A 115,343-nucleotide genomic window follows, 5' to 3' on the forward strand; every position below is an offset into this window, starting at 1 on the left:
TCCGCTAAGGCAAAGACAGCCCGATCGGGAAAAAGCAAATCCCGCGCCGCATAGTTTCCCTGCGAGCATCGTCACCCGGACCGTAACGACGACTCCGTCATCAGCGGAGGGGGCAGCCTGCTCCCCCCGTTGGTTCGTCGAAATGAATCGACGCAGATTTTCTGCCAAGAATCACACCGAGCCCCTCGCGTTACCAAGCCTGCGAGCGATCAGGTATTAGACGGAAAGTAGTATCGCAGCGTCAACCGAACAGCGACGTACAGCGCGACGCAGATCACGAGCACGACGAGGGCTATGTTCATTTGTCTGCCTCCGTGCTCGGAGGGCGACATACCCGCTCAATTAGCTTGCCGACGGCGACGATGATTGCGACGACGGCAAGGCCGACGGCAAAAAGGATATCTGAATCATCAAAGAACGATTGGAACGAAGCGGGAAAAGCCGTGTTGCGCTCGTGTTGCGTGAAACCATTTGTAGCTGACGGTAAGACCTTGGAATTACTGACACTCGCATGTAACGCCGCGCAACACGCGCGAGAGAACGAAATGAGGATCATGCCAAGTTGTTGATTGATCATGAGAAGCGTTGGCGATCCCGGCAGGATTCGAACCTGCAACCCGCGGAGTAGAAATCCGCTACTCTATCCAGTTGAGCTACGGGACCGTCCGGGCGATAGCCGGCTGGCCATCGCCTTATGTTCTCTTTGGCCTCTCTAGCACTGCCAATATGAAAAATCCGCTTTCCCGCCAAGACGGTCGAACCGATTTCCTCAAGTTGGCGACTAAGGCAGACGGTGGGCTATCTCCTGTGGCTCGCCCTGACACAGGCCTGCCCGCCGGCTACCCGCCGCCGGGGGTGGCCGGGACCGTTTGGACTGTCTTGCGCCATGCATGCGACCCTTTCGCAAGCCGACATAACTGCCATCAGTCCGTCACCTTTTCGCGCCTTTTTTGATCGTTACGCGGCATTTGTCCGCGGCAAGGAGCCCATCATGATCGGTTTGGTTCGCGCCACAGTGATTTGCGCCACGCTGGCGCTTGGCCTGACGGCGGCTGGGGCCGCGGACAAGGCGTTCAAGCGCGAAGACCTCGCTGATTCGGCCGTGAAGCTGGAGGCCCAGATCAAGAGCGAGGCGGGGCCGGTCGCCAAATCCTCCGCCACGCTGCGCAACGACGCCGATGCCGCCTTCAAGCGCTCCGACTTCCGGGTCGGATTGCAGATCCTCGGCCAGATCGCCGCCACCACGCCGGAAGATAGTGCAAATTGGCTAAAACTCGCCAAGACCATCTTCCAGATCCGCGCCGCCAGTTCCAGCGAGCAGACCTTCCTGTACGAGCGCGCCTCGACCGCGGCCTATATCGCCTACCAGCGCGCCGGCAACCAGGCCGAGGAGGCCGATGCGCTGGCGGTGCTGGGACGGGCGATGTCCGAGCGCAAGCTGTGGCGTCCGGCGCTGGATAGCTTGCGGCTCTCGCTCGACATGCGCGAGGTCGCCGAGGTCCGCGGCCAGTACGAGAAGATGCGCGACCAGCACGGCTTCCGCCTGCTGGATTACACCGTCGATTCCGACGGGGCCTCGCCGCGTGCCTGTTTCCAGTTCTCCGAGGATCTCGCCAAGCGGGTCGATTTCGCGCCGTTCGTGGCGCTGGCCGGCACCGACAAGCCGGCGCTGACCAGCGAGGGCAAGCAGCTCTGTGTCGATGGGCTGAAGCATGGTGAGCGCTACAACATCAATCTGCGCGCCGGCCTGCCGTCCACGGTGAAGGAAAGCCTGCCCAAATCGGCCGAGTTCAACATCTATGTGCGCGACCGCAAGCCGTTCGTGCGCTTCACCGGCCGCGCCTATGTGCTGCCGCGCACCGGCCAGCGCGGCATTCCGCTGGTCAGCGTCAATACGCCATCGGTGAACGTCAACGTGTTCCGGATCGGCGACCGCAACCTGATCAACACGGTGGTCGACAGCGATTTCCAGAAGACGCTCTCCAGCTACCAGCTCTCCGCTCTCGGCGATGAGCGCGGCGTAAAAGTCTGGTCCGGCGATCTCGCCACCGCGACCACGCTGAACCAGGACGTCGTGACGGCATTCCCGGTCGATCAGGCGCTCGGCGACCTGCAGCCAGGCGTCTATGTGATGACGGCGGCGGCCAAGGGGCCCGGCAGTGCCGGCGATGATGACGGCTCGCTGGCGACGCAATGGTTCATCGTCTCCGACATGGGTCTGACAGCGTTTTCCGGCAATGACGGCATCCACGTCTTCGTCAATTCGCTGGCTTCGACCGAAGCGGTCGCCAAGGCCGAGGTGCGGCTCGTCGCCCGCAACAACGAGATTTTAGCGACCCGCAAGCCCGACGATGCCGGCCATGTCCTGTTCGAGGCTGGATTGGCGCGCGGCGAGGGTGGTCTGTCGCCGGCCTTGCTCACGGTCATGAGCGACAAGTCGGACTACGCCTTTCTCAGCCTGAAGACCAACGCCTTCGATCTCACCGACCGCGGCGTCTCGGGGCGGGTGGTGCCTGCTGGCGCCGACGCCTTCGTCTATGCCGAGCGCGGCGTCTACCGCTCGAACGAAACGGTCTATCTGACGGCGCTGCTCCGCGACGGGCAGGGCAACGCCATGGCCGGCGGGCCGCTGACGCTGGTGATCGAGCGGCCGGACGGCGTCGAATTCCGCCGCGCCCAGCTCCCCGATCAGGGTGCTGGCGGGCGTTCCATGGCCGTAGCGCTCAATTCCGCCGTTCCGACCGGGACCTGGCGGGTACGCGCCTTTACCGACCCCAAGGGCTCGTCCGTCGGCGAGACCACCTTCATGGTCGAGGATTACATCCCGGAGCGGATCGAGTTCGACATCTCGGCCAAGGAGAAGATGATCAAGGCTGAAGCTCCGGTTGAATTGAAGGTGGCCGGCAAATTCCTCTACGGCGCGCCGGCCTCAGGGCTCCAGCTCGAAGGCGACATGCTGGTCGCCCCCGCTGCTGCCGGGCGGCCGGGCTATCCCGGCTATCAGTTCGGCGTGGCCGATGAAGAGACCGCGAGCAACGAGCGGACCCCGATCGAGAACCTGCCCGAAGCCGATGCCAATGGCCTCGCGACCTTCCCGGTGTCGCTGGCCAAGGCACCAACGTCCACCCGCCCGCAGGAGGCGCAGATCTTCATCCGGATGGTGGAGACCGGCGGCCGGGCCGTCGAGCGCAAGCTGGTGCTGCCCGTGGCGCCAACGGCGGCGCTGATCGGCATCAAGCCGCTGTTCGGCGACAAGAGCGTCGCCGAGGGTGACAAGGCCGAGTTCGACGTCGTGTTCGTCGGCCCCGACGGCAAGCAGCTGCCGCGCGACGGCCTGCGCTATGAACTGCTCAAGATGGAGTCGCGCTACCAGTGGTATCGCCAGAACTCGTCCTGGGAATATGAGCCGGTCAAATCGACCAAGCGCGTTGCCGATGGCGACCTGACGCTTGCGGCCGACAAGGCGGCGCGGGTGTCGGTCTCGCCGGAGCCCGGCCGCTATCGCCTCGACGTCAAGTCGACGGAAGCGGATGGCCCGGTCACCTCGGTGCAGTTCGATGTCGGCTGGTACTCCGACGGCAGCGCCGACACGCCCGACCTGTTGGAGACCTCGATCGACAAGCCGGAATACGCCTCCGGCGACACCATGGTGGTATCGGTCAACGCCCGCACAGCCGGCAAGCTGACGGTGAACGTGCTCGGCGACCGGCTGCTGACGACGCAGACGGTCGATGTCAGGGAAGGTACCCAGCAGGTCAAGCTGACCGTCGGCAAGGATTGGGGCACCGGCGCCTATGTGCTGGCGACATTGCGCCGTCCGCTCGATGCTGCGGCGCTGCGGATGCCCGGACGGGCGATTGGCCTGAAATGGTTCGGCATCGACAAAAAGACGCGCACGCTGCAGGTAGCGCTGGCGCCGCCGCCGCTGGTGCGGCCCGGCACCGCGCTGAAGATCCCGGTCAAGCTCGGCGGGCTCAATGCGGGTGAGGACGCAAAGATCGTGGTCGCCGCGGTCGATGTCGGCATTCTCAATTTGACCAATTACAAGCCGCCGGCGCCTGACGATTACTATCTCGGCCAGCGCCGCCTGACGGCCGAGATCCGCGATCTCTACGGGCAACTGATCGACGGCATGCAGGGCACGCGCGGCCAGATCAGGACCGGCGGCGACGGCGCGGGCGCCGAGTTGCAGGGCTCACCGCCCACGCAGAAGCCGCTGGCGCTCTACTCCGGCATTGTCACGGTCGGCGCCGACGGCACCGCCGAGATCAGTTTCGATATTCCGGAATTTGCCGGCACCGCGCGGGTGATGGCGGTGGCGTGGAATGCGACCAAGCTCGGCCGCGCCACGATCGATGTCACCGTGCGCGATCCCGTGGTGCTGACGGCGACGCTGCCGCGCTTCCTGCTTAACGGCGACAAGGGCACGATGAGTTTTGACCTCGACAATGTCGAGGGTGCGGCCGGCGACTACGGTATCAGCGTCAAGACCTCGGGCCCGGTGAAGGTGACGGGTAATCCGACCACCACCGTCAAGCTGGCGGCGAAGCAGCGGACCTCGATGTCGCTGGCGCTCGACGCCGGCGGCGCCGGTACCGCCAATCTCGATGTCGACATCAAGGGCCCGAACGGGCTGACGCTGGCGCGGCACTATGCGCTCGACGTCAAGGCGGCGACGCAGGTGCTGGCGCGGCGCTCGATCCGGACATTGGCGAAAGGCGAGAGCCTGACGCTGACGCCGGACATGTTCTCTGACCTCGTGCCGGGCACCGGTGGTGTCTCGCTGTCGGTAAGCTTGTCGACGGCCCTCGATGCGGCGACCATCTTGAAGGCGCTGGATCGCTATCCGCACGGTTGCTCCGAGCAGATCACCAGCCGCGCGATGCCGTTGCTCTATGTCAATGACCTCGCGGCCGGCGCGCATCTGGCGATGGATACCGCGGTCGACCAGCGCATCAAGGACGCCATCGAACGGCTGCTGGCGCGACAGGGCTCGAACGGTTCGTTCGGCCTGTGGTCGGCCGGTGGCGACGATTCCTGGCTCGACGCCTATGTGACGGACTTCCTGACCCGGGCCCGCGAAAAGGGCTTTGCAGTGCCGGACGTGCTGTTCAAGAACGCGCTCGATCGCATCAGGAACTCCGTGGTCAACGCCAACGAGCCGGAAAAGGACGGCGGCCGCGATCTGGCCTACGGCCTCTACGTGCTCGCCCGCAATGGCGCTGCCCCCATCGGTGACCTCCGCTATCTTGCCGATACCAAGCTGTCGAACCTCGCGACTCCAATCGCGAAATCGCAGCTCGCGGCGGCGCTGGCTTTGGTCGGCGACAAGACGCGGGCGGAGCGGGTCTATGGCGCGGCGCTCGATGCGCTGGCGCCAAAACCGGTGATCGAGTTCGGTCGCATCGATTACGGTTCGGCGCTGCGCGATGCCGCGGCGCTGGTCTCGCTCGCCAGCGAAGGCAACGCGCCGCGGGCGACGCTGACGCAGGCCGTCCAGCGGGTCGAAGCGGCGCGGGGGCTGACGCCCTACACCTCGACGCAGGAGAACGCGTGGATGGTACTGGCCGCGCGTGCGCTGTCGAAGGAAACGCTGACGCTCGATATCGATGGATCGCCGGTGAAGGCCGCGGTCTACCGCAGCTACAAGGCCGAGGCGCTGGCCGGCAAGCCTGTGAAGATCACCAATACCGGCGATGCGCCGGTGCAGGCGGTGGTTTCGATCTCGGGCTCGCCGGTCACTCCCGAGCCGGCTGCATCGAACGGCTTCAAGATCGAGCGCAGTTATTTCACGCTCGACGGCAAGCCCGCAGATGTCACCAAGGCCAAGCAGAACGATCGCTTCGCCGTGGTGCTGAAGATCACCGAGGCCAAGCCGGAATACGGGCACATCATGGTGGCCGACTATCTGCCGGCGGGTCTCGAGATCGACAATCCGCGGCTGGTGTCGTCGGGTGACTCCGGCACGCTGGACTGGATCGAGGATGGCGAGGAGCCGGAGCATACCGAGTTCCGCGACGACCGCTTCACGGCGGCGATCGATCGCGCCAGCGACGACCAGTCGGTGTTCACGGTGGCCTACATCGTGCGCGCGGTATCGCCCGGCAAATACGTGCTGCCGCAGGCCTATGTCGAGGACATGTACAACCCCTCGCGCTACGGCCGCACCGGCACCGGCTCAGTCGAGGTGCGTCCGGCGAAATGAGCGAACAGCTGCGCCAACAACGGGAAGACGTGGATGCCCGGGACAAGCCCGGGCATGACACCGGTGAAGGTGGACGCCGCCGCTTTTTCCGGATTGCGGTGGCGCTTGCCTTCCTGCTCATCGTAAGCACCACCGCCTTCACGGGCTGGGTCGTCTCGCTCGGACCGCTGCCGCTGGAGCAGTCGCGAAAAGCCTCGACCACGATCGTCGATCGCAACGGCAAGCTGCTGCGCGCTTTTGCGATGGCCGACGGCCGCTGGCGGCTGCCGGTGGATGCCAAGACATCAGTCGATCCCGGCTATCTGAAATTGCTGGTGGCCTATGAAGACCGCCGGTTCTGGTCGCACGGCGGCGTCGATCCGCTGGCGCTGGGGCGCGCGGCGCTGCAGTTCGGCACCAGCGGCCACATCGTCTCCGGCGGCTCGACCATCACGATGCAATTGGCGCGGCTGATGGAGCCGCGGCGCGAGCGCTCGCTCTCAGCAAAGCTGCACCAGATGGTGCGCGCGGTTCAGCTCGAGCGGCAACTGAGCAAGGACGAAATCCTCGATCTCTATCTCGCGCTGGCGCCGTTCGGTGGCAATCTCGAAGGCATCCGCGCCGCTTCCATCGCCTATTTCGGCAAGGAGCCAAAGCGGCTTTCGCTCGCTGAGGCCGCACTTCTGGTCGCGCTGCCGCAATCGCCGGAACGCCGCCGGCTCGACCGTTATCCGGAAGCGGCGCATGCCGCGCGTGACCGCGTGCTGGCGCGGATGGTCGAGGACGGCATGGTGCCGAAAGAGGACGCGGCGCAGGCTAAGGCGGTCGTCGTGCCGCGGCTGCGCAAGCCGATGCCGATCCTCGCGCCGCATTCCTCCGATGCCGCGATGGCGACGGTGAAGGATACGCCGCTGGTCAAGCTCACGCTGGATGCGAGCCTGCAGAAGACGCTGGAGGCCTTGGCGCGCGACCGCGCGGTGGCGCAGGGGCCGAATATCTCGGTCGCCATCATCGCGGTCGACAATGAAAGCGGCGATGTGCTGGCGCGCGTCGGCTCGTCGGATTATTTCGACGAGCGCCGCGCCGGGCAGGTCGACATGACCCGCGCGGTGCGATCGCCGGGATCGACGCTGAAACCGTTCATCTATGGGCTCGCCTTCGAGGACGGCTTTGTGCATCCCGAAAGCCTGATCGACGACCGTCCGATTCGCTTCGGCTCCTACGCGCCGGAAAATTTCGACATGACGTTCCAGGGCACGGTGCCGGTGCGCAAGGCGCTGCAGCTCTCGCTGAACGTGCCGGCGATAGCGCTGCTCGATCGCGTCGGCTCCAGCCGGCTGTCGTCGCGGCTGAAGCAGGCCGGCGGCAACCTCGTACTGCCGAAGGACGAAGCGCCGGGCCTTGCCATGGGCCTCGGCGGCGTCGGCGTCACCCTGCAGGATCTGGCGCAGCTCTATGCCGGGCTGGCGCGGCTTGGCGCGGCGCGGCCGCTGCGCGAGATCATGCTCACCAACGACGACCGCGAGCCGCTGCGGCTGATGGACCAGGCCGCGGCCTGGCAGGTCGGCAACGTGCTGCTCGGCACGCCGCCGCCGGAAAACGGCGTGCACAGCAAGATCGCGTTCAAGACCGGCACCAGCTACGGCTATCGCGACGCATGGTCGGTCGGCTTCGACGGCCGCATCACCATCGGCGTGTGGGTCGGGCGTCCCGACGGCGCGCCTGTGCCGGGCCTGGTCGGCCGCACCGCTGCCGCGCCGATCCTGTTCGATGCCTTTGCGCGCACCGGAAAGATTCCCGCGGCGCTGCCGAAGGCGCCTAAAGGTGTCCTGATTGCTGGCAATGCCAAGCTGCCGCTGCCGCTCAAGCGCTTCCGTCCCGTCGGCGAACTGATCCGGACCAGCAACGATGCCGCGCTGCGCATCCAGTTCCCCCTGAACGGCTCGCGGATCGACGTCGATCGTTCCGGCGACGGGCAGGCCGCCGCGATGCCGGTCAAGGTCGCCGGCGGCGTGCTGCCGCTGACCGTCATGCTGAACGGCGCCTCGGTCGGCGAGATCGACAGCCGGCGCCAGCGGCTGGTGGATCCGCCTGGACCGGGCTTTGCCCGGTTGACCGTGATCGATGCGACCGGTGCGGCCGATACCGTGGTGATCCGGGTACAGTGAGGAAAAACGCTCTGTTGACCACGACTTAGGGGGTCTGCGGTGTTGTTTGCAGTGCGGTTTCATCGTATGCGAACAGCATGGTGGAAACCTTCCAGCCCCCTCGCTTTGGATCAGGCCAACAGCCTGTAAAACCTACGCATTCCAACCGTAGGATCGCGGCTGCGTTCGACTTCGCCACGGCCAGCCATCTTCGCGCCATCGTGTTCCTGGTGCTTTGCGGCTTCGTGCTTTTCCTGCCCGGTTTCTTCACCATTCCAGCGATCGACCGCGACGAGGCGCGCTTTGCGCAGGCGACCAAGCAGATGGTCGAAAGCGGCGATTTTGTCGATATTCGCTTCCAGGATGACGTCCGCTACAAAAAGCCGGTCGGCATTTATTGGCTGCAGGCTGCCGTGGTGGAAACCGCTTCATCCCTCGGGCTGCCGCGCGCGCAGTTGCGCATCTGGCTCTACCGGATTCCCTCGCTGATCGGCGCCATCGGCGCGGTGCTCCTGACCTATTGGGCGGCGCTCGCCTTCGTCACGCGGCGCGGGGCGGCGCTGGCGGCACTGATGATGTGCAGTTCCGTCCTGCTTGGTGCCGAAGCAAGGCTGGCCAAGACCGACGCGATGCTTCTATTGACCGTTGTCGCCGCGATGGGGGCAATGGCGCGGATCTATCTGTCATGGCAGCGCGGCGAGGACCCGGCGCGTCCGCCCTGGACCGCGCCCGCGGTGTTCTGGACGGCGCTGGCTGGCGGCATCCTGCTCAAGGGGCCGCTGATCCTGATGTTCGTCGGGCTGACCATCGCAGCGCTCGCGATCCTGGACCGCTCGGCGGCATGGCTGTGGCGGCTGCGGCCGGTCTGGGGCCTGATGTGGACGCTGGTGCTGGTGCTGCCCTGGTTCGTTGCGATCTTCTGGCGGGCGGGCGAGGCCTTCTTCTCGAATTCGCTTGGCGGCGACATGCTGAGCAAGCTCGGCGCGCAGGAATCGCACGGCGCGCCGCCCGGCCTCTATCTGCTGCTGTTCTGGGTTACGTTCTGGCCGGGCGCGGCGCTGGCGGGAATGGCGGCGCCTGCGGTATGGCGGGCGCGGCGCGAACCCGGCGCGCAATATCTGCTGGCGTGGCTGGTGCCGTCATGGATCGTGTTCGAGCTGGTGCTGACCAAGCTGCCGCATTACGTGCTGCCGCTCTATCCGGCGATTGCGATCCTCACCGCCGGCGCGCTGGAGCGCCGCGTGCTGTCGCGGTCCTGGCTGAGGCGCGGTGCCGCCTGGTGGTTCGTCGTTCCGGCGGGGGCAGCCGTGATCGCCGTCATCGGCGCCATCAAGCTGACGCACTACCCGGCGTTTCCGGCCTGGCCGTTCCTGGCGGCGGCGATGATATTCGGCCTGATCGCGTGGTGGATGTTCGAGGACAGCCGCGCCGAACGTTCATTGTTGAATGCCGTGGTGGCGGCGATGTTTCTGGCGGTCGCTATCTACGGCATCGTGATGCCGTCGTTGACCGCGATGTTTCCGAGCCCCGAGATTGCGCGCGCGCTTCGCAACGTGGTCTGCGTCGGGCCGAAGGCCGCGGCGGCGGGCTTTCATGAGCCGAGCCTCGTCTTCATGACCGGCACCGGCACGCTGCTCACCGACGGATCGGGTGCGGCCGATTTCCTGGGGCAGGGCAGTTGCCGCTTCGCGCTGGTGGAATCGCGTACCGAACGCGCCTTCGTCCAGCGCGCCGAAGCGACCGGGCTGCGCTACAATGTGGCGAAGCGGATCGAGGGCTATAACATTTCGCAGGGCAAGGCGATCTCGATCGCCATCTTCCGCTCGGAAGGTACGGAATAAATGCCCGCGAGCCCTGCTGTCGCCGATTCAAAAAGCTATCTTTCGCGCTTCGCTATCCTGGCGTGGCTGTCACTAGCGCAGTTGGTGCGCACGCCGTCGCATTCGCGACGCGCCGAAGCCGCTCGCCGCGCGGCACGGCACGTGCTGTGGCTGTCAGCCGGTCTGGGTGCCGCGATCATCGTGCTGATGTACGCGATCGACGCGTGGGAAATCAGCCAGATGCCGAAGCGCGGCACCCCCTCGCTGTGGTGGGTCCGCATTCTTACCGACTTCGGCAAGGACGAATATGTGCTGGGGGTGCTTGGAATACTGCTGATCGCGGTCGCGATCGCAGCTCCTGCCTTGCATGGTATTCGGCGCTCGCTGCTGCTTGGCCTCGGAACGCGGCTGCAGTTCATATTCTGCGCGGTAGCCGTCTCCAATCTGGTCACCGAAGTGCTGAAATATTGCGTCGGCCGCGGCCGGCCGTTTGTCGGCGGCGAAGCCAACGCGTTCCACTTTTCGCATTTCGCGGGCAACCCGGCCTATTACAGTTTCCCTTCCGGCCATGCCACGACCGCCTTTGCGCTCGCTTTCGCCGTGTCGGTGGTCTGGCCCCAGGCGCGCCATGCGATGGCCGTCTACGCCCTGATCATTGCGGCGAGCCGTCTGGTGCTGCTGGCCCATCATCCGAGCGACGTCGTGGCCGGCGCCCTGGTCGGCATCATCGGCGCGATGTTCGTGCGATACTGGTTTGCGGCCCGCCGGCTCGGATTTGCGATCCAGCGCGACGGCAGCATCGTGTCCCTTGTCGGGCCCTCGTCGGGGCGCCTCAAAAGGGTTGCCCGGGGCGCTTTGGCCCCATAAAAGCGGACGCCGCCTGACGGCCCGATACGCCCGGTTCCGGGGTCTTCCAAACCAACCAGACGAGTGCCGATTTGACATCTGCCGACAGAGATGCGGTTGCCGTTTCAATCGTTGTGCCGGTGCGTAACGAGGCGGACAACGTCGCGCCGCTGATTGCGGAAATCGTCGGCGCGCTCGGCAGCCGCTGGACCTACGAGATCATTTACGTCAACGACGGTTCGACGGATGCAACCGCCGACCGACTGGCGGCGATGATGAAGCAGCACCCGCAGCTCCGGCAACTGAAGCACGCCGCTTCGTCAGGGCAATCGGCGGCGGTGCGCAGCGGGGTACGGGCGGCGCGCGGCGCCATCGTGGCGACGCTGGATGGCGACGGGCAGAACAATCCGGCGTTCCTGCCGGACCTGATTGTGGCGGTCGAAAAGGGCGGCGGCCGCGTCGGTCTTGCGGCCGGTCAGCGGGTCGGGCGCAAGGACACCGGTTTCAAGAAACTGCAGTCGCGGATCGCCAATGGCGTGCGCAACTCGATCCTGCGCGACGGCACCCGCGACACCGGCTGCGGATTGAAGGCATTCCCGCGCGAGGTGTTCCTCTCGATGCCCTATTTCGACGGGCTGCACCGGTTCCTGCCGGCGCTGGTGCGCCGCGAAGGCTTCGACATTGCTTACGTCGACGTGATCGACCGCCCGCGCCATTCAGGCGTATCCAATTACGGTTTCTTTGACCGGTTATGGATCGGGATCATGGATCTCGCCGGCGTGTGGTGGCTGATCCGCCGCAAGAAGACGACGCCCGTTGCGACCGAGGTTCTCTGATGCTGATTCAATACGGCGCTGCGCTCGGCGACTATCTCTATGACGTCTTCGTCGCCAAGTTCGATTTCTGGCTGGCCTTCGGGTTGGTCGCGCAATTGCTGTTCACGGCGCGCTTCCTGGTGCAGTGGATATCGAGCGAGCGCGCCGGACGAAGCGTGATACCGATCGCGTTCTGGTTCTTCTCGATGGGAGGCGGGCTGATGACGCTGGTCTACGGCATCGCCAAGCGTGAGCCGGTGATCATTATCGGCCAGGCGGCGGCTACCATCATCTACATCAGAAACATCATGCTGATCGTCAAGCATCGCGGCAAGGCGTCGAAGACGCTGGACCGCTGACGGTCAGCGGCTCGGCCAATTCGCTTTCGCCGCTGCGATGGGCGGCGAGCCTGGCACTAAAGCATGATGACGTTTCTTCGAATCGTCATCCCGCTTTATCTTTTGTTTTGAGCATGATCTCTTCGGAAAACCGCTGCACACTTTTCCGGACCATGCTCTAGCGGGGATCAATCCTTTAATTTGCCGAAAATTGCGGTCCAGGTTCGGTAAACGGAGTTCGAATATATCAATTACATTGCGTGCCGCCGCGCTAGGCCAATTCCAACAATTCTTCGGTAAAGCTGATCCACCTTCGAGTGAATCACATCGAGCAAGGGCCAGGGGTGGACATGTTGGCAGCGAATCGCCGCGCAAGCGTACGTCGTGCGTGCAGAAATTTTGCAAAAATACAGTTCGCGACCGGCGGATTGCCGCGCGACTGCATGATTACGGACATGTCAGATGGCGGCGTGAAGATCATCGCCGAATACCCCGAAATCCCGTCCGAATTCACGGTGATTTTCTCGGAAGGCCGGCCGCGTGCATGCCGGCTGGCCTGGCGGATCGGCTGCGAGCTCGGCGCGCAATTCCTCGACTAGACTGCCCGGCAGCGCCGGTTCGGGGCGGCGGGCCACGAGGGGCCCGCAATGGTCATTGATTACCGCCGAGGCGCGCGGATTTAACCCGAATTTAGGGTTAAGCTGGGAACACTGCTGAACAGTTCCCGCCGTGAGTCCCGCTACATGGTCCAGAAGTCATCCCATCCGCCCCGCGTTGCGCGGCATCTTGCCTGCGCATCCATCCTGGTTCTGGCGCTGGGGCTCGGCGGCTGCCAGACCTCGGGACTGTCGGACATTACCGGCTCGATCGACGAAAAGACCGACACCGGCCCCGCCACCGATCCGCGCCGCGACGTTGAACTCTATCAGGAGCGTTACCGCGCCAATCCCAGGGATGCCGACGCTGCGCTGAAATACGGCAAGGCGCTCCGCGTGACGGGACAGCGGTCGCAGGCGGTTGCGGTGCTCGAACAGGCCTCCATCGCCCATCCCGGCAACAAGCCGCTGCTCGCCGCTTACGGCCGCGCGCTGGCGGATAACGGCAATTTCCAGCAAGCCTTCGACGTGCTCGGCAGCGCCCACAGCCCTAACGATCCCGATTGGCGGCTGCTCTCTGCGCAGGGAGCAACGCTGGACCAACTCGGGCGATTTGACGAGGCGCGCCAATATTATGCGAATGCGCTGAAAATCGTGCCCGACCAGCCGTCGGTGCTGTCCAATCTCGGGCTCTCCTATGTGCTCTCGAAAGATCTGGCCAAGGCCGAGGAGACGCTGCGTCGCGCCTACAGCCTTGCGAAAAACGATCCGCGCGTGCGCGCCAATCTGACGCTGGCGGTCGGCCTGCAGGGCAATTTTGCCGAGGCGGAAAAGATCGTGAAAGCCGATCTGCCACCGGCCGAGGCCGCCGCCAACGTCACGCAATTGAAGCGATTGCTGGCACGGAAGGACAGGGAGAACGCGCGGGCCGAGGCCGACAAGATGCCGATCGCTGCGGCCCGACGCGTCGACTAAGGCTGGACGCGTTTTACGCGAACCGGAAATCGACCACGCTCGAGGCCGCCATGAGCGTCAATGGCAAGGCCGCTGACGCCGTTGCTTTGTGCTCAAGCCCTGCGGGCCGTCGCGCCCTGCAGCTTCTTGATGAGCGGCGCCAGGAATGACGTCCGCTTGGTCACGGCATGACCGGTCATGCGCTGCGCAATCTGCAGGAACATCTGGGTGGTGCGATGCTTGGCTGATATCTGCGCGATCATCTGGCCATTATTGGCGGCGGTGCCGAACATCTTCGAATCGAACGGAATGGCGGCGATCGGCTGGCTCTCGATCGCCTTGGCAAATTCGCGCGTGGTGATCTCCGGACGCTTGGGCATGCCGACCTGGTTGAGGCAATAGAGCGGCGGCCGGTCGTTGGGTCGCGCCGCCTTCAGCACGTTCAGCATGTTCTTGGCGTTGCGCATGTTGGCGAGATCGGGCTCGGCGACGATCAGGATGTCGTCCGCGCCGACCAGCGTGCGCTTGGTCCACGCCGACCATTGATGCGGTACGTCGAGCACGATGCAGGGGGTCGTCATGCGCATCGTATCGAAGATCGCGTCGAACGCATCGGCACCGAAATCGTAGACCTGGTCCAGCGTTGCCGGCGCTGCCAGCAGATTGAGGCGATCGGTGCATTTCGCCAAGAGACGCTCCATGAACGCGGAGTCCGGCCGTTCCTGCTGGAAGACGGCGTTGGCGATGCCCTGAACCGGATCCTGGTTGTAATCGAGGCCGGCGGTGCCGAAGGCGAGGTCGAGATCGATCACGACAGAATCGAGCGCCAGATCGCGCGCGATCGCCCAGGCGACGTTGTGCGCAACAGTGGATGCGCCGACGCCGCCCTTGGCGCCGACGACCGCAACGATACGGCCGACTGCCACGGCCTCGGAGGCCGCGTAAAGGCCGCATATCGCGCGCACGACGTCGATCGGCTCGATCGGTCCGGTCACGTAGTCGCTGACACCGCGCCGCACCAGCTCGCGATAGGGCGTCATGTCTTTGGCGCTGCCTATCACGACGACGCGCGTGCCTGCGTCGCAGACGGCGGCGAGTTCATCGAGCCCTTCGAGAATGTCGGTGCCGGGATCACTCTCCAGCAGGATCACGTTCGGCGTCGGCGCCGTGTGGTAGGCCTCGATGGCGGCCGCAATGCCGCCCATGTGAACCGAAAGGTGGGCCTTGCCGAGACGGCGGTCTTCGCTCGCCGCGCGCACCGCGGTTGCGATGGCGACGCTGGCGCAAAAGGCCTGCACCGATACGCGTGGCGCCGGCGAGATGTATTCCTCGGGCTGCGCCGGCGTTTCGTCCAGTTGATCGTCGGATTTTTGAAAGACGCGGCTGATCATTTGCCTGTATCGCTGAGTTTGGCTTTTTCGGCTTCGGGATAGGTGGTCGTGGTCGGAAGGCCCTTGCGGTATTTGTCAAAGGCGATGTTGCGCCGCGACGTATAGGCGGGGCTCTCGGGACGCGGCTGTTCGAGATCGGCGGGATTGTCGATCATCGCCGCGAGGTTGCGCTGGGAGGCGCAGCCGAAATTGTGGTAGGAGCGGTTTTCGTTGTAGGCGACGTTGTCGATGTTCGGGCCGAGGTCTTGCGGCCACAGGCCGCACGGGCCGGCTACCGCCCTGATCTTCGGATAGCTTAGCCGGATCGTGGGCAAGGTGCGGGGATCTTCGGGACGGTAGTGATGTCGCGTGATGGCGCGCGAGGGCACGCCGCCAGCCATCAGCACCGACTGGATTTCCCCGAACGACGCCGCAGCCGCGCGGGCATTCGGCGTATCGATCGGGACGTCGACGATGATTGCGCCGGTGCCTTCGCGGACCCAGCTCTGCGCCAAACCCATGACGTCGGCGCGTTGCGGACCGGAGAGACCGCCGCGGGCATGGCCGACAAACACGACGATCGAGTGGTTGGCTTCGGTCACGGCGATCGGATGACGCTGTCGGTAGTCATCCGGCACGCTGGCGGTCACGGTTTCCGTGGCCAGCGGTGTGCAGGCGCCGAGCGCGGCCGAAAGGCCGAGCAGGGCGCCAAACACGCCCAAGGCCCTGACCTGACGGAGTTGAGTTTTCGTGGTCATCGTTCTGTCCTCGTCCCCATTCGGTGAACAGTTCTACGTCTCAATCGATGATGTAGCCGAAATTGCCCTGGACACCGGCGAAGGGATCGACACGTGCGGCGACGCCGTAGATGCGGTTGATGCGCCCGAGCAACGCGGACTGGGAGTCGGACGCCGACGCGAAGCCGTCATCGGGTCGCGACAGTTCTTTCTGTGCGACAGCCCGGACGACATAGGGCGTCACGATGACCATCATCTCGGTCTGGTGGTTGATGAAGTCCTGGCTCCTGAAAAGCTGTCCAAAAATCGGTATCTGGTCCACGCCGGGCAAACCGTTGATGGCCTGCTTGGTTTGTTCCTGGATCAGTCCCGCCATCGCGATTGAGCCTCCGGACGGAATTTCCAGCGTGGTTTCCGCGCGACGCGTCTTGATCGAGGGAATGGTTGTTCCGTTCTGGCCGCCCGTCAAAGCGTTTTCGGTCGAGATTTCCGACACTTCCGTCATCACCCGCAGGCTGATCCGTCCCTCGGACAGTACGACCGGCGTGAAGTTGAGCGAGATGCCGAATTTCTTGAAGCTGACGGTCTGGACGCAATTTTGAATGCCGCCGGGCGTTGTTGTCTGGCAGGTCACGCCGGTCGGAATGGGAAATTCGCCGCCTGAGATAAACGTTGCGGATTCGCCGGAGATCGCCGTCAGATTGGGTTCGGCGAGCGTCTTCACGACACCGGCGCTTTCCATCGCGCGCAGGGTAGCCGTGACAGTCGGCAAACCAGCTTTGTTCAAAGCCGCTCCGACCAAGCCGTTTTCGGGGACGAGCGGTGCGCTGTTGGCGGTGAACGGATTGTTATTTTTGAATACGACCGCCGCGGTGCCGTAGTTCATGCTGGCACTGAGATCGATACCCAATTGCTTGATGATGTCTCGTCGCACTTCCGCGACGGTGACCTTGAGCATCACCTGATCGCGGCCGCGAACGACGATCGAGTTGACGACCTTCTCGGATCCGCCGACCAGTCGCGCGGCGATCTCGCCGGCCTGCTGGGCTTCGACCGGGCTCGATACCGAGCCGGTCAGCAGCACGCTGTCGCCGACGCCCTCGATCTGAATCCCCGGCAGCGACTGCTTCAGCGCGGCGCGCACGCCGTTGAGATCGCGCTTGACCGCGATGTCGTAGGAAGCGATCTGCTGGCCGTCGCCGTCGAAAAACACCACGTTGGTCTGGCCGACGGCGCCGCCGATGATATAGGCGCGTTGCGGGGAGCGAATGACGGCGTTGGCGATCTTCGGATCGGCGACCAGCACATCCTTGACGTCGCGCGGCAGGTCGACGACCACCGACTTGCCGATGCCGAGTGCCAGGAAGCGCATCTTGACCGGGCCGATAGCGGAGGTCGCTACCGGATCCTTCTCGGTTTCGGCTGCGACCACGGGCAGCAGCGGCGCGAGCGTCAGCGCGGCGACGGCCGACAATAACAGTGCGCGCGCCGCCACGGTTCGCATCGCTGACTGATTTACCCCAAACTTCATCTCAGCCGTCCTTTCGGTCACTTCTGTGCCGTCGTTTGACTAGAGACTCCGTAGCGAACCACGGAGACACTCTCTTTCCGTTTTTGAGTCTGTTCATCGGAACGGCCTTCGGCCGCATTGGCATCGGTGATGCTGCGCAGCGCGAGCGACAGCGTGCCGCTCTGGCGCGCACGCGCCATCGTCTCGGCCTGCTCGGGCTTCAGTTCGAGCGTGACGGTGCGGCCGACGAGGGAGTTCATGCCCTCTTTTTCCTTCGGCGCCTGATCGATCGCGAGCACGCGGATGTTGGAGAGAATGATTTCCGACTGGATGACGTCCGTTCCCCTGCCGTCCGGATTCTTCTCGCGCTTGGAAAGGATCACGTCGACGCGGTCGTTGGGCAGGATGAAGCCGCCGGCGCCGGTTTCCGGCGAGATCTCGGTCGAGAGCGCCCGCATGCCGGTCGGCAGGATGGCCGCCATGAAGCCGGAGCCGTTGGCCTTGACCAGTTTCTGTTCGCGGATCGGTTCGCCCGCGAAGAACGGGTTGCGCGCGATCGAGCCGGCGAGTTCATTGATGGCTTCGGCCTTGCTCGCGCGGTCGATCAGGTTGCTGTTGGCGGTCGCAGCCGGCCAGGCCTGCCATTGCATGTCCTCAGGCTTGACGGCCTGGCCGAGCCCGATGTCGGACTTCGCGACCAGAATTTCCACTGTCGGCAAATTGGCGACCGGTTCGGCTGACGGTTGCGATGATTTGTCTTCGGTGCCACGGGCGAGATAGGCGGCGACACCGCCTGCACTCAATGCGATGGCCAGAACGACGAGACGTGCGATGTTCATACGCTTACGATCTACTCTTACGCCGGGACGCCCCAACGGCACGGCAGTGACGGTCCCCGAAGGCCATGACTAGGCATCAAAGGTATAAGGGAACTTGAGGGGTGAACGATTTGACCGATCGCAGGAGCGGGATTCACGGTCATGGTGAACGACTGGTTATCGTTCGGGAAAAGGCCGCCTCCGCAAAAACCCGGAAAGCCGCTCAGTGCGGGCGCGCGCTACCGGGCCAACTCGTCAATATGGATGGACGTTGCCGATCGGGCGTCAGGCCTGACGCAGCTATGATGCGCGAGCTTGTTCGAGCGGCGCGGTCTCCGCGAAGCCGGCCTGCAAGACCTCTTCGCGCTTGTGGCGCAGATGCGCGCGCAGGATATGCGACAGCCCCACGCCATCGCGACGTTGCAGGGCGTTGAGGATCGCTTCGTGCTCCTGCACCGCCAGTGCCCAGCGCCGCGGCGTCATCGGCGTGACGTAGCGCGCACGGCGAATGCGGGCCGTGACGGATTCATACAGGCCTGACAGCACCGGGTTGCCGGCAGCAGTGATGATCGCCTCGTGGATGAAGCGGTTGCAGCGGTAGTACTGCAGCAGGTCGCGATCACCGTAGTGCCGCACCATCGCGGCATGGGCATCGGCGACGCCGGCGATCTCGGCATCCGTGATGCGCTCGCAGGCGAGTTCGCCGGCCAGGGCTTCGAGTCCCTGGCACACCTCGAACAGGTCGCGCATGTCCTTGTCGGTCAGTCTCGCCGCGCGCGAGCCGCGGTTCGGCAGCAATTGGACCAGGCCTTCCGCGGCAAGCACCTTCAGGGCTTCACGCAGCGGCGTGCGCGAGATCTGCAGCTTTTCACAGAGGTCGCGCTCGGGAATCCGCGCGCCCGGCGGGATATCGCCATCGAGCAGCATGGCGCGGACGCGGCCTACGACTTCCTCGTGGAGCATTATCGAAGGTCCAATCTGAATTCAAAATTGGCTGAACAACCGGATTATAGTCCGGTTACAGCTTGATAAAGTCTAATTTTGCATTCAGAATGGTAAAAATCAATTAAGAAAGGCCGTCGGGATGGATCAGGACGTAACGGTACGGGAGGGTGACCTCCTGTTTGCCCTCGATGACGGCATCGGCCGGGTAACCTTCAACCGGCCGCAGGCGCGCAACGCCTTTACCTTCGAGATGTACGAACGGCTGGCCGAGATCTGCGAACGCGCCAACCGCGACCATGCGATCAAGGTGCTGCTGCTGCGGGGCGCCGGCGACAAGGCGTTTGCGGCCGGTACCGACATCAACCAATTCCGCGCCTTCAAGACGCCGCAGGACGCACTCGACTATGAGAACCGCATCGACCGCGTGCTCGGCATTCTCGAAACATGCCGGGTGCCGACCATTGCCGCCATCAACGGCGCCTGCACCGGCGGCGGCGCGGGCATTGCTGCCTGCTGCGATCTGCGCATCGGCACAAGAAGCACGCGGATGGGATTTCCGATTGCGCGCACGCTCGGCAATTGCCTGTCGATGTCGAATGTCAGCCGCATTACCGCGTTGATCGGTCCGGCGCGCGTCAAGGATCTGATCTTCACGGCGCGGCTGGTCGAAGCCGAGGAGGCGGCCTCGTTGGGCCTGCTCAACGAAATCGTCGATGATCTGGCCGCGCTCGACAAACGCGCCGACGAGATCGCACGGCTCGTTGCCGGCCACGCGCCGCTGACGCTGAACGCGACCAAGCAGGCGGTCGCGCGCTTGCAGAAACGGCTGACGCGCGACGAGGGGGAGGACCTTATCCTGATGTGCTACACCAGCCAGGATTTCCGTGAAGGGCTCGGCGCGTTTCTCACCAAGCGCGCGCCGCAATGGCGCGGCCACTAGGAGCCCGCATGTCCCTTCAAAACGACACCACGCCGCGCTCGGGGCCGCTCGCCGGCCTCAAGGTCATCGATCTCACCCATGTGATGGCGGGCCCGACATGCACGCTGATGCTCGCCGACATGGGCGCCGACGTCATCAAGATCGAGAAATGGCCGAATGGCGACGACACCCGGCATTCGGTGCCGCCGAAGATCGGCGACGAGGCGGCCTCCTTCCTGATGATGAACCGCAACAAGCGCGGCATCGTGCTCGACCTGAAGACCGCAGGCGGCAAGGAGGTGCTGCGGCGGCTGATCGCCGGTGCCGACGTGCTGGTCGAGAATTTCGCCCCGGGCGCGATGGAGCGGCTCGGCTTTGGCTATGCGGAGCTGCACCGGGATTTTCCGGCGCTGATCTATTGCTCGCTGTCAGGTTTTGGCCGCACCGGCCCGTACAAGCATCGCCGTGGCTTCGATCTGGTTGCGCAAGCGATGAGCGGCATCATGAGTTTCACGGGCGAGCGGCCGGACGGTCCGCCGGTGAAATGCGGTCCGCCGCTGTCCGATATCACCGCCGGACTGCTGGCCAGTATGGGCATTCTGGCCGCCTATGCGCACCGCCTCAAGTCCGGTGAAGGGCAGTGGGTGGAGACATCTCTTTATGAGGCGGCGCTGGTTCAGACCTACTGGCAGTCGACCATTGCGCTCGCAAGTAATGTGGCGCCGCGCGCCATGGGCTCGGCTCATCCGCTCAACGCGCCGTATCAGGCGTTCGAGGCATCCGATGGCTGGCTCGTGGTCGGCGGCGCCAACAAGAAGCATTGGCTGTTGATGCTGGAAGCGCTCGGCGCGCTGGAACTGGCGTCCGACCCGCGCTTCGTCAACGGCTCCGACCGCATGGCGAATTTGAAGGAGCTCGAAGCCGAATTGAGCGCGCGCTTCCAAAAGCAGACGCGGGCGCATTGGCTGGCGGCGCTTGACGAGAAGGGCGTGCCGTGCGGCCCCGTGCACGACATGCTGGAAGCGCTGAACGATCCGCAGACGCTCGCGCGCGACATGGTGGTCGAGGTCGAACATTCGACGCTCGGAGCGGTGAAGACGATCGGACTGCCGGTCAAATTCTCGGCGACGCCCGGCAAGGTGCGTTCGGGCGCGCCTGTTTATGGCGAGCATACGCGCGAGGTGCTGCGCGAACACGGTTTTGATCAGGCGGAGATCGACGCGTTCGAGCGGGAGGGCGCGATCGTCGCCGCATCAGTCGATCGCAAGGAGCAGGTCGCCTGACAAGAAAACGAGAATACGAACGACAACAAAAAAGCCTACCGGGAGGAAGCCATGAAGATCACGTCAAAACTGCTGCTGTCCACGGCAGCGTTCATGCTCGCGGGCGCGCTTCCGGCCAATGCTGCCTGGCAGCCGCAGAAGCCGATCGAGTTCGTCGCCACGGCCGGGCCGGGCGGCGGTACCGACAATCTCGCCCGCGCCGTCCAGAGCATCATCACCAAATACAAACTGACCGACCAGCCCGTCGTCGTCGTCAACAAGGGCGGCGGCAGCGGGGCGGAAGGCTATGTCTACGGCAAGGCGTCCGCCGGCGATCCTTATAAGGTAATCTTTGGCACGTCGAACGCATGGCAGCAGCCGCTCGTCTCCAAGGTCGCCTTCAACTACACCGATCTCACGCCGATCGCGGCGATGGCGCAGGACGAGTTCCTGTTGTGGGTGAAACATGACGCGCCCTACAAGACCGCGGGCGACTTCCTTAAAGCCGCGGCCGCGACCGAGTTCAAGATGGGCGGCGCGCAGTCCAAGGATACCGATGAGGTGCTGACGCGGATGATCGAGAAGGCGGCGCGCGTCAAATTCACCTACATCCCCTTCAAGAGCGGCGCGGAGGCGGCCGTGCAACTGGCCGGCGGCCATATCGATGCGCACGTCAACAATCCTTCCGAGAGCCTTGGGCAATGGCGCGGCAGTACCCAGCGCCCGCTCTGCGCCTTCAGCCCGATGCGGCTGCCGCAGGGGCCGAAGGTTACGGCATCAGAAGGCTGGAGCGACGTGCCGACCTGCGTCGAGCAGGGGCTCGCGATCTCGCAATATGAGCAACCGCGGACGGTGTGGCTGCCCGGCAAGGTCAGCCCGGAGCAAGCGGCGTATTACGTCGATCTCATGAAGAAGGTGCAGGCGACGCCTGAATGGAAGGAATACATCGAGAAGACCTCGCAGGTTGACACCTTCCTGACCGGCACAGCATTCGACAATTTCATCAAGCAGGACCTCGAACACGTGAAGCAGGTCGCGGGCGAGCAGGGCTGGCTGGTGAAGTAGGGCAGGCCGCGATGATCTCCCGACGTGCGCTCGAGATAGCCGCCGCGCTGCTGACCGGAATCTTCGGTGTGGTGGTCGTCGTGTCCAGTCTCGACAACGGCATCGGCTGGTCGAGCGCCGGCGTCGACGCCGGCACGTTTCCGTTCCTGACCGGAATCATCATCGTGCTCGGCAGCCTCTACAATCTGGGGCAGGGCGCGCTCGGACGCGGCACCCTCGCCATCGTCAGGGTGGCCGTCACGCCGTTCGAGTTGCGCCGCCTCGCGGGATTGTTCGTTCCAGCCGCGATTTTCATTGCCGTCATTCCAATGGTCGGGATGTATCTCGCTTCGGCGGGCTATGTCTTTGCGGTCCTGGCGTTGCCGAAGCGGCAATCGGTTTTGCGCGCCCTTGTCATCGCCGCGGTTACGCCGCTTGCGCTCTACGTCGTGTTCGAGCGCATGTTCCAGGTGTCGCTGCCGCACGGCGCGCTCGCCGCTGCGTTCGGTTTCTGAAGGGACGGGCGATGGAAAACCTTCAATCGCTGCTGCACGGTTTCACCATCGCGGTCACCGTTCCGCACCTGACGCTGATGGTTGTCGGCGTCCTGCTCGGCATTCTCGTCGGGGTGCTGCCGGGGCTCGGCGCGCCAAACGGGGTATCGCTGCTGCTGCCGCTGACTTTCGGCATGCAGCCGGTGTCAGCGATCATCCTGCTCTCGAGCATGTATTGGGGCGCGCTGTTCGGCGGCTCGGTGACGTCGATCCTGTTCAACATTCCGGGCGAACCCTCATCGGTCGCCACCACCTTCGACGGCTATCCGATGGCGCGCGACGGGAGGCCAACGACGGCGCTGGCCACCGCCTTCGGCTCGGCCGCGTTCGGCGCGCTGGTCGGCGTGATCCTAATTACGTTTCTGGCGTCCTGGGTGGCGCAGGTGGCGCTCGCCTTCGGACCACCGGAATATTTCGCGGTCTATTTCCTCGCCTTCGCCAGTTTCGTCGGCATGGGCGGCGCGGCGCCGATCAAGACGGTGGTGGCGCTCGCGATCGGTTTTGCCATTGCCGCGATCGGCATCGATACGGTCTCGGGCAGCGTCCGGCTCACCATGGGTATCGACGAACTGGTCAAGGGCGTCAGCTTCGTCGTTGCCGTCATGGGGCTGTTCGGTATCGGCGAGTTGCTGATTGCGGTCGAGGAGGAGTTTCAGGCCCGCGCGGTGTCGTCGCGGGTGGACTGGAAGGAAGTCTTCCGGGCGCTTAGCCGTCTGCCGCATCATGGCATTGCGCTGCTGCGCAGCGCCGCCATCGGTTGCTGGATGGGCATTACGCCGGGGGGCCCGACCGCTGCTTCCTTCATGAGCTATGGCATCGCCAAGCGCTTTTCGCGCAACGGCGCGCGTTTCGGCACCGGCGAGGCCGAGGGCATCGTCGCGCCGGAGACCGCCGACCATGCCGCCGGCACCAGCGCGCTGTTGCCGATGCTCTCGCTCGGCATTCCCGGCTCGGCCACGGCCGCGGTGATGATGGGCGGGCTGATGATCTGGGGATTGAACCCCGGACCGATGCTGTTCGTCGACCAGAAGGATTTCGTCTGGGGGCTGATCGCCTCGATGTATGTCGGCAACATCGTCGCGGTTGCGCTGGTGCTGCTCACCGTTCCCGTGTTCGCCGCTCTGATGCGGATTCCGTTCGCCGTCATCGCACCCCTGATCGTCATCATCTGCGTGGTCGGCGCCTATTCGGTCTCGAACTCCTATCTCGACGTCGTCCTGATGCTCGGCTTCGGCGTCGTCGGCTATCTCTTCAAGAAGTTGCATTATCCGTTGGCTCCGTTGGTGCTGGCGATCGTGATCGGCGACAAGGCCGAGGACGCGTTCCGGCAGGCCATGCTGATGTCCAAGGGATCGCTCGGAATATTCTTTGCAAACCGGCTGGTAACGACGCTCGTCCTGGCCGGGACGGTGCTGTTGCTGCTTCCGCTCGCCCTGCAGATCGTGCGTCTGTTGCGAAAGCCGGACGAAGGCGCTCAGGAGAAGATGAGGATCATATGAATGTGCAAAGTCCCGGCAAGCCGCTGATTGCGCTGGCGATGGGAGACCCCGCCGGCATCAGCCCGGAGCTGACCGCAAAACTCGCCTGCCTCGACGAAATCCGCTTGCGTGCACGCCTGATCCTGATCGGAGACCGCCGCGTTTTCGACGAGGGCGCGCGTGTCGCCGGCGTCAAGCCGGACCTGCCGAATGTGCCGCCGTCCGCGGATCCCAAAGCAATCAGTGACGCCGCCTTCCTGGATATCGGCCATCTCGATCCCGTGTCCATCGAACGTGGGGTCGCCAGCCGGGCCGGCGGCGCGTTTGCGCTGGAGAATTATCGTCGTGCGCTGACGCTGGCGCGCGACGGGCAGGCCGATGCGGTTTGCTTCACGCCGTTCAACAAGAAGGCGATGCGGCTCGCGCGCGCCGAGTATGACGACGAGATTGCATTCTCCGCCGAGGTCGCCGGCCTGAAGACGCCAGCCAGCGAATTCAACGTGCTCGACAGGCTCTGGAATGCCCGCGTCACCTCGCACATCGCCCTCAAGGATGTAGCCTCGCGGCTAACCGTCGAGCGTATTCATCGCGCGCTGAAACTGACCGATGCCTGCATGCGACGGGCCGGCTTTGCCGAGCCCCGTATCGCGGTAGCGGGGCTCAACCCGCATGCCGGCGACGGCGGCAATTTCGGCCGCGAGGAGATCGACGTGATCGAGCCCGCCGTCACGGCCGGCCGGGCCGAAGGGATTGCGGCGGAAGGGCCGTTTCCGGCGGATACGGTTTTCCTGCGCGCCAAGAACGGCGCCTTCGATGCGGTGCTGACGATGTATCACGACCAGGGCCAGATTGCGATGAAGCTGATGGGCTTCGATCGCGGGGTGACGATCCTGGGCGGCTTCCCGTTTCCGATCTGCACGCCGGCGCACGGCACGGCCTATGACATCGCCGGCCAAGGCGTCGCCTCGGTCGGCGCCAGCCGGGGGGCGTTGTTGCTCGCTGCTGAGATGGCCGGCGCGGCCAGCGCGTAAAATCGGGCGGCGTGAGGGCCCCTAAGTGGCGGCCTTCAGCGCTGCAAATCCGCGATCGAGATCGGCCTTGAGGTCGTCGACATTCTCCAGGCCGATGTGCAGCCGCAGCGTCGGCCCGCCGGGCGACCATTTGGTCGCGGTGCGATAGGGATCGCAGTCGAACGGGATAATGAGGCTTTCGAAGCCGCCCCACGAAAAGCCCATGCCGAACAGCTTGACCGTATTGAGCAGGGCGTCGACCGCCTGCTGCGGCACCGGTTTCAACACAATGCTGAACAGGCCGGAGGCGCCGGTGAAGTCGCGCTTCCAGATTGCATGGCCCGGATGGCTTTCGAGCGCGGGATGCAGGACCTGCAGGACTTCGGGACGGCCAGCGAGCCAACGCGCCATTTCCAGGCCGGAGCGATAATGCTGCGCGAGCCGCACCGAGAGCGTGCGGGTGCCGCGCAGCGCCAGGAAGACGTCGTCGGGACCGGCGCAGACGCCGAGCAGGCGGATCCCCTCGGCGATCAGCGGCCAGGCTTTCGCGTTTGCCGAAATCGTGCCGAACATGATGTCGGAATGACCGCCGATATATTTAGTGGCAGCCTGCATGCTGATGTCGACGCCCTGGTCGAGCGAGCGGTGAAACAGCGCGGTCGCCCAGGTGTTGTCGTCGATGACGAGAGCGTCCCGAGCATGCGCGACGGCGGCGATGGCGGGGATGTCGCTCATCTCGAACGACTGCGAGCCGGGCGCCTCGACCAGCACCGCCTTGGTGTTCGGCTTAAACAGTTTTTCGATTCCAGCGCCGATCAGCGGGTCGAAATAGGTGACCTCGACGCCGTAGCGGACCAGCATGCCGTTACAGAAATTGCGCGAGGGCCGGTAGACGTTGTCGGTCACCAGCAGATGGTCGCCGGCCTTCAGCACCGAGAGCAGGGTGGTGGTGATGGCGGCAAGGCCCGATGGCACCAGGCCGACGCCGGCGCATTGCGGGCCCTCCAGCGACATCAGCACGTCCTGCAGTGCCCGCGTGGTCGGGCTGCCGTGGCGCCCGTAGGAAAATTCGGCGCGGTGGGCGTGCAGGTCCTCGGCGGTCGGATAGAGCACGGTCGAGCCGTGGAAAACCGGCGGGTTGACGAAGCCCCTTTGCCCCTTGGTGTCACGGCCGGCAGTGACCAGCCTGGTTTCGGCTTTTTGCGGATTGGACGGGCCGTCGTTCGAAAAGCTCATGCGTTTGCATTATCCAAGACGTTATGCCGCAGCCGCAACTTGATCGCGAAAATAGCACCGGGCGGCGGGTCAGGGGCCGGCGACTTAATAACAAGACACAGAAGACGGCAGTCAACCCCTTGACCCGGCACGCTAGTCGTTCTGAGATGCATCTCAACTAATCATCGCCGCAAGTTGAGGGGCCTGCTGCGATATCGGATCCGCCGCCTGACCGGAATGGCACGCTAAATGCACGGTCAGGACAACGCTTTTCAGCGCGGGATCAGCGGGTTGGCCCCACAACGTGAGGCGTTGTCTAAAACACGACATCCGCACGACCCCCTTGAAAGGCCTTGCCCATGAAACGCGTATCTCTGGTTGTTACCCTTGCCCTAGCCGCCGGTCTCTCGGCTCAGGCCGCCTCGGCGCAAACCCTGAAGACGGTCAAGGACCGCGGCATGCTGTCCTGCGGGGTCAGCCAGGGGCTGCCGGGCTTCTCGACGCCGGACGACAAGGGTAACTGGACCGGCCTCGACGTCGATATCTGCCGGGCGATCGCGGCTGCCGTTTTCAACGACGCCACCAAGATCAAGTTCGTCCCGCTGTCGGCCAAGGACCGCTTCACCGCGTTGCAGTCCGGCGAGATCGACGTGCTGTCCCGCAACACCACCTGGACGCTGTCGCGCGACACCTCGCTGGGCGCCAACTTCACCGGCGTGACCTATTATGATGGCCAGGGCTTCCTGGTGAAGAAGTCGCTGAAGGTGAACTCGGCGCTCGAGCTCAACAGCGCCTCCGTCTGCGTTCAGACCGGCACCACGACCGAGCAGAACCTTGCCGACTACTTCAAGGGCAACAACATGAAGTATGAGGTGATCGCGTTCGCGACCGCCGACGAAACCATCAAGGCCTATGAGTCCGGCCGCTGCGACGTCTTCACCTCCGACGTCTCCCAGCTCTACGCCGAGCGCCTGAAGGTCGCCAATCCCGCCGATCACGTCGTGCTGCCCGAAGTGATCTCGAAGGAACCGCTCGGACCGATGGTTCGCCATGGCGACGACCAGTGGTTCGACGTCGTGAAATGGACGCTGTATGCGATGGTCGGTGCTGAAGAGCTCGGCATGACCCAAAAGAACATCGACGAGATGGCCAAGTCCGACAAACCCGAGGTCAAGCGCGCGGTCGGCACCGACGGCAATCTGGGCGAACAACTCGGCCTGACCAAGGACTGGATGGTGCGGATTGTGAAGGCAACCGGCAATTACGGCGAGTCCTTCGAGCGCAACGTCGGTGCAGGCTCCAAGCTCGGCATTGCCCGCGGCCTCAACAACCTATGGAGCAAGGGCGGTATCCAGTACGCCCCGCCGATCCGCTAGTCGCCAGCGAGAGGGGCTGCGGCGATGGCCATCGAACCCCGAAAACCACCATCGCAGCTCCTTCCCAGGCTGCAGCGAGCGCTCGGCGGCCGGGCGGGCTGGAGCGGCTTCGTGCTCCAACTGCTCTTCGTCGCCGCGCTCGCCTGGATTTCCTATGAGATCGTCGCCAATGCCCGCGCCAATCTGCAGGCGCAGCGGATCACCGCGGGCTTTGGTTTCCTTGCCAACAATGCCGGCTTTGACGTCAGCCAGAGCCTGATCCCGTATTCGGGATCCGATCCCTACACGCGCGTCTTTGTGGTTGGCTTGCTGAACACGCTGCTGGTCTCGGTGATCGGCATCTTCTTTGCAACCGTGATCGGATTCCTCGTCGCACTCGGCCGGTTGTCGCCGAACTGGCTGCTGTCGCGGATCGCGGGCGGCTATGTCGAACTGATCCGCAACCTGCCGCTGCTGTTCCAGATTCTGTTCTGGTATCTCGCGGTGCTTGCCGCCTTGCCCAATCCACGGCAGAGCATTTCGATCTTCGACAGCATCTTCCTCAGTAATCGCGGCCTGGTCATTCCGAAGCCTGTCGGGCAGGCGGGGTTCGAGCCCTTCGTCGTCGCCCTATTGGTTGCGATCGTGGCCACGATCGCACTGTGGCGATACGCGCGCCGTCAGCTCTTCCAAAGCGGCACAGTGATCAAGGTCTGGCCCTATGCGCTCGGCATGATCATCGGCCTGCCGCTCATCAGCATGCTGATCTTCGGTCTCCCGGTCACGTGGGAGGTGCCGGTGCTCAAGGGCTTCAATTTCGCCGGCGGCTCGCGCCTCATTCCGGAATTCGTTGCGTTGACGCTGGCGCTATCGACCTACACGGCGGCCTTCATCGCCGAGATCGTGCGCGCGGGCATCCTCTCCGTGCACAAGGGCCAGATGGAAGCCGGCTCCTCGCTCGGACTGCAGCGCGGCTCGGTGCTGCGGTTGATCGTGATCCCGCAAGCCTTGCGCGTGATCCTGCCGCCGCTGACCAACCAGTATCTCAATTTGACCAAGAACTCCTCGCTGGCGGTCGCGATCGGCTATCCCGACCTGGTCTCCGTGTTCGCCGGAACCACGCTGAGCCAGACCGGGCAGGCGATTGAAATCATCGGCATCACCATGGGCGTCTATCTCCTGATCTCGCTGGTCACCAGCGCGATCATGAGTTTCTATGGATGGCGCATCAGCCGGAGCATGGGCGGATGAGCGACACGACCGCATCCAATTTTGTCCGCCAGGAGCTCGTGCCGGAGCGGCCGGCCCCGGTGAAGACCACCGGCTTCATCGGCTTCCTGCGTACCCGCCTGTTCAATTCGCCCACCAACATCCTCATCACGATCGTGAGCTTGTTGCTGCTGTGGGTCACTGTCGTTCCCGCGGTAAAGTTCGCGCTGATTGATGCGGTCTGGATCGGCAAGGACCGCACCGCCTGCCTGCCAAAAAATCCCGGCGACGTGGTCGGCGCCTGCTGGCCGTTCATTCAGGCCAAGTTCTCGCAGTTCATCTACGGCTTCTATCCGGAGCCGGAGCGCTGGCGCGTCAATCTGACTTTCGCTCTTGCCGCGATCCTCTTGATACCGTTGCTGATTCCGCGGCTGCCGGGCAAGGGCCCGAATGCCATCCTGTTCTTCGTGGCTTTGCCTGTCGTCGCCTTCTTCCTGCTGCGTGGCGGCGGACTGGGGGGCTTCGGCGTGAGCTGGACGGCGGACCTGCTGTCGGGCCTGACGAGCGGCATCACGAACGCCGGCGTTGCCGGAATTAATGCGAGTCACCCGATCTTCGGACCATTTCTTTCTCTGCTGGGATGGATTGGTTTCCTGCTAGGCGTCATCCTTTCATACCTGATCTGGCCGCTGACTTGGTTGCGTGATCAGATTCAGGCAACTGGCCGCCCGGTCTGGGCCGACCTCGCCGCGACGGCGGTGATCGTGTCGGCGCTGCTGTTCTGGCTGACCGGGGCAATACGCGCCGTCGCCACCACCCTTGCGATTTTCGTTGGCATTGCCGTTGTCATCGCTGTGATGGGGCTCGACAGCGGCGGGCTTCCGGAGGTGGACACAAGGCTCTGGGGTGGCCTGCTGGTGACGCTGGTGGTGTCGGTCGTCGGCATCGTCGCCTCGATGCCGGTCGGCATCGCGCTGGCGCTCGGGCGGCGTTCGACCATTCCGCTAATCCGGATTTTCTCCATTGCCTTTATCGAGTTCTGGCGCGGCGTTCCGCTGATCACTGTGCTGTTCTTCGCGACCTATATGCTGCCGCTGTTCGTTCCGACCGGCTTCACCATCGACGGACTGATGCGCGCCTTGATCGGCATTGCGCTTTTCGCCGGCGCCTACCAGGCCGAAGTCATCCGTGGCGGCCTCGCGGCTATACCGCGCGGACAGGCGGAGGCGGCGAGCGCACTTGGCCTGTCCTGGGCCAAGACCATGGCGCTGATCGTGATGCCGCAGGCGCTCCGCCATGTCATCCCCGGCCTCGTCAACAGTTTCATCGCGCTGTTCAAGGATACCTCGCTGGTCTCGATCGTTGCGCTGTTCGATCTGCTCGGCCAGCTCCGGGCTTCCTTCAGCGACCCGGTCTGGTCGACGCCGACGACGCTGTTCACCGGCTTTGCCTTTACCGGGATCATCTATTTCGTCTTCTGTTTCGGGATGTCGCGTTACTCGCTGTTCGTCGAGAACCGGCTGAATGCCCATCGTCGCAACTGAGTAGATCACCATGACCGCAAATTCGATCGTCGGCATCAACACACTCAACAAGTGGTACGGGGACTTTCACGTGCTGCGCGACATCAATCTCGATGTTGCCAAGGGCGAGCGCATCGTGATCTGCGGCCCCTCGGGCTCGGGCAAGTCGACGCTGATCCGCTGCATCAATGCGCTGGAGGAGTTCCAGGAAGGCAACATCGTCGTCGACGGTATCGAACTGGGGCCAAACCTGCGGCGCGTCGATGAGGTCCGCCGCGAGGTCGGCATGGTGTTCCAGAGTTTTAACCTGTTTCCGCACCTGACTGTGCTCGAGAACTGCACGCTGGCCCCGATCTGGGTGCGCAACATCCCGAAAAAAGATGCCGAAGCGACCGCGATGAAATTCCTGGAGCGGGTCAAGATTCCGCATCAAGCCAACAAATATCCGGGCCAGATGTCGGGCGGTCAGCAGCAGCGCGTGGCGATTGCCCGCGCCCTGACCATGAATCCGAAGGTCATGCTGTTCGACGAGCCGACCTCGGCGCTCGATCCCGAAATGGTCAAGGAAGTGCTCGACACCATGGTCGACCTCGCCAAGGAGGGCATGACCATGCTGGTCGTCACGCACGAAATGGGATTTGCCCGCGAGGTCGCCAACCGCGTCGTGTTCATGGATGCGGGGCAGGTGATCGAGTCAAACACGCCGCAGGAATTCTTCGCCAACCCGCAGCACGCGCGGACGAAGCTGTTCCTGAGCCAGATCCTGCGGCATTGATCGGTCGCGTAGGGTGGGCAAAGCGACTTGTCCGCCGTAGCTCAACGAGCGAAGGCGGAAGCGTGCCCACCAACAGATCGCGGTTGGGAGATGGTGAGCACGGCAGGGGCGCCTTTGTCCACCCTATGACTCCGAGGTTGAGTTCATGAGATTGTTAAGCTCGCGTCCAACGCTGATCGCGAATCTTTGCGCGGTAATCGTAGCCTGCGTCGTGATCGCGGAGGGGGCCCCTACATCGTTCACGAATGCAGAGGGTACTATCGACCGCAAGACATATGGACCTTCTTTACCCCTGTCGTAGTGATGTTCATTGTTAGAAATCGAACATTTTCTTACGTATTTCTGACTCTCTACGTCGCACTATCAGTCCAGATGTTATTTCAAGCTCGAAGCATTCATGTTGTCACTGATGCTTGTGGCGGAAGACTGGACGGCCCTCTGCCATATATGCCGCTACTGTTTTTTGCTTCGGTAGCCTGCCTGGCAATCTACGCAGTGCATACTCTGGTCAGCTTCGCTATTTCGAAATCTAGAGCATGATGGCATTAGCTCGCGCAGGCGGCGTCATCCTGAGGTGCGAGCGCAGCGAGCCTCGAAGGATGGGCCCACGGGCGGTACTCATCCTTCGAGGCGCGCAAGAGCGCGCACCTCAGGATGACGTCGGTGGGTGTGGTCCACTCACGCCTTCTCGAACGGCACGTCGATCTCAGTGCGCTTCTCCAGCCAGGCCGGCACCGGCAGGTTCTTCGAGCGCATGAATTCCGGATTGAACAGTTTTGACTGATAACGGTTGCCAGAGTCGGCGAGGATGGTGACGATGGTCTTGCCGGGGCCGAGCTGCTTGGCGAGCCGGATTGCGCCGGCGATGTTGATGCCGGTCGAGCCGCCGAGGCAGAGGCCCTCGTGCTCGAGCAGGTCGTAGATCACCGTCACGGCTTCCTCGTCCGAAATGAGGAAAGCGTCGTCGACAACCGCGGTCTCGATGACGGGCGTGACGCGGCCGAGCCCGATGCCTTCGGTGATTGAGTCGCCCGGTGTCGATTTGGCCTTGCCGTGCTTGAACAGCTCGTACATCGCAAAGCCATGCGGGTCGGCGCAGGCGTTGACGATGCCTGGGTGCTTTTCCTTCAGATATCGGCTGACGCCGGCCAGCGTGCCGCCGGTGCCGACCGAGCAGATAAAGCCGTCGATCCTGCCGCCGGTCTGTTTCCAGATCTCCGGTCCGGTGGACTCGTAGTGCGCCTTGGCGTTGTCGAGATTGTTCCACTGGTCGGCGAACAACACGCCGTTCGGCTCGGTCTTGCGAAGCTGCGCGGCCAGCCGCCGGCCGACATGCTGATAGTTGTTCGGATTGGCGTAAGGCAGCGCCGGCACCTCGACGAGCTCGGCGCCGCACAGCCGCAGCATGTCTTTCTTTTCCTGGCTCTGCGTTTCCGGGATCAGGATCAAGGTCCGGTAACCGCGCGCGCTGGCGACCACGGCGAGACCGATGCCGGTGTTGCCGGCGGTCGATTCCACCACCAGGCCGCCGGGCTTGAGCTCGCCGCGCTTCTCGGCCTCCAGGATCATCCACTTGCCCGCGCGGTCCTTGACCGACTGGCCGGGATTCATGAATTCGGCCTTGCCGAGAATAGTGCAGCCGGTGGCTTCGGAAGCGTGCTTCAGCTTGATGAGGGGCGTGTTGCCGATCGCTTCGATAACGTCTTTGTGGAAGGCCATGTCGTTGAAATCGCCGGTTTGTTTGCTTAATCGTTGAGCGACCCTACTGGAGGGCCGCCAGCCGCACAAGCCAGCGTTGCGGCGGGTCAGGTCAGCCCGATTTCGCAAATACCACCTGGCGCACGTCGATATTTCCCGACAGGAAACCGGCCTCGCAATATGCGAGGTAATATTCCCAGAGCCGCCGGAAGCGATCGTCGAAACCCGATGGCGTCAGGTTCGGCCACGCCGCGCGGAAATTGTTTCGCCAGATCGCAAGCGTCTTGGCATAATCTTGCCCAAAGATGCGCTCGCGGATGACGGGAACGCCGAAACGCTCGCCCAGGTTTTTCAGGATCTGCGGCGAGGGCAGCATGCCACCCGGGAAGACGTAACGCTGGATGAAGTCGACTTCGCGGCGATAGGTCTGGAACAGGCTGTCCTGGATGGTGATGGCCTGGATGCCGGCGAGTCCTCCGGGCAGCAGGCGGTCGCGCAACTGTGAAAAATAGTTCGGCCAGAATTGTTCGCCGACCGCCTCGATCATCTCGATCGAGGCGATCCGGTCGTAGCGGTCGCGTTCGTCGCGATAATCCCTGAGCTTGATCTCAACCTTGTCGCTGAGCCCGGCATTGTGAATCCGCGCTTGTGCGAAATCGCGCTGCTCCTTGCTGATGGTGAGGCCTACGACCTTGGCGCCGAACGTCCTGGCGGCGTATTCGGCAAAGCCGCCCCAGCCGCAGCCGATCTCCAACAGCTTCTGGCCCGGCCGCAGATCGATGGCCTCGGCGAGCCGCCGGTACTTGTTGTGTTGCGCGGCCGTCAGGTCGGGCGTGTCGTCCTCGAACAAGGCCGACGAATAGGTCATGCTCGGATCGAGCCACGCCGAGTAGAAGGCGTTGCCGATGTCGTAATGCGCATAGATGTTGCGTCGGGCCTGTCGCCGCGTATTGCGGTTGAGCCAATGCCTAATGAACTGCAGCGTGCGCGCCAGCGGGTTGGCGACCAGCATCGTCTGCATCCAGTCCTGGTTGACGCAGAACAGATAGAGGAATTGCGTGAGGTCGGGCGTGTCCCATTCGCCGCGCAGATAGGCTTCCGCAATGCCGATGTCGCCGCCGCGCAAGAGCCGCGAGGCAAAGCCGTAATCGTAGATCTTCATCGCCGCGGCCGGACCCGGCCCGTTGCCGCCCAGCCGCACCATGCGGCCGTCGGCCAGCGTCACGTCGAGCGTGCCATGTTGCAGCTTTGAACCGAAGCCCAGCGCCAGCCGGACCATGCGGGGCAATTCCGGAAACGTTGCATCTACGGTTTCCGATGTGACCGAAATCAACTCGGACATGTGCGATCCATCGAACGTCGGTTTGCCCCGACTTCGCATGGCCGATCGGTCCTGCTCAGTCTTTGGCATGGGCGGACAACGCTGGCGAAGTATAAGCGTTGCCGTTCCCGCTCGCCAAGCCGGTTTTGAAGGCGGCATCCTGCCGCGGGACCAGCCTTGAGCCAGAGCCGCAGCGCCTCCCAGTGTATCGCCGCCATGACCTTGAATGTAACGAGCGGCAGAGCGAACAACGCACGCAGCAACTCTTTGGTGTTGAGCATGCGGCGACGACCATTGAAGGTTGCAGCGAGCAGGGTCCTTTGCGGCAGGTTTCCAGAATTCGCAATTGCACACGCAGCGAGCGAAAATGTGCGCATCGCCATATCGAGGACGAGATGTAGAACAGTTTGTCCTGCCGCTGCCGCACGCCGGCATATCTGACATCGCCTGACATCACCGGATGGATGTAGGGATCGATGTCGCCGAAGGTGTTGCGCGCACCTCGTAGATCAGAAGCACCGGATCGCCGCTCGCGCGATTAGCAGAAATAGACCGAGCCCGGCCATTCTGTCTGCGGCGTAATCCTCGATGCTCCGCTGGTTGAAGGTGAAGATATCGCGGAGCATCCAGAAGTAGGAGGCGACCCGCTGCGTTGCCGCTGATTCCCTTACCCACCACCGCGACCCGCATTTTTTGCCCTCCGTTACACGAGGCGAGATACAGGGGGGCTGTTCCAGGGTTTCAAATCGGCCACAGGCGGGGGAAAAACCCCATGAAATCTTCGTAAGATTTCGATGTCCTGTGGAGCCCCAACATCGTCCGAAACCCTATAAAATAAGGGAGATGAGCGCTTTGCCGGCTGTTTTTTCGCGTCCGCGCAGAGCATTGGCGAAGGGCTCGCGGGACTGTCCGCATCCCGGCCGCAAGGCTAATATCCGCTCAGTTCTAACGGAAGCATCACCCCCGTGAAGTTGCAGGCCACCAGGAGAAGCGCTCGCCGTGCGTCGGGCCGGGATTTGCCCGGTGGAGAACGGGTGTGACCCAGCGAACTGCAACTGCGGCGATGGAAGGCTGGTCTGCTCTCGTCCCCGGCGGCAAACGGCTGGCGCGATCGCTTGCGGTGCTCGGCCTGGTAGCCAGTTCCGCCGGCTGCATCCTGACCAAGGACCTTCCCGATCCCGCGCTTGACATCCCCGATGGCTACAAGGCGGCCCGGCTTTCGAAGGCCAAGGATGCGCCGCCGACGCTCGACTGGTGGCGTGGCTTCCGTTCGCGGGAGCTGACGAACCTGATGGAGGAGGCGCAGACCGTCAATCTGGACATCGCAGCCGCCACCGCGCGGTTCCAGCAGGCAGACGCGCAGGCGCGGATCGCGGGCGCGGCACTGTTGCCTACGCTCAGCGGCACCGGTCAGGAAGCCTATTCCCGCACCTCCGGCTCCAGCGCCAGCGGCCTGAGCATTGGCGGCCGCGAGGTGGTCAACTTCTCGGCCTCGCTCAGCGCCAGTTATGAACTCGATTTCTGGGGCAAGAACCGGGACGCCGCGCAAGCCGCGGAAGAGACCGCAATCGCCAATCGCTTCGATCGCGACGTCGTCGCGTTGACCACGCTGACGACGGTGGCCAACGCCTATTTCCAGGTGCTAACCGCTCAGGACCGGCTTCGGACCGCGCAGCAGAACATCGCCAGCGCCGAGCGCATCCTCAACGCCATCCGCGACCGCTTCAAAGCCGGGACCGGCACCGACCTCGACGTCGCGCAGCAGGAGAGTGTGGTCGCCAACCAGCGCGCGCAGGTGCCACCGCTGAAACAGACGCTCGATCAGAACATCAACGCGCTGGCAACGCTGGTGTCGCGGCCGCCGGAATCCGTTCGCGTCAAGGGCGGGTCACTCAACCAGATCGGTTCGCCGCGGGTCACGCCCGGCCTGCCGTCGGAGCTGCTGACGCAGCGCCCTGACATCCGCCGACAGGAAGCGCAGCTTGCCTCGGCGACCGCCAATGTCGGCAATGCCCGCGCGCAGTTCTTTCCAAGCATCCAATTGACCGGGCAGGGCGGCTATCAAAGCTCGGCGCTATCATCGCTGTTTCAGCCGCAAGCCGCCTTCTTCAGCATGGTCGGCAGCCTGACCCAGCCGATCTTCGACGGCGGCAGGATCCTCGGCAATTTCGAGTTCACCAAGGCGCGGCAGGACGAGTTGCTGCAGATCTATCGCAAGACCGTGGTGCAGGCCTTTGCCGATGTCGATAATGCCCTGTACTCGATCCGCCAGACCACGGAGAGGCTGCGGCTGCAGCGCGAAGTGGTGGCGGCATCGCGGCGGGCCTTCCAGCTTGCCGAGCAGCAGTTGCGGGCTGGAACCGCCGATATCGTAACTGTGCTAAATACGCAGACGACGTTATTCCAGGCGGAGGATTTGCTGTGGCAGGCCCAACTGGCCCGGCTGCAGGCGATCGTCAGCCTCTATCAGGCGCTGGGGGGCGGCTGGGAGCCTAGGATGGAAAGGCCGGTCGATGCTCTTTAAGCCGGAAGTGGACGACAAGGCGAAGACGGCCGGCAAGCGCGTGGCGCGGGGCATTGGCCGTCGGATGGTATCGCTGACCATCACGCTGCTGATCCTCGGCGGCCTCGGCTATCTCGGGTGGAACGCCTTTCAGCAGAAGCAGACGGGGCGCAACGGCCCCGGCGCACGCCCCGACCTCCCGGTCCCGGTGCTGGCGGCGACGCCGCGGACGCAGGATGTCCCGGTCTATCTCGACGCGGTGGGCTCGGTCCGCGCGCTGAACACGGTGACGGTGCGTGCCCAGGTCGACGGCAAGCTGATCAAGGTGAATTTCGTCGAAGGCCAGGACGTCAGGCAGGGCGACGTGCTGGCCGAGATCGACCCCGTGATCTATCAGGCGCAGTACGATCAGGCGGTCGCCAAGAAGGCGCAGGATGAAGCGCTGCTTGCCAACCAGAAGCTCGATCTGGCGCGCTATCAGCAGCTTGCCGCGTCGAATGCCGGCTCCAAGCAGCAAGCCGATACGCAGCGCGCGGTGGTCGCCCAGCAGGAAGCGCTGGTGCAGGCCGACCAGGCTGCAATCGACAATGCCAAGGCGATGCTCGGCTATACCAAGGTCATCGCGCCGCTGACGGGGCGCGCCGGCCTGCGCCAGGTCGACCAGGGCAACATCATCCGTGCTTCTGATGTCACCGGCCTCGTCATCATCACCCAATTGCAGCCGATCGCGGTGCAGTTCAGCCTGCCGCAGCAGCAGATCGTGCGGGTCAATGCCGCTGCGGCCAAGGGCGTGCTGGCGGTGGACGTGTTCGGCAATGACGGCGTGACGGTCGTCGATACAGGTACGCTCAAGGGTATCGACAACCAGGTCGATCCGACCACGGGCACGCTGAAGCTGAAGGCCGAGTTTCCGAACGCCAAATTCCAGCTCTGGCCCGGGCAGTTCGTCAATGTTCGGCTGAAGGTCGAAACGCTGGAGAAGGCGATCGTGGTACCGACCTCGGCGGTGCAGCGCGGTCCCGCCGGCACGTTCAGCTATGTGATCGGACCGGGCGACATTGCGACCGCCAAGGCGATCGTGGTGACGCAGCAGAACGAGAACGACGCGGTGATCGCGAGCGGGCTTTCGACCTCCGACCGCGTCGTGACCACCGGCTTTGCCAACCTGTCCGACGGCGCCAAAGTCCTGATCGGCACCGACGACCGGGCGCCGACCGCCGATCTGGCGCCGCGCAAGCGCAGCCGCAGCCCTGATGCCAAGGCGGGTCCGGGCAAGGAAGGTGGTCAAGCCAAGGACGGCGAGCACCGCGGCAAACGCGAGCGCGGCGAGGGCGACCAGAAGGGACAAACCGGACCAGCGCGAGGCGAGCAATCGGGCGGCGCGGCGAAGTCGCAGCCTTGATCGTCTTCGCAAAGCCATGAGTACGCAACCATGAGCGTCTCCGAACCGTTCATCCGCCGGCCGATCGCAACCTCGCTGTTGGGGATTGCGCTGATGATCGGCGGCGCGCTCGGCTATTGGGCGCTGCCGGTATCGGCGCTGCCGCAGGTCGATTTCCCGACCGTGCAGGTGACGACGCAACTGCCGGGCGCGAGTCCCGATGTGGTCGCGTCCCTGATCACGGCGCCGCTGGAGCGCCAGCTCGGGCAGATCCCGTCGTTGTCGTCGATGCAGTCGACCTCTTCGTACGGCGTCAGCCAGATCTCGCTGCAATTCGACCTCAACCGCGACATCGACGGCGCCACCCAGGACGTGCAGGCGGCGATCAACGCCGCCGCTGGAATCCTGCCGAAAAACCTGCCGTATCCGCCGACCTACGCCAAGGTGAACCCGGCCGACGCGCCGGTCCTGACGCTCGCGCTGACGTCGGAGACGATTTCGCTGCGTGCGATGAGCGATATCGCCGACACCATTCTCGGCCAGCGGCTCAGCCAGATTTCCGGTGTCGGGCGCGTCGCCATCCTCGGCGGACTGAAGCCTGCGGTGCGGGTGCAGGCCGATCTGGCGCGGCTCGCCGCCTACGGCATCTCGATGGAGGATCTGCGCAACGCCATCGCGGGCGCCAACGTGTCGGGGCCGAAGGGATCGCTCGACGGCGCGCAGCAGGCCTACACCATCGCTGCCAACGACCAGATCGCGGCGGCCGAAGCCTACAAGCCGATCATCATTGCCTATCGCAACGGCTCTCCGGTCACCATCGGCGACGTCGCCATCATCATCGACGGGCTGGAAAACGACCGGACCGGCGGCTGGTATCAGGGCACGCCGGCCGTGATCATCGACATCCAGCGGCAGCCCGGCGCCAACGTGATCGAGGTGGTCCGGCAGATCCGCGAGGAAATCCCCAAGGTACAGCGCGCGATCCCGGCCGGCGTCAATCTGAACATCGTCTCCGACCGGACCGTCACCATTCGCGCGTCCGTCCGCGACGTGCAGTTCACGCTGATCCTGAGCGTGGTGCTGGTGACTTTGGTGGTGCTGTTGTTCCTGCGGTCGCTGCGCGCCACCCTGATCGCGGGCGTGGCGCTGCCGCTGTCGCTGATCACGAGCTTCGGCATCATGTATTTCTGCGGTTTCAGCCTCGACAATCTGTCGCTGATGGCGCTGACGATCGGCACCGGCTTCGTGGTCGACGATGCCATCGTGATGATCGAGAACATCGTCCGCCACATGGAAAACGGCGAGTCCGTGATGGAGGCGTCGCTGAAGGGCGCCAGCGAAATCGGCTTCACCGTGATCTCGCTGACGGTGTCGCTGATCGCGGTCTTCATCCCGCTTCTGTTCATGTCCGGGCTGGTCGGGCGCATGTTCCGCGAGTTTGCGCTGACGCTGACGATCGCGGTCGTGACCTCGGCGATCGTGTCGCTGACGCTGACGCCGATGATGTGTTCGCGGCTCCTGAAGCATGTCGGGGAGGAGATGACGGTGCCAGGCCTTGCCGCCGTCAGCCGCTTCATCGACCGCATGGTCGCCTTCTACCATCGCACGCTGCTGTGGGTGCTGCAGCGCCAGCGCGCGACGCTGATGGTGACCTTTGCCACCATTATCGCGACGCTTCTGATGTATGTGGTCGCGCCGAAGGGCTTCCTGCCGCTGCAGGACACCGCGTCGATTACCGCGGTGACCGAGGCCGGCCCCGATGTTTCCTTTGCCGAGATGCAGAGCCGTCAGGCGGCGGCTGCCGCCGCGATCCAGGCAGATCCGGAGGTGGTCGGCGTGGTTTCCGTCATCGGCGCAGGGTCCGTCAACCCGACCACCAATGTCGGGCGGCTGGTGATGACGCTGAGGCCGCGCGGCGAGCGGGAGGATGACATTTCGGCCGTGGTCGACCGGCTGAAGCAGCGAACCGCCTCGATCCCCGGCATGACGATCTACTTCCAGCCGGTGCAGGACGTGCAGATCTCGACCCAGTCGAGCCGCTCGCAGTACCAGTACACGCTGACCGGCACCGATGCGGCGGAAGTGTCGCTGTGGTCGCAGAAGCTCATTGCCGAAATGCGCAGGGACCCTCTGTTCCGCGACGTCTCCTCGGAAGCGCAGGAAGGCGGCCTGCGCGCCGCGCTCAACATCGATCGTCAACGCGCCGGCCAGCTCGGCGTCAGCATCCAGGCGGTCAACGACACCCTCAACGACGCCTTCGCGCAGCGGCAGATTTCGACGATTTACGGCCAGGCCAACCAGTACCGCGTAGTGCTGGAGGCGATGCCGATGTACCAGCGCGATCCCTCGATCCTCTCAAAACTCTATCTGCCGGGGGCCGCGAGTGCCACCGTCGGCGCGCCCAACGCCCAGGTGCCGCTGTCGGCGGTAGCGACGCTGACTCGCACCACGGCGCCGCTGGCGATTTCGCATCTGGCGCAGTTTCCGGCCGTCTCGCTCAGCTTCAACCTTGCACCCGGCGAGGCGCTTGGCGATGCCGTCGAGGCGGTCAAGAAGATCGAGACCAGGATCGGCATGCCCGGCAGCATCGTCGGCGTCTATGCAGGCGATGCGGCCGAATTCTCCAAGTCGCTGGCCGGCCAGCCCTGGCTCATCCTGGCGGCGATCGTCACCATCTACATCGTGCTGGGCGTGCTCTACGAGAGCTACATCCACCCGATCACCATTCTCTCGACGCTGCCCTCCGCGGGCGTCGGCGCCATTCTGGCGCTGATGCTGTTCGGACAGGACCTGTCGGTGATCGGCCTGATCGGCATCATTCTGTTGATGGGCATCGTCAAGAAGAACGCGATCATGATGATCGACTTCGCGCTGGAGGCGGAGCGGCATCAGGGCATGTCGCCTTCCGAGGCGATCGTGCAGGCCTGCCTGTTGCGCTTCCGCCCGATCATGATGACGACGCTGGCCGCGTTGTTCGGCGCGTTGCCGCTGGCCATCGAAAGCGGCACCGGCGCCGAATTGCGCTTTCCGCTCGGCATCTCCATCATCGGCGGTCTGCTGCTGAGCCAGTTGCTGACGCTCTATACGACGCCGGTGATCTATCTGGCGCTCGACCGGATCAATCGCAAAATCGAGAAGGCAGTGCCGGACCCAGGGCCGCCCGGACCCACGGTCGCCGGCGCCACCGAGGGGATGCAATAGATGGCATCGATCTCGGAGCCCTTCATCCGGCGGCCGGTGGGCACCACGCTGCTGGCGATTGGGCTCTTCCTGGTCGGCATCGTCGCCTACGTCTTCCTGCCGGTGTCATCAGTTCCGAACGTCGATTTCCCGATGATCCGGGTGTCCGCCACGCGTCCCGGGGCCGATCCTTCCGTCATGGCCTCGACCGTTGCAGCGCCGCTGGAACGTCGGCTCGGCCAGATCGCGGGCCTCGACCAGATCACGTCGACCAGTTCGCTCGGCACCACCAGCATCCAGCTGCAATTCTCGATCGGCCGCGACATCGACCGCGCCGCGCGTGATGTGCAGGCCGCGATCAATGCCTCGCTGGCGGATCTGCCGAGCGACCTGCCGTCGCTGCCGCGATTCCGCAAATCCAATCCCGCAGCCGCCCCGGTGTTCGTGCTGGCGCTGACCTCGAAGACGCTGACGACGAGCGCGATGTATGACGTCGCCGACACCGTGATCGCGCAACGCATCTCGCAGGTGCCGGGTGTCGGCGAGGTCACGGTCTCTGGCGCCGATCAGCCGGCGGTGCGGATCGCGCTAAATCCTGTGGCGCTGTCGAATGCTGATATCGCCACCGACGACGTTCGTCAGGCGATCATCAACGCCAATCCGCTCGGACCGGTCGGGATCTTCAACGGCGGCCGCCAGAGTGAGACGATCTCGACCAACCGGCAGATGCGCACCGCGATCGAATTCCGCGACATCATCATCAAGAGCGCGGGCGGCAATTTCGTTCGCCTTGCCGACGTCGCTGACGTCGAGGATTCCGTCCGCAACAGCCGCTCGATCGCCTGGTTCAACAAGCAGCCGGCCGTGTTGATCCAGATCACCAAGCAGGGCGATGCCAATGTGATCGACACCGTCGATCGGGTGAGGGCGCTCATTCCCGAACTGAAGCAGTGGCTGCCTGGCGGGGTGGAGATTTCCACGCTGGTCGACCGCACCGGCACCATCCGCGCCAGCGTACTCGACATGCAGTTCACGCTGCTGGCGACGGCTTTTCTGGTGATGGTGGTCGTATTCGCCTTCCTGCGTCGACTGACGCCGACCATCGCAGCCGGCGTCTCGGTGCCCTTGGCGCTGGCCGGCACCTGCGCCGGGATGTGGCTCGCCGGCTTCTCGATCGACAATCTGTCGCTGATGGCGCTGGCAATCTCCGTCGGCTTCGTGGTCGACGATGCCATCGTCATGATCGAGAACATGTACCGCAACCTCGAACAGGGCATGGCGCCGTATCCGGCAGCGCTGGAAGGCGCGAAACAGATCGGCTTTACCGTGCTGTCGATCAGCCTGTCCCTGATTGCGGCGTTTACGCCGCTGATCTTCATGGACGGCATCGTCGGCCGGCTGCTGCGTGAGTTCTCGCTGACGCTAACCTTTGCCATCGTGGTCTCGACCGTGGTCTCGCTCACGGTCACGCCGATGATCTGCGCGCATTACATCAAGGAAGCGACTTCCGACCGCGCGACCTGGTTCGACCGCCTGGTCGAGGGCACGCTGTCGCGCATCGTCGCCTTCTATGCCCGGACCCTGCGCGCGGTATTGAACTTCCCGTTTCTGACCTTGCTCGTGTTCTTTGCCACTATCGCGCTGACGGTGGTGCTCTACATCAAGACCCCGAAGGGCTATTTTCCGACCGACGACAGCGGGCTCGTCATCGGCTCCACGCGCGCTTCTGCGGATACCTCGTTCCAGGCGATGCTGGGCCTGCAGCAGCAACTGGCTGACATCGTGATGGCCGATCCGGCGGTCGCTGGCGTCGGCTCCTCGCTTGGCGGCAGCGCCGGGCCGGGCGGCGGCGGCTCCAACCGAGGCACCATGTTCATCAGCCTGAAGCCGCCGGAGGAGCGGGAAGGCGTGTCGACGGCGCAGGTGATCGATCGCCTGCGACGCAATCTTTACCGGGTGGCCGGCATCCGCTTGTTCATGTTCGCGGCGCAGGACATCCGCACCGGCGGCCGGCAGAGCGATTCCGACTATCAATATACGCTGTCGAGCACCAACCTCGACCTCTTGCAGAAATGGGCTCCCATCGTCGCCAAGCGCATGGAAACGGTGGAGGGCATCACCGACATTTCCAGTGACCGCGATCCCGGCGGATTGCAATTGTCGCTGGTGATCGACCGCAAGGCCGCCTCGAGCCTGGGCGTTCGCGTCCAGGACATCGACAATGCCCTCAACAATGCATTCGCGCAGCGGCAGATTTCGATCATCTATACCCAGCGCAACCAGTACATGGTGGTGTTGGAGATCGATCCGAAATTCCAGGCGGATCCGTCAAATCTGGAGCGCATTTTCGTGGCCGGCGCCAACGACGCCCAGGTGCCGCTATCGGCCGTGGTGCGCTACCAGCGCGGCCTGTCGGCGCTCGCTGTGTATCACTCGCAATCGTTCCCCTCGACCACGGTCTCGTTCAATCTGCTGCCTGGCGTGCCGCTGGAGGTCGCGACCACAAACATCCAGCGTGCGGTCGATGAACTGCATATGCCGGAAGGCATTCGCGGCAGTTTTGACGGCAACGCCGGCGACTTCAACAAGACCAGCGGACGCCAGCCGCTATTGATCCTCGGCGCGCTGGTGGCGATGTATATCGTGCTCGGCGTGCTCTATGAGAGCCTGGCCCATCCGATCACGATCATCTCGACCTTGCCGTCTGCCGGTTTAGGGGCGCTGCTGGCACTGCAGGTGACCAACACGCCGCTCACCGTGATCGCCTTCGTCGGCATCATCCTCCTGATCGGCATCGTCAAGAAGAACGGGATCATGATGGTCGATTTCGCGCTCGATGCCGAGCGCAACCGCGGCCTGTCCTCGGCGGACGCGATCTTCGAGGCCTGCCGCGCCCGCTTCCGCCCGATTTTGATGACGACGATGGCGGCGCTGTTTGCCGGCATTCCGCTGGTCATCGCCACCGGCCCCGGCACCGAGCTGCGCCGGCCGCTCGGCATCACCATCATCGGCGGCTTGTTCGTCTCCCAGATACTGACGCTGTATACGACGCCGGTGATCTACCTGCTGATCGACCGGCTGCGGCAGCGATCCCGGCCGGCCGCGGTGGCAGCCCCCGCCGAATAGTTGAACACCCGGCCACGGACGGCGTATAGCGGGCGGATGTCAGACCCATCCAATTCCCAGACCGCCGCCGCCGTGGAGGCCGTTCCGGACTGTTCGCGTTGCGGCAAGCCGCTGCCGCTCTGCATCTGCGACAGCGTGACCCCGATTCAAAGCAGGATCTCGCTGCTGATCCTGCAACATCCGCAGGAGCAGGACAGGACGCTCGGCACTGCGCGACTGACGGCGCAGCATTTCGAGGATGCGGTGGTCAAAATCGGCCTGTCCTGGCCGAGCCTATCCAAGGCGTTGGGACGGACGGTTCACGATCCTTCGCGCTGGGCCGTGCTTTATCTCGGCTCGGCCAAGGTCGCTGACCTCGATACCGATGCCGAGATCGTCGCGATCAACCGCAAGGGCGAAATCGAGCCGCACCAGCGCGCCATCCTCGGAGATATCGAGGGCGTCGTGCTGCTAGACGGAACCTGGAGCCAGGCCAAGGCGCTGTGGTGGCGCAATGCGTGGATGCTGAAGTGCCAGCGCGTCATTCTTGGGCCGAAGCGCCCGTCGCGTTACGGCAAGCTGCGCAAGGAGCCGCGCCGCGACGGTCTTTCCACCATCGAAGCCGCAGGTCTGCTGCTGGCCAAGCTCGAGAAGCGGCCCGAGATCGCCGAGGCGCTCAACGCCAGCTTCGATCGGATGCTTGCGCGGTATCGCGAGGTGCAGGCGGAGATGCCGGAGGTCGCGCCGAAGCCGAAGAAGCGGGATTGGCGACGGCGGAAACGGGGCTAACGACGGCGTTCGAAGGGATTGTTGGCGCAGGCTCGTGTCTCTTCGCGCATCGCGCGCTATGGCGTCGTGATACTCGCAGTGCTGGGTCTACGATGAGCCTGGTTCCAATGTCGGATTTAAGACATAGCTACCCCTTGTTTGCCCAGAAACGGCTGTGGACAATGGTGACACCGCTCTTGACGATGCTAAGTTCGTCACCCTCCGCGTAACAATTTGGAGCGATAGTCGATGACTTTAAGCACAGAAATTCTCACGCGTTCTCCATTACTCGACGCTGATGAACTTGAAGGGGAAATCGGCAACATCATCCATAGAACCCGCCGAGGCCCGGTGAACGGGGGAGCGTCTGAGGGCTACGATCATCCGTTGCCGAAGGGCCCGATGCCCGACTACGTCGAGCACAGGGAAGGGGTTAATCAGGTCGGCAAACTATCGGCCGAAGCCGTGGTCCGCGAATACGACGCGGCAGTGAAAGAGATCGAAGCGCTCGGCGCTGAACTGTCCGAGGCCGCCAAGAAATGCGAGGCGATGGTGGCGGGCGTTCACGCCATGGTGACCGAGATCAGGGAGTTGGCGGCGAACTATCGCGAGGAAGGCAAGCGCTACTTCCTGCAGATCGAGGATTGCTCCTTGATGACGTCCGAAGTCCGTACCGTCTGTGAAGCGCTCAAAAAGAAAATCGCGGCGGGCAGTAGTCTCGCGGCCTGATGTTCCGGCTTTGGCCGGTCCTGCTGGTGGCCGCGCCATTCGTCGTCGCGGCCATTAGCTGGATATTCTAACGGCGTACCGGCTGCCCCCGCCGATCAAAACAAGCCGCCCACGGCGGCCTGAGGCTGCGCCCAACGCGCCATTGTGGCGATATGTCGCCAAACGCCGCGACCGGAAACCGGGAGCCATTTGCGGGCTTAATGATTATCTGGGGCCATATGCATCTGTAATCCAGCGGCTGGGCACGGCCGTTTTCAGCACCGACCTGCAGAGCTTGAGATGACGAAGCGGTGGAAAACCGCCTTCGAAGTCGATGGATTCGCCTCGCAAATGCTGGATTGGCACGAACGGAACCGTCCGCTTTCGTTCTCCAGGGAAAGGATATTCACGCTTTGCCATCTACGATCTCTTCGCATCTTCCTTTCGGTGGCAGCGAACTCAGCCTCCGGAAGAAATTTCGCCTGTTCTTCACGGTCGGTGCCGTCGTGCTGGTGCTGGGTAGCGTCAAGGCGATGGTTCACTATTTCGAGTTCGAGTTCCTCGATCTCAACGGCCTGGTGACGAGCGGCATCGGCGGCGCCATCTTCATCATCGGCTTCCTGCTGTCGAGCATTCTCAAGGACTACAAGGAAGCCGAGCAAATTCCGACGGTGCTGCGCACCGCGATCGAAGCAATCGACGGCGATCTGGAATGCTTCGCGCCGACCAACGAGCGCTTCAATCTCAGGGAAGCGCGGCTGGTCCTCCTCGGAGTGATCGGAAAGCTGCGTGACGGCCTTGGCCACGCCTACGACCACAAGAACATTTCCCCCGTGCTCGCCGAGCTTGGCAGGCTGACGCCTATCCTCGGAAGGCTGGAGGGCATGGGCATGGCCGCGAATTTCGTCGTTCGCCTCCGCGCCAACCAGGATGCGATCCGCCGCGCGCTGCTACGGATCTACACCATACAGCGCGTCGAGTTCGTGCCGTCGGTGCACGTGCTAGTGCAGACGCTGGTGTTGTCCATCATCATCCTGCTGCTTCTCCTGAAGACGGAAGGCGATCCGGCGGCCGCCCTGTTGTTTGGGTTCATCACCTATATGTTCGTCTACGTGCTGTACCTGATCCGGCTGCTCGAACAGCCCTTCGCCAAGGGGCGCGGCTCCGTCGACGACGTCAGCTTCTTCCTGCTGGACGAACTGGAGGAGCAATTGCGCCGCTCGCTGGATCACGACAGCGGACGGCGGCGGCTCCAGGCAATAGAGCGGGTCGGCAATTGAAGGGTCTGAGAGTTGCTCCCTTCTTTCGCTCCCACTATGACTAACGTTGATGCAAGCGGGAGCACCGGGATGGAATTGGCTGCGCAGTTGCGCCTGTCGAAGCGGGCCTGGATCGATCTCGTCTTCTTCTGCGTCGTTCCGTCCGTGCTGGCGATGTTGTCGGCCGTGCTTGGGCGGTATGCGGCCATCATGGGAGGTGCCGGCGCGACCGCCTATGTTCTCTCGCTCGCCCTTGTTCCCTGGTGGCTGGCCGGCCTCGCCACCCAATTGGTGAGCAAGCGCGTTCAGGGAAGACTGCCGGTTTGGCTGGTCGCGGCCATCGGCGCCATTATCTCCGGCCCGTTCGTGTCGCTGTATGTCTATTTCATCAATTTGATCGCCGGCGACATCTGGCCCGCTCTGGACACCTTGCGGCCGGCGACCTTCGGCGCAGAACATCTCAAAGCGGCCGCCCTGTCGGAGGGACGCGCCATCGTTCTCTGGATTGCTTTCGTCGTCATTTTCCGGGAGACGCTGGGTTGGCAGCGGTTTGCTGCGCCAACCAGGGAAGCGAGCCGCGAGGAGCGCTTCCAACTGAGCGGCGCTGAATGGACCGCGGAAGACGATGCGCTGCTGCGATTGTTGATCGGCAGCGGCAAGCCGCCGAGGGCCATTGCGCTGGAAATGAAGCGCACCGTCGGAGGCATCCGCGCAAGGACTGCCAAGCTTGGGCTTAGGAACAATCGCCTCGGCGATACCTCCGCCGACTGAGGTGCGTTGCGCTGCGCAAGCGAGGGCGGGCGGTTTACCTCAGCCCAAGGAGGGGCTCGGCGGCGCCGCTTGAGGCCCTTCTCTCGTTCAGGCAATCAGCTCAGGTACCTGGCGACCTCGAATGTGAATGTCACTTGCAGGACAGGGCCACCCTCGTTTCTGACCTCGACCGCCATTCGACGGTTTTTGCTGCCATCGTATTTTGGGGAGCGCACTGAATCCCGGGCCATTTCTGCCAAGGTTTTCGCGGCCTCTTCCTGGACAGACGCGATGCTCGATAGCTCCATTCCTTCTTCATCAAATGATAGATCGTCTCCGTCTCGAAAGTCGAAGTAGTAGCGTGGCATTGGCCCTCATCCAGCTAAGTCAGCGTGAGAGCTACAGAAACCAGACTTCGTCTGTTCTCAATCAGACATTGGTTTATTCGGCTGACTAGATTGGGAACGCTGAGGCCTAACCGGCCGCTCGCCTTCAAGTGCGCAGGTGCCGATTAATTAGCCCACTCGCGCTCCTTCGCGAGCAGCCGGTAGCAGGCCACAGGTTTAGTTTAGGATGCCACTGAACCTGATCTTGTGGACGGTGCCACGCCAGACCGCCCGCGAGTTTTAAAAATGCGACGGATCAGAGTTTCAGAACTTTGGGAGAGGCGTAGAGGCAGGTTGCCTAAGTGATTGATCGCCTGTATTGATCCGCCCCGATGGGGCCACGTGGCGGAGTGGTTACGCAACGGTCTGCAAAACCGTGTACACCAGTTCAATTCTGGTCGTGGCCTCCATCCATATAATCAATGACTTAGACCGATTATACGAGAGGCCGCCGCAAGGCAGCGGGCGGTCAGTAGGCGGCCTGCCAGCCCTCGGGGAACGGAACCAGCGGCCAGAGGGTCCGGTTGTCGTTGGCGGCGCGCGGCGCCGGATAAGAGGGCTGAGTCTGGACCACGAAATCATCCTCCGGTGCTGGCGCGATGGCCGTCTGAACGGCTTCCAGCAGCAAATCGTATTCAACTTCGCTCATCGCGCGCTCCGGGGTTCCAGAGGGCGACGGTCGCAAAACAAGTTTGTTTCCAGATTGAGCAGATCGCTCGAATTTTAACGATTCGGCGGCCGCGGCAAGGCTGGTTAATGAAATGTTGAGTTCCCCGCGCGAACCCTAGGCTGTTCGCACGTGAGGCGCGTGTGAGAAGAATCACATTTTGCAAAATTTAGGTCGCGTATCCGGCTGGATGACGCCTGCCTTATCAGGGCGGTGCAATCCAGGAGGCGCGGTCATGAAGGCAAGGTTTGCGCGAGGTGCAGCACTCTTCCGTCGTTCCCGCCGGGCTTCGACGCTCGGTTTCCTGCTGGTGTTGATGGCGAGCGGCTCGGTCCATGCCCAGCAGGGCACGCCGGAACAGCGCAGGGCCTGTACGCCGGACGTCTATCGGCTTTGCGCCGGCGAAATTCCCAATGCGCGGGCGATCACCGCCTGCCTGCGCCGGCAAAAGGCGAGCTTGAGTTCGGCCTGCGCGGCGGTGTTCGAGCGGTGAGGGTGCGCCTCACGCCTCCAGCGCGACGAGACTCTTCGGCAGCATTCGCTTGAACAGAGCGAGGATGCGGGCGGCTTCCTTCGCGTCCTGCGTGATGGCGTGGCGGACGGTCGCAGCGATCAGCGTCATCATCAGTTGGGAAAACGAGGCCAGCGCGGATGCGGGCGCGTCGGGCGCGATCCGCCGCAGCGCCTCGCCGAGCAGCCCGGCGAGATAGGCGCCGTCTTCCTCGTCAAGTTTCTGCAGGGCGCGGTCGGCCTGCGTCGCCTGCCAGATGTCGCGCATGACAGGCACGTCCATGAACATCCGGTAGTAGCTGTCGGTAATGCGGCATAAGGCCGGATGCAGATCGCGGGCAGCCCTGACCACGGCGAGGTCGCGCCGGACGCAGTCGCGGCCGACCGCGTTGTAGCGCTCCGCCAGCGTGCCGATGATCGCCGTCTTGTCCGGAAAGTACTGATAGAGCGAGCCGAACGGCACACCGCTGCGTTCGACGACGTCGCTCATGCGGAAGGCTTCGCTGCCTTTCTCCGCCATCAGCTCCGCAGCACATGCGAGGATTTTTTCGAACCGCTCGCGGCTGCGCTGCTGGGTCGGGATCAGGCGTGCCAACGCAGGCGCAGCCTCAGCTGTTGTTTTCTGTCCAGCTTTCGCCCGCGGCATCGGCCCTCTCACATAAAAGCGACTTGACGTTAATAATACGAGAGTTTATCGGGTTTGGCAAATACGAGATATTCTCGTGTTGTCTCCTGAAAGGATTTCTCATGTCGGAACTCCCGATTCTGATCATCGGCGGCGCGGGCAAGACCGGTGCGCGCGTCAATGCGCTGCTGCAGGCGCGCGGCATCCCGACCCGGGCGGTGTCGCGCTCGACGCCTGTGCCGTTCGACTGGACCCGGCCCGAGACATGGCCGGCCGCGCTTTCTGGCGCCGCGATGGCCTATGTCACCTATCAGCCGGATCTTTCGGTCGAAGGCGCCGGCGAGGCGATCGCGGAGGTCGGCCGGCTGGCGCGCGAGAACGGTCTCGAGCGCGTCGTCCTATTGTCGGGTCGCGGCGAGCCTGGCGCGCAGCGGGCGGAGGCGGCGCTGCAGCAGTCCGGCGTGCCCTGGACCATCGTGCGCGCAAGCTGGTTCAACCAGAACTTTTCCGAAGGCTATCTGCTCGACGGGGTGCTGGCCGGCGAGATCGCACTGCCGGCGGGCGCCGTGCCCGAACCGTTCATCGACGCCGACGACATCGCCGAGGTCGTGGTCGCGGCGCTGACTGACCCGCGCCATGCCGGCAAGCTCTATGAGGTGACGGGACCGCGCGCGCTGACGTTTGCACAAGCGGTTGCCGAGATCGCCCAGGCCGCGGGGCGGCCGGTGCAGTACCGGCAGGTCGCACCGCAGGAGTTTGCCGCCGCCATGCGGCCCCATGTGCCTGACGACGTCATCGAGCTGATGCTGGAACTATTTACCGTCGTGCTCGACGGCCGCAATTCTGATGTCGCGCATGGCGTCGAGCAGGCGCTCGGCCGTCCGGCGCGGGACTTTTCCGACTATGCAAGCCGGACCGCCGCGACCGGTGTGTGGAGGACTTGATCATGCTGCAGATGTTGATCACCGGCTTGCTGTGGTTCTCTGCCATCGGCTGCGGCATGCTCGCCGGGCTCTATTTCGCGTTCTCGACCTTCATCATGACGGCGTTCGGCCGCATCGGACAGGCCGCCGGCGTCGCCGCGATGAATGCGATTAATGTCGTCATCGTGCAGTCGCTGTTCCTGCCGGTGTTTCTGGCAACGACGGCAACGAGCGCCGCGCTGGCGGTGATGGCGCTGTTGCGCTGGGGTGAGCCGGGCGCAATAGCGATGCTGGCCGGCGGCGTGCTCTACGTGCTCGGCATGTTCGTCGTCACGATGACCTTCAACGTGCCGCTGAACAACGCGCTTGCCGCGGCCGATCCCGCAAGCCGGGAGGCCGCTTCGCTGTGGGCGCGCTATCTGACGGACTGGACGTTTTGGAACCACGTCCGGACTGTCGCGTCCACGCTGGCCTGCGCGCTGTTTATTGCTGCCATTGCGGCGCAATAGGAAGAGCCGACAAAGAAAAAGCCGCCCGGAGCAGGGCGGCTTTCCAATTGCCTTCCGCGAGCGATCAGGCTGCGGTGAGCGCGCTGCCGCTGCGCTTGCGGCGATAGGCCATGAAGCCGACGCCCGCAAAACCGAGGATCATCATCGCCCAGGTCGAGGGTTCCGGGACCGGAGGCGCGGCTGTTTCGAAGGTGAAGTCCGCCAGGATTTTGAGCGTCGACGTCTTGCCCTCGGGGTTCGTCCATTTGCCGGTGTATTTGTCGTACCATCCATCACCATATTCAGCGAAGTGGATGTCGGACACCGTAACGCCATTGAGGGTGAACGGACCAAGGTTGTTGAGCAGCGTCTGGCTGATGTTGAACACGTTGTCAGGCGACGGGTTGGTCGTCTGCTGGATGTTCAGGTTGAACTCCTGAAAATCAGATGAGCTGCCCGGCGAGGTGAAGTTCAGGGTGAAAGTGTATTTGACGTTGAAGTTCTGGTCGGTGTTGTAGGTCGCAAGATTCACCCAGGTGATCTTGCCGATGACGTAATCGTCCTTGTTTGTCGTGATGTTGCCGGTGATATCGGTGATGGTCAGCGTGCTCGGCTTGTTGTTATTCGCCGCGCCAGACATTTTGAGCACGTTGTTGTTATTGGTGATGGAGCAGCCGGGGCTGCCGCCGTTGCAATTCGAGATGCTGGAAAAATTGCCGTCACCGGTGAAGCTCACGAGCGCTGCATTTGCCGGTGAATGCACGAGACCGGCGAGCAAACCTGCGGCCAATAATTTAAATGTCCTGCTCATAGTAAGACGCCTCGTTTTTAATATCAATTTTATTTAATAGAACCTTTTCAGATATTATATAGGTAGTCAAGTGTGGAGCTTTTAATTTCCCAAATTAAATGTCGTGAGGTTGCATGGCAACTTGTGTTCGCTTAGCCCGGTAGCCAGTGACGCGGCTGGGCTGGCAAGGGCTACACCAGATCCGAAGTTATTGGGTCAGGTGCGCGAGCATGGCCTCACAGGCATTCTGGGCTTCGGCGAACGTCTTAAAGGGTGATCCGCCCAACCTGATGGCCGTCCTGTTGAAATTGATGGGGCGCCAAGAAGCTACAAAGCCGGGCTGCCCATGGAGCCCAGGGCCATTCCTACTCTCATTGCTGATTACAAATGAGTAGCCGAGTTCACTCGCGCTCCAAATCTCTAGCTCCACTGTCGCGGGAGCAACGCGGCTGAAGTGCAGGGCCATTCCACCATCCAGCGAACTCTAAACGGCCCCAGGAATTCGACCTGGTGCCGCCACCTTTGGCAGGTCTTCTTCCGGCCTGGGGACATCGGCCGGAAGTGAGGATTCGACGCCTCGCCGTGCCGGGAGTTCCAGCGATTGTAACTTTTTCCGGACGGTAGCGACGGTTGGCTTGACCAAGAAGAAGCGGTCCGGCGTGATTACCCCTAGCTCTCGTGGATTGCGAGGCCGAGCCGGTGGCGCTTTAATGATCGGCCATGGGCACCAAATCGCGAGAGTTAATCTGCGGCGGTCAGATCGTGGGAGCCGAGATCCGCGCGCAGAGCGTCCGGCAGGCCGTCAGCGAGGCCGTAAGTGAATGTCACAACGAGACTTGAACATTGCGGCCATCGCCGCCGTTATCGGGTGGGTTGGATTCTGCCTGTATATGAGCTGGTTCTAACTACGTTTTTGGCGGTCAGCCCAGCGCGCGGTTGAGCTGGGGGGCTCCGCGAGATCGGCGGACTCTAATTTCGCGGCCGGGATAGCCGGGATAGAAGACAGGCGAAGCGCGGACCTCTTTCGTATCCCGCTAAGGGACGACCTGTCAGGCTACGTTCCGAAGGGTGCGCACCCATCTGACGCAGGGCAGGCCGCGCCAATTACCGGCTCGTAGTGAGGGGAACGAATCGATCGCTGTCGGTTTACTAACTAGATGAGCGACTTCACCCCAAGTAATCGTGTTAGCAGTGAGCCAAGACGACCACGCCGAATATTGCCGTGGATTCTTCTTCTCGCGGTTGCCATCGGTGCAGTGCTTTGGGCCAGCAATCGTATTGGATACGACAACTCGCAAGAAGCTGTTGTTCGGCCCAAGGCTGAACTGTCTGCGGCTGCAGAGATTGCCGACAAGACGGCTAGAGAAGCTGTGGCCAATCTCCAGCAAATGATCCAAGAGCTGCGGGCAGAACAGCAACGGGTCGCGGAACAGATCAGCGGTCTCCAGCGGCAGCTATCAGCGGAGCAGGGCGGGCGGAAGTTGCTGTCGGAACAGGTGGGTGGGCTTTCCGCTCGCGTGGATAGCCTCCGAGGATCGAATGCGGCAGCGCCGCCCAATCCGCCACAACCTGCCAAGAAAGGACGCGAACAATGATTGTCGCTAAGCGTCATTTCGCTCTTTCTTGACCGACAGGTGGTGGGCTGCTCCGGCATCATATTGCATCGCTGAGAGCGATTTCTTCGCCTTCGGCCCCAGATCGACAAGTCTACGGAATCCCCGCAATGAGCTTCACTGCGGCGGATCGCGCCTGACATCTCGAAACTCCGAGGGACCTTTGATGAGCGGCGCACACGAGTGACAGTCTAGCGCTTATTTTTTAGAGAAGCCGACTGAGTCTGCGGCGATCTGCGGCGCGGATCGAGCCTAATGGTGGGGAAGGTCTACCGGCTCACGTTTCAGGGATCGCCGCTCGTGTGATCGAGCCGCCTGCTAATGTGCAAACAAGGAACTACCCCTACCTCGTTGAGAGCCTCATCCTGAGAAGTCGTTGGTGGGTCAACGAACGTGGCGAGCCGGACAATATCTACTCGCCACACTTGATAGTTGCCACTTCCGGTGAAGGTGAGATCGAAAGCGAGGTTGGCGCCTCTGTTCAAGGTCAAGTATCCGGCGGGAAGTACTTTCGCAGCGTCAGTCGGATTGCGAAGGAGAGCGCGACGCAAACCGCGATCGCGATGCCGGCAAATTCAGGCATGGAAAAATGCTTGGCGTTGAAATGTGCCGGATGTTGCCCGCAGTGTTGCCCCGAGACGGCCGGCTGAAGCTGCTGGCGGATCTAACTTAATAAATTGCTGTAAAATATAGCCTTTTGGCTCCCCGGGCTGGATTCGAACCAGCGACCATTCGATTAACAGTCGAATGCTCTACCGCTGAGCTACCGAGGAATAGGCGAACCAAAGGTTCGCGAGCGGGGAGCGTATAACAAAGCCTTCCGGGCTTGCAAAGGACCAAATCGCGGCCAGCGCATTTGCTTGAAGCGGGCCGGAAGTTGCTGCGCGACAATGATTTGTCGGCATTTTAGGCATCCGGGGGCGGGCAGCGGAACCAATCTCGTGCAATTCCGTCATCCCCAGGCGTCATGGATTGGGCCGCCAATTCGACTCAATCGGGCCGGAGCCTCCGAAGTGCCGGGTTTCAAGGGAGCTGATTCGATGCCAGCCATTGCAACCGACCTGATGCGAGCGGGGCCTTCGATCGTTCCGAGCGACATTCCCGCCATGAGCGACGACGAATGCCTGCTTCGGCTCGCCCAGGCCATTGAAGCGCACGACGAAGCGCACGATACGGACCATTTGGACGAAGTCGCGCGGCTGATCGCGCGGCTCGCGGTCACGGTCGAATAGGCGGCTTTCCGCTTCGCCCGCGGATAACCCGGCCGCAGCCGGGCGCATGTTGCGTTTTGCCGGAGCTTGTACCAAAGATGGCCGGGCTTTCAGCTCTCGGTTCCAGTTCTCTTGCGGTAACGCCGCATGCTTTCAGGGTCTTAGCCTATGTCCGGTTTTGCGGCCGCGCGCCAGAATATGGTCGATGGTCAGGTGCGTCCGAGCGACGTGACCGATATCCGAATCATCGATGCCATGCTGGCTGTGCCGCGTGAGGCCTTCGTTCCCGAGAACAAGCGGGCGCTGGCCTATCTGGACCTCGATCTCGACGTCAGCGAAGGCGGCTCAGCCAAGCGCTACCTGATCAAGCCCGCCGTGCTGGCGAAGATGCTGCAGGCGGCCGAGATCAAGGAGAGCGACCGCGTCCTGGTGGTCGGCTGCGCCACCGGATATGCCGCCGCCGTGATCGCCCGATTCGCTCCCCAGGTGAGCGCGACGGAGAGCGATTCGGCGCTGGCGGCAAAGGCGCAGACGATTCTGGCCGGCAATGGCTGTGGACACGTCGCGGTCCGGGCCGCGGCGACGGCGGATGGAGATCCCGCGAGCGCGCCTTATGATGTGATCGTGCTGAACGGCGCAACCGAGGTCGTGCCGGAGCTGCTCTACGGGCAATTGCGCAGCGGCGGCCGATTGGTCGGCGTTTTCGCGACGTCGCGGCCTGCACGGGCTACCATCGTGACCTGTTCGCACGGCGATTTCGGTCACCGGACGCTGTTCGATGCCGCTGCCCCGGTGCTGCCCGGCATGGAACTCGTTCCAGCCTTCGTTTTCTAGCCTTTCAGCCCCTTCCACGCCCAATATTCGCCCTTGGCGGCCGGCTAAATCCTCTTCGAAATCAGAAGTGTGGCCGGATTGCCCCACGTGAAGAGTTTCGACGGTCTATACTTCCTGAGTAGTTCCGTCGGGCTTACGTGCGGACTAAGGTGAGCTGGGACTCACTTCGAATGAAGCGACGTTCGGTTAAGGATCATGTGGGACCATGCTCACTGGCCGGGCGACCAAAAATAGATCGGATTGCTTGGGATGCGTGGGGTGAAGGAATTTGCCGGAGCTGCAGCTTCGGCCCTTCTATTAGTGTGCATGGGCTCGACGCCCGTATTGGCCGACACGATTGAGGCAGCGCTCGTGCGCGCCTATCAAAACAATCCGCAGCTCAACGCGCAGCGCGCGCAGGTGCGCATCACCGACGAGAACGTGCCGCAGGCGCTGTCGGGCTACCGCCCGAGAGTCGCGGTCACGGCGAGCGCGGGCGTCCAATACACTGACAGCCTTACCCAGACCGGCGATCTCAATGTCGGGAGGCCTCCCCCAATTAACGGCACCAATCCGCCGCGCAGCGTCGGCGCCACGATCACGCAGACCCTCTTCAACGGCCAGCAGACCGCGAACCGGACGAGGGCGGCGGAGAGCCAGGTTTCCGGCGCGCGCGAAGGCTTGAGGGTGCTCGAACAGACCGTGCTGCTTCAGGCGGCCACCATTTACATGGACTATTTGCGCGACTCCGCGATCGTCGAGGTGCAGAAGAGCAACGTTCGCGTGCTCGAGCAGACGCTGAAACAGACGCGCGACCGCTTCAATGTCGGCGAAGTGACGCGCACCGACGTTGCGCAATCGGAAGCCCAGCTCGCCGCCGGCAAAACGCAGCTCCTCACCGCAGAAGCCAACCTCAACACGACGCGCTCGAATTTCCGTCGCATCATCGGCAACGAGCCGCAAAACCTGGCGCCGGGCTCACCGGTCGACCGCTTCCTGCCGGCGACACTGCCGGCCGCCGTCGAGCTCGGCCTGCTGCAAAACCCGAACGTCACCGCCGCGATGTTCGGCATCGACGTCAGCTACCTCCAGGTCAAGGTGGCGGAAGGCGCGCTCTTGCCGACCGTCACGCTTCAGGCAGCGGTTCAGCAGTCTTATGAGCAGAGCCTGATCCAGTACCGTTCGTTCGGTGCATCCGTGACTACGCAGCTCAACGTTCCGATCTATCAGGGCGGCGCCGAATATTCGCTGATCCGTCAGTCCAAGGAAACGGTGGCACAGCAGCGCCTCGTTCTCGACCAGACCCGGGATCAGACCCGCGCCAACGTGGTCACGGCATGGGGGCAGCTCGTTGCCGGCAAGGCGCAGGTCGCCTCCGCCCAATCGCAGGTACAGGCGTCGGAAATTGCGCTCAACGGCGTGCGCGAGGAAGCCAAGGCCGGACAGCGCACCACGCTCGACGTGCTGAATGCCCAGCAGGCGCTGGTGAATGCGCGCGTCGCGCTCGTCACCGCGCAGCATGACCGCGTGGTGGCGTCATACTCCGTGCTGAGCCAGATCGGACGGCTGTCGCCGCAGGTGCTCAACCTGCCGACCACGGTCTACGATCCGAGCGTGCACTATCATCAGGTGCGCGATAGCTGGGCAGGCGTGCGCACGCCCGACGGCCGCTGATCTCCGAGTCAATTTCCGCACAGGCGGGATGAAATCGTCGCCCGGCGCCTGAAGCGCCGGGCGCTTTGCTTGCAATCATTTGTGGCCATGACGTACCGTTTCCGGGGCGAGCTGAGCGATTCGCGGCTCGCGTCCTTGCATCGCACGGACGCGCGTCGGGTTGCATTTTGAGGGGAGCAGTCCCCCGCGCGGTGCAGCGGGTGGGCTTGATCTGGGGACAAGTCAGGCTTCTGCGATGAAAATCCCGGCCTGCATTCCGGAACCGGCAATTCCTCCGTGGCTTTGGTATAAAATGGTTTCGATGTGGAGTCGGAAATGACGCAACCTGCAAAGGTCCAAGAGCCCTCGATGGAGGAGATTCTGGCGTCGATCCGTCGCATCATTGCCGACGACGAGGCGAAGCCTGCGGCCGCCAAGCCGGAGGCCGCAGCCGCGCCGGCACCGAAGCCGGTGATGAAGGACATTCCGCCCTCGGCGATTGCTCCCAAGCCGGCGGCGCCCAAGCCCGCGCCAGCCCCGCCACCGCCACCGCCCGAACCGGCCGCCAGCAACAACCAGGATGACATTGACGCGATGCTGGCGAGCCTCGATGCGGCGACGCCCGAGGCCGATATCAGGCCGGCGCCGCAGCCCGAGGCCGACGTGTTCGAGCTCACCGACGAGATGGCGTTGCCTGATCCGACGCCGCCGCCAGCGTCGTCGTTCAACAAGATCGAGCCGGCGGACGACATCGAATTCAGCGAGGCCCGCAGGGCCAGGCAGCCGGTCCACGAGCCGCCGTTCGACAACTCACCACCTGGGCCGGCGATCTTGTCGCGTTCAACCGTTTCCGCCGTCGAGTCCGCCTTCAATTCCCTGGCCAATACCGTGCTGAGCAACAACGCGCGAACACTGGAAGATCTGGTCAAGGAAATGCTGCGGCCGATGCTGAAGTCCTGGCTGGATGACAATCTGCCGGGCCTGGTGGAGCGAATCGTCAAGGCCGAGATCGAGCGGGTTTCGCGCGGGCGCTAGTTCCAAGTCCTAGAACCAGGGCTAGTTTGACCCAAGACTTGTTGCACACAAGACTTGGGACTCCCAAGGGCGCCCCGGCGGAGCGGCGCCAACGTCTTATTCACCAGTCTGGCCGGGCGTTGCCGCAGCGTCCCGCCGCCCCCAAATTGACTTGTCAGGTTGACTTGAGGCGCTGTCGCGGCTTTCTAGGGGCCGTCCGGCGCGATCACATCAGAACCCGGCGCTACCACGTTGTTTTGATGCGTATTCTCTCGGCGGACCGGCAACGGCTTGCTCGAGAGCGCGCCCCCAGCACCCCAACTGCATTGTCATGATCGAGAAAAACTACCAGCCCGCCGATATCGAAAGCCGCATGTCCCGGATCTGGGAGGAGAGCGGCGCGTTCATGGCCGGCCGCCCGGAACGGAAGGATGCCGCGCCGTTCACCATCGTGATCCCGCCGCCGAACGTGACGGGCTCGCTGCATATGGGTCACGCGCTGAACAACACGCTGCAGGACATCCTCTGCCGCTTCGAGCGGATGCGCGGTCGCGACGTGCTGTGGCAGCCCGGCACCGACCATGCCGGCATCGCGACCCAGATGGTGGTCGAGCGGCAATTGATGGAACGGCAGGAGCCGGGCCGCCGCGACCTCGGCCGCGCCAAATTCCTCGAACGCGTCTGGCAGTGGAAGGCGGAGAGTGGCGACACCATCGTCAATCAGCTCAAGCGTCTCGGCGCTTCCTGCGACTGGTCACGCGAGCGTTTTACCATGGACGAGGGCCTGTCGCGGGCAGTCGTGAAGGTGTTCGTCGAGTTGCACCGCGCAGGGTTGATCTACAAAGACAAGCGGCTGGTGAACTGGGATACGAAACTGCTCACCGCGGTCTCCGACCTCGAAGTGCAGCAGATCGAGGTCAAGGGCAGTCTCTGGTACCTGCGCTATCCGATCGAGGGCAAGACGTTTAGCCCCGACGACCCCTCGACTTTTGTCGTCGTGGCGACGACGCGACCCGAGACGATGCTCGGCGACACCGCCGTTGCAGTCCATCCGGACAACGAGCGGATCGGGCATCTGATCGGCCAGCATGTGATCCTGCCGCTGGTCGGCCGCCGTATCCCGATCGTCGGAGACGACTACGCCGATCCCGAGAAGGGGTCGGGCGCGGTCAAGATCACGCCGGCGCACGACTTCAACGACTTCGAGGTCGGCAAGCGGCATGGCCTGCCGCGGATCAACGTGTTTGATCAGGAAGGCTGCATGAACCTCGTGGGCAACGAGGACTATTTGCGCGGCTTGCCGGAAGGTTCGGAGCAACTGGCCGAAGAATTGAACAGCGTCGAACGCTTCGCCGCGCGCAAGAAGCTCGTGACCCGGCTGGAGGATTTCGGCTTCCTGGAAAAGATCGAGCCGAACACGCATATGGTGCCGCATGGCGACCGCTCCGGCACAGTGCTCGAGCCCTATCTGACCGACCAGTGGTATGTCGACGCCAAGACGATGGCACAGCCTGCGATCGCGGCGGTGCGCTCTGGCGCGACCAGCTTCGTGCCGAAGAACTGGGAGAAGACCTATTTCGAGTGGATGGAGAACATCCAGCCCTGGTGCATCTCGCGCCAGCTCTGGTGGGGCCATCAGATTCCGGCGTGGTACGGGCCCGACGGCAAGGTGTTCGTCGCCGAGACCGAAGAGGAAGCCGTCGGCAACGCGCTCGGCTATTACGTCGAGCAGGAAGTCATCACGCCGGAGCAGGGGCGCGAGATGGCCCAGGATCCTGCCAAGCGCGAGGGATTCATCACGCGAGACGAGGACGTGCTCGACACCTGGTTCTCATCAGGCCTGTGGCCGTTCTCGACGCTCGGCTGGCCGGATGAAACGAGCGAAGTGAAGCGCTATTACCCGACCAACGTGCTCGTCACGGGATGGGACATCATCTTCTTCTGGGTGGCGCGGATGATGATGATGGGCTTGCACTTCATGAAGGAGGCGCCGTTCTCGACCGTCTACATCCACCGTCTCGTCCGTGACGAGAAGGGCGCGAAGATGTCGAAGTCGAAAGGCAACGTCATCGATCCCCTCGGCGTCATCGACGATTTTGGCGCCGACGCGCTGCGCTTTGCGCTGGCGCGCGGTGCCGCGCATAACCACGACATCAAGCTCTCGCCGCAACTGGTCGAGACCAACCGAAATTTTGCGACAAAGCTGTGGAATGCCTGCCGCTTCGCCGAGATGAACGGCTGCGACAAGCCCGACCGCTTCGAGCCGACGGCGGCGAAGGAAACGTTGAACCGCTGGATCGCGCACGAAACCTCGCGCGCCACGCGCGAGGTGACCGAGGCGATCGAGGCCTATCGCTTCAACGACGCGGCGAATGCGATCTACCGCTTCGTCTGGAACGTCTATTGTGACTGGTATGTCGAACTCGCAAAGCCCTTGCTGATGGGCGAGGAGGGGGCGGCCAAGGCCGAGACCCGCGCCATGATCGCCTGGGCGCGCGACGAGATCCTCAAGCTGCTGCACCCGTTCATGCCCTTCATCACCGAAGAGCTCTGGGCGGTAACGGCCAGGCGCGACGGCCTGCTGGTGCTGGCCGAGTGGCCGCGCAAGGCGAGCGCGGTGAGCGAAGAACAGATCGCTTCGATGGCGATGGCAGGCCCCGGCGATCCCCTGATCGCGCCTGTCATGGCCGCGCTCGACGCCGGAGATTTCAGCGATCCTGCCGCCGAAGCCGAGATCGGCTGGGTGGTCGACCTCGTCACTGCCATCCGCTCGGTGAAATCGGAAATGAATATTCCGCCGGCGACGTTGATCCCGGTGGTGCTGTCGGCTGCATCAGTCGAAACCAAAGACCGCGCGGGACGTTGGAGCGACATCGTCAAGCGTCTGGCGCGTCTGTCGGATATCTCGTTCGCCGATCGCCCGCCCGAAGGCGCGGTGCAGTTGCTGGTGCGCGGTGAAGTCGTGGCGCTGCCGCTCAAGGGCGTGATCGACCTCTCGGCCGAAAAGACCCGGCTCGACAAGGAAATCGTCAAGGCCGACGCCGACATCAAGCGCGTCGACGCCAAGCTTTCCAACGAGAAGTTCGTGGCCAACGCGCCCGAAGAGATCGTCGAGGAAGAAAAGGAAAAGCGCGAAGCGGCAGTGGCGCGCAAGGCAAAACTGCAGGAAGCGCTGGAGCGGCTGAAGCTGGCGTTCTGAAGCAAGGCGCTGAACCATCCCCGTCATTGCGAGCGAAGCGAAGCAATCCATAGCGCGGCACGCGGAGAGGTGGATTGCTTCGTCGCTTAAGCTCCTCGCAATGACGGCTGCGATAGCTTGAGTCATCATCGAGGAACTGATCGATGCTCGACCACGTCTCCATCACCGTATCCGATTTCGCCGCCGCCGAACGCTTCTACGACGCGATCATGGCCGCGCTCGACGTCGTCAAGGTCGGCCGCAGCGACCGTTGGCTCGGCTACGGCGAACGCGCCGACGCGCAGTATCCGGACCGCGTCTACATCGCGATCTACAGGGGCGAGAGGCCGGACGAGGCCACCAGCCGCCACTGGTGCTTCAAGGCCAAATCGCGAGCCGAGGTCGACGCCTTCTGGCGCGCCGGCATCGCCGCCGGCGGCACCGATGACGGCCCGCCGGGCCTCCGCCACTACCACCCCGCCTATTACGGCGCGTTCCTGCGCGACCCCGACGGCAACAAGGTCGAGGCGGTGTGCCATCGGGCGGAGTAGGGCATGCAGGCTGCTTGCTTGCTTTCGGTGGACCTCAGACGAACAGAAAATCGCTGGCGTGGAGCTGGCTCAGCGTTGTGTTCTTGATCTCGATCGTGTTGTTGGCGTCAACGGTGATCACGACACTGGTGCCAACCTCGGCCATGTGCGACTGCAGCGCGCTGAAGTCCGCAAACACTGTCTTGTCGAACTGAATGATGTCCTGCACGCCATCGGTGTTCTGGAAGTCGGCAATGGTGTCGTTGCCGAATCCAGGGGCGAACACAAACGTGTCATTGCCGGCACCGCCGGCCAGATAATCGTTTCCGCCGCCGCCGGTCAGCCGGTCGTTGCCGCCGCCACCATACAGTAACTCGCTGCTGGTACCGCCCTGCAGGCTGTCATTGCCGTCGTCCCCGAACATCTGGGTTGCCGCGGTGCCGCCTTTTATCTGGTCGTCACCGGCGTTGCCGTGCATCGTATCCAGTCCGCCGCCGCCGGAGAGATAGTCGTTGCCGTCACCGCCATTCATGACGTTGGCGGCGCCGCTGCCATAGAGCTGGTCCTTGCCGCTGCCGCCGTCGAGCAGGGCGCCGGTGTCGCCGGCGCTGGCCTTGATGATGTCGTTGCCATCGTCGCCATAGAGCTGATCCGTTGCCGTGGTGATGCCGGCGCCGCTGTTGATCGTGTCGTCGTCCGCCCCGCCGTGGATCGCATCCGCGCCGGGGCCGCCGTTGATGGCATCGTTGCCCGCGCCGCCCTGGATCAGGTCCGTCCCGGCACCGCCGTTGATCACGTCCTTGCCTGCGCCTCCGTCAAGGCTGTCATCATCGGTCGACGAGCCGAAGAACAGGTCCTGGTGACCGGTCATGTCATAGTGGATGGACTTGTTCTGATAGAGGTTCCAGGTCCCCGGCGAGCTTGGATTGACAGCGTCGGAAACGGCAAGATGCTCGCCGTTGACGGTGATGTCCTTGATATAGAGGTTTCGGTCGCCGTCGGCGGTGGCGATATCGTTGATGAAAGCGAGATCGAGACTCGAGACGGTAGCCGGGTTGGTGAACGTGAAGGTGAAGGTCTGGAAACCCGACGCATCGGTCGCGCCGTGGAATTCGACTGTGTTGCCGACCTGCTGCCCGTTAATCAGGACCTGCATCCTGGCGCCGACGCCGTCAACGACGGAGCTGTAACCCGTCACCGTAACTGACGTTTCCGCGAGTTTGGGAATTGTATCGGGGCCGCCGGTAATGGTGTCGTCGCCCCCGTCCGCCTTGATCGTGTCGTTGCCCACGCCGCCGGACAGCACGTCATTGCCGCCGCCGACATCCATCAGATCGGCGGACGGAGAACCCGTTAGCGTCTGGCCAGGCGGCTGGTGCTGACCTCCGTACCATTCAGTAATCAACTCCTGCGCAGGCTTGCCTTGCGGCGAGTAGCCGATCGGCGAGTATTTGTTGTTCGTATCCCAGTTCCAGATCGACGCGCCCCTGAACCAGCTTCCGCCTTCCGATCCCCACACCTGAAAGAAGGCACTGAAGGCGTCATGTTGCTCCTGGACGTCCTGCGTCGTGCCTTCGGCCCAGCCGCCTGGGCGGATATTGGTTCCGTCGACACTGCGATAGCCGGTTTCAGTGAAGAACACCTGCTTGTCGTACTGCAAGGCGAGGGAATGGAAGAAATCGACCGGCGACATGTGATTCATCACCTTCGCCCAATAGTCGTCCGTCGACATGCTGTTCCATGCGTTGACCATCTCCTCGACAGTTGGATCGGTTGTCGTCGTCAGCGGCGGATAAGCGTTGATTCCGATGACATCAACCTTGTCCCAAAAGCTCACATTGATGGCTTCGTCGGTTGCGGCGGCATAGGTGATCTCGCCGTGGAACACGGCACGTATGGAATCGATGAGGTCGACCCAGTAGCTTCGATACTGGGGTCCGGAGAGCTTGCCGAGTTCATTGCCGATCGAGAGCATGGTCACGCCGGCTTGCTCGGCGATTTCAGCCATGTGGATCATTTCCTCCTTGTAGGAAGCAAAGAAGGCGGCGGGATCGCTCGGAACAAGTGCGTAGGCGAGCGTACCATCGAGAGCTGAAACCATGGGCTTCAACGTAACCGAAAGCCCGATTGCCCTTGCATTTGCCGCAGCCTGAATAATGTTGGCGTCGCTCTCGGTCTTGTTGGGATCCGCGGAGACATCATTCGACGTCCTGGTCTGCATAAAGAGCCGCGGCGCGAGCTCGATCGAGTTTGCATTGGTGCTCGCGATCGCCTCCATGGCGGCGAACGCGGAACTGGCGACGAATGCACCATTGTAGTTGGAGAGGAAGCCAAATCCCTGAACAGGAAACACGCCCGCCATCGCACAGCTCTTTTCTTTTGAAGTTTTTGCTGTTTGGTGGCTCCGTGGTTTGCGCATCACGCCGCGTGTTCACGCATTCGACGCGGTACAATTGTGAGCACTTCACTCGCGCAAAACGAAGCAGCAGGCCACACTTACGCGTTCAACGTGGGCGTGTCGTGACAGGATTGAGTCGATGTTGCGATTGTTGAAAAAGCGAAGCGCGTCGTTGCTGCATCGTTGCCAGTTCGACTCGAACCGAAGAAGCTTGCTCGGGAACTTTGAGTCGTTCACGTCGTAGCGCCACGGCAAGTCGAACGCTTTGGTGGTTCCGAAGCGGACGCCTGCGACGATGCCGGGCTTGCTTGGCCAGCGCGATCGGCAGCCGGTGGACCGCTTCTGCCGATTGGTCCGCACGACTCACTTATTGATCTGCGTCAATCTCCTCCCGCTTCCTTCTGATTGCATCATTTCGCGTCTAGGACAGGCGCACAAGAGAGTGGAAGGCTCCGGCGCAATCCTGGATTTGCCTGCGAGGGAGGAACTCTCCATGGCCGACCACCACCCCACCATTTCGATTGAATCCGACCTGGCATCGCCGGCCCTGCCGACGACCACCGCGGTCACTCGCCGCTCGCTGCTCGGCGGGGCCGGCATCGCTGTTGGCGCCGCCGTGTTGACGTCGCCGCCGGGCATGCCCGGAGTAGCCCCGGCCGCGGCGCAGACTGTGGGCGTGGGCGTGAGCGTGGAGGCGCGGCCCCTCGACGCGGCGTTCAAGCGCCGCGCTTTCGAGGTCCGAGCGGCCTGCGCGAGCAACAACGAGAAAATTGCCATCCCGCCCCACCCCGCGAATGGCGATGAGGCGCGCTACACCAACAAGATCGGTTCCGATACACGGGGCCTGCCGCACGACAAACGCGGCGAAGTGGAACAAGCTGCATGGCAGGCGCTCTATGCCGCTTGCCAGTCGGGCGATCCCGCTGATTTCGAGAAAATCTCGCTCGGCGGCACGCGCAAACTGGTCAATCCCATCGGCACACAGGCCGTCAGTCTCAGCGGCATAAACCCTACTCAGATTGCGATACCGCCGGCACCGGCGCTTGCAAGCGCGGAGCGTGGCGGCGAGGCGGTCGAGGTCTATTGGCAAGCTCTGCTTCGTGACGTTCCGCTTACCGAGTTGCGCGACGACACCTCCAATCGCGACGTGCTCGCAGCAACCGAGGAAATCAACAAGCTCGCCGATTTCCGGGGGCCGAAGTCTGGTGGGCGGGTCACTCCCGGTACGCTGTTCCGCGCCAATGCGCTTTATTTCGACCCGGCTGACCCGAAGGGCCGCTCCGTCACGCCTCCAGGCGTTTTGGACGGCCCGCTGATCTCGCAATTCCTGCTCCGGGACGTGCCCTATGCCACACAGTGGATCAGTGCTCAAATTCGCACCACGTTACCCGCCAGCGAATTCCTGACCGAATACGAGGAGTGGCTGGCGATCCAGAACGGCACTCCATCGAAACGCAGGCTGCAGTTCGACGCGACACCGCGATACATAACGACAGGGAGAGATCTCGCGGAGTATGTCCGCACGCCTCCTGCATTTGCGTGGGCGGCAACACTGCTCCTTGCGACCCCCGGCGGTGGGACGGACCAACGCTACTCCGGGATCTATCCACCGACAGAGCCCGCGTCCTACCCATCGAACCCGTATCGGAAATCGAAAACCCAGGGCCCCGGGGCTGCCACCTTCGGGTTCCCCTATGTGCAGGCACTGCTCGCCACGGGGATCAGTAACTCCGTCCGCGCGGTCTACTGGCAGAAGTATTTCGTGCACCGGGCTGTGCGACCGGAAGCCTATGGCGGTCTGGCGCACCATCGCCTCGCCAATGGCGTGAGCGACTACCCGTTGCACGACAACTTCCTGAAATCGGAAGCCCTCGATCGCAGCAAGGCAAAATACGGCACCTATCTTTTGTCACAAACCTATCCGGACGCCGCGCCCTTCCACTCCACCTATCCCGGCGGTGCCACCGGCGTTGGTGCCGTCGCGGCTACCATATTGAAGGCGTTTTTCGACGAGAGCCGCGTTATCCCCAACCCGGTACAGCCCGATCCGGCTGACCCGACGAAACTCGTACCCTACAGCGGCCCGTCGCTCACGGTCGGTGGAGAGTTGAACAAGCTCGCGGTGAATTTCGGTTTCGGACGGAATTGGGCGGGCATCCACTGGCGTTCCGACGCTTCCGCCTCTATGGCGATCGGCGAGGAAGTGGCTATCGGGATGCTGCGGGACGAGCGCACCACCCTCCGAGAGCCCTTCGACGGCTTCTCCTTCACGCGCTTCGACGGCAGCCGTGTTACAATCTGACAGCAGCCGGGCGGCGCCCCTTTCGTGGGGCGCGTCGGCCGGCTGTGCGGAGAAGCGGAAGCGTTTATGCCCGGAGTGGCAGCCATGGCGCAGAACCTGGTAGCCGGATTGGTCGTGGTGGCCTTGATTATCATGGGCTTGCTTGCCTACGCCCAGAAACATGAGGGGTGCTTGCACGGGCGCTCGCTCCAAACGTTCAAGCCCTGCGGATCAGTTAGCGTCAACATGTAGCGCCGGTCGCGACGCTGCGGCTGACTTCGCGCGATTTAGTGCCCATCCCATGGAGCGCGCGCGAGTGTCAACAGAATCCACGGCGCGGCCATCGCGGCCGGGCAGGGCACGTCACTAAACCCGAATTTAATGGAAACAATGGGGAGCGAACCCCACCTGTTCGTTGTGTAACGGTCTTTGCATAACCGCTCGAAAGGACAGAGCCATGAAAGTCGCAATGTTAGCGTTGGTCACCGCGTCAATGCTCTCAAGCACGTATGCATTCGCAAATACGGCGCATCATCAACCGTTCGTCAGAAGCTCCATGTATGCCACTCCAGCCGTCGTCCTGCATCCGAATTACGGCAATGCGAACGGAAATCCGGATGGTCCGACAACGTTGAGCGGCACCGGCGATTCTCAATTCGGCGGCACGTCGGCCGGCACCAGCGGCTACAACTAGGTGTGCGAAGTAGCAGCGAGCAGGAAGCATAGCCCGGATCAGCGTAAGCGAGATCCGGGTCTTGCTTTGTCCCGCATGTCGCTGCGCTCATGCGGGCTACTTGCTTGCTAAAGATCGCGCTTTTTCCACCACGCCCATGCGACTCAACAGATCGCTTTCTGAAAAACGCAGCAAGTTTTACGACGGCATCCCAATCATAATGTTCTTTGGAGGCACAAATCTCTCTTCCGCTTTTGTCGAGCAAAGACAAATAATAGCGTCCGTCAAGGACTCGCTGCGCCCTCAGCGGATCGACTATCCTCGCAGCGGGGCTAATCAGGATCTGCACATCATCAACCGGAGGCTCTACCCGGCAAGTGATCGCCGGGTGCCCCTCTGGACAGATCGAGTCAGATGGCCGTTCGTCTTCATTCTCTTGCCTCTCCACGACCCAGTCGTGTCCTTCTTCGCATCGGTAAGATCGAAACAATCTCATAGCAGTCTCAATGGAAAGGATGGAACGCTTCTGTTCCGTTCCAGACGTTAACATGAGGAATTACGAACTACGGTGAAGTGCACTCAACTCGTGGTTTCGGACCACGCTGGGCATCAAGAATTGCCCGGATAAGCAACGGCGACATCGGATGGGCGGTCTATCCCGCTTTGCTCATGCGGGCCTACTGTCTGTTTGGTTGAAATTCGCAAGCCTCTCGCCCCTGCGCCAATATTCGATTTTTTCCAGCAACTTCAAGCTGATTTGCCCCGTCCAGCCTCGAACGCAAAAATAATCCGCTTCTCGGGCGCCCCAAATCACCCGTACAACTCCCGCCATCCCGTCCCGAGAAGAGGGGCGTTGGCCATCGTCACGAACGTTGGGACGGGTTGCGGTGGACGCGGCAGCGTCAGGCGCGCAAGGTGTTCGCAGGGCGGTTATCCGTGAGCAAACACAGCGCGCAGACGAACGACGCTTAAACGCTTTCGCTTTCTGCTTCGGCCGGCACGCACTTGGCCGGTTGAAGTCTCTGGCGAGGGAAGCTGCGTACGGCAAAACCGTGTGGTCCTGGCACCCGTGGCTGGTGTCAAGCTGGCGGAGGTTTGCAGTCGCCCAACCGGGTCATGCGAACCGTCAATTCGTCAGCGATGGAGGCAAGAGGAATTCGTCTCCAGGGAGAGCTCGGCATAAGCCGTCAAACCATTGCGCAGGGAATGCCGGACTGCTCCGGCTGTACCTGTATGCTCGTGTGCGCATTTCCTTAAGTGCAACTGCACACGGGACCGCGGGTGCGGCAAGCACCCGGCATTCCCTGCGCCCTCTCATCTTGACGAGGGCATCAGATGCAAACCTCGGGCGAATAACGTCGCGAGAACGCGAAACTGTATCCACGTCATTGCGAGCGAAGCGAAGCAATCCACTCTTTCTTTGCTCGGCGACATGGATTGCTTCGCTGCGCTCGCAATGACGCTGAAAGAGAAACCGCGTTGTCAAAACCGCTTGCTCAGGAACCGCGATCCCTTCAGGCCATAGCGCCACGGCAGATCGACTGCTTTTGTAATGCCGATCCGGACACCGACGATGGTCTCCGCCTTGCTGACGCGCGCATGCAGCGCAAACGGCGGCTGGTCCAGCGGCAGTTCGTTATGCTTGATCGTGATGCCGAGCGCCTCGCAAAGCTTGCCCGGTCCCGTGCACAGCGCGCGCGCCTCCTGCAGGCCGCGGCGGCGGCGCATGGCAGCGAGGCCATGGGTCGGCTCAAGCGCGCGGATCAGCACGGCGCTGGCCGAGCCTTCGGCCTCGCAGACGAAGTTCACGCACCAGTGGATGCCGTAGGAGCGGTAGACATAGGCAAATCCCGGCGGGCCGAACATCACCCGGTTGCGCGGCGTCGGCCCGTTGAAGGAATGCGCGGCCGGGTCGGTGTGATGATAGGCCTCGACCTCGGTGATGATGCCGCCGACGCCGCCGACCAGCAGCGTCGCCCCGATCAGGTCGGGCGCGACCTCGTGCACGCTGCGGCCAAAAAACGAGCGTTTCAGCGGCTTGCCGAGTCGGGGGGCGGCGCCGTCGGCAGGCTTGGGGCTTTGAACCATTTTCAGGTGAGAATCGTTCGCGGAAGGGGTGAAATTCGTCATTATCTTGCACGTTCTGCCGGGTTTCGCGAGCCCGGGGGCGCGTGGTCTTCCGCAACCGGGTTGCAGCTACAGGCGACACGGATTAGCTAAGTATTCTTGCCATTTCCGGACTTAACATGGTCGTCCTTGTCGATACCGTCTCCGCCAACCAGGTGCGCCCGCGTCACCCCGAAAAGGTGAACCGGCCGGATGCGCTGTCGCCGCCGAAGCCGGACTGGATCCGGGTGCGCGCGCCGAACACCCGCGGCTATGCCGACACCCGCAAGATCGTCAAGGAAAACGGCCTCGTCACGGTGTGCGAGGAGGCTGGCTGCCCGAATATCGGCGAGTGCTGGGACAAGAAGCACGCCACCTTCATGATCATGGGGGACACCTGCACCCGCGCTTGCGCGTTTTGCAACGTCAAGACCGGCATGCCCGGCGCACTCGACGCCGCCGAGCCGGAACATGTGGCGGAAGCGACCTTCAAGCTCGGGCTCACCCATGTCGTGGTGACTTCGGTCGATCGCGACGATCTCGCCGACGGCGGCGCCGAGCATTTTGCGCAAGTGATCCGCGCCATCCGCGCCCGTTGCCCGACCACGACGATTGAAATTCTCACGCCTGATTTCCTCCGCAAGGAGGGCGCGCTCGAAGTGGTGGCGGCGGCAAAACCCGACGTGTTCAACCACAATCTGGAGACCGTGCCGGCGCGTTATCTCACCGTGCGGCCGGGGGCACGTTATTTCCATTCGATCCGGCTGTTGCAGCGGGTCAAGGAGATCGACCCCACGATTTTCACCAAGTCGGGCATCATGGTCGGCCTTGGCGAGGAGCGGCACGAGGTGCTGCAGGTGATGGACGATCTGCGCTCGGCGGAGGTCGATTTTCTCACCATCGGGCAATATCTGCAGCCGACCCGCAAGCATCACGCTGTGATGCGCTACGTGACGCCGGACGAGTTCGCAGGCTACGAGAAGGTTGCCTACACCAAGGGTTTCCTCATGGTATCGGCGAGCCCGCTGACTCGCTCGTCGCACCATGCCGGCGAGGACTTTGCAAAACTGCAGGCGGCGCGCGTCGCGCGGGGCCGCTAGCCTCGGATTGAACCAATGCACCGTGTTCTTGTGATGGGATCGTCGGGGTCCGGCAAATCGACATTTGCCCAGCGGCGGTCGGAGATCGCAGGCATTCCCTTCGTTTCACTGGATGCGTTGTACTGGAAACCCGGCTGGGTTCCCTCAGATAATACGGAGTTCGGGCAGCGCGTGGCCGAGGTCGTGCGTCAGCCGCAATGGGTCATCGACGGCAACTACACCAGCAGCGGCGCGGGCGAACTGCGCCGCGAGATCAGTGACACCGTGATCTGGTTCGACCTGCCGCGCCGGAACTGCATGCTCGGCATCATGAGGCGGATCGCCGGCAGCTATGGCAAGGTCCGCCCGGAGATGGCGGAGGGTTGCCCCGAGAGGATCGACTTCGAGTTTTTTCGTTATGTCTGGACCTATCGCCAGCGACAGCGGCCGAAACTCCTAGTCTATTTTCAGGGGCTGCGTGCCGATCAATCGCTCGTCTGCTTCACCGATCGGACGCAGGCGGACGACTATCTGAAGAAAATCGCGATCAAACAGAACCGGGCGAGTATCCACTGATGCCGCGCTTTTCCAGCAAGCGCCGGGTTCATCACACCGCGCCGCAGATGTTCGATCTGGTCGCCGATGTCGAGCGCTATCCGGAATTTGTGCCGCTGTGCCAGTCGCTGCGGGTCCGTCAGCGCACGGCGAGGCCGGACGGCACTGAAATCGTGGTGGCTGACATGACGGTGTCGTTCAAGCTGGTGCGGGAATCCTTCACCAGCCGGGTGACGCTGGACCGGGCGAACCTGAAGATCATGGTCGAGTATTTGAAGGGCCCGTTCAGCAATCTGGAAAACCGCTGGACGTTCGAGCCGCGATCGGAAACCGACTGCGACGTCGGATTCTTCCTGTCCTACGAATTCAAGAGCCGGATGCTGGCGATGCTGATGGGGACGATGTTCGATACCGCGTTCCAGCGTTTTGCCGCCGCGTTCGAGAAGCGGGCGGACGCGGTTTACGGAAAGACGGGGGCAGGGCCAGCGAGAACCGGCTAAACATCCGCTAGGTCGGCGCGATCGGCCAGGCGGCGCGCGGCGTTGTCGTAATGCTTGCGGGCCTTGTCCCGCGCGGCGGCAGCATCGCCACGCTTGATGGCCTCGACCAGGCGGGCCTGCTCCTCGATCGCAAAAGTGGCAAGTTCCGTGGCCTTGGTGTTCTTGACGGCGACCGATCGCAGCTTCTCGGCGATCTGGCCGTCGATCATCATGATGAAATTAAGGGCGTGCTCATTGTCAGCCACCTTGGCGATGGTATGGATCAGCTGGCGCTCGGCCTCGAAATGGCGCTCGGCGCCGCGTTCGCGATCGCGGATCGCCTCGCGCATCTCCTTGAGGATCGCCTCCATGCGGACAACGTCGCGGTTGGAGCGCGCCAGCGCCGCGTCGGCTGCGACCTCGATCACGACGCCGTTGCGCAGGCGCAGCAGCTTCAATAGCTCCTTGCGCTTCTGGAAACACGCAGGGCTGATCCGAAACGCCGTCCGCTCCTGCGGCTGCGCGATGAAGGCGCCGACGCCGACGCGGCTCTGGACGACGCCATCATATTTGAGCTGCGAGATCGCCTCGCGAACCACGGTCCGCGCAACCCCGAACTCGTTCGCCAGCGCCTGTTCGGACGGCAAGCGGTCGCCTGGCCGAAGCTCGCCCGCGTGCAGGGCGCCGGTCAGGCTGGCGACGATCTCCTCCGGTAATGAAGGACTCCGTTCAAGCGATTTGATTTTCAAATTGATCGTCCTGCCCTGATGGCGCTGCAGCCGTTGATCCGGACACTATGGGGCACGCCAATCCGAAGGGATATCGAAATCGAGCGGTCGGCGCAATGAACTATCAGGTTGTCAGACAGCTTGCCGTCGTGGTAGCCCGAAGAAAAAGCTGACGGTGCGCGATGACGCTGCCCACACGCCAATGCCAAGAAAATTTCAAGAGAGCGCCAAAATCACGGGGAAGGCCGAAGATGACATTCGAACGCGTTGGCTTTATCGGCCTCGGTGGAATGGGACGAGGGTTGGTGAAGAACCTCGTCGCCAAGGGCGTGGCAGTCACCGCCTACGATCTCAACCCCGCCGCCGTGTCCGTTGCCCAATCGTTCGGCGCGACCGCTGCCAACGGTGTTCAGGAAATCCGCGATAATTGCCGCATCGTCATGATTTGCGTCAATGAAGCCGAGGATGTCGAGGCGCTGATGACGTGTCGCGACGGGCTGCTCGCCGGTTCCGCTCCGGGCTTCATCATAGTGGATCACACCACCGGTAACCCGCAAATGGTTGCGAAGCTCGAGCGCATGGTGCGTGCGGCCGGCGGGCGCTACGCCGAGGCGCCGATGACGCGAACCCCGAAACACGCCGACATCGGCAAGGTCAACGTGCTGTTCGGCGGCGAGGGCGACCTGCTCGACGATCTCAGGCCGTATTTCGAGCTCTATGCCGAGAACATCTTCCACATCGGTCCATTGGGACACGCCATCCGCCTCAAACTTATTCATAACTATATCGCCTTCGCTAATGTGGCGGCGTGGTGCGAGGGGTTTGCGCTCGCAGCAAAAGACGGGCTCGATCTCTCCCAGGTGATTGGCATCATCTCGGCCGCCGGCGGCAAGAGCGGCATGCTCGATCTCTATGGTCAAGCCACGCTCGAAGGCGACTTCACCCCGCTGATGTCGCTGGCGAACGCGCGCAAGGATGTGCGCTATTACGCGCGCTGGCTGGAGGAGGCGGGGCTGCCTGGGTTCATGGCGGAGGCAGTGCACCAGACCTACCGGCAGGCGGCGCTGCTCGGGCACGACGGCGAATCCTGCACCGCCGTCATCAAGGCCTATGAGGCCGTGACCGGCGTTGAGGCGCGGGTTGAGCCGAAAGTCCAGCAAGGAACATGACCGGCGACATATCAGATCTCGCAGGAAACCGGTTGCTGGTGCCGACGCCATTCTTTAAGCCGGGTCCAAATCCGTAAATCCCGCAACGGAAGGGCGAGCCGATGGATGGCAATCTTCGAACCGGTGGACATATTCTGATCGAGCAATTGGCCTTGCACGGCGCCGATACTGTGTTCGGCGTGCCCGGCGAGAGCTTTCTGGCCGCCCTCGACGGCATGTATCAGAGCCAGCGGGTGCGGTTCATCAACGCCCGGCATGAAGGCGGCGCGGCCATGATGGCGGATGCCTATGGCAAGCTCACGGGAAAGCCCGGCATCGTGTTCGCCACCCGCGGCCCCGGCGCCACCAATGCTTCCGCCGGCGTCCATGTCGCCTTCCAGGACTCGACCCCGTTGATCCTGCTCCTTGGCCAGGTCGGGCGCGACATGATGGAGCGCGAAGCGTTCCAGGAAATCGACTATCGACTGATGTTCGGGCCGATGGCGAAATGGGTCGCGCAAATCGACGATGCGCGGCGGATTCCCGAATTCATCTCCCGCGCCTTCTTCACCGCGACCTCGGGCCGACCCGGTCCGGTGGTGCTGGCGCTGCCGGAGGACATGCTCACCGACACCGCCGAGGTGTCGGATGCGCCGCCCTATAATCCGATTCCGGTTGCGCCCGATGACGGCGCCTTGCGGCAGTTCCATGCGCTGCTGTCGGAGGCGAAGAAGCCGTTCCTGATCGTTGGCGGCGGCGGATGGAGCGATCAGGCCCGCCGCGAGCTTGAAGCGTTTGCCGCCGCGCACGAGGTCCCGGTCGCCGTCTCGTTCCGATGCCAGGATTATTTCGACAATCTGCACCCCTGCTATGGCGGTCATGTCGGCATCGGTCTCGACGCAAAGATCGCCGAACGAATCCGCACCAGCGATCTGGTGATCGCGCTTGGTGCGAGGTTGGGGGAGGCGACCACGTCCGGCTACACGCTGTTCGATGTTCCGAAGCCGAAGCAGCCGCTGGTCCATATCTATTCCGACCCGGAAGAGATAGGCCGTGTCTATTCCCCGACGCTCGGCGTGGTCGCGAGCAGCGCGGCCTTCGCCGCTGCGATCAGGCGGCTGGAGCCGAAACATCGCTCGCGCGCCGACTACGTCAAGGCGGCGCATGCCGACTATCTCGCCTTCGCCGAGCCGACGCGATCGCCAGGCGACGTGCAGCTTTCGCAGGTCGTGCGCGGTTTGAGCGATCGCTTGCCGCACGACACCATCATCTGCAACGGCGCCGGCAATTATGCCGTCTGGGTGCATCGGTTCTGGCGCTATCGGCAATACCGCACCGAGCTTGCGCCGACCTCGGGCTCGATGGGGTACGGTCTGCCCGCGGCCGTTGCCGCCAAGCTGCAGCATCCCGAGCGCACCGTGATCGCGTTCGCCGGCGACGGCTGCTTCCAGATGACCGGATTGGAGTTCATGACCGCGGTCGAAAACCGGCTGCCGCTGATTGTGATCGTCTGCAACAACGGCATGTACGGCACGATCCGGATGCACCAGGAGCGGACCTATCCCGGCCGCGTTTCCGGCACCGATCTCGCCAACCCGGACTTTGCCGCACTGGCCCGCGCCTGCGGCGGTTTTGGCGCGCGTGTCGAGCGCACGGAAGACTTTGCGCGCGCTTTCGACGAAGCCGTGGCAAGCGGATTGCCGGCCATCATCGAGCTTTCGATCAGCCCGGAAGCATTGACGCCGGTGAGCTCGCTGAGCGAGACGCGCGCCAAGGCTTTGGCTGCGCAGCCCTGATCGGCTAGGTCCGTGTCGGCCGACGTCGCTTGACGGCGCTGCGCCGTGGCGTTCGCGCGACCCGCGGACGCAACCGGCTCATCGTCTGACGTCGCGGTTTGACCGGCGGCTGCGGTCCGCGCGCCAGTTCCATCAGCATGCGCAGCGCTTCCACCACGGAGCGCTGGCGCACGGTGGTGCGGCCGACGGCTCCAAAACGGAATTCGCGGTGCAGGATCTTGCCGTCGCGCGATGCGACGGCGAAATGGACGAGGCCGACCGGTTTGCCCGGCGTGGCTCCGCCCGGACCAGCGATACCGGTGATGGATACGGCGAGATCGACGCCGGCCTTTTCCAGCGCGCCGACCGCCATCGCGGTCGCGGTCTCCTTGCTGACCGCGCCAAAGGTCGTCAGCGTTGAGGCCTTGACGCCGAGCATCGCGCGCTTGGCGTCGTTTGAATAGGTGACAAAGCCGCGGTCGATGACGTCAGAAGAGCCGGGAATATCGGTAAGCGCGCCCGCGACCAGGCCTCCCGTGCAGGACTCCGCGGTCGCGATCATCAGCTTTCGCATCCGGCACAAATCGAGCAGCGAGCGGGCGAGGGCGCGGGCGTCGCTGCCGCTCATCCTACTCTCTCCAACCTTTATCGTCCCACGGCAGGCGGATGGTGGCGCTCGCGGTTGCGGCGATGCCTTCCTCGCGGCCGGTAAAGCCGAGCCGCTCGCTGGTCGTCGCCTTCACCGCAACACGGGAAATGTTGAGCCCGGTGATCTCGGCAATGCGGGCGCGCATGACATCGCGCAGCGGCCCGATCTTCGGGCGCTCGCAGATCATGGTGACCTCTAAATTGGCAATGCGGCCGCCGCGCGCGGTGACGCGATCGACGGCGTATTTGAGAAATTTGTCCGACGCAGCGCCCTTCCACTGCGGATCGCTGGGCGGAAAGTGCGAGCCGATGTCGCCGTCCGCCAGCGCGCCGAGAATGGCGTCGACCAGCGCGTGCAGGCCGACGTCGCCGTCGGAATGGGCGAGAAAGCCGCGGGTGTGCGGCACCCGTACGCCGCAAAGCATCAGATGATCGCCGTCGCCGAAGGCGTGCACGTCATAGCCGGTGCCGGTCCTGATGTCGCCGAGCTGGGCGGCGAGGCGGGCTTCCTCGCGGACGAAATCTTCTGGCGTTGTCAGTTTCATGTTTGCAGGATCACCTTCAAAGGTCGCTACCGTCAATCCCGCCCATTCCGCGAGCGCCGCGTCATCGGTGAAATCGCTGCGACCGTCGCGCGCGGCGCGGCGGTGAGCATCGAGAATCACATCGAAGCGAAACGCCTGCGGCGTCTGCGCGATTCGCAAGCGTGCGCGGTCGGGCGTTGCCTCGACATCGCCGGTATCGCTCACCTGTTTGATCGTATCTGTGACTGATATCGCAGGCACGGCGGCACCGGTGCGTCCGGCAGCGTCGATCGCCCGCGAAATCACTGCAGGTGTCACGAAGGGCCGTGCGGCGTCGTGGATCAGGACGATGTCGGGCTTCTCCGCCGCCAGCGCCTCGAGCCCGGCATGCACCGAAGCCTGACGGGTCGCGCCGCCATTGGTGGGCGGCTGGTGACGCAGTCCCGCGACGGCCGCGGTGAACATGGCGGCGTCATCGGGATTCACCACCGGCTGTACCGCAAAGACGTCCGGATGCCGGCAAAACGCCTCCATGGCGCGGAAGATCACGGTCTGCCCGCCGATCTCGCGATATTGCTTCGGCCCTCCGGCGCCGGCGCGAAGCCCGCGTCCGGCTGCGACGAGAATGGCTGCGGTACGCTCAGGTTTGGGCATCGGGACTCAAATACGACGAATCAGGGTTGAGGATGGGGCGTCAGGCCGCGCTGGCGCACAGCCCTTACCATGCCGAATACGGAAAACAGAGTGATTCCCATCACCTGTGGGAAAACCGGTTTTTGTTGCAGTGCACTTGCACAAATGGTAGATCTGTCTAAAGTGTAGGCAAGAAGCTTGACTGCCCAAGATTTGTGCTCACAATATGCGCTGACGGTTGCAATGACGCCGCCGCCCCAACCATGAGAACGCCGTGACCGGCCCGGAAAGTGAAGGCTCTAAGCCGTTGAAAATAGGCGAAATTGCTGTCGCCAACCGGGTTCTTCTGGCGCCGATGTCCGGCGTCACCGATGCCCCCTTCCGACGCCTGGCGGCCACTCTCGGCGCCGGACTGGTCGTCTCGGAGATGACCGCCAGCGACGAACTGGTGCACGGCAGGCCGATGTCGGTTCTGCGCTGCGAGAAAGCCGGTGTCGGACCACACGTCGTTCAGCTTGCGGGCTGCGAGGCGCACTGGATGGCGGAAGGTGCAAGGGTCGCGGAAGCCGCCGGCGCCGACGTCATCGACATCAACATGGGCTGTCCGGCGCGTCATGTCACCGGCGGTCAGTCCGGCTCGGCGCTGATGCGCGATCTCGATCATGCGCTCAAGCTGATCGAAGCTACGATTGCGGCGGTGAGGGTGCCGGTGACGCTGAAGATGCGGCTCGGCTGGGACGATCGCTCGCTCAACGCGCCGGAACTGGCGCGCCGCGCGGAAGCCGCCGGCGTGCAGATGATCACCGTGCACGGGCGCACGCGCTGCCAATTTTACAAGGGGACCGCCGATTGGGCCGCCGTGCGCGCGGTCAGGAACACGATCTCCGTGCCGCTCGTCGTCAACGGCGACATCACCTCATTCGAGAAGGCGGTCCAGGCGCTGGAAGAGTCGGGGGCGGACGCCGTGATGATTGGGCGTGGCGCGCAGGGGCAGCCCTGGCTGCCGGGACAAATAGGCCGTCGGCTTGAAACCGGGACGGTAGAAATTGCACCGTCGCTCGCGGAGCAACTCGCCCATGTGCGCGCACTCTACGACGAGGTTTGCAGCCATTACGGGCTGCGCATCGGGCTCAAGCATGCACGCAAGCATCTCGGCTGGGCGCTGGAGATCGCAGCCCAGTGCAGTCGCGCGCCGGCGGAGACTCTGAAAGGCTGGCGGCAAAAGATTCTGACGTCGGAAGATCCGCACCGCGTGCACCGATCGTTGCAGGACGCGTTCGACGATTTCGCATGGAGTGCTGCTGCATGACATCAGCCGCAGAACATCGCCGGCCAGTGCCTGCAGACAGCGAGGCCATCCTCAACGCGCTGCCGAACCCGGTGCTGCTGGTGGCGCCTGACGGCCGCATTGTCGACGCCAATATCGCCGCCGAATCCTTCTTCGAGATCTCGACGCAATTCCTGCGCCGGCAATCCCTGAAAGAGCTGGTGCCGTTCGGCAGTCCATTGCTGGCGCTGATCGACCAGGTACGATCCAGCGGCTCGCCGGTCAACGAATACAAGGTCGATCTTGGTACGCCCCGGATCGGCGGCGATCGCCAGGTCGATCTTCACGTCGCGCCGCTCACCGAACGGCCCGGCCACATCGTCGTGATGCTGCAGGAGCGCACCATCGCCGACAAGATGGATCGACAACTGACGCATCGCAGCGCGGCGCGCTCGGTCATCGCGCTGGCCGCGATGCTGGCGCATGAAATCAAGAACCCGCTGTCCGGCATCCGCGGCGCGGCGCAACTGCTGGAGCAGGCGGCCTCGTCCGAAGACCGCATGCTGACGCGGCTGATCTGCGACGAAGCTGACCGCATCGTCACCCTGGTCGATCGCATGGAAGTGTTCGGCGACGACCGCCCGGTGGCGCGCGGCCCGGTCAACATCCATTCCGTGCTCGACCACGTCAAACGGCTGGCGCAGTCCGGCTTTGCCCGCAACATCCGCTTCATTGAAGAGTACGATCCGTCATTGCCGCCGGTGCTGGCCAACCAGGACCAGCTCATTCAGGTGTTCCTCAATCTGGTGAAGAACGCTGCCGAAGCTGTCGCCGATCTCGGCGGCGACGCCGAAATTCAGCTCACCACCGCCTTCCGCCCCGGCGTACGCCTGTCGGTGCCGGGCAAGAAATCGCGGGTGTCGCTGCCGCTGGAGTTTTGCGTCAAGGACAACGGCTCCGGCGTGCCGGAAGACCTGCTGCCGAACCTGTTCGATCCCTTCGTGACGACCAAACAAACCGGCAGCGGCCTCGGGCTGGCGCTGGTTGCCAAGATCGTCGGCGATCACGGCGGCATCATCGAATGCGAATCCCAGCCGCGGAAGACGACCTTCCGCGTGCTGATGCCGATGTTCAATCCCACCAAACAGTTCGACCAAAGCAACCGCGACGGCGTTCCGGGTACGCCGTCGCCTGCCTCACAGGACGCAAGATGAGGAATAACGATGCCCGCAGGTAGCATACTCGTTGCCGATGACGACACCGCCATCCGCACGGTTTTGAACCAGGCGCTTTCGCGCGCCGGATATGAAGTGCGCCTGACCGGGAACGCCGCGACGCTATGGCGCTGGGTGAGTCAGGGCGAGGGCGATCTCGTCATCACCGACGTGGTGATGCCGGACGAGAGCGCGTTCGATCTTCTGCCGCGCATCAAGAAGATGCGGCCGAACCTCCCCGTCATCGTCATGAGTGCCCAAAACACCTTCATGACGGCGATCCGGGCCTCAGAACGCGGCGCCTATGAATATCTGCCGAAACCGTTCGACCTCAAGGAGCTCATCACCATCGTCGGCCGCGCGCTGGCCGAGCCGAAGGAGCGGGTAGCGAGCTCCGCCGACGATTCCGAATTCGATTCGATTCCCCTGGTCGGCCGTTCGCCGGCGATGCAGGAAATCTATCGGGTGCTGGCGCGGCTGATGCAGACCGATCTCACGGTGATGATCTCCGGCGAGTCCGGCACCGGCAAGGAGCTGGTTGCGCGTGCGCTGCACGACTACGGCAAGCGCCGTAACGGTCCGTTCGTCGCCGTCAACATGGCTGCGATCCCGCGCGACCTGATCGAATCCGAATTGTTCGGCCATGAACGTGGCGCGTTCACCGGCGCTAATACCCGCGCGTCGGGCCGGTTCGAACAGGCGGAGGGCGGCACGCTGTTTCTCGATGAAATCGGTGACATGCCGATGGAAGCGCAGACGCGGCTATTGCGAGTGCTGCAGCAGGGCGAATACACCACCGTCGGCGGGCGCACCCCGATCAAGACCGACGTGCGGATCGTAGCGGCCAGCAACAAGGATTTGCGCATCCTGATCCAGCAGGGCCTGTTCCGGGAAGATCTGTTCTTCCGACTGAACGTGGTGCCGCTGCGCTTGCCGCCGTTGCGGGAGCGGATCGAGGACCTGCCGGACTTGATCCGCCATTTCTTCACGCTTGCCGAAAAGGATGGCCTGCCGCCGAAGAAGCTCGATGCGCTGGCGCTGGAACGGCTGAAGCAGCACCGCTGGCCCGGCAACGTTCGCGAGCTCGAAAACCTCGCGCGCCGGCTGGCCGCCCTCTACCCGCAGGACGTCATTACGGCCTCGGTGATCGATGGCGAACTGGCGCCGCCGGCGGTCACCTCGGGCGGCAACGCGCCGATGGGCGTGGAGAACCTCGGCGGCGCGGTCGAAGCCTACCTGTCCTCGCACTTCTCCGGCTTCCCGAACGGCGTCCCGCCGCCGGGCCTCTACCACCGCATCCTCAAGGAAATCGAGGTGCCGCTGCTCACCGCGGCGCTGGCGGCCACGCGCGGCAACCAGATCCGCGCGGCCGACCTGCTCGGCCTCAACCGCAATACGCTGCGCAAGAAGATCAGGGATCTCGACATCCAGGTTTACCGGAGTGGCGGCTAGCGATTGAATCCGCCCGCGTTCGCAATGAAAATGAGGTGATTCGGCTGAGGATTGATCGCTTTAGCGGGTGGCCGCGCCGTGGAATTGTCGCAATTCGGCAACATTGTGATATGAATGCATCAGTCCGCAACGCGCGGGCTTAAAGCCTTTCAGCTCACCGAATTGCCGGAATGACCACCGCAGAGACCTCGGCGCCACCGTTCGACCCAGCACGTACCGAATCCGGAGGGGGCTTCCTGCGGAGGTGGGTGGCGCCGTTCGCCGTCGCAGTCGCGCTGCTGTCGGCATTCCTGACCTTCGTGGTCCTGAGCGGCCTGACGCCGATCGAGCCGACCCGCCACGTCGTCTACTCGTTCCTGATGATCAATGCGGCGACCATCCTGCTCCTGGTCGCCATCATCGCCCGGGAAGTCTGGCTGGTGATCCAGGCGCGGCGCCGCGGCCGGGCCGCCGCACGGCTGCACGTCCAGATCGTCAGCCTGTTCTCCATCATCGCGGTGCTGCCCGCGGTGCTGGTTGCGATCGTCGCCAACGTGACCATCGACCGCGGCCTGGACCGGCTGTTCTCGGGCCCGACGCGCGAGGTGATGCAGAACTCGCTGATCGTTGCCCGGGCCTATACCTACGAGCATGCGCAGCTCATCCGCGGCGACATCCTGGGGATGGCCAATGACATTGCCCGGGCAAGGCCGCTGTTCGACCAGGACCGTCGGTCATTTCGCGAATTGCTGACGATGAGCGCCACCTCCCGGAATTTGCCGGGAGCCATGTTGATCGACAAGGATCGCAATATCCTGGAGACGGCGCAAACCGGCATCAAGCAGGACTTCACGACGCCGCCGCAGGACTTCCTCAGCAATGTCAACGAGGACGAGCCGCAGATCGCGGTCTTTCCCGACGCGAACTACGTGGCGGCGGTAATCCGGCTGCGCTCCTTCAACGACACCTTCCTGTATGTAGCGCGGCTGCTCGATCCTCGCGTGGTCGCGCAGCTCAAGCAGACCGAGGCCAGCGTCGCTGAATACGCCCAGATCGAAGCCCGCCGGCTCGGCATTCAAGTCGCCTTCGCGCTGATGTTTGCGGTGATTGCGCTGACCATCCTGATGGCGTCGGTGCTGATCGGGCTGAATTTTGCCAACTGGCTGGTAGCACCGATCCGCAATCTGATGAGCGCGGCCAATATCGTTTCGACCGGCGATCTGCATGTCCAGGTGCCGGTCCATAAATCCGAAGGTGATCTCGCCCAGCTCGGCGAGACCTTCAACAAGATGACGGCCGAATTGCGCACCCAGCGAGACGAACTGGTCAGCGCCTCCGACCTGATCGACAGCCGCCGCCGCTTCATCGAGGCGGTATTGTCCTCGGCCAGCGCCGGCATCATCGGCGTCGATGCCTCCGGCAGCGTCGGCATTCTGAACCGCTCGGCCGAGAAACTGATCGGCCATGCCGAATCCGAGACGCTGGACCATCCGCTGTCGGACGTGCTGCCCGAGCTCGACGACATGATGAAGACGGCGCGTGAGGGCACGCAGCGTCTGGTGCAGGGCCAGATCACGATTACGCGCGACGGCCATGAGCGCAACCTGTCGGTTCGGGTCAGCGCCGAACAGACCAGCCATTCGCGCGACAGCTACATCATCACGCTCGACGACATCACCGAGCTCGTCTCCGCGCAACGCACCTCGGCCTGGGGCGACGTGGCGCGCCGCATCGCCCATGAAATCAAGAATCCGCTGACGCCGATCCAGCTTTCAGCGGAACGGATTCGCCGCAAATTCGGCAAGGTCATCACCGAAGACAAGAACATCTTCGAACAATGTACAGACACCATCGTGCGACAGGTCGACGACATCAGGCGGATGGTTGATGAGTTCTCCCGCTTCGCGCGGATGCCAAAGCCGGTCATGGAAGGCGAGGACGTCGCCGACACCGTGCGGCAGGCGGTATTCCTGATGAAGGTAGGCCATCCCGATCTCGATATCGAGGCCGATATCAAGCAGGACCCGATGCGGGCGCAGTTCGACCGCCGGCTGATTTCGCAGGCGCTCACCAACATCATCAAGAACGCGACGGAAGCGATCGAACAGGTGCCGCCGGAAGAACTCGGCAAGGGACGCATCGACGTGATCGCCGCGCGCGAAAACGAAGACATCGTGATCGACGTGATCGACAACGGTATCGGCTTGCCCAAGGTAAGCCGCGCGCGGCTGCTGGAGCCCTATGTGACGACGCGGCAAAAGGGCACCGGGCTCGGACTCGCCATCGTCGGCCGCGTGCTGGAAGACCATGGCGGCCGCATCGAACTCAAGGATGCCTCCGATTTCCGGCCCGGACAGCGCGGTGCCTGGATGCGGCTGCGATTCGCCGTCTCCGGTCATGCGTCGAAGGTGGAATCACATCAGCAGGGCAATGAAACAAAAGGGTCGCCAGGCGAAACCAATGAAGCGGCATCCGCGACCAATGATCGAACAAAATCCGAAGTCGCAACAGGCAACTGACAAGACAGGTGTAACCCATGGCAAGTGACATTCTGATTGTCGACGACGAAGCCGATATTCGTGACCTCGTTGCGGGCATCCTGGACGACGAAGGCTTCAATACCCGTACCGCGCGCGACAGCGATTCGGCGCTGGCTGAGATCTCCAATCGCCGCCCGCATCTGGTGTTTCTCGACATCTGGCTGCAGGGCTCCAAGCTCGACGGCCTGCAATTGCTCGAGCAGGTCAAGAAGGAGCACGCCGACGTTCCCGTGGTGATGATTTCCGGCCACGGCAACATCGAGACCGCGGTGGCGGCGATCAAGCGCGGCGCCTATGACTTTATCGAAAAGCCGTTCAAGTCGGACCGGCTGATCCTGGTCGCGACGCGGGCGCTGGAGACCTCGCGCCTCAAGCGCGAAGTGAAGGAATTGAAGCAACTGGCTCCCACCGCCAGCGTCCTCACCGGACGCTCCGCCTGCATGAACCAGTTGCGCCAGACCATCGACCGGGCGGCCAAGGCCAACAGCCGCATTCTGATCGTCGGGCCCTCCGGCTCGGGCAAGGAACTGGCAGCGCGGACGCTGCATAATGCATCGAGCCGTGCAGAAGGCCCGTTCGTCGTCATCAACGCCGCAGCGATCACCCCGGAACGAATGGAAGTCGAACTGTTCGGTATCGAGCAATCGAACGGCGAGCAGGCGCGCAAGCCGGGCGCGCTGGAAGAGGCGCATGGCGGTACGCTGTTCATCGACGAAATCGCCGACATGCCGCGCGAGACCCAGAACAAGATCCTGCGCGTGCTGGTCGATCAGACCTTTCAGCGCTCGGGCGGCACCGCCAAGATTCACGTCGACGTCCGCATTATTTCCTCGACGGCGCGTAACCTGGAGGAAGAGATCGCGGAAGGGCGTTTCCGCGAAGATCTCTATCACCGGCTGTCGGTGGTGCCGATCCGCGTTCCGCCCTTGTCGGAACGCCGCGAGGACATCCCCGAACTGATCGACTATTTCATGGATCAGATATCCGTGGCGACTGGATTGCCGAAGCGGCAGATCGGCCAGGATGCGATGGCAGTATTGCAGTCCCATGTCTGGCCCGGCAACGTCCGCCAGCTCCGCAACAATGTCGAACGCGTCATGATTCTGGCCGGCGGCGGCCCGGAAGCGATCATCACCGCCGATATGTTGCCTCAGGATGTGGGCTCGATGGTGCCGGCGATGCCGACCAGCAATAATGGCGAACACATCATGGGGCTGCCGCTGCGCGAAGCGCGGGAAGTCTTCGAGCGTGACTACCTGATCGCGCAGATCAGCCGGTTCTCCGGCAACATCTCGCGGACGGCCGAATTTGTCGGCATGGAACGCTCGGCGCTGCACCGCAAGCTGAAGGCGCTGGGTGTTGGCTGAAGTTTGAGTGAATCGTTCGTTCGATAGTTCGCGATCTGCGCGGCCAATGGCATCGCTCGCGCAGATCCATGCATCTGCTTGGGAATATTTATCTCTTTCAGGTCATTTGAAGAGAATGGCCACTGGGTTCCGAGGGGGTGACGCGCGAACCGGCTTGCCTAAAAAGCGCGCGTAGCCTCTAATCGGATCGCCGAGCCGACCGGAGGGGGATCTCAGGGGAAGCCGGCGAGTCGGGGGCAGGCTCCATGAGAGAGCAACAACCGGCTTAATAAAAAGAAGCACGAGACGGCGGGACAAAAACAATGGCGGCAGACCGCGCACAAAATCTACAAGACACCTTCCTAAACCACGTTCGTAAAACAAAAACGCCACTGACGATCTTTCTGGTCAACGGAGTAAAGCTGCAGGGGATAGTCACCTGGTTCGACAATTTCTGCTTGCTGCTTCGGCGCGACGGTCATTCGCAGCTTGTCTACAAGCATGCGATCTCGACCATCATGCCGGGCGCTCCGATCCAGTTGTTCGAGGGCGGCGAGGATGCTCCGGCTTGAGAGTGAACTGATTGGAACCCTTCGACCGTGAAGGGAGCGCCGACCGTCCGCGGTCGGAGGCCAAACAAAGCGGGCGGGTGATCGTCATCGGCCCTTATTTGCGTATGCGCCGCGGCGACGCCGATGCGCAGGCGAATGAGGCTGTCCGCGATTCAGAAGCCCGGCTTGACGAAGCCGCTGGCCTGGCGCGCGCCATCGACCTCACGATTGCCGATGCATTGATTGCACCGATCAGCCAGATCCGGCCGGCGACCTATCTCGGCAAGGGAAAGGTCGAGGAGATCACCGGCCTGATCGCAGGCCACAACATCGAGCTGGTGGTGATGGATTGTGCGCTGTCGCCGATCCAGCAGCGCAACCTCGAGAAGGCCTGGAACACCAAGGTGCTCGATCGCACTGGCCTGATCCTGGAAATCTTTGGCCGCCGCGCCAAGACCAAAGAGGGCGCGCTGCAGGTCGAGCTGGCGCATCTGAATTACCAGCGCAGCCGCCTGGTGCGGTCATGGACCCATCTGGAGCGCCAGCGCGGCGGCTTCGGATTCATGGGCGGCCCCGGCGAGACCCAGATCGAGGCCGACCGCCGCCTGATCGGCGACCGCATCACGCGCCTCGAAAACGAACTGAAGAAGGTCCAGGCGACGCGGCGGCTGCATCGCGCCGGCCGGCAGCGGGTGCCTTATCGCGTGGTCGCGCTGGTCGGCTACACCAACGCCGGCAAGTCGACGCTGTTCAACCGCCTTACGCGCGCCGACGTGCAGGCGGCCGACATGCTGTTTGCGACGCTCGACCCGACCTTGCGCGCGCTGAGCCTGCCGCATGGCGGAAAGGCGATGCTCTCGGACACCGTCGGATTCATCTCCAACCTGCCGACGCAGCTTGTCGCTGCGTTCCGCGCCACGCTGGAAGAGGTGCTGGAGGCCGACATCATTCTCCACGTTCGCGACATCTCGCATGAGGACGCGGAGGCGCAGGAGCGCGACGTCGACGCCGTGCTGCGTCAGCTCGGCATCGATCCCGGCTCCGGCGGACGCATCCTCGAGGTCTGGAACAAGATTGATCGCTTCGATCCCGAGGAGCGTGAAAACCTGCGTAACATCGCCGCCCGCCGTCCGCCGGAGCGCCCGTGCTTTCTGGTCTCGGCCACCTCGGGCGAGGGGATCAACGAACTGTTGAGCGCGATCGAGGAGCGGCTGGCGGCAACCCGCACGACGCTGGACCTGTCCATCGATGCTTCCGACGGCGCGGGTATCAGCTGGCTGCACCGCAATGCCGAAGTGCTCAACAAGGAGCTTCACGACGGACGCTTCGACATGACGGTGCGCGTCGACGAGACCAAGCGCGACATCGTGGTGGCCAGATTCGACGCCGTCCCGCGGGTGGCGTAGGCCCGAATTCAGCGCGTACTTTGTGCAGGGATCGGTGCAGCCGCCCCTGACTTCTCGCCTTTGGCCTCGTTCCAGAGCGCGTCCATCTCTTCAAGCGTTGCGTCTTCGAGTGAGCAGCCACGGGCGGCAAGCGCGCGCTCAATATAGGCAAAGCGGCGCTCGAACTTGGCGTTGGTGCCCCGTAGCGCGGTTTCGGGATCAGCGCCAACGTGGCGGGCCAGATTGACCAGGGCAAACAGGAGATCGCCGGTCTCTTCCGCGAGCTCGTCGACATCCTTGCGGTCGAGCGCCGCCTCGATCTCATCGGCTTCTTCACGGATCTTGGCGAGCACGGCACGTGGATCGTTCCAGTCGAAGCCGACGGTCGACGCCTTGCGCTGCAATTCCATCGCCCGCGTCAGCGCCGGTTGGCCGGCCTTGACGCTCGATAGCAGCGATTTATGCGTGGTCTCCTCCGTCGGCCGCCGTGCTACGCGCTCGGCCTTTTCCTCGGCCTTGATGCGCTCCCAGGCGCTCTTGACGCCGGCGGGGGCGATGTTGCCGTCCTTGTCGGCAAACACATGCGGATGGCGGCGGATCAGTTTCCGCGTGATCGCTTCGACCACGTCGCCGAAGGCAAAGGCGTTCTGCTCTTCCGCCATGCGGGCGTGATAGACGACCTGCAGCAGCAGGTCGCCCAGCTCCTCGCGCAGGTCGTCGAGATCGCCGCGCGTGATCGCATCCGCCACCTCATAGGCTTCCTCGATCGTGTAGGGCGCAATCGTCGCAAAATCCTGTTCGAGGTCCCACGGGCAGCCCGTGACCGGCGTACGCAGCGCCGCCATGATCTCGATGAGGCGGGAAATATCGCGGGAAGGGGTCATGGGATTTCCGAAAGCCGAGGAAGGACAGCAGCTTTATGCCGCAAGCGGCCCGCCGTTCCCAGAAAAAGCAATGGCATGGTCGGTTATTTCCACCGACGGGAAGGCGGTCCGTTGGGCCGGATCGAGCACGTCGGTTCCACGCCGATCGATCGCTGCACGCAAATCAAGCACGGTAATGCGGGGAACTCCCGGGCAAGTCCTTCCGAGCCTGAACTAGACCGACCTGCCTCCGACTTTTTCGAAGGATGGTTTGCGCGGCGGCTCCGGAAGCGGAGAGCGCGGCTCGTGCGCCACGCGGTTGCGCCCTTCCTGCTTCGCGCGATAAAGCGCGGCATCGGCCTCGCTCAGCCAAGCCTGGATCGACTTGCGCTCGGTCGCCGGGAATGCCGCCACGCCGGCGCTGATGGTCACGATCCCGTTGCCGGGATTTCCATTGTGCGGGATTGCCATTTTTTCGACCGCCTGACGCAAACGGTTGGCCGCGGCTACACCCGCCTTGAGATCCTGTTCGGGCATCAGGATCAGGAATTCCTCACCACCGTAGCGATAGATCTCGTCGCCGGCCCGGCTCGCGTTCGCCAATGCTCGCGCGACAGTCTGCAGCACCTTGTCGCCGGCGGGATGACCCTCGTCATCGTTGTAAGCCTTGAAGTAATCGACGTCGCACATGATGGCGCAATAGCTGCGCTCATAACGTTCTGCCTGCGCGCCAATCGCGTCGAGGTCCTCGCTCAGCTTGAGGCGGTTGCCAAGCATGGTCAGCGAATCCGTCCGCGACTGGTCGAAAAGCCGGCGATTGAGTCGCGCGAGTTCCTCCGACTGCTGGAATAATCGGCGGTGGAGCGCGGTGACCCGGGCGGCGACATGCAAGCGCAGCTTCAGCTCCACAGTATCGAGGGGTTTGACGAGGTAATCGTCGGCGCCGGCCTCCATGCCGCTTACGATATCAGTCCTTTCGTCAAGGATCGTCAGAAAGATGAAATAGGTATAAGTGTCCCCGTTACTCGCCCGGACCCAGCGACAGAGTTCGAGCCCATCCATTCCCGGCATCATGCGGTCGCTGATGATGACCTCGACATCGGCCGTCTCAAACAGACGCCACGCTTCCTCACCGCTCGTCGCCACGATGCATTCATGGCCCAGCGAAATGACGGCGGCTTCGATTATCAGCCGTGACGCCGTGTCATCTTCAGCAACTAGAATGCGCATTGTTCATACCTTCGCAATTTCGGATCGCAGCACAGTGCTGGCCAGATCGAACTGCCGTGCGAGATCCGCAACCAGTTGCGAGGCAATACTTGTATCGCCATTTCGTGCGCGCGTTTCCAGTTCGGCGCAGGTCCGGACCATGCCGTTGGCGCCCAGATTGGCGACGCTTCCCCTCAGCTTGTGGGCGAGTCTGATCAGACTGGCCGCATCGCCCAGCCTGGCTGCATGCTGCAGACCGGCCAACTGGCGCGGGGTTTCCTCAAGGAAGCTGTCCAGCAGCTTTCCCACCAGGCCGGGCGAGCCGGCTCTTTCCAGCGTGCGCAGCTCGTCCAGGACGGAGCGATCGACCACGTCGTCGGATTGCGGCCGCGGCGCGATAGATGGGGATTCGACCACAGGAAGTCTCGGCAGCGATCGCTCGAGCGCGGCGGCGAGTTCGGCACGTTTCAGCGGCTTGGTGATGTAGTCGTCCATCCCCGCGGACAGGCTCTTGGCGCGCGCGTCCTTCATGACGTCGGCCGTCAGCGCGATGATCGGCGTATGCCGACCGGATCGTTCGCGCAGCCGGATCGCCCGGGTCGCCTCGTAGCCATCCATCTCCGGCATCTGGCAATCCATCAAGATCGCCGCGTAGGGGATCCGGCCGACGGCCTCAATAGCTTCGAGGCCGTTCGCCACGACATCGGCACGATAGCCGAGCGCAACGAGCATGCCGATTGCGACCTGCTGGTTCACGATGCTGTCCTCGACGACCAGGATACGTGCATTTCGTCGCGGTGCAGACGTTGCGGTTTGTCCGGCAGTGACGTCCGGGATTTCAACACGCAACGGTTCGTTGCCGGCGGGCCTCGCCATGACTTCCGTCAGACAATTATACAGAGCGGATTGCCGGGCCGGCTTGGTGAGGCAGGCATCGAACAATCCCTCGGAGTCCGGCGCGGAATCGGCCTGGCTGATCGACGTCAGGAGAACCAGCCGGGTGCCGGCAATGGCGGGATCGGCCTTGATGGCCCGTGAAAGGGCAGATCCGTCCATACCCGGCATCTGCATGTCGACAATGGCGACATCGTACGGCTCGCCGCGGGCGCTGGCGGCACGTAACATTTCCAGGGCGCGGGCGCCGGATTCGGCGCTGCCATTGCGCATGTGCCAGCCGACAATATGCTCATGCAGGATCGCCCGGTTGACGGCGTTGTCATCGACGGCAAGCACGCGCAAGCCGCGAAGGTCCATGTGCTGCCGCCGGGCTGGCAGCGATGCGGCGGCGAGCGGTACGGCGAACCAGAAAGTGCTGCCTTTTCCCGGCTCGCTTTCCACGCCGATCTCGCCGCCCATCAATTCCACAAGCCGCGTGCATATGGCCAGCCCGAGTCCGGTACCCCCGTATTTTCGCGTCGTCGAAAGGTCGGCCTGCGTAAATGCGTCGAAGAGGTGAGGTTGCTGTTCCGGCGAGACGCCGATTCCCGTGTCACGGACCTCAAAGCGGATCGTTGCGCCATCGTCATTCTTCGTCTGCAGCCGAGCACGCAGAACCACCTCGCCGTGCTCCGTGAACTTGACCGCATTGGCAGCCAGGTTGGTGAGAACCTGGCGCAAACGGAATGGATCGCCACGAAACGCCGCCGGAAGATTGTGATCGATCAGGCTCGCCAGCTCCAGCCCCTTGGCGGCAGCGGCTACGGCCACCACCCCGGTGACGCCCTCGACAACGTCGTACAGATCGAAGTCGATGATTTCGAGCTCGACCTTGCCGGCCTCGATCTTTGAAAAATCCAGGACGTCGTTGATCACGCCGAGCAGGGCTTCTCCCGATTGCCTCGCCATCTCCGCATAGCCGCGCTGCCGTGGATCGAGGTCGGTGTCCAGCAGCAGGCCTGTCATGCCGATCACGCCGTTCAGCGGCGTTCGGATCTCGTGGCTCATGGCACTCAGGAATTCGGACTTGGCCCGCGTTGCCTGCTGGGCTTCGCGAGCCTTTTCGACCAGCATGGTTTCAGCGCGCTTCTGCTCGGTGATATCGTCGTGGGTCGCAACCCAGCCCCCGTTCGACATCGTCGTTCGCCGGATCAGGATCACGCGGCCGTCGGCGAGCGTGAAGGTTTCGGAGGCCAACGTCGGCATTCTCTCGACGTGTTGCTCGACGGAGAGATCGCTCTTTTCGCCGTTCTCGACGTGGGCTTGCAGAAGCTGGGCCAGCGGCGTTCCGGGCGCGACCTGTTTTTCCGTCAGATTGTACATTTGCCGGAAGCGATCGTTTGAGATCACCAGCTTCTTGTCCGCATCGAACATGCAGAGGCCTTGCGACATGTTGGTCATGGCCGCATCGAGCCGCATGTTTGCTCGCTTCAGCTCCGCCGATTGCTGCTGCAGGGAAGCCGCCATGCTGTTGAAGCCGTTAGCCAACTCGCCCAACTCGCCCTTGGCCTGAACGGTGGAGCGGTGATCGGCATTTCCGGCGCCGACAATGGCGGCGTCGTGCTGCAATTGCCGTATCGGACGCACGATTCCCGAGGAGAGCAGCCAAGCCAGCAAATATACCGATGCGACCGCCAGCAAGGTCAGGATAAACGCCCACTGCGTATGTTTGAAGGCGCTGGACTGTTGGATGCCGGGCAAGCCGACCGTCACGACCCAGGGAACGATTTTTGCCGTGACGGTTGATGTGGCGCGCGACTGGCCATCGTACCAAACCACCTCATCGCCCTGATACCGAAGGCCGTGGTAATCAGGCGCCGTCGACTCCTTGCTCAGGTTCCGCCCGGTCAATTCAGGTCGATCGGTGCGCCCAATGACGATACCGTTCTCGTTCAGAATCGTGACGACACTTCCGCTCGGCAGCGTTGTCGAATCCACGATTTCGGCAACGCGCGCCAGCCTCATGCCCGTGACGATGACGGCCCGTATCGCGCCGGTTTCGTCAAGAACCGGGCGCGCCACAACGGCAACCCACTCGGCGTTCAATCGGCTTACGATCGGCTCGCTTACCGTGAGCTTTCCTTCACGCGCCGGCTTGAAATAGCTCCGCCCAATTCCTGAAAGCTTGCTTCGATCCTCCACAGGGTGCTGCGAGGTTCCGATGTTGTTGCCCGCCAAGTCGAACAGCAGAATGTTGTTCAAATAGGACGGCAGGTCCGCCTTTACGTTGGAAAGAACTACATCGTTTTTTTCGGCATCCCCCGGATTGGTGGAAATCATTTTGCCGATAACGCGCAACAAGGTATCCACGTCGTGGATGTGGTCATCGACGCGCCCGGCGGCCATGCCCGCCGCCCGAACGGCCGCGTCGCGGTTATTGACGAAATCCTCGTTGAACCGGTCCCAGAGAAAAATCGCTGCGAGAATAAGCAATGGCAGCGCGGCTGCCGTGACGAGAACCAGCAGTCGCGTTCGAATACGTCCGCTCATCTGGAAATGCCGCCTTCCGTGCGCTGAGGTGACCTGTCGGCGGCGCGGGGCAGTGATCCGAGCCAGCGACCGTTCGTGAGCCTCAGGCACAATTCCGACTTGTTAGTCGGCTCGCTAGGCCCACCTTTGGTAGCAGTAGATCGCGACATCGTTAATAAAGTGTATCTATGGAACCAACGGCCGGTCACGAACCGCTGAAGGAAGTTTAAGCCGGTCGCCGCCTCGGGGCGCGCGATGAGTTCGCACGCCGAGTAGATCGACGTCGAAATCGCATCGCTCTGCAGCCGATTGGCCTCGATATCGATGGATGCTAAGGGGGGACATGAACGACTCCGAAACCGCGCTGGTGCTGTTTTCCGGCGGGCAGGATTCCACCACCTGCCTGGCCTGGGCCTTGCGCCGCTTTGCGCGCGTCGAAATGCTCGGCTTCAGCTATGGTCAGCGCCACGCGATCGAACTTGCGTGCCGGGACCGGCTTTTGTCCGGGATGAAATCGCTGCGGCCGGAATGGGCGGCAAAACTTGGCGATAGCCACACGCTGGAAATCCCGACATTGGCGGAAATTTCCGACACCGCACTGACACGCGATGTGGCCATTGCAATGGGGGCCGACGGTCTGCCGAACACATTCGTACCCGGCCGTAACCTGGTGTTTCTAACCTTCGCCGCGGCGCTGGCCTACCGGCGCGGCATCCGTCACATCGTCGGCGGCATGTGCGAGACCGATTACTCCGGTTATCCGGATTGCCGTGACGAGACCATCAAGGCGCTGCAGTCGGCGTTGAACCTCGGTATGGCGAAGAATTTCGAATTGCACACGCCGCTGATGTGGCTCGACAAGGCCTCGACCTGGAAGCTCGCGCATGAGCTTGGCGGGGCAGGGCTGGTCGAGCTGATCCGCGAGCACTCCCACACCTGTTACCTCGGCGAGCGCGGCGCGCAGCATGATTGGGGCTATGGCTGTGGAGAGTGTCCGGCCTGCGCATTGCGGGCCAAGGGCTGGCGGGAATATGTGGAACAGTAGATGCTTTCGTCATTGCGAGGAGCGCTAGCGACGAAGCAATTCATCTATCCGTTGTGTCGTGAAATGGACTGCTTCGCTTCGCTCGCAATGACGGTGGCTTATCCAAAATCCCCAGGCGTCAACTCGATCGGCGCACCATGCGGCGTGCGGTCGGCGGCGTGGTCCCATGCATCACGGTAGCGATGCAAGACATCCAACGTCGCAACCCCCTTGGCTGCGACCAGCGTTTCCAGCGTGGCCAGCCAGTGCCGGTAATAGGTCTCGCCCGTATCGGGGTCGCCGGCGGCCTGCGCGTGCTTGATTTGCGCGCCCAGCGTCTCCGCCCATTCCTTCCAGGTGAAGACACCGGCCTCATGCAGCGCCAGCGCCATGGCAAACGCGCGCGCCTCCCACGGCTCGCGAAACACGGGGCCGTCCTCGTCGCGGGGGACGCCGGGCACGGCGACGGCCGCCCGCATCGCCTGTTGCGGGGTCAGATTCATCACACGGGCTCCAGATAGGATTCCCAGGCGTCGACGGAGACGCTGAGCGTCGGGTCCGTACCCTTGCCCCACAATTCCGGCCCGTCGAAACGCACGGTGTAAAGCCATTGCGGGTCTTCGCCCTGGCCGAGCGAGTTGGTGTCGGGAAAGACGTGACAGCCGTGATTGAGCTCGATGGTGCCGAGATGGCCGCGGACATATTGCGGCAGCCTCGTATGCGTCACCGGGTGGATGTCCTTCATCCGCACGGTCTCGCCGACCGCAAACATCGCAGGCGCCTTCGCCTCGCGCTCGGTCGGGCCGCCGCGCCGGATCGCCGGTGTGACTTCATTGGGAGCAACCGGCTTGACGCCGGGCTTGGGCGGCGAGAGCACCTTGCCGGCCTCGATCTCCTCGCGCGTCACCAGCCCGCGCTCGATCATCAGCGTTTCCAGCCCGGCCAGCCAGATCTGGAAATAGCTCTTGCTGAGGTAATCCTCGGGCGGCCGGTTCTCGCGTGCGAAGCGCGACATATCGATGTTCCAGCCGCCGGGGCGTGCCATCGCGACCGTCAGCGCAAAGGCGCGACGCTCCCAGTCGCCATGAAACACCGGCTCGTTCGGCTCGGGTATGACGGGGCCAAAACCCTTGGCGCCGCCCATGTCATGCGCGCCGTCCATCAGGCGATCTCGCTCGGTTGTTTAGGCAGGCCGGTGCCGATCATGCTGTCACGTGTCACGAGTTCGGCGAGTTGCTCGGCGCTCCAGCCCTCGGTGCCCTCGGGACGCATCGGCAGCACGAGGTAGCGGATTTCGGCCGTGGAATCCCAGACCCGGATCTTGGTCGTATCCGGCAGCGTCACGCCGAAATCCTGCAGCACGCCGCGCGGGTCGGAGACGGCGCGCGAGCGGTAGGGCGCGGATTTGTACCAGACCGGCGGTAGCCCCAACACGGGATGCGGATAGCAGGAGCACAGCGTGCACACGACCATGTTGTGCTGCTCCGGCGTGTTCTCCACGACGACCATGTGTTCGCCCTGGCGGCCGGAATAATCCAACTCGGCAATCGCCGCCGTTGCGTCCTTCATCAGGCGTTCGCGATAGGCGGGGTCGCTCCACGCCTTGGCGACCACGCGAACGCCGTTGCGCGGTCCGATCTTCTTTTCATAAAGGTCGATCAGGAGGTCGAGGGACGCCGGATCGACATAGCCTTTCTCGGTCAGGATCGATTCCAGCGCGCGCACGCGCAGCTCGGTCTCCGACAGCTCGGAATGATCGTGGTCGTGATGATGGCCGTGGTGGTCGTGATCATGGTCGCTCATGCGGTCAGGATAGGCGCAAAATCCGGGCTATGTCGAGGCTGGGACTCTGCTAGCATTTGCCGATGGGGATCAGGGCAGGGTGGACCAAAATGGCGGCGGCCATGGCCATTTTGGCCTGGCTTCCGGCGGGAGAGGCGTGGGCTGCGAATGGCGCCTATGCGGTCGATGCAGCCGACATTGGCGAAGCCGGCTCGTGCAAGGTCGAGAGCTGGCTGTCGGCCGCGTCCAACACGGATTTTTCGGCGGTCGCGAATCCCTCCTGTGTGGTCAACCCCTTCAAGCCGGTCGAACTGAGCATGCACACCAACCGTGCGCGCAGCGACAGCGAATGGAGCGCTACGATCCAGCCGAAGGCCAAGATGAACATCGCGCCGACTGGCGTCGGAAGGCTCGGCTTTTCCTTTTATGCCGGCGGCTCCTTCGATGCGCTGACCGGCGAGAATCTCACCGCTTTTGCAGTGGTCCCGGCGACGTTCCGGCTCAACGAAAATATGCGCGTCAATTTCAACGGCGGCTGGCTGTGGGACCGCAGTGTCGATCGCCATTTCCTGGCTTACGGAATCGGATTCGACTGGAAGTTCACGGAAACCTTGCAGTGGACCATCGAAGCCTTTGGCCAGGCGGGCCAATCGGATACGCCGAGCGTGGTCCAGCCGCGGTTCCAGACCGGCTTGCGTTACCGGCCGAACGAGATTTTCTCGGTCGATCTGATCTATGGCCGCAATATCTCGGGCGAGAACGCCAACTGGATCACGCTCGGCACTACGATCCGCTTCCCGGTGCCCGGTAGCCAGCCGGAACACCATCGCACCGGACATTTGTGATCCGTCTCCAGGCCTACTTGCAGCCTTTCCCGAGACCGCAGATTCATTTCTGAGATAGGTTCGGGAAAACAAGGGCAGGGAGGCCATGCGTGACCGAATTTGTGAAGATTGAAAAAGGCCAGGGACCGGATGGGCGCGTCGCCGTCGTGCGTTTCGACCGTGGCGACGGCATCAATGCGCTGTCGCCGGAAGCGATGCGCCAGCTCACCGATGCCGCACGCAGCTTCGAGGATGACGCTGCGACCTCCGTCGTGGTACTCACTGGCGGCGCCAAATCGTTCAGCGCGGGTTTCGACCTGAAGGATCCGGAAGGCCGCTCGCGGAAGACAATGGACCTTGGCGCGCTGCGCCGGCACCTGAAGCTTGGACCGCGGCTGACGCGGGCGTGGCAGGATATGGAGCAGATCACCATCGGCGCCATCGAAGGCTTCTGCGTCGGCGGTGGCGTGGCGCTGGCCGTTGCGCTGGACTTCCGCGTGATGGCCCGCGACGCTCATATGCGCGTGCCCGAGATCGGCCTCGGCATGAACATGAGCTGGCAAAGCGTGCCGCGGATGCTGCACCTGATGGGACCGGCCCGCACCAAGCAGGCCGTGATCCTCGCCGACCAGCGCATCTCGGCAGCGGAGGCCTACGAATGGCGGCTGGTGGAGGAGGTGGCTGATCCCGGCAAGGCTTTCGAGGCCGCGATGGCGCTCGCCACCAAGGTGGCCGCCCAGCCGCCGCTGTCGGTCGCCATGACCAAGCTGACCGTCAACCGCCTGGCGCATGCGCTCGATGATCTCGCCAGCCACATGGATCTCGACCAGTTCGCGCTCGCGAGCATGACGGAGGATCACAAGGAAGGTGTCGCGGCGTTTCTGGAGCGCCGCAAGCCGCGCTTCAAGGGCAGTTAGGATAAAGCGACAATAATATCAATGCCGTACCGGAGGCGTATTCTGAGCTTGATTTAAGTCAAGTCTCGGAAATGGCTTGGTGTTGATTTCGATAAGGAAGCATCACTTTAGCGCGGAAGCGCGCGTAACGAACGTCGAAGAGACTTACCGGCTGTATCCTTCGCGACTGAGGAGGGGCACACGGGATGTTCACATTTCGAACCTCACTCACCTTCGCGGTGATGGCGTTTATCGTCGCTCTGGCCGTGCTGCTGATCGCAATTCAGGTCCTGGCTCTTCGTTGGGCCACGCACGAAGCCGCGTCTGCCTATATGGATGCGACCAGCGCGAAGGCACTCGGGCGCCTCCGCACCGAGATTGCGACTATGACGTCGTTGGTACATGTGCTGGCGACAAGTTCCAGTGTAGCCGATTCAAATGAAAGAACCGAGACCGGCCGTGCGATCCCGCTATTCAAAGCCGCACTGCAAGAACAGCCTCAAATGGACAGTGTTTATGCAGGTTTCGAAAACGGTGCTTGGTTGCAGGTACGGCGCATTGACGGTCTCAACGACGAGCAGCGCGGAAGGCTGCGTGCGACGCCTGAGGCCAACATTGCGATCAATTTGGTCCGGCCCACGCCCAGTGGCGATCTGCCGATGCGACGAATTTTCGAAGATCAGCAGGGCAACCAGGTCGGGCAGCTTGATCTATGGAAATACGGATATGACGCGCGTAAGCGGAGCTGGTACCACGAGACGGTAAAAGCCGACCGAGCGCTGGTCTCATCGCCTTATCTTTCATTCAGCATCGGCGCACCCGTGATCACCGTTAGCGCGCCCTTGCGAGGCAAAGTGTCCGGCGTCCTTGCCGCGGATCTCAAGCTCGACAGCTTCAGCGAATTCGTCCAGTCACAACGACCGGGAGCGCACGGCAGTGTCTTGATCTTCGACTCGGCCGGCGCGCTTATAGCCCACCCCAATTTCGCACAATTCGTTGTCGATGCGATGACGCATCCATCCCAACCGCAACTGCCAAGCATCAAGGAAATCAACTCGGGCGTCGTGCAGGAAGCCTTGCGCAGATCGGATGGTCGCGACCACTACGACGGAAGTATCCGTGACGATCACGGGCGGGACTTTCTGTTCAGGGTGACAAAATTCAATCTGGGTGGGCAATATAACGCCGCCATACTGTTGCTGGCGGCCCAAGAAGATTTTGCTCAGAATGTACGGAAACTCCAGTTCACCGGACTAGTCCTCGCAATCATCGCTAGCGCTGCTTTTATTCCGGTCATTTGGATATTCGGCGGCGGAATGTCTCGATCATTGAGAGACATTACTGCCCAAGCTGTCAAACTCCAGACGCTGGCTGCGCCCGGCCCCTCGTCAGTCGCGTCACGCATTAAGGAAATTCACGAACTCGGCAGTGCAATGGAACTCGCGCAACGCGCCATCTGGTCGTTCGCACATTTTGTCCCCAAGGAGATCGTCCAGCGCATCGTTGATGATTCCATCTCAACCGAGCTTGGCGGTGTTCGAGAGGAGATCAGCGTCGTTTTCACCGACGTCCGGGATTTTACGACGATCGCAGAGTCCGCAGACCCTGATACTCTCATGCACCAAACGTCGCGCTATTTTTCCGTGCTTACGGAGGCTTTCCTCGCCGAAGGCGGAACAGTCGACAAGTTCATTGGCGACGCCGTGATGGTGTTTTGGAACGCGCCCAATCCACAGCCCGACCACGTCGAGCGGGCCTGCCGGGCAGCCCTTGCGGGCAGGGCGGCATGTGAGGAGCTCAACTCTCAGTTCGAAACCGAGGGTCTGAAGCCGTTCTTCACGCGATTTGGCATACATGTAGGGGAGGCCATCGTCGGCAATCTTGGGTCGACGGAGCGCATGAACTACACTGCCCTTGGCAACACGGTAAATCTGGCGGCGCGCCTCGAAGGGCTGAACAAGCAATTTGGAACCACCATTCTTGTGAGCGAAAGCGTCCATTCGCGGGTTGAGCACTGCTTCCAGTTCAGAGCCTTCGAGACGGTCATTGCCAAGGGCATGACGAAGGAAACCCGCATCTTCGAGCTGGTCGGGGCAGCGACATGAAATCAATGATGCCAGGTGCGGTGCCATGTGTCTTGGCAAGGTTGTTCGGCCTGTGGCTGATGCTCGCAGTTTCGGCGGCTCACGCCGGCGAGGACACCATCAAAATTGGAATTCTCCATTCCTTGTCGGGCACCATGGCAATCAGCGAGTCCGTGCTCAAGGACACCGTCCTCATGCTGATTGCGGATCAAAACAAGAAGGGTGGGCTGCTTGGACGGAGACTGGAGCCAGTCGTTGTGGATGCCGCGTCCGATTGGGATGTCTTTGCGAAGAAAGCGAGGCAGCTAATCTCCAACGACAAGGTCGCCGTTGTATTCGGGTGCTGGACCTCCGCCTCGCGCAAGTCCGTGCTGCCGATTTTCGAGGAACTGAACGGCTTGCTCTTTTACCCCGTGCAGTACGAGGGTGAAGAAAGTTCGCGTAACATTTTCTACACCGGGGCCGCGCCCAACCAGCAAGCAATTCCGGCCGTTCGATATCTGATCAGCAACGAGGGAGGCAAGGTTCGCAGATGGGTTCTGCTCGGTACCGACTACGTCTACCCGCGCACGATCAACCGAATCCTGAGCGCGTATCTTGCTGCAGAAGGGGTGTCGCCGGATGACATCATGACGATCTATACGCCGTTCGGTCATTACGAATGGCGAGAGATCGTCGGGCGAATCAAAGCCTTCGGTTCGGAGGGAAAAAAGACCGCAGTCATATCAACCGTTAACGGAGATGCAAACACGTACCTCTACAGCGAACTGGCAGCCCAGCAGGCAGACGCCAACGCAGTACCAGTGATGGCTTTCTCGTTCGGCGAGCGCGAATTGCTGGGTGCGGACATTGCCCCCGTCGGGCATCTGGCGGCCTGGAATTACTTCCAGTCGATCAAGTCAGCAGAGAACGACGCTTTCGTGAGGATGTGGGCGGACTTCAACAAGCAACGAGACAAAACCACGAATGATCCGATGGAAGCCACCTTCATTGGGTTCAGGATGTGGGCACAAGCCGTCGTTCAAGCGGGCACAACCGACATAGATGCGGTCCGGCAAGCCATGTACGGCCAGAGGATCAACGCACCGAGCGGCTTCGAGGTTGCAATGAACACCAACCATCATCTTTCCAAGCCAGTCATGATAGGCAAGATAAATTCTTCCGGGACCTTCAATGTCATTTGGCGGTCGATCAATCCGGTCCGAGCCGATGCCTGGAGCAAGTACATCCCCGACAGCGCCAACCGTACAGCTGATTGGACCTTTCCCTGGGTCTGCGGGGGATGCATCGAGCCGACGTTCAAGGAGTGGTGAGGAGTGGCGGACTCAGTTGGAAACCAACCCGCGGGCGGTGAGGTGGAGAAGGCCTGATTGTCGGAGCGCGGTGAAAGCCAAACGGCCTCAACGCGCCTGTGCGCTGCCGCCGATGTTCCAACCGCGGCCGCCTTCGCCAAAGATCTCGTGGCCTGTTGCCTTCACCGCAACCGTGTCCTCCAGCTTGATGAAGCCGCGCGTGGGATGCTTCATCGTTGTTTCGATCGACACCACCATGCCGGGCTCCAATGGCCGGCGCGCGTCCGGATCGTCGTAGGGAATGGGACCTGTAGCCGTCAGGCGAGGGGCCTCATGGCTGACCAGCCCCATGCCGTGCGCGAGAAAGTCGGTACATTCGCGCTGGCTGGAGCGCGCGAGCTCTCTCTCAGCCGCGACATAAATTTCACCGCCCATGGCACCCGGCCGAACGGCGGAGAACGCCGCCCGCTGGATGGTTTCGATTTCGGCCAGCAGGTCCATGAGCTGGCTGTCCGGCTCGCCCAGCACCGCCATCCGCGCGAGATCGCCGATATAGCCGTGGTAGTTACCGCCGGAATCCAGCGACAGCACGTCGCCGTTCTCCCAGCGCTGTGCCGAAGGCGCCCGGTTGTGGCTGGAGCCGCAAGCCAGCAGGCAATACTCGAACGTCAATCCGCGGTTCACCTCCGCGATCTTCAGCGCATCGGAAAGCTGCTGCTTGGTGGTGCCCGGGCCGTGGTTCGCGATGACCTCGATCATGGAGTCGATCACCAATTCCGACGCCTTCTTCAGCCTGGCCAATTCGGCCGGCGATTTCACGGCACGCAGGCGTTCGAGCACCAGCAGCGCATCCTTGATCTCGCTACCGGGCAGGGCATCCGAAAGGGCCCTGCCGGCGTCCATCGGCAGGAACGGCATCTCGACGCCGACCCGCTTCATCGGCACGCCCGCGCCCTTGATCAGGCCGACCGCCTGTGAAACGGCATCCACCGATCCGTTGCCTTCGGTACGGGCCTGCGGAACCCACAGCGGGGCGACGGCCCGCTGATGGGTCTCCAGCCGATGCCCGATATAGACCGCCTTGTCTGGCGCGCCTTTCGGATAGATCACGACCGGCAGGTAGCGGCTAACCCCGAGCGCATCCATGTAGTCGAAGAAGATCGCGCGCTCGGCGCCGAGCAGATATTGGACATTGTGTTTGGACGTCGCGACCAGGATGTCGAGCCCGGCCGCTTCCATCAGCAAGTCGAGCTTGGCCGTGTCGAATGGAATGGCGCGCGATTGTCCTTGCATGATGAACCTCCCGATGCCGCTGGCGCCGGCCTGGACCGCATTTGTGGGCGGGATGTGGGCTGCTACCAGCGACGAAATCAACGAGCTCCAATGCAGATTAACGAATGCTGGCTGGCTGTTGACCCGCATATCCATAATTCGCATAAGGTATATTATGGAATATCTATATCTACAATTAGATCAAATATTTAGCCGGATATCCTGGCAAACCGGACCAGCCTGACAGCTGTACAGGCGTTCGTTTGGCCTAAGCAGGCCTGACCCGCCAAAGCCTGTGTTGCCGCCGCGTGCCGACGCTGCAATAAGCGCCCGAGTATCTCGCGACATCGGGTCGTCTCAAGAACAACAACCCTTAAGGGAGAACAAGGATGAGTTTTTCACGACGCACGCTTCTCAAGGCATCCGCTGCGTCAGCGGTTTTGGGCGGCATTGGCGCGCCGTTGGTGGCGCGGGCCCAGACCGCCGAATTTACCTACAAATACGCCAATAATCTTCCTGACGGCCATCCCATGAACGCCCGGGCCAAGGAAATGGCCGCGGCGATCAAAGCCGAGACCAATGGCCGGTTCGACCTGCAGATTTTCCCGAACAACCAGCTCGGTTCCGATACCGATATGCTGAGCCAGATCCGCTCGGGCGGCGTCGAGTTTTTCACGCTGTCGGGCCTGATTCTGGCGACGCTGGTGCCGGCGGCGTCGATCAGCGGCATCGGCTTTGCTTTTCCGGACTACGACACGGTCTGGAGGGCCATGGACGGGGGCCTGGGCGGCCATATCCGTGGCGAGATCACAAAGGCGAACCTCGTGGTGATGGAGAAGATCTGGGACAACGGCTTCCGCCAGACGACGTCATCGACCAAGCTGATCAACGGTCCTGAGGACCTCAAGGGCTTCAAGATCCGGGTACCGGTGTCGCCGCTCTGGACCTCGATGTTCAAGGCGTTCGAGGCGGCGCCCGCCTCGATCAATTTCAGTGAAGTTTACTCCGCATTGCAGACCAAGATCGTCGAGGGCCAGGAAAATCCGCTCGCGATCATCTCGACCGCGAAACTGTATGAAGTGCAGAAGTTCTGCTCGCTGACGAACCATATGTGGGACGGCTTCTGGTTCCTGGCGAACCGCCGCGCCTGGGAAAAGCTCCCCGAGGATGTCAGGGCCATCGTCGCCAAGAACATCAATGCGGCGGCCGTCAAGGAGCGCGAGGACGTCGCCAAGCTCAATGCCGGGCTGCAGCAGGAACTGGCGGGCAAGGGCCTTGCCTTCAACCAGCCCAACGTGACGCCGTTCCGCGACAAGCTGCGCTCCGCCGGCTTCTACGCCGAATGGAAAGGTAAATATGGCGATCAGGCCTGGGAGCTGCTCGAGAAGTCCGTGGGCAAGCTCTCGTAGCGTCTGAGCGACCGTCATGGCTCATGCCGAATTGAGTGAGGGCATTGGCGGCGAGGTGGGTCAGTCCCCTCCTCGCCGCCGACCGTTGCTGGCGTCGATCGAACACGCCCTGGGAGTGCTGGTCGAGCTTCCGGCCGCGCTTCTGGTCATAGCCGAGATCATGATCCTGTTTGCAGGCGTGGTGGCGCGCTATGCGCTGCACCAACCGTTGATCTGGTCGGACGAACTCGCCTCGATCCTGTTCCTGTGGCTTGCCATGCTGGGTGCCGCAGTCGCATTCCGCCGCGCCGAGCACATGCGGATGACGGCGGTGGTCGCCAGCGCGAAGCCCGCCATGCGCGCTTATCTCGATCTGGTGGCGACGTCGGCGGCGCTGGCGTTTCTCATTCTGATCGCCTGGCCGGCCTACGAATACGCCTACGAGGAAAGCTACATCACCACGCCGGCGCTGCAGATCAGCAATATCTGGCGCGCTGCGGCGCTGCCGGTCGGCATTGCCCTGATGGCGATGTTTGCGCTGCTGCGGCTGGCCCGCGCGAGCAATTTTCGCACGGTGCTGGCCGCGATCCTCTCGGTGGCGCTGGTCATCGGGATATTCTGGCTGCTCAGGGGCTCGCTCAAGCCGCTCGGCAACCTCAACCTGATCATCTTCTTTGTCGGCGTCGCCGGCTTCTGCGTGTTCGCCGGCGTGCCGATCGCGTTCGGCTTTGGTCTGGCGACCTATGGCTATCTGGCGCTGACCACGGGCACGCCGCTGATGGTGCTGGTCGGCCGCATGGACGAGGGCATGAGCCACCTCATTCTGCTGTCGGTGCCCCTCTTCGTCTTCCTCGGTCTGTTGATCGAGATGACGGGCATGGCGCGCGCCATGGTGGCGTTCCTGGCAAGTCTCCTGGGCCATGTCCGCGGCGGACTGCATTACGTGCTGGTCGGGGCGATGTATCTGGTCTCGGGCATCTCGGGCTCCAAGGCTGCCGACATGGCCGCCGTGGCGCCGGTGTTGTTTCCGGAAATGAAGGCGCGGGGCGCCAAGCCGGGCGATCTGGTCGCACTCCTCTCCGCGACGGGCGCACAGACCGAAACCATCCCGCCGAGCCTGGTGCTGATTACCATCGGCTCGGTCACCGGTGTGTCGATCGCGGCGCTGTTCACCGGCGGCCTGTTGCCGGGCCTGGTGCTGGCGATCACGCTGTCGGCGCTGGTGTGGTGGCGCTACCGGAACGAGGACCTGCGGCATGTCACGCGGGCGAGTGCCGGCGAGATCGTCCGCGCGTTTGCCATCGCCCTGCCCGCCATCGCGCTGCCGTTCGTGATCCGCTACGCGGTGGTCGAGGGCATTGCGACCGCGACCGAGGTTTCCACTATCGGCATCGTCTATGCCTTCATCGTCGGCTTTTTTGTCTACGGCCTCCTGATCTACCGCAATTTCGACTGGCGGCGGATCGTGCCGATGCTGGTCGAGACCGCGGGCCTGTCGGGCGCGATCCTGCTGATCATCGGCTGCGCCACCGGCATGGCCTGGGGTCTCACGCAGTCCGGCTTTTCGCGGACGCTGGCAGCCGCCATGACCGGCCTGCCCGGCGGCTCGTCGACATTCATTGCGGTCTCGATCGTGGCCTTCGTGATCCTGGGCAGCGTGCTCGAGGGCATTCCGGCGATCGTGCTGTTCGGGCCTTTGCTGTTTCCGATCGCCCGCACGGTGGGCGTGCACGAGGTCCACTATGCGATGATCGTGATCCTCGCGATGGGAATCGGGTTATTCGCGCCGCCCTTCGGAGTAGGCTATTATGCGGCGTGCGCCATCGGGCGCGTCGATCCGGCCGAGGGTATCCGGCCGATCTGGGGTTACCTATTGGCGCTGATGGTCGGCCTGATTATCGTGGCGATCTTCCCGTGGATTTCCATCGGGTTCTTGTAAGGTCTAATTTTGTAAATGGGACACAGCTGATGAGCGCAGCCCAGAACCAGTATTCCATCGGATTGGACAAGACCCCGGCGAACTATGTGCCGCTGACGCCTTTGAGCTTCCTCGCCCGCAGCGCTGCCGTCTATCCGGATCATGTCAGCACCGTCTATGAAGGCCGCAGCTTCACCTGGGCCGAGACCTACGCGCGGTGCCGGCGTTTTGCGTCATGGCTCGCCGGACGAGGTATCGGCGACGGCGATACGGTAGCAGTGATGCTGCCGAACGTCCCGGCGATGAACGAGGTGCATTTCGCGGTCCCGATGGCGGGTGCCGTGCTGAACGCGCTGAACATCCGGCTCGACGCCCCCTCGATTGCCTTCCAGCTCGATCATGGCGGCGCGAAAATCATCCTCGTCGATCCGGAATTCTCTGGCGTGATTGCGGAAGCGCTAACGCTGATGCAGGGGCCGAAACCGTTCGTCGTCGATGTCGACGACGCGGCTTTTGCCGGCGGCAAGCGGATTGGTGAGATTGAGTACGAGGCGGCAGTTGCGGCGGGCGATCCCGGCTTCGTCGCGCGGCTGCCCGGCGATGAATGGGACGCGATTGCGCTAAGCTATACTTCCGGCACCACTGGCAACCCGAAGGGAGTCGTCACCCACCACCGCGGCGCCTATCTCAACGCCGTCAGCAACATCCTGGCCGGCAATCTCGGCCAACATCCGGTGTATCTCTGGACGCTGCCGATGTTCCATTGCAACGGCTGGTGCTTCCCATGGACGGTCGCGGCCTCCGCCGGCATCAATGTCTGCCTGCGCAAGGTCGATCCGGCCAAGATCTTCGAGCTGATCCCGAAACACGGCGTCACCCACATGTGCGGCGCGCCGATCGTCTACAACACGCTGATCAACGCGCCCGGTGCGCCCAAGGGCAACGCCGCGCGCCCCGTCGTCGGATTGATCGCAGGTGCTGCGCCGCCGGTCGCCGTGCTCGAGGGCGCCGAAAGCATCGGCATCAAGCTGACGCATGTGTACGGCCTGACCGAGGTCTATGGCCCCGCCTCCGTCTGCGCCGAGCAGCCGGGCTGGGATGAGCTGCCCGCCGACCAGCGCGCCCAGATGAAGCGCCGGCAGGGCGTGCCCTACCCGCTGGAGGAAGCCGTCACGGTGCTCGACCCCGATACCATGCAGGAGGTGCCGCGCGACGGGGAAACCATCGGCGAGGTGATGTTCCGCGGCAATATCGTAATGAAGGGCTATCTGAAGAACGAGAAGGCGACGCAAGAAGCCTTCGCCGGCGGCTGGTTTCACACCGGCGATCTCGGTGTGCTCGACGAGCACGGCTACGTCATCATCAAAGACCGCTCCAAGGACATCATTATATCAGGCGGTGAGAACATCTCCTCCGTCGAGGTCGAAGATGTCCTCTACAAGCATCCTGCCGTGCTGTTCGCAGCCGTGGTCGCCAAGCCCGATTCCAAATGGGGCGAGGTGCCCTGCGCCTTCGTCGAGTTGAAGGAAGGCGCCAAGGCGACGGAAGCCGAGATCATCGCCTTCTGCCGCAGCCAGATGTCCGGCTTCAAGACGCCGAAGGCGGTGGTGTTCGGCGTCATCCCGAAGACGTCCACCGGCAAGATCCAGAAGTTCATGCTGCGTGCTCAGGTGGATTCGGCGAAAGCGATTTCGGCCTGACGCGCATGAGCCCAATGAAGGACGATCTCGATTTGGCCAACGATCCGCGCTGGCGTCGGCTATGGGATCGGCCGTGGTCTTGTGGAGTCTGCGGCGAAACGCATCACGGCCTGATTGACCTGGCTTGCGGTAATCCCGCGCAATGGCCCGGTACTGAGGACAAGGCGCCCAACAGCGCGCTGGACCTCAGCGGCAACTTCCTCTCCGAGGATTTCTGCGTTCTGGACGGACAGCATTTCTTTGTGCGGGCGGTGCTCGAGCTGCCGATCCGAGGCGGCAGCGACCAACCATTCGGCTTCGGTGTGTGGACGACCCTGTCACGCCAGAATTTTGTGCGCTACGTCGAGACATTCGATAGGGGCGAACAGGACGAACTCGGCCCATGGTTCGGCTGGTTCTCCAATCGGCTTGAAGGATATCCCGATACGCTGAACCTCAAATGTCAGGTTCATCTAGTGAGCGGCCGACAGCGACCGCGTGTAGTACTGGAACCCACCGACCATCCTCTTGCAGTCGAGCAGAGGAGCGGCATCACCTTTGACCGGCTGCTTGAGCTTTATGCCATCAGCGGCCATGACATAAGATCGTCGCTCGGCGACTGAATGCAGCCTCTATGCTGATGCTCGTTCCACGGGCGGATAGTATTGCGGCGCTTCAGCGCGTTCGAACATGCTGTAGTCGCGCATCACTTCGAAGACTCGAAAGTACTGTACCGTCGGATCGGCAAACAGGCGGGAGCCGAATTCGACGCCTGCTTGGTCATTTGGCAGATCGATCAGGTGCGCAAAGTGCTCGTCACGATAGACGCTTGTGAAAGCGTCACGGCGCCATTTGGTCTCGGCCGGTAGCGTGGCATGCTTTGATTCAGCGGCGAGGATATAGGTCGGCTTGCGCCTTGCCGGATCGTTATAGGGAGTGCGCCGCTCAGGCTGCCAGATCGGCTGCCCCGGCTTTGCTTCGTGGATGACCTGCGCGACGCGGATGCGATAGTCCGAAAAGACTCTCTCGCGGCCGATGGTCTGGACATCATGATGGCGCGCATGCGCCCGCCACGCCGTCAGCGCCCCCTCGTCCTGCCAGATCTGGTAGGACAGCAGCAGGTTCTCCCGCGTCAAGCTCCTGAAGCGATCGATGAAGAGGCAGCCACCCATCGCCTCAAGGTCAGGCTTCAGCGAGGCCGCGAGATCGAGATATTGATCGCGGTGTCCTGGCCTCGTCTGGACTTCAAAGAACAGGCCAATCATCGAAACTCCTCCACGGCCTACGATCGAGTTTGCACTGCGCAATCGATCTTCTGTCCGGGTTCTCAAGTACCAGCCTCATCCCGTCATAGGCCGGTACGGCGCCCGGCGAAAGGCCCTGTCGCGGTGTCTTTTGGTCTAGAATGTGCGTGTTGGCGCGGACGGCGCAAGCCGCGCGGCGGTCCTAGCCGAGCTCCAGCCGCATCCCATCATAGGCCGGAATTACGCCATCCGGCAGGCTCTGCCGCAACACCTCATAATCGAGGTCCGAATGCATGTTGGTGATCACGGCCTGCTTCGGCTTGAAGCGCTCGATCCATGACAGCGCATCGTTGACGCTGAAATGGCTGGGATGACCGGCATAGCGCAGTCCATCGACGATCCACAGATCGAGATTTTCGAGCGCCGGCCAACTCTCCTCGGGAATGTCGTGCAGGTCGGGCGTGTAGGCGGCGGCTCCGACGCGGAATCCCAGCGCCGGAATCCTGCCGTGATGAACCAGAAAGGCGGACAGTTTGACCGGGCCGCCCTTCCCTTCGGTGGTATGACTCTCGCCGGCTTCGATCGAATGGCGCGTCAGGATCGGCGGATAGTCGCTGCCTTCCGGCGAGATGAAGCAATAGGAGAACCGCGCCATGATGTCTTTGGCGGTCGACTGGTTGAAGTAGACGGGAATGCGGCGGCGCTGGTGCAGCACGACCGAACGCAGGTCGTCGATGCCGTGGGTCTGGTCGGCGTGTTCATGCGTCAGGTACACCGCGTCAATGTGATCGACATTGGCGTCGATCAATTGCTCGCGCAGGTCGGGCGAGGTGTCGATCAAGATCCGCGTGGTGCCGTGCGCGCCGGTACGCTCGACCAGCAGCGAGCAGCGGCGGCGGCGATTTTTGGGATTGTTGGGATCGCAGGCGCCCCAGCCGAGCGCCGGACGCGGCACGCCGGCGGAGGATCCGCAGCCAAGGATCGTCAGCGTCATCTTCATGCGGCCGCCTTCGCCGCCGGCACTTTGGAGAACAGACGGAAGAAGTTTTCCGTCGTTTGCCGCGAGATCTCCTCCAGCGAGACTCCGCGTGTCTCTGCCAGCACCTTCGCGACCTCAACCACGTAAGACGGCTCATTGCGTTTGCCGCGAAACTTGCCGGGCGCCAGATATGGCGAGTCGGTTTCGACCATGATGCGATCGGCCGGCAGTTCAGCCGCGAGTTCGCGCAACGCTTCGGACTTCTTGAAGGTCAGGATGCCCGTGAAAGAGATCGAAAGGCCCAGACCAATCGCCTTCATCGCCAGTTCGCGCCCGCCGGTGTAGCAATGCAGCACCGCGCGGAAGGGCCCCTTGGCAATCTCGTCTTCAAGGATGCGGCCGCAATCCTCGTCGGCTTCGCGAGTATGGATCACCAGCGGCAGGCCGGTAGCGCGCGCGGCAGCAATATGGGCGCGAAAGCCGCGCTGCTGCGCCTCGCGCGAGCCGTGTTCATAGAAGTAGTCCAGCCCCGCCTCCCCCAGCGCCACCACCTTCGGGTGTTTGGTCAGCTCGATCAACTCGCTCGCCGGAATACCGTCTTCCTCATCGGCATTGTGCGGATGGGTGCCGACCGAGCAAAAAACATTGGGAAACCGCTCGGCGATGGCGAGCAGCTCGCCGAGCCGCTTCACCCGGGTCGAAATCGTGACGATGCGGCCGATCCCCGCCGTCTCGGCGCGCGCGACGATGGCATCGAGATCCTCAGCAAAATCCGGGAAGTCGAGATGGCAATGGCTGTCGACGAGCATGGCTTGCAAACGGCTCAATCCGCCTTTGGTTCGACATAGCGCGGAAATACCCCGACCGGCGGCGGCAAATTCGTGCCGGCCGTGATCCGCGTCCCGATCGCCGCAAAGTCCCTTGCGTCCTGGGGAACGCCAAGGCTGTCGAGCAGCTTGCTCGAGGCGCCCGGCATCACCGGTTGCGTCAGGATCGCGACTTGCCGCACCACTTCCGCGGTCACATAGAGCACGGTTTTCTGCCTCGCCGGATCGGTCTTGGCCAGCGCCCATGGCGCCTCGCCCGCGAAATAGCGGTTGGCCTCCGCGACCACGGACCACACCACGTTCAGCCATTGATGGATTTGCTGGGTCGCCATCGCGGTCCGCGACGCCTCCAGCATGGCATCTGCTTCCGCCAGGATTTCCTTGTCATTGTCGGTGAATTCGCCCGGCTCCGGCAGCACGCCGCCCAGTTGCTTGGCGATCATCGACAGCGAGCGCTGCGCCAGATTGCCGAGATCGTTGGCGAGATCGGCATTGATGCGCGCGACAATGGCTTCATGGTTGTAGTTGCCGTCCTGTCCGAACGGCACCTCGCGCAGGAAGAAATAGCGCATCTGGTCGACGCCGTACTGATCGGCCAGATTGAAGGGGTCGACGACGTTGCCTACCGACTTCGACATCTTCTCGCCCCTGTTGAACAGGAAGCCGTGCGCATAGACCCGCTTCTGCACGGGAATGCCGGCCGACATCAGGAACGCCGGCCAGTACACCGCATGGAAGCGGATGATGTCCTTGCCGATGATGTGCACATCCGCCGGCCAGTAGCGCCAGTTCGCATCGTTCTCGTCGGGGAAGCCGACGCCGGTGATGTAGTTGGTGAGCGCATCGACCCAGACATACATCACATGTTCGGGGTCGTTCGGGACCTTCACGCCCCAGTCGAACGTCGTGCGCGAGATGGAGAGATCCTTCAGGCCGCCCTTCACGAAGCTGACGACTTCGTTACGGCGCGAATCCGGGCCGATGAAATCCGGCTGGCTCTCATAGAGCTGCAGCAAGCGATCCTGATAGGCGGACAATTTGAAGAAGTAGCTCTTCTCCTCGACCCATTCGACCGGCGAGCCCTGGGGGCCGCGACGCACATTGTCCTCGCCGAGGACGGTTTCCTCCTCGGCGTAATAGGCCTCGTCGCGCACCGAATACCAGCCGGCATAGGTGTCGATATAGATGTCGCCGTTCTGCTGCATTCGGTTCCAGACCACCTGGACCGAACGATGATGGTCGGGCTCGGTGGTGCGGATGAAGCGATCGAACGACACGTTCAGGCGTTCGTCCATCTCCTTGAACCGGCCGGCATTGCGCGCGGCGAGTTCGGCGACGCTCATGCCTTCGCTCTCGGCGGTCTGCACCATCTTCAGGCCGTGCTCGTCGGTGCCGGTGAGGAAAAACACATCCTTGCCGTTGAGCCGCTGAAACCGCGCCAGCGCGTCGGTCGCGATCGCCTCGTAGGCGTGGCCGATATGCGGAATGCCGTTCGGATAGGCGATCGCGGTCGTGATGAAGTACGTGTCGCGCTCGGCAGCCGCCGCCGGCTTGGCGGCGGGCGCCGGCTTCGAGCGTGGCGCGGCGGGCTTCGGACTTTCTGCCACGGGCGCCGCTTGAATGGCAGGGCTCGCTTGTTGCGGCGTTACCGCGCGCTTCTTCGGCGCAGTTTTCGTTGCGGACTTCTTGGCTGATTTTTTGACGGCCTTCTTCGCGACCTTCTTGGCCGACTTTTTCGCGGCTTTCTTCGGAGCCTTCTTTGCAGCCTTCTTCGAAGCCTTGCCGGCCTTCTTCACACCGCGCTTGCTCGTGGTCATACTTTTCTTGGCCGCACGCTTTTTCGCCGCTGCCTTCTTGCTGGCGCTAGCGGATGGCGACTTGCGAGCCTTCTTCGTCTTGCGCTTTTTCGAAGCTTTCTTTCCAGCCGTCGCCACCACGAATTCCTTTATGACTCAAAGATTGTTGGATTGAGATCAGGCGGAGCGTTACCGCGTCGCGTCCGCGAGCATCCCGAACACCGAGAAAACCAGCGGTTTTCGCTCCAAATTATAGGATTCGGTGTCGCGCGCGGCGCGGACGATCTTTTCCCATACCTCCGCCAGCCGTGCAAGGCGGGGCAGATTTGCGTTGGCGTCGCCAGCACGCAGCTTTTCGCCGATCCAGCGATCGATGCCGTCGATGAAGGCGGCCAGCGCCACACGGTCGCTGGTGCCCAGCGCCTCGCCAAGGGCATGCAATTCGCGCGGATCGACCTGCGGCAGCGTCGCCAGCAGCGCCGCAGTCCGCTGCTGCAGCTTCAGCGCGTCGCCGCCGAGCAGCGTCAGCGCGCGGGACACGCTCCCCTCCGCGGCATCGGCAGCCTCCGATAGCGCCGGATCATCGGGTGCGATGTCAGCGGCCCGCGCTGCTGCGCGAATGACGTCGTCGGCCGCAAGCGGCCGCAGCGGCAGCTTGCGGCAGCGGGACAGGATCGTCGGCAAGGCCCGCGCCGGCGAATGGCTGACGAGCAGGAACAGCGATCGTTGCGGCGGTTCCTCGAGAATTTTCAGCAGCGCGTTGGCGGCGTTCGGATTGAGCTCGTCGACGGTGTCGACGATGCAGACCCGCCAGCCATCCACCGCCGCGGTCGAGCCGAAGAACGAAATCGTCTCCCGCGTCTCGTCGACGGTGATCACGGTCCGCATCACACCGCGATCGTTGAGGCCGCGCTCCAAAACCAACAACCCGCCATGCGCGCCGGCGGTGACTTGACGCGCGACATGATCATTCGGATCGAGCGCCAGCGTCTCGGCGCGCTGCACCGAAGGCAGGACTGGATTGGGATTGGCGAGCACGAAGCGCGCCATGCGATAGGCCAGCGTCGCCTTGCCGATGCCTTGCGGTCCGCCGATCAGCCAGGCATGCGGAATGCGCCCGCTGCGGTAGGCTGTCAGCAAGGCGGTCTCCGCCTCGCGGTGGCCGAACAGATCGGCCGTTTCGCGGGGATGCCTGATCGCCGTCTCCTGCTCGGCCTTGCGTGCGCTCATGCCGTTCCCGCCTTATTCGGGACCGCGAACAGGTGATCGCGCAGCGCCGTCCAGACGCGGCCGGCAACCGTGTCTGCGTCGGCATTGGCATCGATCAGCACGCAGCGTTGCGGCTCTTCCGCGGCGATCTGCTTGTAGGCATCGCGCAGCCCCTGATGGAATTGCAGATCTTCCGCCTCGAACCTGTCCGGCACGCCGCTGCCGCGGCGGGCCGCGGCGCGCTGGTGGCCGACTTCCACGGGAATATCCAGAATGATGGTCAGGTCCGGCTTGAGATCACCGATCGTGACCCGCTGCATGGCGTTAAGAACGCCGGGCGCGACCTGCCCCAGTCGACCCTGATAGGCACGGGTCGAGTCGGAGAAGCGGTCGCACAGCACCCATGTTCCCTGGCTGAGCGCCGGCTGGATGACGGTGCGAACGTGGTCGTCGCGCGCGGCCGCGAACAGCAATGTCTCCGCCTCCGGTCCCAGCAGCTTGCCCATTCCCGACAGCACGAGATGCCGCATGATTTCCGCGCCCGGCGAGCCGCCGGGTTCGCGGGTGACGATGGCGCGCAGCTTCGCCGCCGCCAGACGCTCGGCGAGCTTCTTGATCTGCGTGGACTTGCCGGAGCCCTCGCCGCCTTCAAAGGTAATGAACTTCCCGCGTCCGGATGGCCGCTGCAGCGTTGCCTGGTTCATGCTCAGAGCTTCTCTGCACTCGCGCGGAACACGCCGATGACGAGCTCGCTGGCTCCGTCGATCGCGCGGCGCATGGTCGATCCGGTGCCAACCGCTTCCGCAGCATAGACCGGCGCCTCCACCGCGACATTGGCGCCGCGCCAAACCTTGACGACACCGACCGGCTGGCCGGCCTCCACCGGGGCCCGCACCGGACCATTGTAGACGATGCGCGCGATCAGTTTCTCGTTGCCGTTCTTCGGCACCATCACCTTGATCGGCTGCGGGCTGGCAAGCTTCACCGAGCGGCTTTCGCCGCCGAACACCTTGGCATAGCCGACCTGCTGGTTGGCCGCGAACAGAGTGCGGGTCTCGAAATTGCGAAAACCCCATTCCAGCATCTTCTTGGCCTCAGAGGCGCGATCATCGGGATCCTCGAGCCCGTTGATGACGACGATCAGCCTTGTATCGTTCTGCACGGCGGAGCCGACCATGCCGTAGCCGCCTTCCTTGGTGTAGCCGGTCTTAAACCCGTCGGCGCCGTTGAGCGTGTTGAGAAGCGGATTGCGGTTCTGTTGGCGGATCTTGTTCCAGGTGAACTCCCGCTCGCCGAACAATTTGTACATGTCGGGATAGGCCACGATCAGGTGACGGGCGAGCTTTGCCAGCTCGCGAACCGTCATCTTGTTGGCGGGATCGGGCAAGCCGCTGGAATTGCCGAATGTCGACTTCGTCAAGCCAATCTCACGGGCGCGCTTGGTCAGGAAGTCGGCGGCAAAGATCCGCTCATTGCCGGCCATGCCTTCGGCCAACGCAATGCAGGAGTCATTGCCGCTTTGAATGATCGCGCCCTTCAACAGGTCGTCCACCGAGACCTTGCTGTTGAGAATGGCAAACATGGTCGAGCCGCCGGCCGGCGCACCGCCCTTGCGCCAGGCGTTCTCGCTGATCCGGTATTCGTCCGTCAGCTTTACCTTGCCTTCCTTGATGGCGTTGAAGACGACCTCGACCGTCATCAGCTTCATCATGCTGGACGGCGCTCGCAATTCGTCGGCGTTCTTCTCGAACAGCACGCTGCCGCTGGAACCTTCGATCAGGATTGCAGTCGGCGCATCGCCGTCAAAGCCGCCGTCCTCTTTCTTCGGCGCGCCCTGCACGCTGTTGTTGGCGGCGTAGACGATCCCGCCCCAGCCCACCGCGAGCGCGACGGTAGCCGCCATCAGGCTTCGCCACGCAAGAACGGCCGCGGCGTCGGATTTGCGGGGAACGGAGGTCTCTGCTGCCATCGGCGATGTCCTGAATCCGCGCGTTCTAACAGTTGGAAGTATCGCAAACAACACAGGTTTTGGACGCGCAGCCGTGTCGATCCGATTGCGGCAGCGGACGAAGGAACATATCGTGGCAATGCCGCAATCTCCCGACAGAATACAAAAAACAGGGCGGAAACGCGATGCCATCTTCACGCACTATTTCCGCCAACGGGCTGGACTTCTTTATTGTTGAACAGGGTCAGGGTCCGCTGGTGCTGCTCTGCCATGGCTGGCCCGAACTGTCCTACTCTTGGCGGCACCAGATCCCCGCCATTGCCGAAGCCGGTTTCCACGTCGTCGCCCCCGACATGCGCGGGTTCGGGCGGACCAGCGCGCCGGCCGATGTCGGCGCCTACACCATCTTCCACAATGTCGGCGACATGGTCGCGCTGGTGGCGGC

94 protein-coding genes and 3 tRNA genes (1 of these 97 running past the window's edge) are annotated in these 115,343 nt (G+C 63.0%); 62 read left to right on the forward strand and 35 right to left on the reverse strand.

Features of this window, described 5'->3' with window-relative positions; genetic code table 11:
- Positions 1-298: 298 nt before the first annotated feature.
- Positions 299-577, reverse strand: a complete 279-nt coding sequence (locus tag AC0QUY_RS13960) for a hypothetical protein (RefSeq protein WP_475387261.1) — start codon at positions 575-577, stop codon at positions 299-301.
- 9 nt (positions 578-586) lie between these two features.
- Positions 587-663, reverse strand: a tRNA-Arg gene (locus AC0QUY_RS13965).
- A gap of 328 nt (positions 664-991) precedes the next feature.
- On the opposite strand from AC0QUY_RS13965, the gene AC0QUY_RS13970 reads away from it, so the two are divergent.
- The 8 genes from AC0QUY_RS13970 (at position 992) to AC0QUY_RS14005 (ending at position 13,721) form a co-directional block, all read left to right on the forward strand.
- Positions 992-6,205: an alpha-2-macroglobulin family protein gene (locus tag AC0QUY_RS13970; protein ID WP_475387262.1), complete on the forward strand. Its 5,214-nt coding sequence runs from the start codon at positions 992-994 to the stop codon at positions 6,203-6,205.
- Between the two features lie 29 nt (positions 6,206-6,234).
- Positions 6,235-8,352, forward strand: a complete 2,118-nt coding sequence (pbpC, locus tag AC0QUY_RS13975) for a penicillin-binding protein 1C (RefSeq protein ID WP_475387392.1) — start codon at positions 6,235-6,237, stop codon at positions 8,350-8,352.
- Positions 8,353-8,429: 77 nt separating this feature from the next.
- Positions 8,430-10,172, forward strand: a complete 1,743-nt coding sequence (locus tag AC0QUY_RS13980) for an ArnT family glycosyltransferase (RefSeq protein ID WP_475387263.1) — start codon at positions 8,430-8,432, stop codon at positions 10,170-10,172.
- Positions 10,173-11,018: a phosphatase PAP2 family protein gene (locus AC0QUY_RS13985; RefSeq protein ID WP_475387264.1), complete on the forward strand. Its 846-nt coding sequence runs from the start codon at positions 10,173-10,175 to the stop codon at positions 11,016-11,018.
- 71 nt (positions 11,019-11,089) lie between these two features.
- The gene (locus AC0QUY_RS13990; RefSeq protein ID WP_475387265.1) at positions 11,090-11,833 is read left to right on the forward strand and encodes a glycosyltransferase family 2 protein; all 744 of its coding nucleotides are present in this window, start codon (positions 11,090-11,092) and stop codon (positions 11,831-11,833) included.
- The gene (locus AC0QUY_RS13995; RefSeq protein WP_161854531.1) at positions 11,833-12,171 is read left to right on the forward strand and encodes a lipid-A-disaccharide synthase N-terminal domain-containing protein; all 339 of its coding nucleotides are present in this window, start codon (positions 11,833-11,835) and stop codon (positions 12,169-12,171) included. The genes AC0QUY_RS13990 and AC0QUY_RS13995 overlap by 1 nt, the downstream gene beginning before the upstream one ends.
- A 329-nt stretch (positions 12,172-12,500) precedes the next feature.
- Complete coding sequence (locus AC0QUY_RS14000; protein ID WP_161856669.1) at positions 12,501-12,749, forward strand: PilZ domain-containing protein; 249 nt, start codon at positions 12,501-12,503, stop codon at positions 12,747-12,749.
- 144 nt (positions 12,750-12,893) lie between these two features.
- A complete protein-coding gene (locus tag AC0QUY_RS14005; RefSeq protein WP_475387266.1) occupies positions 12,894-13,721 on the forward strand; it encodes a tetratricopeptide repeat protein in 828 nt (275 codons plus the stop codon).
- A 92-nt stretch (positions 13,722-13,813) separates the two neighbouring features.
- Here AC0QUY_RS14005 and AC0QUY_RS14010 read toward each other — a convergent pair whose 3' ends face one another.
- From AC0QUY_RS14010 to AC0QUY_RS14030, 5 genes are all read right to left on the reverse strand, one after another.
- Positions 13,814-15,091 carry a CpaE/TadZ family protein gene (locus AC0QUY_RS14010; protein ID WP_161854533.1) on the reverse strand — a complete coding sequence of 426 codons (1,278 nt, stop codon included), beginning with the start codon at positions 15,089-15,091 and terminating at the stop codon, positions 13,814-13,816.
- The gene (locus tag AC0QUY_RS14015) at positions 15,088-15,828 is read right to left on the reverse strand and encodes a CpaD family pilus assembly protein (protein WP_475387267.1); all 741 of its coding nucleotides are present in this window, start codon (positions 15,826-15,828) and stop codon (positions 15,088-15,090) included. The genes AC0QUY_RS14010 and AC0QUY_RS14015 overlap by 4 nt, the downstream gene beginning before the upstream one ends.
- 40 nt (positions 15,829-15,868) lie before the next feature.
- Positions 15,869-17,338, reverse strand: coding sequence for a type II and III secretion system protein family protein (locus AC0QUY_RS14020; protein ID WP_475387268.1), 1,470 nt, complete (start codon positions 17,336-17,338; stop codon positions 15,869-15,871).
- A gap of 17 nt (positions 17,339-17,355) precedes the next feature.
- Entirely contained in the window at positions 17,356-18,156 is an 801-nt protein-coding gene (gene cpaB / locus AC0QUY_RS14025; protein ID WP_475387269.1) for a Flp pilus assembly protein CpaB, read from the reverse strand.
- Between the two features lie 279 nt (positions 18,157-18,435).
- Positions 18,436-19,098, reverse strand: coding sequence for a GntR family transcriptional regulator (locus AC0QUY_RS14030; RefSeq protein WP_202639086.1), 663 nt, complete (start codon positions 19,096-19,098; stop codon positions 18,436-18,438).
- 121 nt (positions 19,099-19,219) lie between these two features.
- On the opposite strand from AC0QUY_RS14030, the gene AC0QUY_RS14035 reads away from it, so the two are divergent.
- Genes AC0QUY_RS14035 through AC0QUY_RS14060 form a run of 6 tightly spaced genes read left to right on the forward strand, consistent with a single transcriptional unit; the run spans position 19,220 to position 25,368 of the window.
- A complete protein-coding gene (locus tag AC0QUY_RS14035; protein WP_475387270.1) occupies positions 19,220-20,020 on the forward strand; it encodes an enoyl-CoA hydratase/isomerase family protein in 801 nt (266 codons plus the stop codon).
- Positions 20,021-20,028: 8 nt separating this feature from the next.
- On the forward strand, positions 20,029-21,282 hold the full coding sequence (locus tag AC0QUY_RS14040) for a CaiB/BaiF CoA transferase family protein (protein ID WP_475387271.1): 1,254 nt from the start codon (positions 20,029-20,031) through the stop codon (positions 21,280-21,282).
- 51 nt (positions 21,283-21,333) lie between these two features.
- Positions 21,334-22,326 carry a Bug family tripartite tricarboxylate transporter substrate binding protein gene (locus AC0QUY_RS14045; RefSeq protein ID WP_475387272.1) on the forward strand — a complete coding sequence of 331 codons (993 nt, stop codon included), beginning with the start codon at positions 21,334-21,336 and terminating at the stop codon, positions 22,324-22,326.
- 11 nt (positions 22,327-22,337) lie between these two features.
- Complete coding sequence (locus AC0QUY_RS14050; RefSeq protein ID WP_475387273.1) at positions 22,338-22,820, forward strand: tripartite tricarboxylate transporter TctB family protein; 483 nt, start codon at positions 22,338-22,340, stop codon at positions 22,818-22,820.
- 11 nt (positions 22,821-22,831) lie between these two features.
- Complete coding sequence (locus AC0QUY_RS14055; protein WP_161854541.1) at positions 22,832-24,358, forward strand: tripartite tricarboxylate transporter permease; 1,527 nt, start codon at positions 22,832-22,834, stop codon at positions 24,356-24,358.
- Complete coding sequence (locus AC0QUY_RS14060; protein ID WP_475387274.1) at positions 24,355-25,368, forward strand: 4-hydroxythreonine-4-phosphate dehydrogenase PdxA; 1,014 nt, start codon at positions 24,355-24,357, stop codon at positions 25,366-25,368. The genes AC0QUY_RS14055 and AC0QUY_RS14060 overlap by 4 nt, the downstream gene beginning before the upstream one ends.
- A gap of 21 nt (positions 25,369-25,389) precedes the next feature.
- Here AC0QUY_RS14060 and metC read toward each other — a convergent pair whose 3' ends face one another.
- Entirely contained in the window at positions 25,390-26,583 is a 1,194-nt protein-coding gene (gene metC, locus AC0QUY_RS14065; RefSeq protein WP_475387275.1) for a cystathionine beta-lyase, read from the reverse strand.
- Positions 26,584-26,921: 338 nt separating this feature from the next.
- Between metC and AC0QUY_RS14070 the strand changes: the two genes are divergently transcribed.
- From AC0QUY_RS14070 to AC0QUY_RS14085, 4 genes are read left to right on the forward strand one after another with little or no spacing between them, the layout of a single operon-like run.
- Positions 26,922-27,938 carry an amino acid ABC transporter substrate-binding protein gene (locus tag AC0QUY_RS14070; RefSeq protein ID WP_161854544.1) on the forward strand — a complete coding sequence of 339 codons (1,017 nt, stop codon included), beginning with the start codon at positions 26,922-26,924 and terminating at the stop codon, positions 27,936-27,938.
- Between the two features lie 24 nt (positions 27,939-27,962).
- Entirely contained in the window at positions 27,963-29,168 is a 1,206-nt protein-coding gene (locus AC0QUY_RS14075) for an amino acid ABC transporter permease (protein WP_161854545.1), read from the forward strand.
- The gene (locus AC0QUY_RS14080; protein WP_475387276.1) at positions 29,165-30,670 is read left to right on the forward strand and encodes an amino acid ABC transporter permease; all 1,506 of its coding nucleotides are present in this window, start codon (positions 29,165-29,167) and stop codon (positions 30,668-30,670) included. The genes AC0QUY_RS14075 and AC0QUY_RS14080 overlap by 4 nt, the downstream gene beginning before the upstream one ends.
- Before the next feature lie 10 nt (positions 30,671-30,680).
- Complete coding sequence (locus AC0QUY_RS14085; protein WP_161854547.1) at positions 30,681-31,424, forward strand: amino acid ABC transporter ATP-binding protein; 744 nt, start codon at positions 30,681-30,683, stop codon at positions 31,422-31,424.
- A gap of 678 nt (positions 31,425-32,102) precedes the next feature.
- Here the strand turns inward: AC0QUY_RS14085 and AC0QUY_RS14090 are convergent.
- The 3 genes from AC0QUY_RS14090 to AC0QUY_RS14100 all read right to left on the reverse strand — a co-directional run bounded on the left by AC0QUY_RS14090 (position 32,103) and on the right by AC0QUY_RS14100 (position 34,826).
- Positions 32,103-33,143, reverse strand: a complete 1,041-nt coding sequence (locus AC0QUY_RS14090) for a cysteine synthase A (protein ID WP_475387277.1) — start codon at positions 33,141-33,143, stop codon at positions 32,103-32,105.
- A gap of 91 nt (positions 33,144-33,234) precedes the next feature.
- Positions 33,235-34,464, reverse strand: coding sequence for an SAM-dependent methyltransferase (locus AC0QUY_RS14095; protein WP_161854549.1), 1,230 nt, complete (start codon positions 34,462-34,464; stop codon positions 33,235-33,237).
- Complete coding sequence (locus tag AC0QUY_RS14100) at positions 34,452-34,826, reverse strand: DUF1365 family protein (RefSeq protein WP_475387278.1); 375 nt, start codon at positions 34,824-34,826, stop codon at positions 34,452-34,454. Before AC0QUY_RS14100 ends, AC0QUY_RS14095 begins: the two co-directional genes overlap by 13 nt.
- 680 nt (positions 34,827-35,506) lie before the next feature.
- Here AC0QUY_RS14100 and AC0QUY_RS14105 point away from each other — a divergent pair.
- From AC0QUY_RS14105 to AC0QUY_RS14140, 8 genes are all read left to right on the forward strand, one after another.
- Positions 35,507-36,967 (forward strand): efflux transporter outer membrane subunit, encoded by a 1,461-nt coding sequence (locus tag AC0QUY_RS14105; protein ID WP_475387393.1) that lies wholly within the window; start codon positions 35,507-35,509, stop codon positions 36,965-36,967.
- Positions 36,957-38,348: an efflux RND transporter periplasmic adaptor subunit gene (locus AC0QUY_RS14110; RefSeq protein ID WP_475387279.1), complete on the forward strand. Its 1,392-nt coding sequence runs from the start codon at positions 36,957-36,959 to the stop codon at positions 38,346-38,348. Before AC0QUY_RS14105 ends, AC0QUY_RS14110 begins: the two co-directional genes overlap by 11 nt.
- Before the next feature lie 30 nt (positions 38,349-38,378).
- On the forward strand, positions 38,379-41,528 hold the full coding sequence (locus AC0QUY_RS14115; RefSeq protein ID WP_475387280.1) for an efflux RND transporter permease subunit: 3,150 nt from the start codon (positions 38,379-38,381) through the stop codon (positions 41,526-41,528).
- Positions 41,529-44,633, forward strand: a complete 3,105-nt coding sequence (locus AC0QUY_RS14120) for an efflux RND transporter permease subunit (RefSeq protein ID WP_475387281.1) — start codon at positions 41,529-41,531, stop codon at positions 44,631-44,633.
- Between the two features lie 36 nt (positions 44,634-44,669).
- Complete coding sequence (locus tag AC0QUY_RS14125; protein WP_475387282.1) at positions 44,670-45,401, forward strand: tRNA-uridine aminocarboxypropyltransferase; 732 nt, start codon at positions 44,670-44,672, stop codon at positions 45,399-45,401.
- A gap of 381 nt (positions 45,402-45,782) precedes the next feature.
- Positions 45,783-46,109: a hypothetical protein gene (locus tag AC0QUY_RS14130; RefSeq protein ID WP_475387283.1), complete on the forward strand. Its 327-nt coding sequence runs from the start codon at positions 45,783-45,785 to the stop codon at positions 46,107-46,109.
- Between the two features lie 392 nt (positions 46,110-46,501).
- Positions 46,502-47,368 (forward strand): hypothetical protein, encoded by an 867-nt coding sequence (locus tag AC0QUY_RS14135; RefSeq protein WP_475387284.1) that lies wholly within the window; start codon positions 46,502-46,504, stop codon positions 47,366-47,368.
- Positions 47,369-47,437: 69 nt separating this feature from the next.
- Complete coding sequence (locus AC0QUY_RS14140) at positions 47,438-48,118, forward strand: hypothetical protein (protein ID WP_475387285.1); 681 nt, start codon at positions 47,438-47,440, stop codon at positions 48,116-48,118.
- A 95-nt stretch (positions 48,119-48,213) separates the two neighbouring features.
- Here the strand turns inward: AC0QUY_RS14140 and AC0QUY_RS14145 are convergent, their stop codons facing one another.
- Positions 48,214-48,465 carry a DUF6894 family protein gene (locus AC0QUY_RS14145; protein ID WP_475387286.1) on the reverse strand — a complete coding sequence of 84 codons (252 nt, stop codon included), beginning with the start codon at positions 48,463-48,465 and terminating at the stop codon, positions 48,214-48,216.
- A 354-nt stretch (positions 48,466-48,819) separates the two neighbouring features.
- Here AC0QUY_RS14145 and AC0QUY_RS14150 point away from each other — a divergent pair.
- A tRNA-Cys gene (locus AC0QUY_RS14150) sits at positions 48,820-48,893 on the forward strand.
- A 59-nt stretch (positions 48,894-48,952) separates the two neighbouring features.
- On the opposite strand, the gene AC0QUY_RS14155 is transcribed toward AC0QUY_RS14150, so the two are convergent.
- Positions 48,953-49,132 (reverse strand): hypothetical protein, encoded by a 180-nt coding sequence (locus tag AC0QUY_RS14155; protein ID WP_475387287.1) that lies wholly within the window; start codon positions 49,130-49,132, stop codon positions 48,953-48,955.
- Between the two features lie 253 nt (positions 49,133-49,385).
- Here AC0QUY_RS14155 and AC0QUY_RS14160 point away from each other — a divergent pair, with 253 nt between their 5' ends.
- Positions 49,386-49,643, forward strand: a complete 258-nt coding sequence (locus tag AC0QUY_RS14160; protein WP_475387288.1) for a hypothetical protein — start codon at positions 49,386-49,388, stop codon at positions 49,641-49,643.
- A 9-nt stretch (positions 49,644-49,652) separates the two neighbouring features.
- Here the strand turns inward: AC0QUY_RS14160 and AC0QUY_RS14165 are convergent, their stop codons facing one another.
- Positions 49,653-50,306 carry a TetR/AcrR family transcriptional regulator gene (locus AC0QUY_RS14165; protein WP_475387289.1) on the reverse strand — a complete coding sequence of 218 codons (654 nt, stop codon included), beginning with the start codon at positions 50,304-50,306 and terminating at the stop codon, positions 49,653-49,655.
- Positions 50,307-50,407: 101 nt separating this feature from the next.
- Here AC0QUY_RS14165 and AC0QUY_RS14170 point away from each other — a divergent pair, with 101 nt between their 5' ends.
- Entirely contained in the window at positions 50,408-51,229 is an 822-nt protein-coding gene (locus tag AC0QUY_RS14170; RefSeq protein WP_475387290.1) for an NmrA family NAD(P)-binding protein, read from the forward strand.
- A gap of 2 nt (positions 51,230-51,231) precedes the next feature.
- Positions 51,232-51,717, forward strand: a complete 486-nt coding sequence (locus AC0QUY_RS14175) for an anthrone oxygenase family protein (protein ID WP_475387291.1) — start codon at positions 51,232-51,234, stop codon at positions 51,715-51,717.
- Positions 51,718-51,781: 64 nt separating this feature from the next.
- Here AC0QUY_RS14175 and AC0QUY_RS14180 read toward each other — a convergent pair whose 3' ends face one another.
- Complete coding sequence (locus AC0QUY_RS14180) at positions 51,782-52,507, reverse strand: choice-of-anchor K domain-containing protein (RefSeq protein ID WP_475387292.1); 726 nt, start codon at positions 52,505-52,507, stop codon at positions 51,782-51,784.
- Between the two features lie 1,136 nt (positions 52,508-53,643).
- On the opposite strand from AC0QUY_RS14180, the gene AC0QUY_RS14185 reads away from it, so the two are divergent.
- A complete protein-coding gene (locus tag AC0QUY_RS14185; RefSeq protein WP_475387293.1) occupies positions 53,644-54,081 on the forward strand; it encodes a hypothetical protein in 438 nt (145 codons plus the stop codon).
- Between the two features lie 716 nt (positions 54,082-54,797).
- Here the strand turns inward: AC0QUY_RS14185 and AC0QUY_RS14190 are convergent.
- Positions 54,798-54,872: transfer RNA gene (locus tag AC0QUY_RS14190), tRNA-Asn, on the reverse strand.
- Positions 54,873-55,139: 267 nt separating this feature from the next.
- Between AC0QUY_RS14190 and AC0QUY_RS14195 the strand changes: the two genes are divergently transcribed.
- From AC0QUY_RS14195 to AC0QUY_RS14220, 6 genes are all read left to right on the forward strand, one after another.
- Positions 55,140-55,331, forward strand: a complete 192-nt coding sequence (locus AC0QUY_RS14195; RefSeq protein WP_161854563.1) for a hypothetical protein — start codon at positions 55,140-55,142, stop codon at positions 55,329-55,331.
- 147 nt (positions 55,332-55,478) lie between these two features.
- Entirely contained in the window at positions 55,479-56,144 is a 666-nt protein-coding gene (locus tag AC0QUY_RS14200) for a protein-L-isoaspartate O-methyltransferase family protein (RefSeq protein WP_475387294.1), read from the forward strand.
- A gap of 249 nt (positions 56,145-56,393) precedes the next feature.
- A complete protein-coding gene (locus AC0QUY_RS14205) occupies positions 56,394-57,797 on the forward strand; it encodes a TolC family outer membrane protein (RefSeq protein ID WP_161854565.1) in 1,404 nt (467 codons plus the stop codon).
- Positions 57,798-58,112: 315 nt separating this feature from the next.
- Positions 58,113-58,811 (forward strand): PopZ family protein, encoded by a 699-nt coding sequence (locus tag AC0QUY_RS14210; RefSeq protein WP_475387295.1) that lies wholly within the window; start codon positions 58,113-58,115, stop codon positions 58,809-58,811.
- A gap of 310 nt (positions 58,812-59,121) precedes the next feature.
- Positions 59,122-61,989 (forward strand): valine--tRNA ligase, encoded by a 2,868-nt coding sequence (locus AC0QUY_RS14215; RefSeq protein ID WP_475387296.1) that lies wholly within the window; start codon positions 59,122-59,124, stop codon positions 61,987-61,989.
- Positions 61,990-62,132: 143 nt separating this feature from the next.
- Positions 62,133-62,519 carry a VOC family protein gene (locus tag AC0QUY_RS14220; protein ID WP_161854568.1) on the forward strand — a complete coding sequence of 129 codons (387 nt, stop codon included), beginning with the start codon at positions 62,133-62,135 and terminating at the stop codon, positions 62,517-62,519.
- A gap of 34 nt (positions 62,520-62,553) precedes the next feature.
- On the opposite strand, the gene AC0QUY_RS14225 is transcribed toward AC0QUY_RS14220, so the two are convergent.
- On the reverse strand, positions 62,554-64,860 hold the full coding sequence (locus AC0QUY_RS14225; protein WP_475387297.1) for a glycoside hydrolase family 113: 2,307 nt from the start codon (positions 64,858-64,860) through the stop codon (positions 62,554-62,556).
- A gap of 529 nt (positions 64,861-65,389) precedes the next feature.
- Here AC0QUY_RS14225 and AC0QUY_RS14230 point away from each other — a divergent pair.
- Both AC0QUY_RS14230 and AC0QUY_RS14235 read left to right on the forward strand, forming a co-directional pair.
- Complete coding sequence (locus AC0QUY_RS14230; protein WP_475387298.1) at positions 65,390-67,198, forward strand: vanadium-dependent haloperoxidase; 1,809 nt, start codon at positions 65,390-65,392, stop codon at positions 67,196-67,198.
- A 436-nt stretch (positions 67,199-67,634) separates the two neighbouring features.
- A complete protein-coding gene (locus tag AC0QUY_RS14235) occupies positions 67,635-67,871 on the forward strand; it encodes a hypothetical protein (RefSeq protein WP_161854569.1) in 237 nt (78 codons plus the stop codon).
- Positions 67,872-69,332: 1,461 nt separating this feature from the next.
- On the opposite strand, the gene AC0QUY_RS14240 is transcribed toward AC0QUY_RS14235, so the two are convergent.
- Entirely contained in the window at positions 69,333-69,938 is a 606-nt protein-coding gene (locus AC0QUY_RS14240; RefSeq protein ID WP_161854570.1) for a DNA-3-methyladenine glycosylase, read from the reverse strand.
- 158 nt (positions 69,939-70,096) lie between these two features.
- Between AC0QUY_RS14240 and lipA the strand changes: the two genes are divergently transcribed.
- From lipA to AC0QUY_RS14255, 3 genes are all read left to right on the forward strand, one after another.
- Complete coding sequence (gene lipA, locus AC0QUY_RS14245; RefSeq protein ID WP_161854571.1) at positions 70,097-71,056, forward strand: lipoyl synthase; 960 nt, start codon at positions 70,097-70,099, stop codon at positions 71,054-71,056.
- Positions 71,057-71,227: 171 nt separating this feature from the next.
- Positions 71,228-71,611, forward strand: coding sequence for a P-loop NTPase family protein (locus tag AC0QUY_RS14250; protein ID WP_475387299.1), 384 nt, complete (start codon positions 71,228-71,230; stop codon positions 71,609-71,611).
- Positions 71,611-72,090, forward strand: a complete 480-nt coding sequence (locus AC0QUY_RS14255) for a type II toxin-antitoxin system RatA family toxin (RefSeq protein ID WP_161854573.1) — start codon at positions 71,611-71,613, stop codon at positions 72,088-72,090. The genes AC0QUY_RS14250 and AC0QUY_RS14255 overlap by 1 nt, the downstream gene beginning before the upstream one ends.
- On the opposite strand, the gene AC0QUY_RS14260 is transcribed toward AC0QUY_RS14255, so the two are convergent.
- On the reverse strand, positions 72,087-72,818 hold the full coding sequence (locus AC0QUY_RS14260; protein WP_475387300.1) for a FadR/GntR family transcriptional regulator: 732 nt from the start codon (positions 72,816-72,818) through the stop codon (positions 72,087-72,089). The genes AC0QUY_RS14255 and AC0QUY_RS14260 overlap by 4 nt on opposite strands.
- 161 nt (positions 72,819-72,979) lie before the next feature.
- Here AC0QUY_RS14260 and AC0QUY_RS14265 point away from each other — a divergent pair, with 161 nt between their 5' ends.
- Positions 72,980-73,966, forward strand: a complete 987-nt coding sequence (locus AC0QUY_RS14265; protein WP_475387301.1) for an NAD(P)-dependent oxidoreductase — start codon at positions 72,980-72,982, stop codon at positions 73,964-73,966.
- 101 nt (positions 73,967-74,067) lie between these two features.
- Entirely contained in the window at positions 74,068-75,741 is a 1,674-nt protein-coding gene (locus AC0QUY_RS14270) for a thiamine pyrophosphate-binding protein (protein WP_475387302.1), read from the forward strand.
- Between the two features lie 4 nt (positions 75,742-75,745).
- Here the strand turns inward: AC0QUY_RS14270 and AC0QUY_RS14275 are convergent, their stop codons facing one another.
- Complete coding sequence (locus tag AC0QUY_RS14275) at positions 75,746-76,348, reverse strand: CinA family protein (RefSeq protein ID WP_475387303.1); 603 nt, start codon at positions 76,346-76,348, stop codon at positions 75,746-75,748.
- Position 76,349: 1 nt separating this feature from the next.
- Positions 76,350-77,546: a bifunctional 2-C-methyl-D-erythritol 4-phosphate cytidylyltransferase/2-C-methyl-D-erythritol 2,4-cyclodiphosphate synthase gene (locus AC0QUY_RS14280; RefSeq protein ID WP_475387304.1), complete on the reverse strand. Its 1,197-nt coding sequence runs from the start codon at positions 77,544-77,546 to the stop codon at positions 76,350-76,352.
- A gap of 286 nt (positions 77,547-77,832) precedes the next feature.
- Here AC0QUY_RS14280 and dusB point away from each other — a divergent pair, with 286 nt between their 5' ends.
- The 7 genes from dusB (at position 77,833) to hflX (ending at position 87,280) form a co-directional block, all read left to right on the forward strand.
- Positions 77,833-78,834, forward strand: a complete 1,002-nt coding sequence (gene dusB, locus AC0QUY_RS14285) for a tRNA dihydrouridine synthase DusB (RefSeq protein WP_475387394.1) — start codon at positions 77,833-77,835, stop codon at positions 78,832-78,834.
- Complete coding sequence (locus tag AC0QUY_RS14290; RefSeq protein ID WP_475387305.1) at positions 78,831-80,006, forward strand: two-component system sensor histidine kinase NtrB; 1,176 nt, start codon at positions 78,831-78,833, stop codon at positions 80,004-80,006. Before dusB ends, AC0QUY_RS14290 begins: the two co-directional genes overlap by 4 nt.
- Before the next feature lie 9 nt (positions 80,007-80,015).
- On the forward strand, positions 80,016-81,458 hold the full coding sequence (ntrC, locus tag AC0QUY_RS14295; protein ID WP_161854580.1) for a nitrogen regulation protein NR(I): 1,443 nt from the start codon (positions 80,016-80,018) through the stop codon (positions 81,456-81,458).
- Between the two features lie 170 nt (positions 81,459-81,628).
- On the forward strand, positions 81,629-83,956 hold the full coding sequence (locus AC0QUY_RS14300) for a sensor histidine kinase NtrY-like (RefSeq protein WP_475387306.1): 2,328 nt from the start codon (positions 81,629-81,631) through the stop codon (positions 83,954-83,956).
- 17 nt (positions 83,957-83,973) lie between these two features.
- Positions 83,974-85,344 (forward strand): nitrogen assimilation response regulator NtrX, encoded by a 1,371-nt coding sequence (gene ntrX / locus AC0QUY_RS14305; RefSeq protein ID WP_161854582.1) that lies wholly within the window; start codon positions 83,974-83,976, stop codon positions 85,342-85,344.
- 302 nt (positions 85,345-85,646) lie between these two features.
- Entirely contained in the window at positions 85,647-85,895 is a 249-nt protein-coding gene (gene hfq / locus AC0QUY_RS14310) for an RNA chaperone Hfq (protein ID WP_006020546.1), read from the forward strand.
- An 11-nt stretch (positions 85,896-85,906) separates the two neighbouring features.
- Complete coding sequence (gene hflX / locus AC0QUY_RS14315; protein ID WP_161854583.1) at positions 85,907-87,280, forward strand: GTPase HflX; 1,374 nt, start codon at positions 85,907-85,909, stop codon at positions 87,278-87,280.
- A gap of 8 nt (positions 87,281-87,288) precedes the next feature.
- Here the strand turns inward: hflX and mazG are convergent, their stop codons facing one another.
- The 3 genes from mazG to AC0QUY_RS14330 all read right to left on the reverse strand — a co-directional run bounded on the left by mazG (position 87,289) and on the right by AC0QUY_RS14330 (position 92,757).
- A complete protein-coding gene (mazG, locus tag AC0QUY_RS14320; protein ID WP_161854584.1) occupies positions 87,289-88,143 on the reverse strand; it encodes a nucleoside triphosphate pyrophosphohydrolase in 855 nt (284 codons plus the stop codon).
- A gap of 213 nt (positions 88,144-88,356) precedes the next feature.
- Complete coding sequence (locus AC0QUY_RS14325) at positions 88,357-89,352, reverse strand: GGDEF domain-containing response regulator (protein ID WP_475387307.1); 996 nt, start codon at positions 89,350-89,352, stop codon at positions 88,357-88,359.
- 3 nt (positions 89,353-89,355) lie between these two features.
- Entirely contained in the window at positions 89,356-92,757 is a 3,402-nt protein-coding gene (locus AC0QUY_RS14330) for a response regulator (protein ID WP_475387308.1), read from the reverse strand.
- Positions 92,758-93,079: 322 nt separating this feature from the next.
- On the opposite strand from AC0QUY_RS14330, the gene queC reads away from it, so the two are divergent.
- Complete coding sequence (gene queC / locus AC0QUY_RS14335; protein ID WP_475387309.1) at positions 93,080-93,781, forward strand: 7-cyano-7-deazaguanine synthase QueC; 702 nt, start codon at positions 93,080-93,082, stop codon at positions 93,779-93,781.
- A 98-nt stretch (positions 93,782-93,879) separates the two neighbouring features.
- Here the strand turns inward: queC and AC0QUY_RS14340 are convergent, their stop codons facing one another.
- The 3 genes from AC0QUY_RS14340 to nthA are packed head-to-tail and all read right to left on the reverse strand — an operon-like array spanning position 93,880 to position 95,563.
- The gene (locus AC0QUY_RS14340) at positions 93,880-94,263 is read right to left on the reverse strand and encodes a nitrile hydratase accessory protein (protein ID WP_475387310.1); all 384 of its coding nucleotides are present in this window, start codon (positions 94,261-94,263) and stop codon (positions 93,880-93,882) included.
- Positions 94,263-94,922 (reverse strand): nitrile hydratase subunit beta, encoded by a 660-nt coding sequence (gene nthB, locus AC0QUY_RS14345; RefSeq protein WP_475387311.1) that lies wholly within the window; start codon positions 94,920-94,922, stop codon positions 94,263-94,265. Before nthB ends, AC0QUY_RS14340 begins: the two co-directional genes overlap by 1 nt.
- The gene (gene nthA, locus AC0QUY_RS14350; protein WP_161854590.1) at positions 94,922-95,563 is read right to left on the reverse strand and encodes a nitrile hydratase subunit alpha; all 642 of its coding nucleotides are present in this window, start codon (positions 95,561-95,563) and stop codon (positions 94,922-94,924) included. The genes nthB and nthA overlap by 1 nt, the downstream gene beginning before the upstream one ends.
- 101 nt (positions 95,564-95,664) lie before the next feature.
- Here nthA and AC0QUY_RS14355 point away from each other — a divergent pair, with 101 nt between their 5' ends.
- From AC0QUY_RS14355 to urtA, 4 genes are all read left to right on the forward strand, one after another.
- Positions 95,665-96,387, forward strand: a complete 723-nt coding sequence (locus tag AC0QUY_RS14355; RefSeq protein ID WP_475387312.1) for a hypothetical protein — start codon at positions 95,665-95,667, stop codon at positions 96,385-96,387.
- 89 nt (positions 96,388-96,476) lie between these two features.
- Complete coding sequence (locus AC0QUY_RS14360; protein ID WP_475387313.1) at positions 96,477-97,283, forward strand: enoyl-CoA hydratase/isomerase family protein; 807 nt, start codon at positions 96,477-96,479, stop codon at positions 97,281-97,283.
- A gap of 185 nt (positions 97,284-97,468) precedes the next feature.
- Positions 97,469-99,367 carry an adenylate/guanylate cyclase domain-containing protein gene (locus AC0QUY_RS14365; RefSeq protein ID WP_475387314.1) on the forward strand — a complete coding sequence of 633 codons (1,899 nt, stop codon included), beginning with the start codon at positions 97,469-97,471 and terminating at the stop codon, positions 99,365-99,367.
- Positions 99,368-99,372: 5 nt separating this feature from the next.
- Positions 99,373-100,659 (forward strand): urea ABC transporter substrate-binding protein, encoded by a 1,287-nt coding sequence (gene urtA / locus AC0QUY_RS14370; RefSeq protein WP_475387395.1) that lies wholly within the window; start codon positions 99,373-99,375, stop codon positions 100,657-100,659.
- A gap of 87 nt (positions 100,660-100,746) precedes the next feature.
- On the opposite strand, the gene AC0QUY_RS14375 is transcribed toward urtA, so the two are convergent.
- Positions 100,747-101,931 (reverse strand): M24 family metallopeptidase, encoded by a 1,185-nt coding sequence (locus AC0QUY_RS14375; protein ID WP_475387315.1) that lies wholly within the window; start codon positions 101,929-101,931, stop codon positions 100,747-100,749.
- 368 nt (positions 101,932-102,299) lie between these two features.
- Here AC0QUY_RS14375 and AC0QUY_RS14380 point away from each other — a divergent pair, with 368 nt between their 5' ends.
- From AC0QUY_RS14380 to AC0QUY_RS14395, 4 genes are read left to right on the forward strand one after another with little or no spacing between them, the layout of a single operon-like run.
- Entirely contained in the window at positions 102,300-103,319 is a 1,020-nt protein-coding gene (locus AC0QUY_RS14380) for a TRAP transporter substrate-binding protein (RefSeq protein ID WP_475387316.1), read from the forward strand.
- Positions 103,320-103,335: 16 nt separating this feature from the next.
- Positions 103,336-105,237, forward strand: a complete 1,902-nt coding sequence (locus AC0QUY_RS14385) for a TRAP transporter large permease (RefSeq protein ID WP_475387317.1) — start codon at positions 103,336-103,338, stop codon at positions 105,235-105,237.
- A gap of 29 nt (positions 105,238-105,266) precedes the next feature.
- Positions 105,267-106,916: an acyl-CoA synthetase gene (locus tag AC0QUY_RS14390; RefSeq protein ID WP_475387318.1), complete on the forward strand. Its 1,650-nt coding sequence runs from the start codon at positions 105,267-105,269 to the stop codon at positions 106,914-106,916.
- 14 nt (positions 106,917-106,930) lie between these two features.
- Positions 106,931-107,518: a DUF2199 domain-containing protein gene (locus AC0QUY_RS14395; RefSeq protein WP_475387319.1), complete on the forward strand. Its 588-nt coding sequence runs from the start codon at positions 106,931-106,933 to the stop codon at positions 107,516-107,518.
- Between the two features lie 9 nt (positions 107,519-107,527).
- On the opposite strand, the gene AC0QUY_RS14400 is transcribed toward AC0QUY_RS14395, so the two are convergent.
- The 4 genes from AC0QUY_RS14400 to metG all read right to left on the reverse strand — a co-directional run bounded on the left by AC0QUY_RS14400 (position 107,528) and on the right by metG (position 111,552).
- Entirely contained in the window at positions 107,528-108,160 is a 633-nt protein-coding gene (locus AC0QUY_RS14400; RefSeq protein WP_161854599.1) for an antibiotic biosynthesis monooxygenase family protein, read from the reverse strand.
- A 181-nt stretch (positions 108,161-108,341) separates the two neighbouring features.
- Positions 108,342-109,139, reverse strand: coding sequence for an MBL fold metallo-hydrolase (locus AC0QUY_RS14405; RefSeq protein ID WP_475387320.1), 798 nt, complete (start codon positions 109,137-109,139; stop codon positions 108,342-108,344).
- Positions 109,136-109,927, reverse strand: a complete 792-nt coding sequence (locus AC0QUY_RS14410) for a TatD family hydrolase (RefSeq protein ID WP_475387396.1) — start codon at positions 109,925-109,927, stop codon at positions 109,136-109,138. The genes AC0QUY_RS14405 and AC0QUY_RS14410 overlap by 4 nt, the downstream gene beginning before the upstream one ends.
- Before the next feature lie 14 nt (positions 109,928-109,941).
- A complete protein-coding gene (gene metG / locus AC0QUY_RS14415; protein WP_475387321.1) occupies positions 109,942-111,552 on the reverse strand; it encodes a methionine--tRNA ligase in 1,611 nt (536 codons plus the stop codon).
- Positions 111,553-111,565: 13 nt separating this feature from the next.
- Here metG and AC0QUY_RS14420 point away from each other — a divergent pair, with 13 nt between their 5' ends.
- Positions 111,566-111,916 (forward strand): hypothetical protein, encoded by a 351-nt coding sequence (locus AC0QUY_RS14420; RefSeq protein WP_475387322.1) that lies wholly within the window; start codon positions 111,566-111,568, stop codon positions 111,914-111,916.
- 14 nt (positions 111,917-111,930) lie between these two features.
- Here AC0QUY_RS14420 and AC0QUY_RS14425 read toward each other — a convergent pair whose 3' ends face one another.
- Genes AC0QUY_RS14425 through AC0QUY_RS14435 form a run of 3 tightly spaced genes read right to left on the reverse strand, consistent with a single transcriptional unit; the run spans position 111,931 to position 114,853 of the window.
- Complete coding sequence (locus tag AC0QUY_RS14425) at positions 111,931-112,971, reverse strand: DNA polymerase III subunit delta' (protein WP_475387323.1); 1,041 nt, start codon at positions 112,969-112,971, stop codon at positions 111,931-111,933.
- On the reverse strand, positions 112,968-113,654 hold the full coding sequence (tmk, locus tag AC0QUY_RS14430) for a dTMP kinase (RefSeq protein ID WP_475387324.1): 687 nt from the start codon (positions 113,652-113,654) through the stop codon (positions 112,968-112,970). Before tmk ends, AC0QUY_RS14425 begins: the two co-directional genes overlap by 4 nt.
- A 2-nt stretch (positions 113,655-113,656) precedes the next feature.
- Positions 113,657-114,853, reverse strand: a complete 1,197-nt coding sequence (locus AC0QUY_RS14435; protein ID WP_475387397.1) for a D-alanyl-D-alanine carboxypeptidase family protein — start codon at positions 114,851-114,853, stop codon at positions 113,657-113,659.
- Between the two features lie 230 nt (positions 114,854-115,083).
- On the opposite strand from AC0QUY_RS14435, the gene AC0QUY_RS14440 reads away from it, so the two are divergent.
- On the forward strand, positions 115,084-115,343 hold the 5' end (the start) of the coding sequence (locus tag AC0QUY_RS14440; protein WP_475387325.1) for an alpha/beta fold hydrolase. Its footprint extends 685 nt past the window's final position; only the first 260 of its 945 coding nucleotides appear in the window; its start codon is at positions 115,084-115,086; its stop codon lies beyond the right edge, outside the window.

Source organism: Bradyrhizobium sp. WYCCWR15520 (assembly GCF_056174665.1).

What these genes read in the sequence shown, in the direction of transcription:
- AC0QUY_RS14275 (WP_475387303.1), bottom strand. Translation starts at nt 76,348, where the DNA reads ATGAGCGGCAGCGACGCCCGCGCCCTCGCCCGCTCGCTGCTCGATTTG.
- AC0QUY_RS14120 (WP_475387281.1), top strand. Translation starts at nt 41,529, where the DNA reads ATGGCATCGATCTCGGAGCCCTTCATCCGGCGGCCGGTGGGCACCACG.
- AC0QUY_RS14270 (WP_475387302.1), top strand. Translation starts at nt 74,068, where the DNA reads ATGGATGGCAATCTTCGAACCGGTGGACATATTCTGATCGAGCAATTG.
- AC0QUY_RS14210 (WP_475387295.1), top strand. Translation starts at nt 58,113, where the DNA reads ATGACGCAACCTGCAAAGGTCCAAGAGCCCTCGATGGAGGAGATTCTG.
- AC0QUY_RS14160 (WP_475387288.1), top strand. Translation starts at nt 49,386, where the DNA reads ATGAAGGCAAGGTTTGCGCGAGGTGCAGCACTCTTCCGTCGTTCCCGC.
- AC0QUY_RS14030 (WP_202639086.1), bottom strand. Translation starts at nt 19,098, where the DNA reads ATGCTCCACGAGGAAGTCGTAGGCCGCGTCCGCGCCATGCTGCTCGAT.
- AC0QUY_RS14385 (WP_475387317.1), top strand. Translation starts at nt 103,336, where the DNA reads ATGGCTCATGCCGAATTGAGTGAGGGCATTGGCGGCGAGGTGGGTCAG.
- AC0QUY_RS14050 (WP_475387273.1), top strand. Translation starts at nt 22,338, where the DNA reads ATGATCTCCCGACGTGCGCTCGAGATAGCCGCCGCGCTGCTGACCGGA.
- AC0QUY_RS14130 (WP_475387283.1), top strand. Translation starts at nt 45,783, where the DNA reads ATGCCCGACTACGTCGAGCACAGGGAAGGGGTTAATCAGGTCGGCAAA.
- AC0QUY_RS14100 (WP_475387278.1), bottom strand. Translation starts at nt 34,826, where the DNA reads ATGGCGATGCGCACATTTTCGCTCGCTGCGTGTGCAATTGCGAATTCT.
- AC0QUY_RS14380 (WP_475387316.1), top strand. Translation starts at nt 102,300, where the DNA reads ATGAGTTTTTCACGACGCACGCTTCTCAAGGCATCCGCTGCGTCAGCG.
- AC0QUY_RS14140 (WP_475387285.1), top strand. Translation starts at nt 47,438, where the DNA reads ATGGAATTGGCTGCGCAGTTGCGCCTGTCGAAGCGGGCCTGGATCGAT.
- AC0QUY_RS14365 (WP_475387314.1), top strand. Translation starts at nt 97,469, where the DNA reads ATGTTCACATTTCGAACCTCACTCACCTTCGCGGTGATGGCGTTTATC.
- AC0QUY_RS14165 (WP_475387289.1), bottom strand. Translation starts at nt 50,306, where the DNA reads ATGCCGCGGGCGAAAGCTGGACAGAAAACAACAGCTGAGGCTGCGCCT.
- AC0QUY_RS14225 (WP_475387297.1), bottom strand. Translation starts at nt 64,860, where the DNA reads ATGGCGGGCGTGTTTCCTGTTCAGGGATTTGGCTTCCTCTCCAACTAC.
- AC0QUY_RS14110 (WP_475387279.1), top strand. Translation starts at nt 36,957, where the DNA reads ATGCTCTTTAAGCCGGAAGTGGACGACAAGGCGAAGACGGCCGGCAAG.
- AC0QUY_RS14300 (WP_475387306.1), top strand. Translation starts at nt 81,629, where the DNA reads ATGACCACCGCAGAGACCTCGGCGCCACCGTTCGACCCAGCACGTACC.
- AC0QUY_RS14185 (WP_475387293.1), top strand. Translation starts at nt 53,644, where the DNA reads ATGAGCGACTTCACCCCAAGTAATCGTGTTAGCAGTGAGCCAAGACGA.
- AC0QUY_RS14340 (WP_475387310.1), bottom strand. Translation starts at nt 94,263, where the DNA reads ATGAATCTGACCCCGCAACAGGCGATGCGGGCGGCCGTCGCCGTGCCC.
- AC0QUY_RS14055 (WP_161854541.1), top strand. Translation starts at nt 22,832, where the DNA reads ATGGAAAACCTTCAATCGCTGCTGCACGGTTTCACCATCGCGGTCACC.
- ntrX (WP_161854582.1), top strand. Translation starts at nt 83,974, where the DNA reads ATGGCAAGTGACATTCTGATTGTCGACGACGAAGCCGATATTCGTGAC.
- AC0QUY_RS14405 (WP_475387320.1), bottom strand. Translation starts at nt 109,139, where the DNA reads ATGAAGATGACGCTGACGATCCTTGGCTGCGGATCCTCCGCCGGCGTG.
- AC0QUY_RS14040 (WP_475387271.1), top strand. Translation starts at nt 20,029, where the DNA reads ATGTCCCTTCAAAACGACACCACGCCGCGCTCGGGGCCGCTCGCCGGC.
- AC0QUY_RS14325 (WP_475387307.1), bottom strand. Translation starts at nt 89,352, where the DNA reads ATGCGCATTCTAGTTGCTGAAGATGACACGGCGTCACGGCTGATAATC.
- AC0QUY_RS14075 (WP_161854545.1), top strand. Translation starts at nt 27,963, where the DNA reads ATGGCCATCGAACCCCGAAAACCACCATCGCAGCTCCTTCCCAGGCTG.
- AC0QUY_RS14095 (WP_161854549.1), bottom strand. Translation starts at nt 34,464, where the DNA reads ATGTCCGAGTTGATTTCGGTCACATCGGAAACCGTAGATGCAACGTTT.
- AC0QUY_RS14205 (WP_161854565.1), top strand. Translation starts at nt 56,394, where the DNA reads ATGCGTGGGGTGAAGGAATTTGCCGGAGCTGCAGCTTCGGCCCTTCTA.
- cpaB (WP_475387269.1), bottom strand. Translation starts at nt 18,156, where the DNA reads ATGAACATCGCACGTCTCGTCGTTCTGGCCATCGCATTGAGTGCAGGC.
- AC0QUY_RS14435 (WP_475387397.1), bottom strand. Translation starts at nt 114,853, where the DNA reads ATGGCGGCTACCGTCGCGCTCGCGGTGGGCTGGGGCGGGATCGTCTAC.
- AC0QUY_RS14045 (WP_475387272.1), top strand. Translation starts at nt 21,334, where the DNA reads ATGAAGATCACGTCAAAACTGCTGCTGTCCACGGCAGCGTTCATGCTC.
- AC0QUY_RS14200 (WP_475387294.1), top strand. Translation starts at nt 55,479, where the DNA reads ATGTCCGGTTTTGCGGCCGCGCGCCAGAATATGGTCGATGGTCAGGTG.
- AC0QUY_RS13995 (WP_161854531.1), top strand. Translation starts at nt 11,833, where the DNA reads ATGCTGATTCAATACGGCGCTGCGCTCGGCGACTATCTCTATGACGTC.
- AC0QUY_RS14170 (WP_475387290.1), top strand. Translation starts at nt 50,408, where the DNA reads ATGTCGGAACTCCCGATTCTGATCATCGGCGGCGCGGGCAAGACCGGT.
- AC0QUY_RS14035 (WP_475387270.1), top strand. Translation starts at nt 19,220, where the DNA reads ATGGATCAGGACGTAACGGTACGGGAGGGTGACCTCCTGTTTGCCCTC.
- AC0QUY_RS14155 (WP_475387287.1), bottom strand. Translation starts at nt 49,132, where the DNA reads ATGAGCGAAGTTGAATACGATTTGCTGCTGGAAGCCGTTCAGACGGCC.
- AC0QUY_RS13960 (WP_475387261.1), bottom strand. Translation starts at nt 577, where the DNA reads ATGATCAATCAACAACTTGGCATGATCCTCATTTCGTTCTCTCGCGCG.
- AC0QUY_RS14080 (WP_475387276.1), top strand. Translation starts at nt 29,165, where the DNA reads ATGAGCGACACGACCGCATCCAATTTTGTCCGCCAGGAGCTCGTGCCG.
- AC0QUY_RS14420 (WP_475387322.1), top strand. Translation starts at nt 111,566, where the DNA reads ATGGCAGGGCTCGCTTGTTGCGGCGTTACCGCGCGCTTCTTCGGCGCA.
- AC0QUY_RS14220 (WP_161854568.1), top strand. Translation starts at nt 62,133, where the DNA reads ATGCTCGACCACGTCTCCATCACCGTATCCGATTTCGCCGCCGCCGAA.
- urtA (WP_475387395.1), top strand. Translation starts at nt 99,373, where the DNA reads ATGATGCCAGGTGCGGTGCCATGTGTCTTGGCAAGGTTGTTCGGCCTG.
- AC0QUY_RS14175 (WP_475387291.1), top strand. Translation starts at nt 51,232, where the DNA reads ATGCTGCAGATGTTGATCACCGGCTTGCTGTGGTTCTCTGCCATCGGC.
- AC0QUY_RS14265 (WP_475387301.1), top strand. Translation starts at nt 72,980, where the DNA reads ATGACGCTGCCCACACGCCAATGCCAAGAAAATTTCAAGAGAGCGCCA.
- AC0QUY_RS14195 (WP_161854563.1), top strand. Translation starts at nt 55,140, where the DNA reads ATGCCAGCCATTGCAACCGACCTGATGCGAGCGGGGCCTTCGATCGTT.
- AC0QUY_RS14010 (WP_161854533.1), bottom strand. Translation starts at nt 15,091, where the DNA reads ATGATCAGCCGCGTCTTTCAAAAATCCGACGATCAACTGGACGAAACG.
- AC0QUY_RS14090 (WP_475387277.1), bottom strand. Translation starts at nt 33,143, where the DNA reads ATGGCCTTCCACAAAGACGTTATCGAAGCGATCGGCAACACGCCCCTC.
- AC0QUY_RS14230 (WP_475387298.1), top strand. Translation starts at nt 65,390, where the DNA reads ATGGCCGACCACCACCCCACCATTTCGATTGAATCCGACCTGGCATCG.
- lipA (WP_161854571.1), top strand. Translation starts at nt 70,097, where the DNA reads ATGGTCGTCCTTGTCGATACCGTCTCCGCCAACCAGGTGCGCCCGCGT.
- AC0QUY_RS14375 (WP_475387315.1), bottom strand. Translation starts at nt 101,931, where the DNA reads ATGCAAGGACAATCGCGCGCCATTCCATTCGACACGGCCAAGCTCGAC.
- queC (WP_475387309.1), top strand. Translation starts at nt 93,080, where the DNA reads ATGAACGACTCCGAAACCGCGCTGGTGCTGTTTTCCGGCGGGCAGGAT.
- AC0QUY_RS14020 (WP_475387268.1), bottom strand. Translation starts at nt 17,338, where the DNA reads ATGAAGTTTGGGGTAAATCAGTCAGCGATGCGAACCGTGGCGGCGCGC.
- AC0QUY_RS14105 (WP_475387393.1), top strand. Translation starts at nt 35,507, where the DNA reads ATGGAAGGCTGGTCTGCTCTCGTCCCCGGCGGCAAACGGCTGGCGCGA.
- AC0QUY_RS14060 (WP_475387274.1), top strand. Translation starts at nt 24,355, where the DNA reads ATGAATGTGCAAAGTCCCGGCAAGCCGCTGATTGCGCTGGCGATGGGA.
- AC0QUY_RS14015 (WP_475387267.1), bottom strand. Translation starts at nt 15,828, where the DNA reads ATGACCACGAAAACTCAACTCCGTCAGGTCAGGGCCTTGGGCGTGTTT.
- AC0QUY_RS14000 (WP_161856669.1), top strand. Translation starts at nt 12,501, where the DNA reads ATGTTGGCAGCGAATCGCCGCGCAAGCGTACGTCGTGCGTGCAGAAAT.
- AC0QUY_RS14255 (WP_161854573.1), top strand. Translation starts at nt 71,611, where the DNA reads ATGCCGCGCTTTTCCAGCAAGCGCCGGGTTCATCACACCGCGCCGCAG.
- AC0QUY_RS14330 (WP_475387308.1), bottom strand. Translation starts at nt 92,757, where the DNA reads ATGAGCGGACGTATTCGAACGCGACTGCTGGTTCTCGTCACGGCAGCC.
- AC0QUY_RS14400 (WP_161854599.1), bottom strand. Translation starts at nt 108,160, where the DNA reads ATGATTGGCCTGTTCTTTGAAGTCCAGACGAGGCCAGGACACCGCGAT.
- AC0QUY_RS14395 (WP_475387319.1), top strand. Translation starts at nt 106,931, where the DNA reads ATGAAGGACGATCTCGATTTGGCCAACGATCCGCGCTGGCGTCGGCTA.
- AC0QUY_RS14240 (WP_161854570.1), bottom strand. Translation starts at nt 69,938, where the DNA reads ATGGTTCAAAGCCCCAAGCCTGCCGACGGCGCCGCCCCCCGACTCGGC.
- AC0QUY_RS14425 (WP_475387323.1), bottom strand. Translation starts at nt 112,971, where the DNA reads ATGAGCGCACGCAAGGCCGAGCAGGAGACGGCGATCAGGCATCCCCGC.
- AC0QUY_RS13980 (WP_475387263.1), top strand. Translation starts at nt 8,430, where the DNA reads ATGGTGGAAACCTTCCAGCCCCCTCGCTTTGGATCAGGCCAACAGCCT.
- AC0QUY_RS14355 (WP_475387312.1), top strand. Translation starts at nt 95,665, where the DNA reads ATGGCCATTTTGGCCTGGCTTCCGGCGGGAGAGGCGTGGGCTGCGAAT.
- AC0QUY_RS14280 (WP_475387304.1), bottom strand. Translation starts at nt 77,546, where the DNA reads ATGCCCAAACCTGAGCGTACCGCAGCCATTCTCGTCGCAGCCGGACGC.
- AC0QUY_RS14180 (WP_475387292.1), bottom strand. Translation starts at nt 52,507, where the DNA reads ATGAGCAGGACATTTAAATTATTGGCCGCAGGTTTGCTCGCCGGTCTC.
- AC0QUY_RS14215 (WP_475387296.1), top strand. Translation starts at nt 59,122, where the DNA reads ATGATCGAGAAAAACTACCAGCCCGCCGATATCGAAAGCCGCATGTCC.
- AC0QUY_RS14410 (WP_475387396.1), bottom strand. Translation starts at nt 109,927, where the DNA reads ATGCTCGTCGACAGCCATTGCCATCTCGACTTCCCGGATTTTGCTGAG.
- AC0QUY_RS13985 (WP_475387264.1), top strand. Translation starts at nt 10,173, where the DNA reads ATGCCCGCGAGCCCTGCTGTCGCCGATTCAAAAAGCTATCTTTCGCGC.
- AC0QUY_RS14235 (WP_161854569.1), top strand. Translation starts at nt 67,635, where the DNA reads ATGAAAGTCGCAATGTTAGCGTTGGTCACCGCGTCAATGCTCTCAAGC.
- AC0QUY_RS14145 (WP_475387286.1), bottom strand. Translation starts at nt 48,465, where the DNA reads ATGCCACGCTACTACTTCGACTTTCGAGACGGAGACGATCTATCATTT.
- AC0QUY_RS14005 (WP_475387266.1), top strand. Translation starts at nt 12,894, where the DNA reads ATGGTCCAGAAGTCATCCCATCCGCCCCGCGTTGCGCGGCATCTTGCC.
- nthA (WP_161854590.1), bottom strand. Translation starts at nt 95,563, where the DNA reads ATGAGCGACCATGATCACGACCACCACGGCCATCATCACGACCACGAT.
- AC0QUY_RS14070 (WP_161854544.1), top strand. Translation starts at nt 26,922, where the DNA reads ATGAAACGCGTATCTCTGGTTGTTACCCTTGCCCTAGCCGCCGGTCTC.
- ntrC (WP_161854580.1), top strand. Translation starts at nt 80,016, where the DNA reads ATGCCCGCAGGTAGCATACTCGTTGCCGATGACGACACCGCCATCCGC.
- mazG (WP_161854584.1), bottom strand. Translation starts at nt 88,143, where the DNA reads ATGACCCCTTCCCGCGATATTTCCCGCCTCATCGAGATCATGGCGGCG.
- hfq (WP_006020546.1), top strand. Translation starts at nt 85,647, where the DNA reads ATGGCGGCAGACCGCGCACAAAATCTACAAGACACCTTCCTAAACCAC.
- nthB (WP_475387311.1), bottom strand. Translation starts at nt 94,922, where the DNA reads ATGGACGGCGCGCATGACATGGGCGGCGCCAAGGGTTTTGGCCCCGTC.
- AC0QUY_RS14085 (WP_161854547.1), top strand. Translation starts at nt 30,681, where the DNA reads ATGACCGCAAATTCGATCGTCGGCATCAACACACTCAACAAGTGGTAC.
- AC0QUY_RS14290 (WP_475387305.1), top strand. Translation starts at nt 78,831, where the DNA reads ATGACATCAGCCGCAGAACATCGCCGGCCAGTGCCTGCAGACAGCGAG.
- AC0QUY_RS14125 (WP_475387282.1), top strand. Translation starts at nt 44,670, where the DNA reads ATGTCAGACCCATCCAATTCCCAGACCGCCGCCGCCGTGGAGGCCGTT.
- AC0QUY_RS14390 (WP_475387318.1), top strand. Translation starts at nt 105,267, where the DNA reads ATGAGCGCAGCCCAGAACCAGTATTCCATCGGATTGGACAAGACCCCG.
- tmk (WP_475387324.1), bottom strand. Translation starts at nt 113,654, where the DNA reads ATGAACCAGGCAACGCTGCAGCGGCCATCCGGACGCGGGAAGTTCATT.
- AC0QUY_RS14115 (WP_475387280.1), top strand. Translation starts at nt 38,379, where the DNA reads ATGAGCGTCTCCGAACCGTTCATCCGCCGGCCGATCGCAACCTCGCTG.
- AC0QUY_RS13970 (WP_475387262.1), top strand. Translation starts at nt 992, where the DNA reads ATGATCGGTTTGGTTCGCGCCACAGTGATTTGCGCCACGCTGGCGCTT.
- metC (WP_475387275.1), bottom strand. Translation starts at nt 26,583, where the DNA reads ATGAGCTTTTCGAACGACGGCCCGTCCAATCCGCAAAAAGCCGAAACC.